Origin of the sequence: Microvirga sp. VF16, from assembly GCF_016864375.1 — a bacterium.
GTDB lineage: Bacteria > Pseudomonadota > Alphaproteobacteria > Rhizobiales > Beijerinckiaceae > Microvirga.
This window is the reverse complement of sequence record NZ_CP069354.1, coordinates 2067501-2182843: the sequence shown is the minus strand read 5'-3', so window position 1 is coordinate 2182843 and position 115343 is coordinate 2067501. Positions and strand designations below refer to the sequence as shown.

The window sequence follows — 115343 nt, the reverse complement described above, 5'->3', positions numbered from 1 at the left end:
GGCAGCTGGCGGATCTGCCGCTTTCCGGCAGGCCGGTCCGTCTCGTCGTTCGGGCACGACGCTTTCATTGCGAGGCGGTTCTGTGCCCGCGCCGCATCTTCACAGAGCGCTTCGACAATGGGGTGCTACTACCGTGGTCTCGGCGCACATCCCGGCTCGATCAGATCATCCACCATCTCGGGCTCGCTTTGGGCGGCCGGCCCGCGGCACGCTTTGCACAAAGACTGATGCTGCCGGCGAGCAACGACACGCTGCTCCGGGTGATCAGAAGGCGAGGCCGACCGCCCTTCATCCCGCCCACCGTGATCGGGATCGACGATTGGGCCTGGCGACGCAATCAGCGCTATGGAACGTTGATCTGCGATCTGGAACGGCGCCAGACCATTGCTCTGTTGCCTGACCGGGAGCCGGCAACGACGCAGGCGTGGCTTACAGCCCAGCCTCAGATCAACATTGTCGCTCGAGACCGGGGCGGCGGCTATGCTCTGGCCGCCGCCAAGGCCCTGCCAGCAGCGATGCAGGTCGCTGATCGCTGGCACCTGATGGAAAATGCGAGCCAGGCATTCATCGACGCCGTTCGCAAATCCATGCGCCAGCTCCGTGCTGTCGTTGGCGCGGCGACAATCGCCCCGGATCTGCTCACCGCTGCCGAGCGCATCCAGTATGAAGGATACCTTCGTCGCGAAGAGACCAACGCGGCTATTCTCGAACTCGCAAAGGCAGAGGTGACGATCAAGGAGATCGTTCGCCGCACCGGATATAGCCGCGGTCTGGTTCGGCGCGTTTTGCGCGGGCAGCGCTCGGATGTCTTCCGCTCCCGAGAGAGTTCGCTTGAACTGTTCCTGCCCTGGCTCGACGCGCAGTGGGCCGCCGGGCAGCGCAATGGTGCCGAACTCTGGCGTCGTCTCGGACACCAGGGGTTCCGTGGCAGTTTGAGGGTCGTCACCGAGTGGGCAACGCGCCGCCGGCGGGCTGAGACGATCGAGGACGGCATCCTGAAGCGGACGCCATCGGCGAGAACCCTCGCACGACTGATGACCATCGCCCGCGACAAGCTCTCCAGGTCCGAAACCGTGCTGGTTGCGGCGATCGAGAGCGGCGTGCCCTCGCTTGTCGAGGCGCGTGAAATCATCGCTGCCTTCCAGGGCATGATCCGCAGGAAGGCTCTGGCTGACCTTGCTCCCTGGCTGGAACGAGCCAATTCGAGCCTCGTGGCGGCGTTCGGCCGCGGCGTGAGAAAGGATCACGCCGCTGTCGCCGCGGCCATAACGTCTTCCTGGTCCAACGGCCAAACTGAGGGCCAGATCACCAAGCTCAAGCTGGTGAAGCGCCAGATGTACGGTCGCGGGAAACTCGATCTGCTCGAGGCGCGCCTCGTCGCGCCGGCATAGCGCCTCACCACCAAAATTGCGTCAGAGCCAACATTGCACGCCGAAACACAGGTGGGCGCCTCTGTGAGGCGAGAACCTGACGCCCTTCCTCGTGTCAGCGAGAGTCGCCATTCCTTTCAAGAAGCTCTTAGTCAGAGTAAACCAAGTCGATCTATAATATCCTGGACAGGCACCAGCTTGCGCCGGCAGGTACTCGCCCCGTCCATACTGACACACCCACCATAACCGCTGGCAGGCGACCTTGATCAACGGCAACGTCTAGGGGGCATGCGGCGTGAGCGCAGCGATCACTTCGTCAGCCGCCCGCCTCCCGCTCTGGTAAGCGCCGTGAGCGGTCGAGAAATCATTCCGGTGTGTCGCCTCGCCGGCAAAGAACAGTCGCTGCTCGAATGGACGGGCAAGTGCTTCCCGTGCCGCTGCACGCCCAGGAAGGGCGTAGCTGTAGGCACCCCCGACATACTCCGTCAGGCTCCAGTTCGAGATCACAAGCGGGCGTAGTCTGCTTCGGACATCGTCACCGAACAGCGCCGCGAGTTGGTCGGTCGCGTAGGCGAAGCCGGCGGCGGGTCCATTCTCCGCCAGCACTCGGGCACCTTCACCACCAAAGAAACCCTCGATCACCGGGCGACCGAACGGTCGGATGTAGTAGGTTCCGGTGTGCGGGTCGTGTGGGTTACCGAGCACATGGGTCTCGGGGTCGAAGGCACTGTCGCCCACGATCTCCAGGAACAGCTTCTCGTCATGTCCGAGCGGCAGGTTGGCGGCGGCATGGCACCAGTCGTCGAGCACTGACGGCAGCCCGATCCTGCCACCGGCGAGCACCGCGGTCGAGACCGTAACGATCGCGCTTCGCGCACGGAGGGTGCCAGCCCGTGTGACTATGCTCACGCCTGTCGCCGCAAGGTCGATCGCCTCGACCGGAGTGGCGAGACGGAGCGCGACGGTAGGCGGCAAGCTGGCCGCAATGAGCGTGCCGTATCCCACCGGCACACGCCAATTGCGCCCGGTCGAGGCCGCATCGTAGGCAAGATAGTCGGCAATCGAGAGGCGCTCGAGGACGGCGCCGCTGAGATAGCCGCTGATCGCCTGAAGATAGGGGTTCCAGGTCGCATCGGGCTCCAGGGCATCGGCGGCGCGGTCGCTGTGCCGTGCAACGGCGGCCAGACGTTCGTACCATGCCTCGTACGCTTCATCCGCCGCGTCCTGCTCGGCCTGTGGAAAACCGAGGTCGCGATATTGCTGGCCCCAGGCCGGGCTACGGCGATCGACGGCGAAGCCTGATGCTTTGGCGAGATCGACCCATGGATTGCGATCGGCCGAATGGAGCCAGCCGCAGCCGAGGTCGAGCGCCTGTCCGGCTATATTGACCGTCCAGGCGCGGCCACCGATCCGCTGCGAGGCTTCCAGCAGCAGCGTTGACAGCCCACTGGCTGCCAGCCGACGCGCCGCGCCGATCCCTGCTGCCCCGCCTCCGATGATCACGACGTCCCAGTCAGTTGCCATGCGGTCTGCCCGTGCGATGAGATTGCGTCCACTAGGCTGGTCGGGTTCGATCGTCTAGGGGCAAGTCGAGAACGGCGCTGTCGCGATCAATCCGTGCAGTCCTGCCGTCGATCCAGGCCCCACCGAGGCCCGATGGGAATGCCTCTGGTTCAGTCTTGGTGAGGCAGCGCATCGATCAGAACGGCAAAAGGTCCGCGAGGATTGGCGGCTGCCCGAATAGCACCGGTGATATCCTGGATGGAGTGGCACCCGGCGGCGAGCACTTGAACGCGCCGTTCCTCGGCGAGGACTGCATCGAGCCTGGGAGCATTGGAGTTGAACCGAACTTCCCGGCGAACAACGATCAGTCGTCTGCACGGACCTCGAAGAGAGCGGGAAACTGCCGAGGCTGGGACCGCAGGTACTGGCTCGGCGCCTTGACGCTGGCTCCGAAATGCGCCGCGGCATGCCAGGGCCAATGGGGGTCATAGATAATGGCACGAGCCAGCGCGATGAGGTCGGCATCGCCCGTGACGAGGATCGCCTCCGCCTGGACAGGGTCGGTAATCAGACCCACAGCAATAACCGGCATCGTGGTGGCGGCCTTGACCGCCCGGGCCAGCGGAACCTGATAACTCGGCCCGACCGGAATCTGCTGCGCTGGGGCAAGCCCGCCGCTCGAGACGTGAATGGCGCTGACTTGCGTGCCTCCAGCGCCTTGGCGAAGGCTACGGTTTCCTCGATCGTCCAGCCTCCCTCGGTCCAATCCGTGCCCGATACCCGCACCGTCACGGGCCGCTCGTGCGGAAACACGGCCCGGACCGCATCGAACACCTCGAGCGGAAACCGCATCCGGTTCTCAAGGGAACCGCCATATTCGTCTTCTCGCTGATTGGACAATGGAGAGAGGAACTGGTGCAGCAGATAGCCATGGGCAGCATGGATCTGAACTGCGTCGATGCCGAGCCGGGCGGCACGCCCGGCCGCCTCGGCGAAGGCATCACGCACGTGCACCAGCCCGTCATGATCCAGTGCCATCGGGGAGTTTTCACTGACATTTTGCGGGATGACCGCTGGCGCTGCGGTCTGCCAACCATTGGCGTGATCCAGCGGGATCTGCTTTCCTCCCTTCCACGGCACCCCCGTGGAGGCCTTGCGCCCGGCATGGTTCAACTGGATCGCAATCGGCATGTCGGACCAGCGGCGGATGCTGTCCAAGACGCGCTGCATGGCCGCCTCACAAGGATCGGAATAAAGGCCGACATCGGCATAAGTGATCCGCCCTTCCGGCATGACTGCCGTCGCCTCGATCGTCAGGAGCGCGGCACCTGAGAGCGCGAGTTGGCCCAAGTGGATCATGTGCCAGTCGGTCATGCATCCGTTCTCGGCCGAGTATTGGCACATGGGAGCGATCACGATGCGGTTGACGAGTTCGGCTTCGCCTACCCGGAACGGAGTGAAGAGCTTTGCACGGGTCATCATAGGCCTCTCGATGATGAGTGATGACGAAGGAGTGACAAGGGCTGATGGGTCACGAAGGATCATCCCCTCAAAAGCCTCCTCACCCGAACCGGTCTCGGCATCAGTGTAGGGCGGAAGGGCACCGTTCTTGATCCAGGTGGTGGCTCGCGCTGCTCGCAAGGTTGATACAAACGAGGGGATCACAGCTTCGTGTCTCGAGTGCGGCAGGTCCCACCACTGTGCGGACCTCCAATGCTCGGGCAGTTGGCCTGCTGCCATAATGTTAACTCGGTGAAGCTAACGCCACGGAGACAGTCTCTTCCTTACAAACCGCAAGCTTCCAGGACTCTTCCGGTTAGGGTTAGGCTGAAGTTTCTCCAGTCAGCAAGCAGAACACCCCCGTCTGGTCACACCAAGGCGAAGCACGGGTCCTGCACTTTAATCCAAATTCGGACTGCATGGATCATACACATGCCTATCGCTTGGAGGATCCAATGCAGGATCTAAGACAAAGCTCCGACGGGCGCATGATCATCTCCGGCATCCAAAAACATTTATTTGCTAAGAGGCTGACTGAAAAAGGTTGAGTGGCCTCAAGGCCCTGTGATTCCGTCGGATTTGCAAAGATTCGATGGAGGTCACGATGGTTTGGACCGAGGCCACTCGCCGACAGTATCGGCGGGATGGACTGCGCTATGCAAGCAATCTCACAGATGCCGAATGGGCGCTGGTCGAGCCGTTCATGCCCGCCGCCCGGCGGATCGGGCGTCCGCGTATGACCTGCCTGCGGGCCGTGGCCGATGCCATTCTCTATCTCGCCTCGACCGGGTGCCAATGGCGCCAGCTGCCAAAGGAGTTTCCGCCCTATTCGACCGTGCAAGGATACTTCTATGCCTGGTCACGCGACGGCACCTTTGAGCGGATCAACCATGCTCTCGTGGCCGCCTCGCGCGAGAGGGCCGGCCGCGAGGCGAGCCCCTCGGCCGGCGTGATCGACAGCCAGTCCGTGAAGACCACCGAAGCCGGCGGCCCGCGCGGCTTTGATGCCGGCAAGAAGATCAAGGGCCGCAAGCGCCACATCATCACCGACACGCAGGGCCATCTGGTCGGGTTAAGGGTTCATCCCGCCGAGATCCAGGACCGGGACGGAGCCGTAGAGGTGCTGACGTCCGTCCGCACCCTCTATCCGTGGCTGCGCCATGTCTTTGCCGATGGCGGCTACGCGGGAGACAAGTTGCGCGACGCTCTCGCCGCTCTCGGGCACTGGACGATCGAGATCATCAAACGCTCGGATGCGGTCAAAGGCTTTGCGGTCCTCAAGCGCCGCTGGGTCGTGGAGCGAACCTTCGGTTGGCTTGGACGCTGCCGCCGCCTGGCCAAGGACTTCGAAGCCTCTATTGAAAGTGCGGTGGCATGGGTCTTCATCGCCCATATCCGGATGCTGACCAGGCGGCTCGCAAGGACCTGAAAGACCACATGTCTTTTTGAGTCAGCCTCTAAGGCCCCATGTTTAGAGGCGTCAGCGTAGCAGCAGGCAAAGCAACTTCTTGCACCTTTTGACAGTACGCACCTTGAGCAGAAAGCATCAGCATGGCATGCGTACGGCACGCCCAAAGATTTCATGTGTATAATAAAATATGTAATTTAGAGTTTACGCCCAATCCACCCCCATCCCATGGGCAATTTTACGGATAATATCAAATTATAATAAATAATTTTTTCGACTTCCTATAATAAGTCCGAATATGGTAAATGTGTATATTTACTTGCCACACATCATACCGATATTGTATTTCGCGCTAAAATGTACATATGATTACATCAATTTATAACTCTTCTCAACTATCTATATTTACTAACATCCATCCAATGTTCAAGTTCCCCTTTCATTCAGTTTACTTTTGTCAGCCACTCCTCATAATTCCAACGTGAATGCAGTTCATACCGAACGGCAACCAGTGAATGAGGAAAAGTTGCATGCTTCCTAACAAATGCGGAAGGTTTATACTAATCCATGACGTTGATGGCCGCCGACATCTTGTTTCCATCGACGCTATACAATGGATTCATGACACAGATTGCTTTCAAAACGAATCTCTACTGCTAGCGGCGGAGCGGACGATTCACACTCCAATCAGACTGGAACGGCTCTGCGAGTTAGTTCTCAATACCGCATTGCCGGCTGTCGCGGACGCCACTCATCCAACTTCAGGCCCTGATAAGAACCGTCTGCCGTCTCCGACCCGTTCCGGCACAAGACATCCTCCGACAGACCCGATTCATTTCTGAAAAGCAGCAGGAGTCGATTGCAAATGGGTGGATTTCGGACGACCTGGCCTAGGTGATGGGACCTATGCGCTGAGCGCAGACCAAGATTCTTGTCTTCAAATCGGTGCTAATCCAGTCGCCAATAGCAACAAAGTTGCTCGCACTTTGCTGGCTTTTCTGCTCGGCAGCCCGTTAGCCACTTACCCGCCAAGCTTACACGCGTCAAGCCATCGGGGCGCAAAGATTTCCCAAAATTCCCGGCAAACCAAATGTCACAAGATTACATATAGACAGGCCGTGGGCAGAGCTCTTTCCTATGTGCTCTAGGCCAGTTGGAGCGGAGATTTCAAACTCTGCAAGGAGGTTTCATGAAGTAAAACTTACCGACATTGCCGCTACACGATAGCGAGCAGAAGCCGGATGAGCGCTAGTATGCGCAAAAGAGAAACGCCTTGGCTGCAACCAAGGCGCTCCCAAATTCACGCCGATCCAGCCCGCTAGCGAGGTCGGCATAGCCACCCAACAATGACCGCCGAGTGATGAGACTCTGCCCCGTGTTTACACGCGGGTCAAGCAGCTTCTCGTCTATGGCGGATAGGATCCACCATGCCTAACAGAGAAACCCAAACATCAGGGCATTCCTGCCCGCCCTTCCCTCTTGACTCCGACGCCACGCCGAAAAAACCTCTCGCGCTTTCCGAGACAAAAACTGCGGTATCATCCAGTCGCTCCTGCGACAGGAGGTTGATCAAGTTTCCACGACTTAAAGTGTGGCAAGTGCTTGCATGTAGACATTTCAACTTGCCATCCGCGTGCAATGAATTGCGCGATTGCTTTGGTGCTACATCTATATGCAAGGCGTGTTTGCTGCACCCAAGTTGCTCATCCAGCAATTACCAATCGAACTTGCTAGCAGGGGCCACCCCAAAGATCATCCATCAGCGTCACTAGATGAGCGACTCAACTACGATCTCGTATCAGACGCACCTTAATCCCTAGTCATATTGCCCGTTTGGCCGCTGCTTCTTGAGCGGCGTAGGTCGAGGTGCGCCTTGATCAGACCAAGCGGGGACCGCGCCTGCCAAACGCCATCCAGTCGGTGGCGAACGGGCCGGCGCATCTGAGGAATCAACATGAGTAATAAGACTCCCCGAGCCGCAAACGATGTGATGGCTAAACGCCCACACTCTGAAATCTGGATTCCACCTTCCGCATCGAGGGCAAGCCGCAGGCCAGCGCTCAAATCGACAGGATCAGTCAGGGGATACATCGTCAATCCAACAACAAACCGAGAAATTGTCTATGAGAGCACCTTGGAGCGCGACCTGGCTTACATACTCCTCGTCCAACCTAGCGTTGAGGATATACATGAGCAGCCAGAGGCCATGAGTTACGTCGACAGCGACGGGGCCAATCGACGGCACACTTTCGACTTCGTGGTGAAGCTCCACAACGGCACCCGCACGGCAATCGCCGTGAAGCCTGTAGCGAAAGTAGAGTCTAGCGGTATTGCGGAAACTGTAGATCGGATCCGCGACCAATGCCCGAGAGCCTTCGCTGATCGCTTCGAAGTTCGCACGGGAGATCACATTACCCGGAATCGTGCAGCGAACGCCCGCCTAATCCTGAAGTCTCGTCGCATGCGCAACGACAGCGCAATCGCGGAGGTCAGAAGGATAGCGTCCACGCTAGTTGGCTCGGTTAGAGTCTGCGACCTGCTCGCAGCGTCCCGCAATGATGGCCTCGGATTTATGGCCGTTGCCAGTCTAATTGGTGATGGCGTGCTCGAGCACGTCGGACCCGGGCGCATCTCTCACAACAGCGCCGTTCGCCTTGGCCGAAAGCTCGCCCGCACGCACTGAAGAGGAAGCCATCATGACTGCATCACAACTTCCTGAGTCTCCGAAGCCTCTCCCGATCCCCTTCACCCCTCGCTATCGTCTGGAACCCCACGCGCGGTACGTGATCGACGGTGTTCTAGAACTTGTTGCCAAATCGAGCGACGATCTAGGCCACGTCCTCCGCCGCCTCGATACCCCTGACCTTTGTGAATCATTTACGCACGAGGAGTTCGAGGAGCTGCGGCGGGATGGCCGCTTAAATATTATTAGAGAATATTATCGCGCATCTGCGGCGTCCTTTCGACTAGAAGGCCCGGAACGGCTGATTTCAGAACTCAGCCCGAAGCGCAGAGAGCGGCTCCTCGCTCGCAAGGACATGGTCGATGCCTTCCTGCGCGAGGAGGAGGCGCACAAGGTCAGCCGGTCCGACGCATCTATGAAGGTTTTCATAAAAGCATACCTCATGGAGCAAATCGCAAGGACGCTTTCAGACGGCCGGTGCGGCCAAAAAGATATTCCGATCAAGCGTCCGCCAAGCCCGACAGCGCTAAGGAAATGGCTACGTAAGTACGAGGCCTGCGGCTTTGAGGCAATGGCTCTTCGTGATGGCTACGGACGGAGCGGCAACCGCACGCCCAGACTGGATGTTGAAGAGCGCATACTCATGCGTGAGATCGCCGAGCGCTATGCCAGTCTTCTCAAGCCGACAAAGGCCTCGCTCTACCTCGATCTAGTCAGTGAAGTGAAATCGAGGAATCTCGAGCGCAGAAAGACAGGCGAGCGTCTTCTGAAGAAGCCGAGCCGCTCAGCATTCGAGCGCGTGATTGCTGGCCTTAATCCCTTCATGGTCTACGCGGGACGGGAGGGCGAGGCAGCGGCACGCAAGAAGTTCTTCATCGTCCGTGGGGGCCTCGACGTATCCCGCCCGCTCGAGCGCGTAGAGATGGACGCCTGGCGCATCTCCCTCCAGGTCATCCTTGAGGACGCGGGGGTCTGGGCCAAGCTCTCCCCAGAGGTCAAGGCGGAAGTAGAGCGTCGGCGCCTGTGGCTCTCCGTCGCCATCGATTGCTACACCCGCTGCATCTTGGCGGCCCGCATCATCGACAGCAACACGTCCACTGCTGCCGTGTCGACGATCGCGATGGCCGTGATGGACAAGGCTCGCTTCGCCAAGGCTGCCGGTTGTGTTACCCCATGGGATCAGTGCGGGTCCGGCGAGACCTACGCGACCGACAACGACAAGGCATACACCGCCTTCGAGACCCGGGCGTGCGTGACGGACATGGGCAGCGAGATGCTTTTCCCGCCGGCGGGAACCCCGCAGAACCGTGCCCGCATCGAGCGCTTCTTCCGCACAATCCACGAGCAATTGGTGGCTCTGTTCCACGGCCGCAGCTTCGAGAATGTGGTCGCGAAAGGCGATTACGACTCCGAGGCCAATGCCGTCATCGACGCGGACGAACTTGGGCGCGTGATCGTGCGCTGGATCGTCGATGTCTACCACAACACTCCCCACGAGGGCCTGGGTGGCGAGACGCCGCGCAACTGCTGGATCCGCACCACCCGCCTCCACCCAGTCCTTCCTCCGCCGGACGCAGACGTCTGCCGCCACATATTCGGCATCACGGTCGAGCGTCGCATCACTAACACGGGCGTGCGGGTGCTGGGCCTCCACTACCAATCTGAGGAACTCCAACGGCTGCGTCGGGTCGCGCAGCAAAAGCCGGTGCTCGTACGCATCGACGAGGGTGACCTCGGCCGCGTGTCAGTCCGGACCAAGAACGGTTGGCTGACGGTGGACTGCGTCCGGCCGGAGCTCGAGAGTGTCTCCCTTGAGCGTTGGATAGCGACGGAGCGGGCGCTCCGGCGGGATCACGCTAACATGGCGCGCCTCACAGAGGACGTCGTCTTTCAGGCGCTAGCGGATATCAAGGCCTTCTCCGTATCCGCCACGCAGCGCGCAGGCATCGCCTGCCCAATCATCACCTCCGCCGATGTCGACCGCCTTGACCGGAATGTGTTTCGAACGTTCGCCTTTGACCGTGGCGTGGAGAGCGGCCCGGAAGTCCTCGAATCCATCGACACCGCGATGGAGGACGACGCAGGACCGTCTTCGGTCGCCGACACCGGTATCGGCGGGACGATTAGCAGTGAAGGCAACTCTCCCGAGGATCCCGCGCCCACTGATCAGATCGGCGAAAACGACTATGGCATGGAGGACTGAGCATGGAGGGCAACGTGCCTGATAATGACGCCAACGAGGATGTCGTCAGCCGAATGCGCCGGCTCCAGTCGGAGCGGCGTGCCGGCAATGGATCGATCATGGCGGGTGTGCTGTCCGCCTACATCACTACACCACGTGACAAAATTCTTGAGGCCGAATTGGACGGTCTGATCGACAGCTTCCTACTCGCTCAGGAGGCCACTGACGCTAGCCTGTCCCGCCAAGTAGGCCGGCTGCGCGAGGGACGGGCACTTTCGGTCACAGGGCAGTCCGGAGCAGGCAAGACCCGGACGCTCGAGCGCCACTTCCTCAAGAGGGAGGAGTTCACTGGATACGGGGATCAGAATGCCAATTGCATCCTAGTTTCGGTGTCCACGCCGTCGCCGTGCACACTGCGACTGCTCGGTCAAGAAGTGCTTGCGGCGCTGGGCTACGAGACGACCCGTAAGCTTGAGGAGAACGTCGTTTGGGACATGGTGCAGCACCAGTTGGCGCTGCGTCAGGTTCGCTTCCTCCACATTGACGAGCTTCAGCATGTCCTCCAGACCCGTAATCCCATCGAAATCGGCAAGGTTCAGGACACCCTTAAGAGGCTTATGCAGAACAAGTTGTGGCCAGTATGGCTGATCCTCTCCGGTCTACCCGAGATTGGCCGATTCTTCGCGGACGATGAGCAGGTCTGGCGCCGGTCCCGCCATGTCGTATTCGAGGACCTAACCTTGGAGAAGGACGCGACGCTTATCCGCCGGTTGATTACTTCCTACGGACAGGAGAAGGCCAAGCTGGCTATAACTGATGTTGTTGGCGACCCCGTCATTGCACGCCTTCTCCATGCAGCGCTCGGACGGTTCGGCATTGTAATCGAATTCATACAGGACGCTATCCGTGAAGCGCTCATGGGTGGAGCGGACAGTCTCCAGGTCGAGCACTTCGCGGCGGTCTATTCGGCCAGAACTGGATGCCTGCCCGAGGGCAATGTGTTCACGGCCGTTGGCGATTGGGATCTCATCAAGCCTCGTGAGGGCCTCGTTCGTGACGAACTAAACAATGGTGAGGACTGCGCCCAGCCAAGTAAGCACCGTGGGGACAAACCCGGCCGCAGTTCCCATCCCCGCGACAGGAGAAACCCGTGACTCCACTGCACCCTTCAATGGTCGTCCAGCTAGGCCGCGGCGAGACACCTCAGAGCTATTGTTCGCGCACTGCCCTCCTTCTCGGACGGTCGGCTCGCAATTTCTGCCGCGACATGAGTCTTTCTTTCCAAGGCATTGTGGATGGCGACGTCCAAGCCTTGGAGGCATTGGCCCATCGCACCCGAGCCGATGCAGGTTCCTTAGCGGCCGGGGCTGTACTGAGGGTCGGGGAGCGTCGCTACTCGATCCGCAACCAAGCGCTCGTACGTGACAGTCTAAGCCGTAAGGCGCTGCGCGTTTGCCCTCATTGCCTTCTGAAGGATCTAGACGAACGGAGCGATCCCTTGGCCGTACGGCCATTCGGCCGAGCAGTATGGCTGATCGACTCAATTCGTACCTGCCCGCAGCACGACGTCGGCCTCATTGCCATTGCGGACGACGACCATCCCCAGCGCGTGCATGACTTCGCTAACCTGATTCAGCATGCCATCCCCAGGATGGCGCAATTCGCCGAGGAAGCTCCGCGGCGGAGTGCCTCAGCGTTCGAACGGCATCTCCTTGACCGGTGCGAAGGTCTCAAGATCAAGGATGCTCCCTTCCTTCAGTCGCTTCCCTTCTACGCCGCTGCGAAAAGCTGCGAGGTAATCGGTGCCATAGCAGCTCACGGCATCCGGTTCCGGTCAGAGCGGCTTACAGAAAGTGACTGGTACCACGCCGGGGCTGAAGGCTTTCGGATCGCTTCGGGTGGCGAAGTCGGAATCCGAAGCTTTCTCTCCAGCCTCCAGGAACACTTTGCATCGACCAAGGGAGACTGGGGGCCGCGAATGGTGTTCGGCCGTCTATATGAGTGGCTCGCACACGAGTCGGAGGATGACGCATACCATCCCCTTCGCAACATTATCCAACACCATGTAATCGAGACAATGCCCATTGGCCCTGGGGAGGATATTTTCGGCCAAGAGATCACTGTGCGCCGCCTTCACTCCATCCGCTCGGCATCGCTGGAGATAGGTGCGCATCCCAAGCGGCTGCGTAAGCTCCTGCACGCCGCAGGCCACGTCAAGTCTCAGTCTATGGCACTATCTGATGAGCGCGTCATGTTCGACGCCTTGGAGGCACAGGACTTTCTTGCGCGCGTGTCCGAGGCAATGAACCTCAGGAAAGCAGGCGAGTACCTCAATGCCCCACGTCCCCATGAACGGTTGCTGGCCGACGCCGGCTTCATTCAGCCATTTGTCCGCGGCGGCACTGGCCTCTTGAGGGACTTCGCCTTCGCGAAGCGTGACCTCGACGCGTTTCTTGGGCGGTTGCTGGAGAAGGCGACCGACGCGGGAATCAGCGACGGCGCGCTCGTGCCGATCCCTGTTGCGGCCAAACGCGCGTGCTGCTCCGCGATGGAGATTGTTCGTCTGATCCTTGATCGGAAGCTGGCGTGCATCCGGCGCCGAGCCGACGTTGCGGGATACCTGTCGGTGCTCGTCGACCCAGAGGAAGTGAAACCCTACGTGCAGGGGCGGGCGAACGGCAGCCTTTCGCTGCGTGAGGTCGAACAGAGACTTCGAACCAAAACGCAAGTGGTGAAAGCCCTCGTCGAACGCGGACACCTGCCATCACGGATTGAGGTCAATCCGGTGAACCGCTGTCCCAGACAGATCGTCGCTTGCGGTGATCTAGAGCATTTCATGTCGAGGTTCGTGTCCTTGCATGTTGCGGCGACTGACAGCGGGATCCACTTTCGGAAACTCAAGACAATGCTGGCATCCGCTAGAATCGATCCGGTGTTTCCGCCAGGCGAGGTACATGCCGCGTTCTATGATCGTAATGTAATCGCTGACTTAGGATTATAAGAGACCTTCCGAAGATCCAATCCCTGCAAAATGTCCGCTTTCACTGCGGCGCGAGCCCCGGCATCGCCGGGGCTTTTTTCATGTCGAGACAAAGAGCGCCTTACGGTCAAGCGCGCTGTTGCGTCGAGTGAGGCGTTCCGATGGCTTACAGCACTCGGCCGCTGAGGCATTTCTGATTCTGGAATCCTTATTTTCTGGGCATTCCAGAACATGTGCGAGGCATCCTTTGGGGGCCTCTACAGTCAGTGACCTCCGGGGCTTTTCTTTAGCCTGAACCCAGCCGAGTCCTATGAATTATGCGTCCTAGCGAATGTTACGTTACATAGGAGATCATCGGCTAGACTGTGGAATGCCGGCTAAGCTGTTCCCACCGCATACACATCAGGAAGTCGAACGCAGCGGGGAGTGTGGACGGAGCCGAAGGCCAAGGGGCCACGACATTGAACACGAAATTAGCTGTCCTTACGACTAAACCAACCCTTCTCGATTTCAGTGTAGTCGAGAAAGGGATAAAGGCACGTTCCTCGGATGAAATAAACCGAGGACCAGCATTCGTCCAGTATGTAGTAGAAACTGTCTTCCATATCCCACCGGAAGACGCAGCGCTGCACATTGTTGATGGAGGTCAGGATAGAGGTGTAGACATTGTCTACATTGATCATGAAAACCAGATGATCAATATTTGCAGCTGCAAAGCCGTAGCTCATTTCAAGAAATCTCACCGATGCTTTCCAGGCGATGAGATCGACAAGATCGTGTCGTTTGTAGACGATCTCCTATTCAGGCGGGAAGAACTGCTTGAGTCGGTCAACGGGGCTCTAGCCGCCAAAGTTCGAGAGATTTGGGAGATATTTGCAGACGATCCTTATCCTATTAAAGTCCGCCTGTTCTCCAACCAGCTACCATTAGCTGACTCAGAACGTGCAAGGCTCGTATCGAGCTTGGCTCGCCATAAAATTGAACTACTCGAGCACGGGCTATACGAGTTAGCACATGGAGCAGTACGTGCAACCCGCCCAAAATTCAGAAAGAGAATACTCCCTGTGAAAGGTGATGCCTTCTCCGTTGTAGAGGCAAACCGTAAGGGAATCGTCACCAGAGTGGCGTTGAAAGAACTTTACGATTTTGTCTGCGATGAGAACGGATCATTTGACGAGCGCTTGATCGAGCAGAATGTCCGATACTTTCTTGGACATGACAACGATGTGAACAGAGAGATCAGAGCAACATTGATTGGCGGCAATGCAAGCGACTTTTGGTTCCTAAATAACGGCTTAACTATAGTATGTGATCAGGTTATCGCGGTAGAGAATGGTTGCCATCCACTCACTCTCGTAAACCCGCAGATAGTGAACGGTGGACAAACAGCACATGTGGTCCACCATGTTGGCGCTGAAACGCTTATCGCCCTCAATGAAGGTTCCCTACCGATAAAGATCATTCAGACGAGCGATACCGATTTCATCGAGCGCGTCGCCTTAGCTAGTAATACTCAGAGTAGAATTTTTGGGCGGGACTTGCGTGCGAATGATCACATTCAAACCCGACTAGCATCATCGATAAGCGATCATGGTTACTTCTACCGCAGAAAGCGGGGCGAAAAAGGACCATTCGGACTGAAGATCATCGACGCGCTCAGGGCTGGACAGCTTATCTTGGCATTCATCTGCGCTGAGCCTACCAAAAGCAAGACCAACTCGAATGATATTTTCGGCGATCTTTACAGTCTCGCCTTTGATCCCAACGTCATCACAGCAGAGTTGGTTATAACGGCATCTAAGATCCATGAAGAAATTCAGGCTATTCGGCAGCAAGCTCTTGCATGGCAGAGTTCCATCTCCCGAAACTCATTCGCAGAAACATGGATCATCGAAGGTCATTTGCATCTGCTCTTTGTCATTGGCGAGTTGATGCGCAGAAAAGCGATCCCATACGGGTCCGTTGACGAAGCAATCAACCTGATACCGGATGCGATTGCAGTGGTGGCACAGTACGTAGCCGATCATCCGCGCGTGTCGGCGTACCGCCTTTTCAGGCTAGTATCTTCAAAGGAAGAGCTTCTTGAAATCATCGACGGATTTGGCAGACCCTCCCCTGCACAGCCTCATCAACTTAGTCTTGGGCTTTAATCAGTGTTCAGGGTGATCTCAAAAAGGCCCTTCAACCCATCGAGATCCCCGGACCAAGTCCGGGGATGATGGCGAGGGTGGCGTGAGGGATGTGATCGTGACGACGCGGGAGCGCTTCGCGCATCCCGGACAAACGCTTCTCTCAAACCCAGCCGCGAAGCCGCGCCGTGCGGCGGAGCGCACCGGCCTCACGCAGCGGCCCATCACACCCTACCTTGCCTCCCCGCCCACCATGCAACACACATGCATGATCTTGCCGGAGAATCGCGTTTCGCGGCTCCGGCGCGGCTTCAAGGGGAGCGCCGGATGAACGTGCTTGTCGTGGGGGGAACGGGTTTTCTGGGCGGCGCGGTCGCGCACGAGGCGCTGGCGCGGGGCCATCGGGTGGCGATCTTCACCCGCGGGAAGACGGCGAAGGATGCGGGGCCGGACGGGATCGAGATTCTGATCGGCGATCGGCACAGCGATCTCTCGGCGCTTGAGGGCCGCGCGTTCGACCTCGTGGTCGATACCTGCGCCTTCGCGCCCGATGCGGTGGCCTCGCTGCTCGATGCGCTCTCCCCGGCCATCGGCCGCTATGCGCTCGTGACGAGCGCCAATGTCTATGCGGATTTCAAGGTGCCGGGCGTCTCGGAGAATTCGCCCACGACCCGCGCGACGCCGGAGCAATTAGAGATGGCGCGCGCCCTGCCCCCGGAGCAGCGCTCCGCCGCCGCGTCCTACGCCACGGCCTATGGACCGCTGAAGCGCGAATGCGAGCTCGTGGCGCTGGAGCGCCTCGCTGAGCGCGCGCTCATCCTCCGCTCGGGCCTTCTCGTCGGCGCGGGCGATTACACCGACCGCCTGACTTCCTGGGTGCGCCGGGTGGACCAGGGCGGCGCGATCCCGGCGCCCGGCGATCCGCGGCGCCCTATCCAGCTCATCGATGTGCGCGACGCCGCGCGCTTCATCGTCGAGGCGGCGGAGCGGAATCTCGGCGGCCTCTTCAACCTCACGGGCCGCCCCTTCCCGTTCGCCGACTTGTTGGAGGCCATCCGCCGCGTCACTGGTTCGGATGCGCGCCTCGTGTGGCGCTCCGACGAGGCGGTGCTGGCGGCCGGCCTCGCGCCCTGGACCGAGGTTCCCCTCTGGCTGCCGCATGCGGACGAAGCCTTCCGGCATTTTTTGGAGATCGACGTCGAAAAGGCTTTTGCGCATGGCTTTCAGCCCCGCCCGCTCGACGAGACCCTTCGGCACATCCTCGCCTGGGACAGAACCCGCCGCGACACACCCCTCAAAGCCGGCATGCCACCGGAGAAAGAGGCGGCGCTGCTGGCGGCGTCCGACACGGGTCGCGCCTGAGACTCTCCTGTCATCCCCGGCACACGAAGTGTGGGAAGGGGATCCACTCGCTTGGACAGCGCTATGGATTCCCTTCCCCTCCGCTGCGCTCCGGCCGGGAATGACACTGTCATCAAACCCCTCTGCCGTCATGGCCGGGCTCGACCCGGCCATCCACGTCTTTGCAACGTTATGGTTCCAAGGCGTGGATCCCCGGGCCAAGCCCGGGGATGACGCGATGGGTGCTTAGGCAATGTTCATCTTTTGTTCTTGACAATGATCCTAACCTCGGCTATATCATTGCCTTAGATCTGCTCCTGGCGAGGGGCGCGCTCGCGAGGCGTCGCAGTGTGGGAGCAGGCACGGTCCCGTGGCTGAGGTGACGCAGCCTCATTCGACGGGAGGCCCAGGATGTGGGTTGGTGGTCGGGATCGGTCGCAGGCCGCCGTCGCGCAGACGGTCACCGCCTGCGGCGGTTGACTGAGCCGGCCTCTCCTGTCCGCCTCAAGAAGCCGTGCGCGAAGAGGCATTCCGGCTCTTCCATCTCCCATCAGACATCGAGCCGGGCTGCCCGTCGCGCCACCCTCGATCACCACTCAGGCTCGCAGCGCAAGCTGCGGGCCCGAAAGCGCTGGCTCTTTGACAGACCTGTCGTCATCCACAGCCGTCATGGCCGCCCATGTTGCGGCCACCCACGTCTTGGGAACATCGATATGGATAAACCATGGATGCTCGGGAAATCCCCGGAACAAGTCCGGGGATGACGGTGAGGGTGTTGCGAGGGATGCCGCGCTTGTAACGCGATCCTGCCCGGCGGATCACTTGGTCTCGTCCTGGATGCCGCAAACGGGGCCATGCTGGAACGCCCGTTGCGTTCGGCGCCGTTCCATTGAGGGCAATCGAACGGAGTGTGGCCCCTCCGGGATCGGGTAGCGACGTTCGCCGACTTTTCGGCATGTCCGGTGCTTGCCACGTGAGCGGACATTCGGCGTATCACAGCCAAGTGCCAGCCGCAGAAGTTCGCATTCGGCGGATCCGCCATCATGGTTGGGGCGACACACCTTGGAGGATGCGATATACTGCCGAAGTCAGCACAAGGATAAAGACACTTGCCGTCGGCCCAGGGGGCGATCAGGGAGGGTGTCGTGACGCGTTGGCAGCCAGATCCCAGTTTCTATCCTTCTCCACGCCTAGCCGAAAAAGCTCCGCCCGAAACGCTGGCCTACGTGGCCATGTTCGATCCGGACCGCGAACAACCGGACGGGATCGCGGTTGTCGACCTTGACCCGGCCTCACCTTCCTATGCCAAGATCGTCGGCTCGGTGGCCATGCCGAATACGGGCGACGAACTGCACCATTTCGGCTGGAATGCGTGCTCGTCCTGCCTGTGTCCCAACATGCCCCATCCTCACGTGGAGCGGCGCTATCTTGTCGTGCCGGGGCTGCGCTCGTCCCGGATTCATATCCTCGACACCAAGCCTGATCCGCGCAACCCCACCATCGTGAAGGTGATCGAGCCTGAGGTAATCGCCGAGCGGACCGGCTACACCCGACCACACACGGTTCATTGCGGGCCGGACGGTATTTACGTCACGGCCCTTGGCAATGCCGAGGGCAAGGCGCCCGGCGGCATCTTCGTCATGGATCACGAGAGCTTCGAGCCGCTCGGACGCTGGGAGGTGGACCGCGGATCGCAGCAGCTCGCCTATGACGGATGGTGGCATCTGGGATACGACACGCTGGTGACCAGCGAATGGGGCACGCCCGACACCTTCGAGAACGGCCTCGTGCCGGAAGTCCTGCTGGGTTCGAAATACGGCCGGCGCCTGCATTTCTGGGATCTGCTGAAACGCAAGCATTTGCAGGAGATCGACTTCGGCGAAGAGCATCAGCTCGTGTTCGAGCTCCGGCCGGCGCACGATCCGACGAAGGCACATGGGTTCGTCAACTGCGTGATCAGCCTGAAGGATCTCTCCTCCTCCATCTGGACCTGGTACCGCGAGGGCGATCACTGGGCCGTCAAGAAGATCATCACCATCCCGGCCGAACCCGCGAGCCCGGATGACCTGCCGGATATGCTGAAGGGGTTCGGCGCGGTGCCGCCGCTCGTGACCGATATCGACCTGTCCATGGATGACCGGTTCCTCTACGTGTCGTGCTGGGGTACGGGCGATCTCCAGCAATACGACGTCTCCGACCCGTTGAACCCCAAGCTCACCGGCACGGTGCGGATTGGCGGGATCGTGTCCCGTGCCTCTCATCCCAAGGCGAAGAACGGGCACCTGACGGGCGGGCCGCAGATGGTCGAGATCAGCCGTGACGGGCGGCGGGTGTATTTCACCAACTCGCTCTACGGCCCCATCGATCAGCAGTTCTACCACCGCGGCTTCGAGGGCTGGATGGTGAAGCTGAATGCGGATCCGGAGGGCGGCATCGCGTTCGACGAGGATTTCTTCATCGAATGGCCCAAGGGGCATCGGCCGCATCAGGTCCGGCTTGAGGGCGGTGACTGCTCATCCGACTCCTACTGTTATCCCTGACGGCGGTCCCTGCCGATCCGGTGAATGAGGATGAACACGCTCTCCTCCACACTCTGGCCCTGGATGGCTCTTGCGGGGCTCGGCGCGTTCCATGGCCTGAATCCCGCCATGGGCTGGCTGTTTGCCGTCGCACTCGGCCTTCATCGTCAGAGCCGGGGCCTTGTGGTTCTCGCCCTTGCACCGATTGCCCTCGGCCACGCTGTAGCGGTGGGCGCTGTTCTGCTGGCGGTGATCGTCTTCGGAACGGTCGTCGATGCGACGTTCCTCGGCCGCGGCGCCGGAATCCTCCTGATCGCCTGGGCGGCCACACATACTCTCGCCGGCCATCGCACCCCTCTCCGGATCGGGATGCAAACCGGCTTGGCCGGTCTGGCCTTATGGTCTTTCATGGTGGCCAGTGCTCACGGGGCCGGCTTCATGCTGATCCCCGCGCTCCTGTCGCTGTGCGTTTCGCCGGGCATGGGCGGCGAACTCACCGCCTCGACCTCAGTTCCGATTTCATTTGTGGCGCTCGCTGTTCACACAGGGGTGATGCTGGCGGTGATCGGAGCTGTCAGCCTGATCGTCTATGACCAAGGGCTCGCATTTCTGAGGCGGGGCTGGCTCAACATGGATATTCTCTGGAGCGTTGCCTTGGCAGGAGGCGGCATCTTTCTTTTGGCAGGGTGACGTTAAGATCCCGGCGGACCTCACTGGCGAAACGCGTTGCATGCATAGATGCGATTGGGGCCCTACGGTCAGGCGGTGAAGTTCGCATGTCATTTTGGAATGTCTGGTGATCCCCGCGTGAGCGCACATTCGGCTACTTCAAGGAAGTGCCAATTCCCAACCTCCTCAGCATTCGGTGCGCAATGCTCCGCTGTGATGTCCTATTGAACGCGGACGTAGCCCCGCAATTCGCCATACCGCCGAACCTGCTCCGCGGTCAGGATCTCCACCGTGGCAAGATGGTACCTCAGGTGGGCGGCCCGAAGTGCCGCCTGCGTCGCCCCGATGGCGGCTGTGGTGTCGGTGAGGTTCGCGGTCGTCACGGTGCGTCCGGAAGAGGATCACCTCCCGGCCCTTCGGATCCGAGCGGGTCAGGCGGGCCTCGCCGGCTTCCAGGAGGTACAGGCCGAGCGGCTGGTCCTCTCGCAGGAACAGACCCGCCCACACTGAGCGAACGTCGCGCTGCCGAGTGGCGAAGGGTATCTGGAATCCAGTCCAAAGCGGTCATGCCGGCATGTTCGCAATAGTTCCGGCAGCCGGGCGACCCTCGCGATTACGAAGGTGCGCCATCCAGGGCTTTTGCCGCTTGACCTTCCCATGATGGGAAGGATTACACCAAAATGGGAGCGATGAGGATCGTCACCGCAAGGCAGGAGGGCAGGCCATGAACATCGGACAAGCGGCTGCGGCATCGGGCGTCTCGGCCAAGATGATCCGCTACTACGAGTCCATCGGGCTGATCCCGAAGACCGTCCGGACCGAGGCCGGGTACCGGGTGTACTCGGGAAGCGACGTCGCCACCCTCGGCTTCATCCGCCGCGCCCGCGACCTCGGCTTCTCCGTCGAGCGGATCGCGGAACTCGTCGCGCTGTGGCGGGACCGGGACCGGGCGAGCACGGACGTGAAGCGGATCGCCCTCGAGCATGTCGAGTCCCTGGAGCGGAAGGCGCGCGAGTTGCAGGAGATGGCCGCGACCCTCAGTCATCTCGCCGAGCATTGCCACGGAGACGGTCGCCCTGAATGCCCGATCATCGAGGGGCTTCAGACTGGCCATGAAGCGGAATTGCTCGACATCCGCTCGACCCTGCACTTCGGGTCTGTCGGCCTCCGCTCCGCACGTCGAACGACGGCGCAGAAGATGGTGCGCAACTAGAGCATCGGATGGATACGGAAAACCGGGTCCACGTTTCGCTGACGCGGCCCTTCGGGTCCGCACGATGCGCTAGCCAGAACTTCGCGTCGCTCGGGGGCCTTTCCCGCCATACAAGCGATGGTTTCGCCTCGCGACAACTGAACGAACGCCCCAGCCTTCATGTACCATCCAGGGTGCTTCCGGAGGCGAATGAGGTGAGGACGCCATCATGATCAATCTCGGCGTTGCGGTGCCATTCCTGGGCACATTCGGAGCCGCGCCCCTGCCGGATCGCGTGGCCGCCTCTCTGCGCCTCGAGGAGCAGGAAGGGCTGCGCCTCGCCGCCAAGGTCCGCATCGTGCTTCTCGCGGTGGCCTTCGTTTGGCTCGGGCACGACCTGTTCCATGTCGGCTGGGCCGCCGTGTTCAACCTCGCGGCCGTGGGAGCCGTCCTCGCCTCCGGTTTGGCCGAGTTCGCGATCCTGAAGCGACACCGCCATCCGCGCGGCATCGCCATGGCGTTCGCCCTGCTCGACAGCGTGATCCTTGGCGTCGTCCTGGCCCTGCCCAATCCCTGGCTCGAAGGTACGATCCCGATCACCGTGACCCTCAAGGGGGGCCTGGTGCTCTGGTTCGTGTTCCTGCTGGCCCTGCGCACCTTTGCCCTCGATCCCCTCCTGCTGATGTGGTCCGGGATCTGTGCGGTGCTGGGCTGGTCCATTCCCCTCGCCGTTGCCTTCCTCGACCCCGACATCCGCATCGGCGTTCCGAGCATGTCGGGCAGCATCGTCGCGAACTCCGTCGAAGCGTTTCGAAATCTTGCCTTCGTGCATATCGGGCACTGGTACTCCGAAGCCCTCGTGCTGCTTCTGGTGGCGGCGGCGCTCACGGCGGCGGTCGAACGCTCACGCCGCCTGGCGCTCACCCGTGCCAGCGCCGAGCGTCGGCAAGCCAACCTCGCCCGCTACTTCTCGCCCCGGGTCGTGGAGCGGCTTGCCCGTTCCGACCAACCGTTCGGCGGGGACCGGCGGCAGGAGGTGGCCGTGCTCTTCGCGGACATCAAGGGCTTCACGACGCTTTCCGAGCGGCTTGCTCCCGAGGAGGTCATGCACCTCCTGCGCGGATTCCATGCCCGGATGGAGAGCATCGTCTTCGCGCACGGCGGCACCCTGGACAAGTTCATCGGCGACGCCCTTCTGGTCACCTTCGGGGTTCCCGATCCCGCTTCGGACGACGCCGTCCGGGCACTTGCCTGCGCCCGGGCCATGCTGGCCGAGGTAGAGCGGTGGAACGACGAGCGTGCGCGCAGCGGCCAGGATGTCATCGGGATCGGCATCGGCCTTCACTACGGTCCGGTCGTCATGGGCGACATCGGCTCCGAGCGCTCGATGGCGTTCACGGTCGTCGGCGACACGGTCAACACGGCCAGCCGCCTCCAGGGCATCACGCGTGAGCTGGACTGCGGAATCGTGGCCAGCGAGTCCTTCATGACAAGGGCTCGCGAGGCGGCAGGTGATCTGTCCGTCGTCGATGCCTTTCGGTCCGTCGGCCCTCGCAACCTGAGAGGCCGCAGTGCCCCCATCGACATATGGTGCGGGTAAGCGGGCACCTCAGGAAAGGCTGGCGGAATGCGTTGCAAGCGTCCGCTTCCGCTACGGTCGGCGGCGTCGGTTGTGCTCAGTCCCTACCGGGCTCCGGTGCGAGCGGCCTGGTATTCGCGCTCCTCTCCGATAGGGCGAGAAACCTCGGCTTGACCTTGCCACCGTGGGAAGGCCCAGACCGATCTAACCTTAAGCGAATCGAGATCCCGACCATGCATCTTTTCCACGTGCCCGACCTGAAGTGCGGAGGCTGCCTGGGCTTCGTGGTCCGGGCCCTGCGGGACATCGACCAAACGGTGCGCATCACGGCTGATATCCCGGCCCGCACCCTCCGTGTCATCTCGACACGCTTCGAGTCCGCCCTCCTGCGCGCCCTGCGGGAGGCGGGCTATACGGCCGAGCCGATCCTCCTGCCTCTCGGGTGAATCCGATGGGCCGAATCTTGTCGAATCCAGCCGGCCATGACACAAATCCGGTTCCGACGAACAGGAGCGCTTCCCCCTTGCGGCTGATGGGTACCATCATCGTTGCTCTGCTTGCGATCACCATGGCGATCTTCCCGATCTCCGTGCCGCAGGCGGCCGCATCGGCCGGGCATCCGCACGCCGCGACAGCCAGTGCGGGGCACACCCATGCCGCTTTCGACGAGGATCACGAGCACCCTGACGAGGCAGTGTCTCACGGCGCCGACCTGGGCGCTGTGGCCGATCACGACGAGGGCTCGCACGATTGCTCCGGCCCCGTTTGTTGCAGCATAGGAACCTGTCACGCCTTCCAGGCCAGCGTGCTTCCCGACCTCTCCACTCCTGCGATGTCCACGATCCCCGTTGCATTGCCCGGCGACGAGCAGGTCGAGGGCATCACCGCAGGCGGCCTCGACAGGCCCCCACGAACCGTCTGACCCAGGCGCGGGCGAGTGACGCCCGCACGCATCGGCATGGCTGCATTCCAAGGCCAGCCCTGCCCGACCTGAAGCTCGAGCCGGTCATCCTCCCGCCGCAGTGATTAGAACGCCAGGCCCGTGATGGGAGACGGACATATGCCGTCTCTGCCGCAATCCTGACATCGACCCTGTCGCAGAGGTCCGCCCGGAGACGGATCCCATGTTGAAGCTCATTTCATTCGCTGCGCTCGGCCTCGGCCTGGCTGGCTGCGTACCTTCCGAACACCCCTCCTATCTCGTCGCGGCGGCTGATCCTGCCATGGGCGCCCGCCCGCCGGCCTACTCCTCCATCACCGCGGGCGTGCGTGGATACGACGTCGTCGATCCCCTCGACTGGCGGGAGCTCAACCGACGCGTCGCCCCCGGGGCCGATTCCGAACGCGACGACAGCGACGATGCCGCCCGCAGGGGCCGCTGACCCATGCGCAAGGACACGAAAACAATGATCGACAACGAACATGCGGGGCCGGCGCGCAGGCTGCGGCTGCTCGGGAGCGTCGCCGCCACCCTGATGCTGGGCGGCTGCGTCTCGTTCTCGGCCGACGGCGGGCTGTCGAGCGCGCAAACGGTCGCTTACGCGGAACTGAACAAGGACGTCGTGAAGGTCGCCAGCGAGGCCGATGCGCTTGCGACGCAGCAGCAGGCCGAAGCCCTCCTCAGGCGCCCCCTGACCGCGGACAGCGCCGTCCAGATCGCCCTGCTCAAGAACCGCGGCCTGCAAGCGGCGTTCAACGACCTCGGCGTCTCCGAGGCCGAATACGTCCGCACGAGTCTCCCTCCGAGCCCGACCGTCTCCCTGTCCCGCCTCGGCGGCAGCCTGGAGCTGGAGATCGAACGCCAGATCCTGATCGGGCTGTTCGAGCTCGCCACGCTGCCGGCCCGGACGGCGGTCGCCGAGCAGCGCTTCCGCGCCGCCCAGTTCCGCACCGCCGAGGCCGTACTGCGGCTGGCCGCCGACACACGCCGGGAATACTACCGAGCCATCGCGGCCAATCAGCAGGTCGCCTTCGTGCAGCAGGCGCTCGGGACGGCGGAAACCGCTTCGGAGCTCGCCAAGCAGCTCGGGGAGAGCGGCGCCCTCAACAAACTGGAACAGGCCCGCGAGCATGCCTTCTACCAGGAACTCGGCGCGCAGCTTGCCCGTGCGCGGATTGAGCAGAAGGTCGCCCGCGAGCGCCTGATCCGCCAGCTCGGGTTGTGGGGCCGGGACATCGACTTCCGCCTGCCGAACTCACTGCCACCCCTGCCCGCCCGCATCGCCTCAGCCCAGGACATCGAGCGTCGGGCGCTCGAACGGCGTGTCGACCTCCAGGCGCTGCGCCATGACCTGAATGCCGTCGCGGGGCAATACGGTCTGACCAACGCCACCCGCTTCGTGACCGACATCGAGCTCGCCGGCCTCTCCAGCTACGAGCGCACGACGTCGGTCTTCACCGAGGGCAGCGAGACCGTGGTCGAGAGCGAAAGGATCAAGCGGCGTGGGCTGGAGGCCGAGTTCACGATCCCGATCTTCGACTTCGGCGCAGTGGGCGTCCGCAACGCGCAGGAGACCTACATGGCCGCAGCCAACCGCTTGGCGGAGCGGGCCGTCAACGTCCGCTCCGAGGCGCGCGAGGCCTACTTGCGCTACCGCGGCCACTACGACCTCGCCCGCCACTACCAGGGCCGCGTCCTGCCGTTGCAGAAGCGGATCCAGGACGAGGCAACCCTTCAATACAGCGGCATGCTCGTCGACGTGAGCCAGCTCATCATCGACGCGCGTACCCGCATCCTCAGCAACGTCGACGCCATCAACGCCCGCCGCGACTTCTGGATCGCCGCCACCGACCTCAAGGCCGCCCTCGTCGGCGGCGGTGCCGGGAACGGCGGTGAAGGGCGCGGAGTAACCGTGGCTGCCGCCGCTGGCGGCGGTGGCGGCGGGCACTGACCAGGGAGAGACTCAATGACCGACCTATCGCGCAGGAACTTCCTCGGCGCCGGAGGCTTGGCCCTTGCCGGCGCCTCCATCATCAGCGGACGCACACAGGCGGCGAGCCTGCCCGAGGCGCCGACCATGACCGAGGCCACGATGCAGCCGCCGCTCTATCCCAAGAGCGGGCCGGACTACCAACCCGTGGTCACCCTCAACGGCTGGACCCTGCCCTGGCGCCAGAACGGCGACTGGAAGGAGTTCCATCTCGTCGCCGAGCCCGTCGTGCGCGAGCTCGCGCCCGGCATGAAGGTGCATTTGTGGGGCTACAACGGCCAGTCGCCGGGCCCGACCATCGAGGCGGTGCAGGGCGACAAGGTGCGTATCTTCGTCACCAACAGGCTGCCGGAGAACACGGCAGTGCACTGGCACGGCCAGCTCCTGCCCAACGGCATGGACGGCGTCGGCGGCCTGACCCAGCCGCACATCCCGCCGGGCAAGACCTTCGTGTACGAGTTCATCTGCCAGAAGTCCGGCACCTTCATGTACCACCCGCACTCCGACGAGATGGTGCAGATGGCGATGGGCATGATGGGCTTCTTCGTCGTGCATTCGCGCGATCCGGCCGAGCGCCGCGTCGACCGCGACTTCGTGTTCCTGCTCAACGCCTTCGACATCGAGGCCGGGTCTTACGTGCCGAAGGTCAACACGATGCTCGACTTCAATCTCTGGTGCTGGAACTCGCGCGTGTTCCCCGGCATCGACCCGCTCGTGGTGCGTCAGGGCGACAAGGTGCGGATCCGGTTCGGCAACCTGACCATGACCAACCACCCGATCCACATGCACGGCTACGACTTCAAGGTCACCGGCACGGACGGCGGCTGGGTGCCGGAGGCGGCGCAGTGGCCGGAGGTCTCCGTCGACGTCGCGGTCGGTCAGATGCGTGCGTTCGAGTTCGTGGCCGATGCCCCGGGCGACTGGGCGATCCACTGCCACAAGTCGCATCACACCATGAACGCCATGGGCCACGACGTGAAGACCTATATCGGCGTCAACATGAAGAAGACCGCAGCGGCGATCAAGAAGGTCGCTCCAGGCTACATGCCGATGGGCTCGGCCGGCATGGGCGAGATGGGCTCGATGGAGATGCCTCTCCCCGACAACACGCTGCCGATGATGACGGGCTTCGCCCAGTTCGGTCCTGTCGAGATGGGCGGCATGTTCTCGGTCGTGAAGGTCCGTCCCGGCCTGGCGGCCGACGATTACAAGGATCCCGGCTGGTACAAGCATCCGGAGGGCACGGTCGCCTACGAGTGGACGGGCGCGAAGCTCGCCGAACCCGCCCGCGCGATCCCGCCCGACAGCGGCGTGAAGGCGACGGAATTCCGCGCCGTCGACCCGCGCAAGCGCCCGGTCCGCGCGGCCGGCGGCCACGACAATCACTGATTCCGACACAACCGATGCAACAGGAGCAATCGATGAAGACACGCACTTTGGCCCTCATGGGCGCCGCAGCGGCGCTGGCGCTCTCCGTCGGGCTGGCGCTTGCCGGTCCCGGCGAGCCCGGACACAGCCACAAGTCCTTCGCGGCCGGTGAGCCGGGCGACCCGACGAAGCCCGTCGCCCGCACGATCGAGGTCACCATGAAGGAGACCGACGACGCCAAGATGCTGTTCGAGCCCAACAAGGTCGAGATCAAGCGCGGCGAGCAGGTGAAGTTCGTGCTCAGGAACCATGGCCAGGTGGATCACGAGTTCATGCTCGACTCGATCGAGAACAACGCCAAGCACAAGGTCCAGATGCAGAAGAACCCGGACATGGAGCACGACGATCCGAACGGGAAGCGGCTCACCCCGAAAGACTCCAACGAGATCGTCTGGCGCTTCACCAAGGCCGGCACCTTCGAGTTCGCCTGCCTGATCCCGGGTCACTACGAGTCCGGCATGCACGGCACCGTCGTCGTCAAGTGACGGCACCAATCCCCTCGTCATCAAGATCCGAAAAGGAGTTCCCTATGAAGCGTATCGCCATCAGCCTGATCGCCGCCCTCGCTCTGTCGGGCGCTGCCCTTGCTCAGAACCTGCCAGTGGTCTCGGGCACCGTCGAGAAGGTGGACACATCCGCCAGCAAGATCACCATTGAGCACGGTGCGATCCCGAACCTCAACATGGATGCCATGACCATGGTTTTCCGGGTCCAGGACCCTGCCCTGCTCCAAGGCATGAAGGCCGGCGACAAGGTGCAATTCCAAGCCGACCGAGTGAACGGCCAGATCAGCGTCGTGAGGATCCAGAAGGGCAAATAGGAGCTGGGGCGACAGGCGACCGGTCGGGTTCCGGTCGCTTGACCTTCCTATCATGGGAAGCCTCAGGGTAGCCGCACTGCCCGTAAGCGTCAGTGGAGAACAGCCATGACCGACACCCCAGCCACCAAGGGCCACGAGAGCCATGAGCACCATCATGACCATGGCGCCCACGCGGGACATCACCATGATCCTGCGACGGATGCCGGCAAGGTGAAGGATCCGGTCTGCGGCATGATGGTGGATCCGCATGCGACCCAGCACCGGGCCCAGTACGAGGGCAAGCCGTATTACTTCTGCTCCTCCGGATGCCAGTCGAAATTCATGGCCGAGCCCGCAAAATACGTGCAGCCGGCATCCGAGAGGAAGGCGGAACCTGTCCCCGAGGGCACGATCTACACCTGCCCGATGCATCCGCAGATCCGGCAGGTGGGGCCGGGCTCCTGCCCGATCTGCGGCATGGCGCTCGAACCCGTGCTGGCAACGGCAGAGACCGGTCCGAGCCACGAGCTCGTGGATATGACGCGCCGCTTCTGGATCGGCCTCGGCCTGAGCCTGCCGGTGGTCGCGCTGGAGATGGGCGGCCACCTGACGGGCCTCGGCCACTATATCGGTCAGCAGACCTCGAACTGGATCCAGATGCTGCTCGCGACCCCGGTCGTGCTCTGGGCCGGGTGGCCGTTCTTCGTGCGCGGCTGGCAATCCCTCGTCACGCGCAACCTGAACATGTTCACACTGATTGCCATGGGCACCGGCGTGGCGTGGGTCTACAGCATGGTCGCCACGCTGGCGCCCGACATCTTCCCGGCGGCCTTCCGCGGTTATGACGGTGCCGTTGCGGTCTATTTCGAGGCGGCCTCCGTCATCACGGTGCTGGTCCTGCTGGGACAGGTGCTCGAACTGCGGGCCCGCGAGACGACGAGCGGCGCCATCCGCGCCCTGCTCGACTTGGCTCCCAAGACGGCGCGCAGGATCCTGCCTGACGGCACGGAGCAGGAGGTTCAGCTCGACACCGTGCAGGTCGGCGACCGCTTGCGTGTGCGGCCGGGCGAGAAGGTGCCGGTGGACGGCGTGGTCGTCGAGGGCCGCAGCGCTGTCGACGAGTCCATGGTCACCGGCGAGTCGATGCCGGTCACCAAGGAGGTCGGTGCCAAGGCGATCGGCGGCACCATGAACCAGTCCGGCGGTCTCGTTATCGAAGCCCAGAAGGTGGGGCGCGACACCATGCTGTCGCAGATCGTCCAGCTCGTGGCCGAGGCCCAGCGCAGCCGTGCCCCGATCCAGCGCCTGGCCGATCAGGTCTCGGGATACTTCGTGCTGGCGGTGATCGGGGTGGCGGTGCTTGCCTTCATCGCATGGGCGATCTGGGGGCCCGCGCCGCAACTCTCCTACGGCCTCGTGGCCGCCGTGGCGGTGCTGATCATCGCCTGCCCCTGCGCGCTGGGGCTGGCCACGCCGATGTCGATCATGGTGGGCGTCGGACGCGGAGCGCAGGCCGGTGTGCTGATCAAGAACGCCGAGGCGCTGGAGCACATGGAGAAGGTCGACACCCTCGTGGTCGACAAGACCGGGACCCTCACCGAGGGCAAGCCGGCCGTCACCGCCATCGTGCCCGCCCCCGGCTTCACCGAGGCCGACATCCTGCGCCTGTCCGCCAGCGTCGAGCGAGCGAGCGAGCATCCGCTCGCGGTCGCCATCGTCGCCGCGGCCGAGAAGCAGGGCGTCGCCACCGCGCCCGTCACCGACTTCGACTCGCCCACGGGCAAGGGTGCGCTCGGCACCGTCGAGGGTCTGCGCATCGCCCTTGGCAATAAGGCATTCCTGGCCGAGCACGGCATCGATGTGGCTCCCTTGGCGGAGCAGGCCGACAGGCTGCGGGAGGACGGCGCGACGGCGATCTTCGCCGGCATCGATGGGAAGGTGGCCGGCGCCATCGCCATCGCCGACCCGGTAAAGCCCTCGACTCCGGAAGCCCTCGCCGCCTTGAAGGCCGAGGGCGTGCACGTCGTAATGCTGACCGGCGACAACTGGACCACCGCGAAGGCGGTGGCCCGTCGGCTCGGGATCGACGAGGTCGAGGCCGAGGTTCTGCCCGACCAGAAAAGCGCCGTGGTCAACAAGTTCAAACGTGCGGGCCGGGTCGTCGCCATGGCCGGCGACGGGGTCAACGACGCGCCGGCGCTGGCGGCGGCGGATGTCGGCATCGCCATGGGCACCGGCACCGACGTGGCGATGGAGAGCGCGGGCGTGACCCTGCTCAAGGGTGACCTGACCGGCATCGTGCGGGCACGACGGCTGTCGCGGGCGACGATGCGCAACATCCGTCAGAACCTGTTCTTCGCCTTCATCTACAACGCGCTCGGCGTGCCGGTGGCGGCTGGCGTACTGTACCCGTTCTTCGGCATCCTGCTGTCGCCGATCATCGCGGCGGCCGCCATGGCGCTGTCCTCGGTCAGCGTGATCGGCAACGCGATCCGGCTTCGGACGGTGCGGCTCTGACGGCCAAGCCGGGCGGGCTCGATGGAGCCTTGCCCGGCCTGCTGCTGTCGGCCTGCCCCTCGATCCCGGGGCCGGATCGGCTCGGTGTCATCAGAAATCGTCGGATCCGTCCCTGCATCGATAGCCGATGAAGCATTGCGGGTTGTTGGAGCTTGGAACCCACGCAGGCTCAGGGAACTGGTCGACGGTGCATTCGGCGCCGCTCCTGACGAAACGAGCGTAGGTGGAGGGTCCAGTATCGAGGACGACCGCGCCTTCCCGCATGACAAGCTGTCGGTTGGCCGAGCATGTCCGCTGGGAGGTGGGTGGCCCGACCTGCGCGGTTGCAGGCGCCGCGACCGCGGCAAGGGTAAGGAATATCAGCACGCTCCTCATCACTGCTTCCTCCTATGCTTGAGTAGGATGGTGAACGGGCACATGTCATAAGCCACGATGCGAGAGACCGCTCTAGTCGCTCTGGCGCGCCTGGATCGCCCGTTCGACCTGCTGCTTGACCGCCTCCATGTTGAAGCTCGCGCCCCGCTGCATCGGCGGGAAATCGACGAAGGTCTGGGCCGCCTTCGCCACCTCCTGCTGCACGAAAACGAAACGCCAGAACTCCGTGACGAACCAGTTGTAATAAGCGAGCGATCCATTCTTGCCGTCAGGCATGCCCGTACGCTCGTAGGGATCGAGCCGCAGGTTGACCAGGATCGGCCAGTCGACCCTCTGGGTTGCACCCAGCCAGCCGTTCGGCTGATCGGTAAAGCGGTACTTGAAGTCGTTGATGCGCGCCGCGCTCAGGTTGGACTCGGTGAAATAGAAGATCTCGTTCCGCTTCGATGGTCCCTGGCCGGTGAGGAGTGCGGTCTGGTCGTAGCCGTCGAGATGGACCTTGTAGGTCATGTCGCCGATCTTCTTTCCAGCCTTGAATTCGTCGATGATAGTCGGATTGCCGGCTGCTGCCACGAGGGTCGGGAACCAATCGAGGCCGGATATGATGCTGTTCTCGACCTTGCCTGCCGGCACCTTGCCCGGCCAGCGGACGATGGCCGGCACGCGGAAGCCGCCTTCGAGCGCCGTCCCCTTGCCGCCGGCGAAAGGCGTCTGGCCGCCATCGGGCCATGTGAAGTTCTCGGCACCATTGTCGGTCGTGAAGACCACGATGGTGTTGTCGTCGAGACGGTTGTCGGTCAGGTATTTCATCACCGAGCCGACGACGTCGTCGAGTTGCGCCATTCCAGCCTCGTAGACGCTCCAGCCGTTCTCGGGCGTGCGCATGGCATTATACTTCTCCGAGAGATGCGTAATGACATGCATCCTGGTCGGGTTGAGCCAGGCGAAGAACGGCTTGTTTTCGCTGCGCGCCTTGTCGATGAATTGCAGCGTGGTATCGAGGATCTCGTCGTCGACGGTCTCCATCCGCTTCGGGCAGAGCTGGCCTGCATCTTCGATCCGCTGCCTGCCGATCCGGCCCCAGCGTGGCTGCTCGGTCGCGTCATCCCTGTCGGTGGCAAAGGAGTGGACCATGTTGCGGGGGCCCACGGTTGCCAGCAGGGCCTGCGGATAGGTCGGGTGGCAAGGATCCTCCATCGCATCCAGGTGATAGAGGTATCCAAAGAATTCGTCGAAGCCGTGTACGGTCGGCAGGAAGCGGTTGAGGTCGCCGAGATGGTTCTTGCCGAATTGGCCGGTGGCATAGCCCATGGACTTCAACACTGCTGCAATGGTCGGCGCCTCGTCCGGAATGCCGATCGGAGAGCCGGCCTGTCCGACGGTGGTGAGCCCGGTGCGGATCGGCAACTGACCGGTGATGAAGTTGGCGCGCCCGGCTGTGCAGCTTGCCTCGGCATAGTAATCCGTGAAGCGCATGCCCTGCGATGCCAGCCGGTCAAGATTCGGTGTGCGGCCGGACATCATGCCCTGGTTGTAGGCACCGATGTTGTTCCAGCCGATGTCATCGCCCATGATCACAACGATGTTCGGCCGTGCCGGTGCCTGCGCGGCGGCAGGCGCCAGGGCGGTGGCGGAGACGAGCGCGGTGGCGCCCAGAAGGGCTCCCTGTATCGCGCCGCGTGCGCCAGCAAGGATCTGTTTCAGTCGCGATTTCCCATTCGTGGCAGTGGTGGTGGAGTCATCCGTGGAAATTCCATGAGACATGGGGAACCTCCTCTGTCAGGTCTCCGGGGTTCCTCGCGTGACGCACCGGAAGCCGACGTGGCTTGTCGAGGTGTCGACGGGCTGAAGTGTGCGCTGCGATGCTACGATTGTGAGGCGCACCGGCCGTTAGAGCATCGGACCCAAAAGTGGACCCACTTTTGGGTCCGATGCTCAATCCCTTAAGCAGCGCATCGTTCGGTGCGGACCCGAAGGGCCGCGTCAGCGAAAACCGGGTCCACTTTTCCGCACGATGCGCTAGCCTTACGCTCATCGCTCCAGCAGTGTAGCACTTATTGTAGTCCGGATTGACTGGGGCTTTTCCCAAGAGTCGTGCGGGAAAAGCCTGAGACTTGCCGAGGGTTTTCGAAGGGCAGCGCCGCATTCCCCAAAGGCGGCTATCGGCACTGAGCCGAAGTAATGGTTTGGTCTGGTGGTCGAGCCCCGCCAGACATTCGCGACAGGCGGATGATCGCGGTGCCAGTTCACGAGTTTGACATCCCGCAATGCCGCTCTGGGCAACTGTGGTAGAATTCCGAGCATGACGACGATCCCGAACGCAGCGTCCTCGATCATCCGCCTCCTTATCGCGGTGCTGATGGCCGTTGCCGTGATCGGACCAATGCCCAGTGCGGCGGCGAAGGATTGGGCTGCCGATGGCGCTCACTACGTCCAGGGCACGTCCTCCCATGACTGCTGCGATCCGGAGCCGGCGGCGCCGGACGGGAGCTGTAACCTCGTGTGTGCCCAAGCCCGTTGCGGGTGGACGGCCGTTCCCGCCATGACGAGCTTGCCTGCCCCCCATGATCGGCAGGCGATCCGATGGGAGGTCGTGTCCGTTCCCCCCGACGATATCGCTCCCGAGACGACGACCCCTCCTCCCCGAACCTGAGACAGCCCTCCCTCATCAGGCCGATCGTCCCGACGGCGGCCATGTTTCAGAAGCTCGAGCGTTCTCGAAGGAGAACCACCATGAAGTCATCCATTCTCGCTCTCGTCCTCGCCGCCGGCCTGTCGGTTCCGGCCCTCGCCCAGCAGGCTACCCCATCCGACGCGGACCACACCGCTCACCATCCGGAGCAGGCTCAGACACAGGCCACCGTTCCGATGGTCGGTTCCCAGGTCCAGATGAGCACCATGCCCGCACCGCAGGGCGGAATGTCCGGCATGCAGGGCGGCACGATGCCGGGCAGTCAGCGCCCGGGCGGCATGATGTCGGGCATGATGATGTGTCCGATGATGCAGGCCGGCATGATGGGCCGGCAGTCCGGCTCCATGCAGATGGACAGCCCGCGCGGGGATCAGGGCGTCGCCTCGCTGGCCATGAACGCTGTCAACGAACGCATGCATCGTGAGATGGCGATGGAGTATACAGGCAACGTGGATACCGACTTCGCGAACAACATGATCGCCCATCATCAGGGCGCCATCGACATGGCCAAAATCGTTGTCGCCTTCGGCAAGGATCCGAAGATCCGCGAACTCGCCCAGAACGTCATCAGGGCGCAGGAGGACGAGATCGCCATGATGAAGTCCTGGCTCGCCACGAACGCGAAGCAGTGAGGTGCGCGTCATGTCATCAAACCTGACCATCAGCCGGCGGGCGCTCCTCGCCGGCCTTGCCGCCGCTTCCGCCCTCCCGGCCTCTGCGGTGGAAGCCCTGCCGACGATGACGGTCACCAAGGATCCGAGTTGCGGCTGCTGCGGCGCCTGGGTCGATCACGTCCGGAAGGCCGGATTTGCCGTCGAGGTCATCGAGTCCCCGGAGGTCAACCGCCTGAAGGCCCGTCTGGGTGTGCCCCAGGGCCTTGCGTCGTGCCACACCGCCAAAATCGACGGCTACGTCATCGAGGGCCATGTGCCCGCGGACGCAATCAAGCGCCTACTGGTCGAAAGGCCCCGGGCGAAGGGTCTCGCCGTTCCAGGAATGCCCGTCGGCTCGCCCGGGATGGAGGTCGAGGGCGTCGCGGACGACACCTACGAGGTCGTCCTGTTCGGGCCATCGGGCCAGGGAACGTTCGCACGGTACCAAGGGTCACGGCCACTCTGATTCCCTTGGGAACTGCTGGCGGCTCCGGTCTGACGAGGACAAGGGCCGCCAGCCTGGAGCGCCGTTGATCGGCGTCGCGGCATGATCCTGATCAGTCGTGCCCCGGGGATTTGACCTTCGGTGGCAGGGTGGCCACGACCATCGTCCCGCGCGCATCGCTCAGAAGCCTCAGGTTGCCGCCGAACCGCAGCATGCGGGTCCGCATGCCGGCGACGCCCACCCCAAGCAGGGCACCGTCCCCCGCCGCCTTCCGGACGCCGCGGGACAGCCCGCAACCATCGTCGAGAATCCTCAGTTTCAGGGTATCTGCCCCAAACCGTAGGTCGATCACAATCCTGGAAGCCGCCGCGTGCCGATAGATGTTGGTCAGCGCCTCCTGGATGACCCTGAGGAGGGAGCGTTGAAGATCGAAGGGTAGCTTGTCGACCGTATCCGGCATACGGACGGATGTCACCAGGCCCGTCCGGCGTGCAAATCCAGCCGCGAAGACCCGCACGGTCCCGGCAAGTCCGCCGTTCTCCAGACCGGGCGGGTGCAGCAGATAGGTGAAGGCGCGGAGCTCCCTGGCCGCCTCGTCCACCGAGTCCGCGATCTCATCGAGCACCTTCTGGCCTTCCCCGGGGATGATATACCGCGTCAGCCGCATGAGGTTCAGGCCGACGGCGACGAGGTGCTGGGCCGTCGAGTCATGCAGCTCCTCGGCGATCCGTTCACGCTCATCATCCTGAAGGCTCAGGAGGCGTCCGGCGAGTTCATTCAAGGCAGCCTCGGCCGCACGACGCTCCGTGACATCGGTGAAGAACACGCTGAGGCCTTCCTCCATGGGGCTGACTTGGAGATCGAGGCAGCGCCCGGGCCGCAGACCGGACATCACCTCGCGCCGGATGCGGCGCCGCCCTTCCATGCCCTCCCGAATGGTGCGGCTGCACTCGGCATCCGGATTGCACAGGTCCCACAGGCATGCGCCCAGGACCCGATCAGGATCCGGCCCCACCCAGTCCATCGCCGCCTCGTTGAGATCGGTGACCTGATACGCTTCGTTCAGCGTGAAATAACAATCGCTGACGCTGGCCAGGACAGACCTGAGCCGCGCGTCCGCGTCCTCGGCCCTGGTTGGCTTCGTGCCGCCGGGCGGGCCATTCTCCAAGGGTTTTCGCGACAGGGACACGTCATCCATGGCTCAGCTCCTCGAAGGACGACCGGATGAGGGGATTGTCTCACCGTGGCATTGGCGAAGCGCGGCAAGGCAACCCGATCGGTCCTTGAGCCTAACATAGATTAACGGGGGCAGAGTCGGATCCCTGCCTGCGGGGGTATCCGCTCACATTATGGATGGTTTTCCTTCGCGGCGTTCCTGGGGAACCAAGCCTTCGTCCCGGCGCTTGCCTGGCCCTTCTCCTTGACGGTTTTCGCACAGGGAGTGCTTGACCTTGCCATCATTGGAAGCCGCACGGTTCCTCCATCGCCACCATGAAACGGAGAAATGCGATGTGCGGATGCAGCGCTGACCAGTCCCAGGATACCCGGCTTGCCGAGCGTGATCCGGCTGCCCTGACCCTGCGGGTCGAGGACATGACCTGCGGCCACTGCGCCGGGACCGTCAAGAAGGCCATCGAGACGGGCCTGCCCGGCACGAGCGTCGAGGCGGATCCGGCCTCCAAGCTCGTCTCGGTCCGCGGCAGCACCGATCTGACGTCCATCGAGTCCCTCATAACCGAGGCAGGCTACACCCCGACCGCGGCCTGAAGGAGACTCCCATACTCGATCGCCACCGCGTTCTAATCGTCCTAGCGCATCGTGCGGGCCCGAACTGCGGCGGCGGCTGGGTCAACCACATGAAGCTCTCATGCAGACATTCCTTCAGCCAGGCGCCGTGGCTCACGGCTCACTGCCGATGCTGAAGCGGCGATACCGTATAAATCTGAGCGAGGATCTTGAGCATGAGGGTGTTGGCCGTTGGCTGGCCGTCAAGCGACACGGTCAGGCTGGTCCAGATGATCAGCGTGACATCGTTGACGGGATCGTGCCGCCCAGCTCCGTCGCGCCGTAGCCAACAGCAAACTGGCCCTGCGGCGTGCGCAGAAGAACCATGGCGCCCGGCAGGAGGAGTTCTCTGGCTGTCGTTTCCACGACGTTCTGAAGGGCGAGCGGTTCGATCGGCTTGAGGTTTGTTGCGGACGCCGCCATGCCGCCGACTGAGCACGCCGCGGCAACCACAATTGCCAGTATTCGCGATGTCATCATCTCACCCCTGTCATGTTGGCGAGTTGATCGGCTGCCCCAAGTATCGAGCCCTCTACGAATGCAGCAAACATCCAGGCGAGGCTGCAAGCTTCTCTAGCATATATTGGATAGTGGCAGGGATCAGTGTGAAGGTCCGCTCATCTGAGCAATGCAGAAGTAAGGCTGAGATTGGCCCCGTGCCATAACCCACCTTCATGACGGGGCAGCCCGGTCAAACTCTATTCGCGAAAAGTCATTCAACTGCCCCCGCCAGATGCACTGTTGCTCGGTGCGGGCGCAGTATCTGCGAGCCGCTGTTATCGAGCGGGACTGATCGAGAGACCGATGACGGCGCGTGAGTATACCTGCCGCTGGGATCCTGATTTGCTGCGATTAGGCTCGATCCGGTTGCCTACGGAACACATGCGATCAGCCGCGCAAAGGCATCGATAATTGACAGGAGGACCGGTGGCCTTTCAGCCCATGAGGCCCTGACGGGAGGACTCCGACGTGCTACGATTTTGCCCTTCCTCCTGGGCCTGCGCTGGCCTGACTCATTGGCCGCGCAGGGGAAGCCAGGGAAGAACGGGTCACCCGCTGCTTAGTTGGTCGGGAGAGCGAACATGTCAGCCGAAAATGCAATCGCAGAGCATTGGGGCAAGGGCGACGTCTACGCACTGATCCTGTCGGCGCTGGAAAAGGCGGGCAAATCTCCGGATGCTCTTACGATGGAAGACCTGGCTCCGGTCGACCATTTCCACGCGCGCGGGTTCGCGGCCACCATCGATCTGGCCGACAGCCTGCCCGTCAAGGCCAGTCACCATCTCCTTGACATCGGCTGCGGCATCGGCGGTCCGGCCCGGTACTTCGCGAGCCGCTTCGGATGCCGGGTGACCGGCATCGACATCACCCCGGCCTTCGTCGAGGCGGCCAACAAGCTCACTGCGCTGATCGGCCTTGAGGATCAGGTAACGATCATGCAGGGGGACGGTGCGGATCTGCCCTATGCGGACAGCACCTTCGACGGTGCCTACACCCAGCACGTCACCATGAATGTGGCCGACCGGCCGCGCTTCTTCGCCGAGGCCTTCCGGGTCCTGAAGTCCGGCGCCTTTTTTGCGCTGACCGAGCACGGTCTGGGACCCGTCGGCAATCCGCATTATCCCCTGCCGTGGTCGAACGACGGCAGCGGCGCCTATCTGATGGCGCCCGCGGACACGCGTAGGCTTCTCGAGGCCGCGGGCTTCACGGAGATCCGCATGGAGAACACGGGCGAGAAATACCTCGCCGCCTACAGGCGCATGATGGAGCTTGCCGCCCAGGGAGCCCTGCCCCCGCTGGGCATCCACATCCTCTTGGGCGAAAGCGCACCAGAGAAGACGCGCAACGCGGCGCGCAACATCGAGGAGGGCCGCACCCATCCTGTGCAGGTGATCTGCCGGAAACCATTGTAGGCGCAGGTCGGTCGCAGAGCGGCGGCTCGGGTGGCCTGCGTGATGATCGCGAGCCGGCAGGCAAGCGCGATCCGCGCCGTGCTCATGGTCGAGTGCCAGACGACGGCGAGCCGGCAGTGCCGAGATCCCAATACAGTCCGGCCATCATGGCGAGACCTTCGCGGGCGATCGCAACCGGCAGATGCTCGTTCGGAGCATGTTGCGAGCAGCCTGGATAGGAATGAGGCACCCAGATCGTGCGCAGGTCGAGGACCTCCGAGAAGATGTCGTTCGGCAACGATCCGCCAATATTCGGCAGGATGGCGGGCTGCTTGCCCGTCGTCTTGCTGAGCGAGGTCGCCGCCCATCTAACCCACGGATCATCCGGATCGAGACGCGTGGCGTTGAAGATTTCGTCCTCGCTCTCGGCGATCCGAACCATTGGGAACCCGTGCCGATCGAGATGACGACGCAGCGCCGGCAGGACCTCGTTTGAATCGACCCCGACGACGAAGCGCAACTGCCAGCGCGCCCATGCACATGGCGGAACCGCATTGACGGGTGTTTCAGGAACTCCGGCCTTCATGGCAAGTACATCGAATGAGCACCAGCCGAACACCTGCTCGGCTGGCGTCAATCCTGGCTCACCCCATTCAGGATCGATGGTTGGCCCATCCAAGCCTCCGTCAACCTCGCAATCGGTTAGCGCTCGGCGGACAGCCGCCGGAAGCTCCTTCGGCACCCATTCATGAATCCGGATCTGACCGGTGGGCGATGTGATGGATGCGAGGGCATGCGCAAGCTGGATCGCCGGATCTGACAGAAGCCCGCCCCAGTTGCCGGAATGGTGGCCGCCCTGGCGGGCATTGATGGTCAAATCGAAGGTGATGACACCGCGGGAGCCGAGAAAGACGGTCGGCCGGTCGGCGATGAGGCGCGGCCCATCCGATGCGATGAGAACGTCCGCCGCCAGAAGATCTCTCTGCTCCTGACACAGCTCGCGCAGACCGGGTGAACCCGCCTCCTCGCCCATCTCGATCAGGAACTTGGCATTGAAACCAAGCTTTCCACGTGTCTCCAGCACGGCGCGCAAGCCAGCGATATTGATGGCGTGCTGGCCCTTGTTGTCGACGACGCCACGTCCATACCAGCGCTCATCGCGCTCGGTCAGCGTCCAGGGAGACAGTCCTTCGCTCCAGGCTTTGTCGAGCCCCCGGATCACGTCACCATGGCCATAACCGAGAACCGTCGGAAGTGACCGATCCTCGATGCGCTCCGCGAACAGGAATGGTCCCTTTGCTCTCGGATGGTTCAATATCCTGCACGCGAAGCCGAGGCTCTCCAGGAGCGGCCACATCTCCCTCTCGATATAGGCCAGGAGAGTTCCGGCGCGGTCCGGGCTCTGGCTTTCCGTCGGCATGGCGACAAGGCGCGCGAGATCCGCCTTGAAGGTACCCGAATCAAAGTAGGTCTCGGCCCTGCTGATGGCGGCTTCGCGGGTCATAGAAGGTGTCCTCGGCATGCTGTGATTCAATCGATCGCTCGGAGAGCCCGCCAGCTTCGAAAATGAAGTCTGGCAGAGTTTCCGGCACATCATGAACTTCTGCTTTGCGCTTGCAAGCAGACTCAGGCGCAGGGTCTAACAGGTGTAAGTTCCGGAACTTCAGGGCTGCCCCAGCCGGCCCAGCCAGCTACCGGCTCGGGCAGGCAACCGAGAAAAGAGGAACGGCCTTGTCTCATCGGAACACAAGCGGCAGATAAAGCGCACCGACGGTACAGGTGACCGTGAGTACCGGTCAGCCTCTTGCACCGGCCGCAGATGCTATTGGCTGCTCATTCAACGGATTGCCCTGGCATGCTTAGCCGTGAGCATTACCTGCTGGAGGAAGCGGAGCCTTAACCGCAGATCCAGGCAGGAGGGATGATCCATGCGAGCGAAAATTCTGGCATGTGCGGCAGGAGCGGTTCTGTCGCTGGCCGCCTGCAACACGGTGACGCGCGGGGTCGAGGAGACGGTGATCATCAGCGCCAGCCCAGCCTCCGCCCGGATCCGGACGTCTCTTGGGCACGCATGTCCGCGCTCGCCTTGTCCCGTGAAGGTCAGCCGAAAGACCGAGTTCACCGCCTATGCGGAAGCCCGAGGGTACCGATCCGGGGCCCTTCTTGTGAAACCAGTGCTCACCGATCAGGCCGCTCCAGGGGTGCTGGGAAACGCGATCCTGCCCGGCGGATCACTTGGTCTCGTCCTGGATGCCGCAAACGGGGCCATGCTGGACCACAAGCCGAATCCGGCTCACATCGACCTCGTGCCGGTGGGCCGGGCCAGAATCCGCTAACCTGCCAGAGAGATAACGTCCATCAGCGGTGAAACACCCAGCCCTTGAGTTGCGGGATAGGCTCATCGGCGGCCGCGCTGTCTGGACGAGGGACATACCCACTGACAAGGGACTCCGCCTCTTCCAGGCGTGCCGCAATCAAGGGCGTCCAAAAACCGTAGGTTCCGTTGCGACGAGAAAGGGCTTTCTGCTGTGTGAGCCTAGCCGATTTGCGTCGTAGATTGGCCAGGGAATGACCGAGGAGGGCGATGATCGTCAAGGAACGGACTCCTTCATGGGAATTCTGTGATCCTTGAGCGTTTCCTTCACGCTATATGGCTATTTGCCCGGTAATTCCAAACAGTGAAGTCCGCATGTTTGTCATGCAGGCAACACATGATTGCATGGACTTCCGTGTAGTTCCTATCCCCGGCGGGTTCAGTGCGACGGGAATGGCGGGCAGAAGCACATAGGATCGAAGGGAATCACATACCCCCTTCGATCCCTTCGATTGCTTTCGACGTGCGAACGGTTACGAAGCCCTAAGAGGCGCGGGGCGCTGCCGTATAGAGATCTGCGAACCGGTCGCGCAGCACGTTCTTCTGCACCTTGCCCATCGTGTTGCGCGGCAGATCATCGACGAAGACGACCCGCTTGGGCAGCTTGAATTTCGCCAGGCGTCCGTCGAGTGCCGCCAGGACCGTCTTTTCATCGACGGCTGCCTCCTTGGAGCGGACGACGACCGCCGTCACGCCTTCGCCGAAGTCCTTGTGCGACACGCCGATCACGGCACTCTCGAACACTCCTGGAATGGCATCGATCTCGTCCTCGATCTCCTTCGGATAGACGTTGAACCCACCGGTGATCACGAGATCCTTGCCACGGCCGAGAATGTGCACGTAGCCGCGTTCGTCGATCTTGCCGAGATCGCCCGTGATGAAGAAGCCGTCGGGGCGGAACTCTGATGCGGTCTTCTCCGGCATGCGCCAGTAGCCCTTGAACACGTTTGGGCCCTTCACCTCGATCATGCCGATCTCGTTCGTCGCCAATTCCTCCCCGGTATCCGGGTTGGTGATGCGCACCGATACGCCGGGCAACGGCAGGCCGACGGCGCCGGGCACCCGGTCGCCGTCATAGGGATTGGAGGTGTTCATGTTCGTTTCGGTCATGCCGTAGCGCTCGAGGATGGCGTGGCCGGTGCGGGCGCTCCATTCGCGGTGGGTCTCGGCCAGCAGAGGCGCGGAGCCCGACACGAACAGGCGCATGCCGGAGGTCGCCTCCCTGGTGAGGCCGGGATGCTGCAGCAGGCGCACGTAGAAGGTGGGCACGCCCATCAGGGCGGTGGCTTGCGACATCAGCCCAAGGATCTCGTCCGCGTCGAACTTCGGCAGGAAGATCATGGACGCGCCGGAGAACAGGGTGACATTGCTGGCCACGAACAGCCCATGGGTGTGGTAGATCGGCAGGGCGTGGATCAGCACATCGTCCGCCGTGAAGCGCCAGACTTCCTTCAGGGTCAGCGCGTTGGAGACGAGATTGTCATGAGTCAGCATCGCCCCTTTGGAACGCCCGGTCGTGCCCGAGGTGTAGAGGATCGCCGCCAGATCATCGCCGGCCCTCTGCACCGTCTCGAACGCATCGGGAGCATCGGCTGCCGCATCCATCAGCGTGCCCTGCCCTTTGGCGTCGAGCGTTTCGACTACAGCTCCGACCTTCGCGGCGAGTTGTTCGACTCCTTCCCGCTTGCCCGGATCGCAGACGACGAGCGACGGCTCAGCATCGCCGATGAAGTATTCCAGCTCGGCCAGCGTATAGGCGGTGTTGAGAGGCAGATAGACAGCACCGGCCCGGACGGTCGCCAGATACAGGACCAGGGCGGGCACCGACTTCTCGACCTGGACGGCGACACGGTCGCCGGGCTTGACCCCGCGGGCGGCCAGCACGTTGGCCAGCCTGCCTGACTGGGCAATCAGGTCGGCATAGCTAACCGTCTCCCCGGTCGGTGTGGTGATGGCAGTCTTGGTGAGCTCGGCGATCGAGCGTTCGAGCCGGTCGAACAGGTTCGCATTCATGGCATGGGCTCCGAAGCGAGGGTCGATGATGGACCCGATCAAAATGTTTGGGAACGTTGCGGTCATGGCGTCGGCACCAGATCGCGGGAGGGCAGATCGGCCCGCAAGGCCTTGCGGACGCCAGACGACGCAGCGACCACGCCTTTCTCGGCGAAGGCCTCGTGGTTCCTCTCGATCTCGTCGAGAGCGTAGAGGTAGTTGACCATCAGGCCATGCGACTGCTTGAGTCCCTTCGGAGACACATCGCCGAGGAAGTTCAAGCGCTCGAGCCGCGCCCCGTTGCCGAGATGGAACCGGGCCACCGGATCGACGGGACGACCTTTTGGATCCCTGGCCTTCAGGAAGTAGTACGCGGCGGCCGACAGAAGCACGTCGCTGACCCTCTCCGCCTTCTCCGGATCATCGCTCCAGGCGGGCTCATCGAGGATGCCGAGGATCTCCTTCGACGCAGCATCGAGGCAGGCGGACTCCTCCGTCTTGCGCTCACGCTCCAGCCAGCGTGCGAAGCCCGGGACGGGCGAGAGCGTCACGAAGGTCTTGAGGTTCGGCAGCTCGCGCTTGAGGTTCTCCACCACCTGCTTGATCAGGAAGTTGCCGAAGGTCACACCGCCCAGGCCCTTCTGCGTGTTCGAGATCGAATAGAACACGGCGGTCGTCGCATCGGTCGCAGCAATTGGAGTGCGGCCCAGGTCGAGCAGCGGACCGATCGCACCGGGGATCTCCTTGGTCAGCGCGACCTCGACGAAGATCAGCGGCTCGTCGACGAGCTGCGGATGGAAGAAGCCGTAACAGCGCCGGTCATCCGGCTGGAGGCGGTTACGCAGGTCGTCCCAGTTCTGGATCGCATGCACCGCCTCATAGCGGATGATCTTCTCCAGGATATTGGCAGGCGTGCTCCAGTCGATCGGTCGCAGCACCAGAAACCCCCGATTGAACCAGGATGAGAAGAGATGGGTGAAGTCCGCGTCGACGCATTTCAGCTCCGGATGCTCGGGCAGGTACTCGAGCAGCTCCTCGCGCATCCGCACCAGGGCCGAGGTGCCGCCGGGAGCCAGATTCAGGCGCCGGATCAGTTCCTGCCGTCGAGGCTCCGCCGCGGCATGCAGGCCCTCGAGCGCATCCGTTCCCTCATCCTGGCGCACTGCTTCGATGGCAACCTCGATCCGGCGGCGATCAGGCCCGAAGCGATCCGCCAGCGCCTGGAGAAACGCGAGGCGATCCGCGCTCGGCGCGGCGCCGTAACTCGCCAGCAGAGTTTGCGCGAGCGCCACCCCTGAGGCCTCGCCTCTGCGCGAGAGCAGCATCTCACCCACGGCGGGGAGAGCGTCCTTGGCGACGATCTCTCGCGCCGCTTTCTGACCGAGCAGGGAACGCCCCCGCTCGGTCAGCGTGTCTATCAGGTCAATCAGGAATGCAGGCGCTGACTCCAATCCAGCCATTGATCGAGAAAGCTTCACGTTCTCCTCCTTCATCCACATCAGACGATCAGCCTTAAAGCACGACGAACAGGGCCCAGACGACGATCGGCGCGACCACTGTCACAATGGCGCCATAGGCCATGAGTTTGCGGAAGAACGCTTCTCGGTCGACGCCCTGAGCATTGGCCAGGACAAGAGCACCATTGGTCGAGAAGGGGCTCACATCAACGATAGTAGAGGCGACAGCCATGGCGGCAATGAAGCCGATCGGACTGACGCCGGTTCCCGATTGCAGGAACGGAACGGCAAGCGGGATAAGTGATCCAAGGACCGCCGTCGAGGAGGCAAAGGCGGAGACGACTGCGCCGATGAAGCACAGCAGGAGTGCAGCCAGCATCGGAGAGGCCAAGCCAGCGACGCTGTCACCGACAAAGGAGATGGTGCCCATCTTCTCGAGCACGACCACGTAGGTGCTCACGCCTGTGATCAGCATGATCTCCGGCCATGAAACCTGTCCCATGGCGCGCTTCTGCAAGTTCGGCGCGATCAGCGACAGGCCCAGACCGATGGTGATCGCCACGAAACCGATGTCGAGATTGAAGGCCAGGGTGAGCACCGCCAGCAGAATGAGGCCCCCGAGGGTGAGTACCCGATACCAGTGCGGCCCCTCGGCCGGCGTCTCACTGACATCGCCGCTCGCGAGCGGATCGTCGCGACGATCGCTGAGTCTCCTCTCTTCAGTCAGGGCTTCCGACTCGGCGTCGCCATAGACTTGGGGACCGGCCTGCGGGATCGTCACGGCAACATGCGGAACAGCCAGCGCCAGATTTCCGGCTGCGCTCGGAACCGCCGCAGGAGCCACGGACACTGGTGCCGGAGTGGCGGCCATGGCGTTCGGGCTGGCCTGCTGGCCTGCCGACACATCCGCCCTGGCCTGAAGGAGCCTGCGGCCGCCGAGAGCGAAGAAAAGCAGAACGGCAACGGCCAAGTTGACGCCGAAGCTTGCAAGGAAGGTCACGATCTCGTTGAGCGGCAGACCGGCCTTGGCCACGATCCGGTTGGTGATGCCGCCATAGATGCTGATCGGCGAGAAGCCGCCGGCCTGAGCGCCGTGGATAACCATCAGGCCCATGAGCAGCGGATTGATGCTGTACTTCAAGGCAAAGCCGAGCGCGATCGGCGCGATAATCGCAACCGCACCGGGGCTGACCGCGCCGACGGATGTCAGAACGGCCGAGATTCCGAACATGATCCATGGGATCGCGGCAATCCGACCCCGCACGGCACGAATTGCCAGCCGGACGAGCCAGTCGATGGTACCGTTGTTCTGAGCAATGGCGAAGAGAAAGGTGATCCCGACCAAGGTCAGGAACAGGCCGCCGGGGAAGCCGGCGATGATGGCGCTGGTGGTTTGGCCGGCGACCAGGGTTCCGACCAGGAAAGCGCCGACGAAGGCCAGCACCCCCATGTTGATCGGCAGGATCGTGGCAACCACGAACATCGCCACGAGAGCGTAGATTGAGATCAGCTGTGGTGACATGGCACCCGCTCCTCTGTTTCCTCCCCTGCGTCGGGCGGACGAGCAGTTTAGAGCAGCTCGCGGGGACTGCGCAGGCGGATCCCTCATTGACCTTGCATGAAAGACTGCGCGTGTTTGCATTATATGTCAATGATCTTGTATACAAGAAATCACTTGTGAGATTATACGCACCTGCTGTATGATGCCCATGAGCAGGACAAGTACTATGCGACGCGCTCAAGCCTTACGGGATGTCCTCGAGCAGGACATTGTCACGGGCAAGTTCCGCCCCGGCGACCGACTCGATGAGCAGAGCTTGGCGGCTCGGTTCGAGGTTTCACGGACCCCGATCAGAGAGGCCTTGATGCAGCTTGCCTCTACCGGCCTGGTGGAATTGCAGCCGCGCCGGGGCGCGTTCGTTGCCTCGCTCAGCTTCAAGGACGTCGTTGAGCGGTTCGAGGTGATGGCCGCCCTTGAGGGGATGTGCGGAGCGTTAGCGGCTCGCCGCATCACAGAACCCATGCAGCGGGAGCTTGAAAAGGCGCATGAGGATTGCGTCCGGGAGGCGTCGCAGGAGAACGCAGACGCCTATTACTATGCCAACGAGCGCTTCCACCACGTCATCTACGAAGCCTGCCAGAACGCGTTTCTGGCGGAGCAGGCGCAACACCTGCATGCCCGTCTTAAACCCTATCGGCGGCTTCAGCTTCGGGCCCGCAGCCGTGTCGCGAACTCACTCGCGGAACACCAAGGCATCGTTGATGCGATCCGTGCCGGGGACGGCGACCGGGCCGAGCGGCTCCTCCGGGAGCACATCCTGATCCAGGGCGAACGCCTGGCCGACTTCATTGCCAGCTTTGATCGCGCGGCCTAGTCGCCGGACGGTCCCTAGCGAGTTCCGGCAGGGTCAAGCCGCCGAGGAGTGTCGCGCACGAAACTGACGAGGACGCGAAGGATGTCTCCTGATCTGCTTTCCCGCCGCACGATTGCCTTCGTCAACATCGCACACGCGCTCGATCACTTCGTCCTCCTGATCTATCCGACGGCCGTGATTGCCATCGCGGCAGAGCGGCACCTGTCCTATGCCAGCCTCATCGGCCTCTCGACCGGCGCCTTCGTGGCCTTTGGCCTGTTCTCGCTCCCGATGGGTTGGATCGCTGATCGCATGGGACGCCGGAACCTGCTGGCGATCTTCTTCGGCGGCTGCGGGATCGCGTGCCTCGGGCTGTCGACGGCGAACGCGCCGATCATGTTCGGCATCTGGCTCTTCGTGCTCGGGGTGTTCTCTGCGATCTATCACCCGATCGGCTCTACGATGCTGGTAAGCCATACAAGTCAACTTGGACGGGATCTCGGGATCAATGGGGTATGGGGCAATCTCGGTGCGGCCTTCGCTTCAGGAATTACGGCCCTTCTGGCCGCAAGCCTCGGCTGGCGCGCTGCCTTCATTCTTCCCGGACTTGTTTGCCTTCTTGTTGGGATTGCCTTTGTCAGCCTTGTGCCCGGCGATGGGGATAGTCATGGCAACTCCGGCGGTAGCAAAGCCGTGATCCCGGTTGCACGTCCGATGACGCTTTTCCTGCTGTTTGCGACGGCGGTCGTGGCAGGCGGCATGACCTTCAATATCACAACAATCGCACTCCCTAAGATCATCGACGAGCGTGCCGGCGTCTCCCTGCCACTTGTCCTGATCGGATCCCTGGCCACACTCGTGTTCGTCTTCGGAGCGCTGACGCAACTCCTGATGGGGCGCCTCGTCGACAGATATACACTTCCGAGGATCTTCGTCGGGCTCTCTATCCTACAGCCACTTGGGCTGGGCCTCGCCGCTCTGACAACCGGGATTCCCATGCTCGGCGGTCTGGTCCTGGCCATGGCGGCGATTTACGGGCAGGTTGTCATCAACGATGCGATGGTCGCCCGTTACGTTCCGGCCCAGTACAGGGCCAGGGCGTTCAGCGTTCGCTACTTCCTTGGGTTCACGACGAGCGGCCTCGCCGTCCCGCTCATCGCGCTCCTTCACGGGATGAGCGGGTTTACCCTTGTCCTGAGTGTGGCAGCCACCTTTGGAACGGTAATCTTCCTTTGCTCTGTCGGATTCCTTCTGGCGGCGCAGCCTTCATCGAAGCCAACCAGCCTGCCAGTTGGCTGATACCGAGTGATGACCTTGGCGACTGAGATGCTGTAGGTCGCAACTCCCATCTCGGCATACTCGGCATGCGCGAGGCCTGGGCGGATAGCGCTGGCGTTGATGTAGATGGGTGTGCCCGGAAAAGCTTCCATGACCCTTCGCGTCTCTTCGCGGTTCTGGAGTGCCACAACCATCAACATATCGACGCCGGCCTTCAGATAAGCCTCGCAGCGCCGAAGCACCTCGTCGACACTTCCGCCAATGGCCACCCTGGCGTCCGTGCGGGCGATGACGACCACATCAGGATCAAGACGATCACGCTCGGCTATGGCCGCGCGGCCGCTGCGTGACAGTCGCGGTCGACGGTATGGTCTTTCACACCCCAGTCCATGTCAGTGACGAGGTGTCCGTCTACGCCGACCTGATTTCTACGGGACGCACATCCATGAAGTTCCGGGTCGAGGCCTGGCGCCGCTCCCGCGATGGCGACGAGCAGATCAAGGTGACACAGGCGGTCTTCACGTTCGTTGCCATCGACAGCGGTTCCCGTCCCCGTCCATTGCCGCCCGGGTGAGCCACATAGAGAGATTGGCTTCTGAAGGTCTGCTCGGGATCAGGCAGTGGAATTCGCCGACTTTTCGGAATGCCTGGCGCTCCCAGCGAGAGCAGACAATCGGCGCACGTCAAGGACGTGCCATTCGGAGACCTTACAGGTCCATGATTCATGTTCAATTTTGCGGAAGGCCGTTTATGGAACCAGGTTTCCAATCGAGGGAAATCATCCGCTCTTCGCCCAAGACGAAGGCTGGCCATGCACCAGCTTAAAGAAAGCTGCCCCTTCTTTCGCCAAAACCGAAGGATGACTAAAAAACATCCGCATTGCGCCGCATCGACCCGTGCGTAAAGGAGGCCGGACGATAGAGCAGCATGATTGTTGGCTGCTCGGGGTTCCGCACTGGACTGCGCCTTCGCACTCGAATTTGCAAGCTGGGTCAGTTGATGAATGATACGCTGCTTCTGCTGCTCGCCGGCTTGCTCGCGGGCAGCATGAACGCCCTGGCGGGTGGGGGCTCTTTCGTGTCCCTGCCTGCACTGATCGGCGCCGGAGTGCCTTCGGTCAGCGCCAACGCCACCAGCACGGTCGCATTGTTTCCGGGTGGCCTCGCCAGCACCTGGGTCTATCGGGACGGCCTGACAGGCGTGTGCGGCGTGCCTCTCGTGCCGGTCGCGATCGTCACGCTGGTCGGGGGACTCGTCGGAAGTCTGTTGTTGCTGTGGACGCCAGCCGCCCTGTTCGATCAGGTCCTGCCGTGGCTGCTGCTCGTCGCCACGATGATGCTGGCTTTTGGTCGGCAGATCGGGCCAGCGCTTCGCGCGCGCTTTCGGGCCGGCCTTACAACGATCCTAAGCCTGCAATTCCTGCTCGGCATCTACGGAGGCTATTTTGGCGGTGCGGTCGGGCTGATGATGATGGCGGTTTGGAGCATTCTCGATGGAGCCGAGGTCAAGGCGTTGAACGCGCCGCGCACGTTGATGGTGAGCGCCGCCAACGGCATTGCCGTCCTGGCTTTCATCATTGCTGGCGCTGTTGCGTGGACGGCCTGCCTCCTGGTGGGGCTCGGTGCTATCGCAGGCGGATGGTGTGGTGCGCATATTGGGCGGATCCTGCCTCCCACGGTTGTTCGGGCAGGAACGCTGCTGCTGGCCGCTGGCACCACGATGGCGTTCTTCATGCGGGCATATGTTTGACCCTGCTCCCTATCTTGAGAACGGGCGGCCTAAGGACCGCTCACACGGGCGGCGTCCTTTCGAATTTGTCGATCCGCGTAGATTTCCTCGATCAAACGCTTCAGCCAAGTCGTTGCCGGATCGGTCGCCATCTGCCTGTGCATGATCAAGGATATCGGCATGGACGGGAGAGCAAGTGGCGCCTTTACCAAACTCACCTCACTGTTCCCATCGAGAAGCAAGCCAATGCTGTCGGCACAATGCGTGATCAAATCCGATCCCCGCAGAACCCAAGGTATGACCAGGCAATTAGGGATCGTCGCCGCGACATGTCGTTGAAGCCCTATCTCGCGGAGTGCCATGTCCACCAAACCTTCCGATAGACCGTCGGCAGAAATCTGAAGGTGCGTGGCCTCCAGATATCTCTCAAGGGTCAAAGGTCCACGAAGAAGTTCGCTGCCGCTCCATATCGCACAGACCAAGTCGTCCCAGCCGACTTCAGACACCGTCAGATTCTGGTCGTGCCGGTCGAAATTGGGGATGATCGCACAATCCAGTTTCCTCGTGAGCACCAGCCGACCGACCTCCTCCTTCGAAGTGGGCAATATATTGAGGGTGGCATGCGGGGCCTCAGCCCGAAAGCGCTGGCTCTTTGACAGACCTGTCGTCACCCACGCCCGTCATGGCCGCCCATGTTGCGGCCATCCACGTCTTGGGAACATCAACATGGATAAAACGTGGATGCTCGGGAAATTTCCGGGGACGAGGCCCGGGAATGACGGCGAGGGATGCGGCGCTTGTTTTGCTCGCCGCAAGAGCGCCCTCACCCAACGGCACCTCCCACGCTCTCATCACCCACAGGGCATCGCGATCCTGCTGTCACGATCTGACAGCATCCCGTGCTAAGTTCGGCCCATGTCCCGCGTCGAACGTCTTTTCGATCTTTTGCAAATCCTCCGCCATCACCGCCGCCCGGTGAGCGGGGCGGTGCTGGCGCGTGAGGCGGGGATTTCGCTGCGCACGCTTTATCGGGACATCGCCTCGCTCCAGGCCCTGGGCGCGCAGATCGAGGGCGAGCCGGGGCTCGGCTATGTGCTCAAGCCCGGCTTCCTGCTCCCTCCCCTGATGTTCTCCACCCAGGAGATCGAGGCGCTGGCGCTCGGCCTGCAATGGGTCGGGCGGCGCACCGACGAGGAGATGGGACAGGCGGCCCGCAACGTCATGGCCAAAGTCGCCGCGGTCCTTCCCGCCGATCTTCGCGAGCGCATGGAGGACGATGCCATGGTCGTCGGTCACGGCTGGGATCGTCCGCAGGTGGTCGATCTCGCGCTTCTGCGGCGCGCGCTGAACGAGGGCCGAAAACTGTCCCTCACCTATACCGACGAGAAGGGTGCACGCACCGCGCGGATCGTCTGGCCCGTGTCGCTCGGCTTCTTCGAGACGACCCGCGTGCTGGTGGCCTGGTGCGAGCTGCGTGAAGGCTTCCGGCACTTCCGCGCCGACCGGATCGAGGCGGCGGAGATCCTGCCCGAGCGCCTGCCCCGGCCCCGCCGGCAGCTCATGAAGGAATGGCAGAAAACGCTACTGCCAGAATCTGACAGCACCATGCGCTATTCCGTCTCCCGTTCACACAACACCAGGGAGACACCCATGAGCACACAAACCATGAGCGCAGACCTCGTCTTCTATACCCATCCGCAATCGCGCAGCGCCATCGTGCACTGGATGCTGGAAGAGATCGGCCGTCCCTACACCCTCAAGGTGCTGGACTTCACGACCACGATGAAGGCGCCGCACTATCTCGCCATCAATCCCATGGGCAAGGTGCCGGCGATCACGCACGGCAAGACCGTCGTGACCGAGGTCGCCGCCATCTGCGCCTATCTGGCCGATGCCTTCCCCGAGGCGGGCCTTGCGCCCGAGCCCCGGCATCGCGGCGATTACTACCGCTGGCTCTTCTTCACCGCCTCCTGCCTGGAGCCCGCGGTCTCCAACCACGCCAGCGGCTGGGATCCCGCACCCGACATGGAAGGCAGCTTCGGCTACGGCTCCTATGCGCGCGTGCTGGATACCCTCTCCGCCTGGCTGAAGGACAGGACCTATGTGGCGGGCGATCACTTCACCGCCGCCGATGTCGTGCTCGCCAGCCACCTGCAATGGGGCATGATGACAGGCATGATCGAGAAGCGCGCCGCCTTCGAGATCTACAGCGAAAGACACGTCCATCGCCCCGCAGCGAAACGGGCGCACGAGCAGGCCGAGACGCTGACGGCGCAGCAGGCGTGGAAAGCGGCTTAAGACCCCCCTGAACCGCTTGGAGAAATCACCTCCGAAATGCAAAAAGCCCCGCCGGATAAGCCGGCGGGGCGGTTTAGCACATCGTGCGAAACCGGAGAATCTGGGCGGCTACGCCGCCGCGAGAATCTCGTCCGCCGGCCCGAAGAACTCGTAGTGGATGCGGTCCGACCGGACGCCTGCGAGAGCCAGACCACCCACGAAGGCGCGCAGGAAGGGGCGTGGACCGCACAGATAGTAATCGGCCTCGGTGAGCGGCGTGTTGGCCTCGAGCCATTCCACGCTGATCACTCCCGGATGGTCGAAGTCCTCTCCGGGCCGGTCCTCCGGTCGCGGCTCGACATAGAAGGTCGCAGCGTTGATGTTGGGATGGGCCTGCGCTAGGAACCGGACGCGCTCCTTCATCGCATGGGTCGCGCCGTTCAGGGTGCCGTGCACGTAATGGACCGCGACCTTGGGATGCTGGGCCGAAATCGTCTCCAGCATGCTCATCATCGGAGTCAGTCCGACGCCGCCGCTCAGGAGCACCACGGGCCGAGGCGATTCCTCGTTGAGGAAGAACTCGCCGGCGGGCGGCGCCACCTTCAGGATCTGCCCGACTTCGGCCGTATCATGCAGCCAGTTGGACGCGATGCCCTGCGGCTCGCGCTTGACCGAGATCCGGTACGTCTCGTCGCTCGGCGCGCTGGAAATGCTGTAGTTCCGCTTGAGCGGATGCCGGCCCGGGACGTCGATCCAGAACGTCAGGTATTGGCCGGGCTGGTGGCGCAGGACGGGCTTCCCGTCCTCTGGCCGCAACACGAACGAGGTGATGATCTCGCTTTCCTTCCGCTTGCTCTCGATCCGGAAATTGCGCCAGCCGTTCCAGCCGCCCGGGGCATTGGCCAGACTGGTGTAGACTGCCTTCTCGCGCCCGATCAGCACATGGGCCAGGAACCAGTAGGCCTCGCCCCAGGCGGCCAGGATCTCGTCGGTGGCGGCATCGCCGAGCACGTCCTTGATCGCCCCGAGCAGCGCATCGGCCACGTAAGGGTAGTGCTCGGGCAGGATGCTCAGCCCTACGTGCTTCTGCGCGATCCGCTCCACGGCGGGAGCCAGGGCGCCGAGATTGTCGATGTTCTGGGCATAAGCCAGGACGGCGCTCGCCAGCGCCTTGGGCTGGGATCCGGTCTCGCCGTGGTGCGACTGGTTGAAGAGATCGCGGATCGCCTCATTCTGGAACATGCGCTCGTACATGCGCTTCGTGATCGCCAGTCCGTGCTCCTGAAGCGCGGGCACGGTGGCCTTCACGAGATGGATGGTGGTATCGCTCAATTGGTTCGTCATGTTATCACCCCTGTGGCAATGTCACGGGAAGGCGGGGCGGGATAACCCGCTCCTGACCAACGCCGATGCGTACGCCTTCGAGGGACAGCGGGACACTCAGGTGATCTCCTTAGGACGCCTTGTCTGCAGCCGTGCAGCAGACCGCCGCGGAGTCCCGCCGCAACCCTGTCGGCCGCACCCTCGGCGATCGCCGGAGGCGGAAACTCAAGAGCCGGCAAGACCGCTCTTGTCATTCCCCCTGTGACCGGCAGCCCCGTTCAGAACGGATTGACGTAGTTCAGGATCGCCGTCTGCCGCAGGACGACCTTGCGGATGACGTGTGCCGCCTTGACGTGATCCGTGTAGATCGCCGCGGTGCCGGTGCTCCCGGCCGGCAGGCGTCTGGCCACCTCCGGGTCGTCGAGCCGGATGCGAGTGACGAACGGCGCCGACTGGATCTCCGACGGTGCCACGGCCAAACCGCCGACTTGCGTCTGCCCGGTCGCGATGGCCTGCAACACCGTCTCGACCCGTCCGGTGAAGACTTCGCCGGGCAAGGTCTTGAACGCGAGCTCGACTGGCTGGCCAACCTCGATGTAGCGGGCGTAGATCTGCGGGATCTCCACTCCGAAGATGGTCTCCGACGTGTCGATGAACGCCATGACGGGAGATTGCGCGGTGACGCGTGCGCCCTTGCGCAGCGCAAGATTGGTCACGTAGCCGTCGGCCGGCGCCTGCACGGTGGTCCTGTCGAGGCTCCACCTGGCCCCCTCAAGTTGAGCCCGCAGCTGCTCGACCTCGGCCTCGCGCTGCTGCACGTCGAAGGCCCGGCCCGTGTCGCGGCTCTGGAGCTCGGAGAACTGGGACAGGCGCAGCTCGGCGAACTTGAGCTGAGCCGCGATGGTCTCGACCTGCGCCTTGTAGGTGGTCGGGTCGATCCGGAACAGGATATCGCCCTCCTTCACGGGCGTGTTGGCCGCGACCGGGACGTCGACGACCTCGCCAGCCACCGAGGGGATGATCTGCACCGAGTTGCGGACGACCGCCACAGGCCCCGAGGGCGCGCCCCAGCCCATCGGAATGAAGAGCCCGATCAAGAGGACCAGCAACACGAGGACAGGCGACAGCTTCCAGAACATGTTGAACGGGATGAACCGGAGCCAGACGAACAGGGCCAGAAGAGCGATATACGAATTCAGCAGAACGACGATCATTCCGCCGTCTCCCGCCGTTTAGGCACATCGACGTAGGCCCAGATCAACACCAGCGGCCACAACACGAAGCCGCAGATCAGCGTTGCCCATCCCCCGACCGTCACCGCCTCAGGCCAGGGATGTCCGCGCTTTCTCGCGATGTGCCCCGGCATCATCCCGAGCGCCACGAAGATTGCGACGGCCGTCGCGATGAGGACGACCAGAACGATCCAGGCGAAGATGTCCAGACCCGACATTCAGTCCTCCATGTTCTCCGTATCCAGGCCGGAGCACTCGGTCCGAAACACGGATCGACCGGTCCCGCATTCGCCACGTTCCATCGCCATGGAGGCTGCGACGACGAACTGCATTCTGGTCACTCCCTTCGGAACGGGACACGGTCACAGGAAATTTAGCCGCAGTGCCGAACTTGGGTATCAGGTGAAACCCCGAGAACCGCTCTGGGAAATCCCGGCGCCCAGGAACGGAAAGAGCCGCGATGGATCAGGACCGGAGCACACCATCGCGCGGATCGACCACCGGCGAATGGGCTCACTGAGCATCATCTGATTTGGATCTCCGGAGGAGATAGGTATCCATCACCCATCCCTTTCGGGCGCGGGCCTCGGCGCGGACGCGCTCGATGTCATCCATCACGTCTCGCAGTTTGCCGGAAATAAGGATTTCATCCTCAGTGCCAAGATAGGCCCCCCAGTAGATATCGACATCCTCGGACGCGACGCCGCGGAAGGAGCAGTTGCCATCGAGCATGACGACAACGCTGTCGGCGTTGTTGGGAAAGCCCGCGGCGAGCCTGCGGCCAGTCGTGATCTGAATGGACTCACCAATCCTGTTGAGCGGGATCTTATGCTGGGCGGCAAGAGCCTGCACACTGGTGATCCCGGGGATCACTTCGTATTCCAGCTCGAAACCGCCCCTGGCCTGCACGGCTGCCAGGATGCGCAGAGTGCTGTCGTAGAGCGAGGGATCGCCCCAGACGAGGAAGCCGGCACATTCGCCCTCCCGGAGCTCCTCTCTCAGCAGGGTTCCGACCTTGTTCGCGATGGCCTCGTGCCATTGCTCGACCGTTGTCAGATAGGATTTGGAAGCATCGCCCCGGCGGGGCTGCTCGTATTCGACAACCCTGAACGTCCTATCCTTGATGAAGCGGTCGCAGATCTCCCGCCGCAGCTTGATCAGGTCCTCCTTCTCGCCACCCTTGTCGGCGACGAAGAAGACATCGACCTGGTTGAGGGCATTGATGGCCTGGATGGTGATATAGTCGGGATTGCCTGCACCGATGCCGATGACGAGGGCCTTTCGCATCCTGTGTTCCCCGGTGGTTCGTCTCGCTCCTGTGAGAATGCGAGATCCATGACTCTCGGGCATGATCGCGCCGGACCGGACCTTGCTGCCCGCCGACGCGCCTGCCGCTTCGATGTCGCTTGATGTCGGACCGATATACCGGGACGTTGCACCCGTGTCACGGTCTCCCGGACCGTAAGATCGAGAACGGAATCCGGTCGGCCTTTTGGGGCCAAGCCGGAGCTGCCCCGCAACGGTGAGCGGCGAAGCGGCTGCCTGGGAACACTTGCCGTGTGGGAATACTTGCCGTCATGGCCGGGCGTGACGCAGTTCTTCACGCTGCTTGACGCGGCCCTTTAGGCGACGGCTCGTGCCGGTGCCTGTTCGTCCCGCTTCTTGGACTGAGGCTTTTGGGCGTCGGCGATGAAAGTCGCGATGGCTTCGCGGGACATCGGCTTGGCGATGAGATAGCCTTGAGCCTGCGAGGCGCCAGCGAGGCGCAGAGCATTGAGCTGCTCTTCCGTTTCGACGCCTTCGGCCGTCGTGCTCATCTTCAGGTCTTTCGCAAGGCCAATCGTAGCCTTGATGATCGCGCGGCTGTCCGGAGAATCCAGCATGTTCCGCACGAAGGACTGATCGATCTTGATTTTGTCGAAGGGGAAGCTGCTGAGATAACTCATCGAGGCATAGCCAGTGCCGAAATCGTCGAGCGCGATCGACACGCCGAGACCTTTAAGCTTTTTCAGCGTCGCGGTGGCTTCCTCCGTGAGCTTGACGGATTCCGTGATCTCCAGAACCAGGCGCTGGGCCGGCAGGCCGGAGATCTCCAGGGCTCTCTTGACGCTGGCGAGAACATCCCGGCTCCGGAACTGCACCGGGGAGAGATTGATCGCGACCTTCAACGGCTGGGCCGAAGTCGTGGGCCAGGTCATGGCCGTCGAGCAGGCCTCCTCGAGGATCCAGTCGCCCATCGGGCCGATGAGACCCGACTCCTCGGCGGTCGGGATGAACTGCAGCGGCGAGATCATCCCCTTTGTCGGGTGCTTCCATCGCGCCAGCGCTTCGCAGCCCCACATCTGGTTCGTCGCCAGATCGAGGATCGGCTGATAGAACAGGTCGAGTTCCTTGTTTTCCAACGCGCTCTTCAGGGCTCCTTCGAGGGCGCGACGTTCCGCCCTGGCATCCTTGATGTCTGCGTCGTAGAGCCGGTAGCTGCTGCTGGAATCGGACTTTGCCGCATAGAGAGCGACATCGGCCGCTTTCATGAGTTCCGTCGAGGTCTTGCCGACGGAGGACGCGATCGCAACGCCGATGGACAGCCCGACATCGATCTCCGTGTTGCCGGCTGTGCACGGGGCCCTCATGGCGGTCTGTATGGCCATGACGAGATCTATGACCTGCTGCCGGTTTCTGATCGGCCGTTGGATGATGGCGAACTCGTCGCCGCCGATGCGGGCGATGAGGTCGGTCTTCCTGAGACGTTCGCGCAGGCGCCGCGCCACCGTTTGAACGATCTCGTCTCCCGCCCCATGACCAAAACTGTCATTGATGTCCTTGAACCGGTTGAGATCGAGAAGAAGCAAGGCGAAATCGGTGCCGGATCTTTGCGAGGCGAGGAAAGTCCGCTTCAGATCCTCGACGAATTGCAGCCTGTTGGGAAGCTTGGTCAGGACATCATGGCGCGACAGGTAGCTCTCGCTGGCCGCTCTCAGAATACCGGTTCGAACATGCCTCAAACCGAGCAGAGTGGCAGCCTCGATCCCGATATCCATCAGATAGGCGAAGAATGCGACCATGCGGCTTTCGAGGCGCCGCCCGGCCATGAGTTCCGACACCGTTCTGCTGACGGAGATGCCGGCCGGATAATGGGCGAGAGGATGAAGAGCGACTACCCGCTCCTTCCTGTCGATCCAGCTGACGTCGCGAATAAGCGTCGGGATGTTCTTTGCGATCAGCCGCTGCAGGGGGGTGTTGGGCCTCCACACGCGACGCCCGAGCGCCCTCTCCGAGTGCGGACTATGCGCCAGGATGATGCCATCGCGCCGGTAGAGCGTGATCGCCTGCGAGTGCGTTCTGAGGTGGTCCTTAAAGATTCGCTCGAAATGGCCGAGATCGACCGTAGCGACGATGACGCCGAGGAATTTTCCGTCCGTGTCTTCGATCTTCCGGGCGAGGGAGAGCACCCATTTCTCGGCTGCCCGGATCCTCATCGGCTCGCCGAGATACAAGGTGAGCGATGGCTCCGTCGCGAGAGCCCGATAGTAGGACGTGTCTTTCAGGTAGATCGGATCAGACATCGGGCGCGGTGTCGACGAACCGACGATCCGCCCCTTGGCATTAACGAGATCGATGCGGACGATCTGGGACAGCGAGTGACAGGCTCCTACCAGGATGGCCTTCGTTGCCTGGGATGCGGCGAACCCGTCGAACTCGTGCGCCTTGAGACAGGCCTGCGGAATTCGGCCGATCACATCGCGCAGAACGTTCTCGATGGATTGGAAGACGCCATCCGTCCGCTCCTGAAGAGATAGGGCGAGGTTGGCCAGATCGCCCTCGGCCCGCGCGAGATCGTCGTTGTGCCCCCGCACGAAGAGGAAGGCTGCGCCGATGATCCCGGTCGCCGCCGCCAAGATGCTGAGGGAGATGATTATATAGTCTGGCACAACGGGCTTCGATTCGTTTTACGCGACGATCTCCGCCAGAATTCCCCGGGAGTTGTCGTTATTCCGTTAATTCCAGCAGGAATGCTGTCCGCCTGAGACTAAAAGGCGATGCCCTGCCTCGAGCCGGGCCGGCTGCCCTCGTACCGCCGATCAAACGAAAAAGCCCAGGCTCCGGGGCGAACGGGCGGGATGCCTTCGCATCTCCTGCCGCGCCTGCTACGGGCCTGGGCTGATCCGGGTCCAGACGGGCGCCTGCATCGTCAGGCAGGCGCGGGAACGGACCATGCCGGAGTACATCCGTCCTGGCACGGTCTCATCGGAGCAGGCGGTGACGCCCGCCGCTCTCGAAGTCCACAACAATGTCCGCTGGGTCAGCCCGATATGGGGATTGGAATCCGATCCGCAAGGGGGGCGATAAACTCTTCTTCTTGCGACATGTCGGGTCTGGAAATCCGCCGCCTGGCCCGGTCTGCCGCCTCCTCGGCGGTTTTCTCCAGATGAACCGTCTTGTTGATCACCTGAAGATTGGGGGCGCCCCAGAAGGCGAGCAGTTCGGGCCAGGGTCGAGAGCGGTGCTCGGACCAGACGGCGAAAAGCGGAACGCGGTGGTCCACTTCGGCCGTCCTGAGTAGGCGACGACCGCTCGTTACGCATCGCCGCTGCTGGCGCAGCTTCAGGATCCTGAGATGATCGGGCGGTGCCGTCCAGAGTTGCCAGGCCACGACGCAGGCGGCATGCCATATAGCGTTCCTGTTCGGCTTGCCATCACTCCAGAGGTCGCAATGCCAGCCCAGCCGGTACACAGGCTGTCCGCAGACGCAGCAATGCCCCGGCCCGCGCGCGAAGGCAGCCTCCCGGTAAGGGGATGGCGGCATACGGAAGGACATCGGCAGGCCGGTTTCCTTGTCGGAGCCCAGACGCCACTGCCACCCGGCCGGCTGCCCGCTCCTGGCCGCCAGCGCCCGCGCGAGCCGGTCAGCCAGGAGCGGGCGATGCCGCCAGTAGGACTCCACGGCGCGGCGCTGGGTCGGTGGGATCAGCGGCTGCCGAAGCGCATGCGACAGAACGCAGGCCGGAAAGAGCACGGAGAGGCGTTTCTCGAGCCGGGCGCGTGCCTTCTGGTTCTTCTCATCTCGCCAGGTTGACATCCGGATCAGCCGTCTCGTGTGAATCGTTGTCGGGTCCCCAGGGTGTCGGGCCCAAAAGTGGATTTCACTTTTGGGTTCGATTCGTTGCTCAATCCTAAAGGCCGCGCATCGTTGTTGCGGAAAGCAGGGTCGGCTTTGCGCTTTCCTGTTCCCGCCCTAAGCTTGCAGCATACGAACCAAGATATCCGCGGGGAGAGACGCCGATGAAAGCCCTTCGATGCGACGAGCCCGGCCGGCTGAGCGTCATCCAGCGGGACGTCCCGAGCGCTGGTCCGGGCGAGGTGCTGGTGCGCATCCGGCGGGTCGGGATCTGCGGAACCGATTATCATATCTTCCACGGCAATCAGCCCTATCTCGAATATCCGCGGGTGATCGGCCACGAGCTTGCAGGCGAGATCGCCGACGCCCCCGGCGGCAGTTCGTTCAAGAACGGCGACATCGTTTGCGTCGAACCCTATCTCTTCTGCGGCACGTGCCGCGCCTGCCGGCAGGGCAAGACGAATTGCTGCCAGAACCTGCAGGTGCTGGGCGTTCACCGCGACGGCGGAGCCTGCGAGTACATCGCCGTGCCGGAGCGCAATGTCGTGCCCGCGACAGGCTTGAGCCTGGACGAGGCCGCCATGGTCGAGTTCCTGGCGATCGGCGCCCACGGCGTGCGGCGCTCAGGAGCCGGCCCGACGAGCCGTGTTGCCGTGGTGGGAGCCGGCCCGATCGGGATCGCGGCGGCGATTTTCGCGAAAGCCCGGGGCGCCGACGTTTCCGTCCTCGATATGAACGCCCGGCGGCTTGCCTTCTGCAGGGACGAAATCGGCGCCGATCATGTCTTCGAGGTGTCGTCCGATATCGATGATCGTCTCAAGGCCGCCACCGATGGCGATTTCTTCGATGTCGTCATCGATGCCACCGGAAGTCCGAAGGCGATGATGAAGGGCTTTTCCTATGTCGGCCACGGCGGCACCTACGTTCTCCTGTCGATCGTGCGCGCCGACATCACGTTCAACGACCCGGAGTTCCACAAGCGCGAAACGTCGCTGCTCGGCAGCCGCAATGCCACACGGCAGGATTTCGAGATCGTGCTCGATGCCATGCGCAGCGGCAGAGTGCCGACGGCAGCTTTGGCAAGCCACCGCGGCAACCTCGACGATGCACCGGGACTCATTCCGATGTGGTCGTCCCCCGAGGCCGGGGTCATCAAGGCCCTGGTTGAGATCTAGAGCGGTTTCCGTTAGCGCGGAAACAGATCTCTTTTGGTTTGCCGCATTTTTGACGGCGAACCGGAGCCATTTCGCCGAAAAATACTCAAGCAGTTCGCCTCCTCCATTTCCTTGACAACCCATCGCGACAGGCGGACCCTCGATCCTGCGGCAGACGATATTTCCTGACCGCTCTGTTTGCGTTCGCCACATCACCCTTTCGGGAGGTCGCGATGCAGTCATTCATGCTTCGAGCCACAACCTGCGCTTCGGCCCTTCTCCTCGTCCTCGCTCCGGCCATCGCGCAACAGCAGCACCAGCACACCATGGTCAATCCGGGTGACATCACCTGGAAGGACGGGCCTCCGTCCCTTCCCAAAGGATCGCAGATAGCGGTCATCTATGGGGATCCGGCGAAGGACGGAGTCTTCGTGATGCGGCTGAAATTCCCGGCCAACTATAAGATCCCGCCCCACACCCATTCGACCGATGAGGTGGTCACGGTCGTCAGCGGCAAGGTCAATTTCGGCATGGGCGCCACGTTCGATCCGGCGAAGACGACAGTCCTTACCGCTGGCGGCATCGTCGCCATGCCGCCGGGCACGCAGCATTTCGTGCAGAACGACCAGGAGACTGTTGTGCAGCTGAGCTCGCGCGGCCCCTGGACGATCGCTTACGTGAATCCGGCGGACGATCCGCGCAAGTCGCAATAGGCGGCGAAGCCGATCACTTGAAGATCCGGCACTTCGGCGGATCGAACTCGAAGGGGAATTTGCCCTCGGCGGCAAAGAAGTCGTCGAAGGCCTTCTTCACCCCTGGCCAGTGCGGATAATCGTCGCCGATGAGCACGCCACCCGGCCGGATCATCGGCCACCATTCGCGCAGGTCGGACGTGACGGCGTGGACATCATGGCCGCCATCGATGTGGACCACATCGGCCTGCACGTCGTGGTGCCGCAGGACGTGCGCCGCATTCACCGAGTCGAGCGGCAGGGGCAGCACGTAGTCCTGCAGCCCCTGCCCGACGATATTGGCTGCAAACGTATGATAAAGGGCGGGATAACCGTTGATGAAGTTCAGGTGCGCGAACCATTCGTCGTTGTTCCAGTGATCCCAGGCGCCGAGCCAGGTATCAACGGCGATCACGACTCCATCGTGGTTCATCTCCTTCATCTTGGAGGCCAGCGAGATGGCGGAGCCACCCTTCCAGACACCGACCTCGACCACCACCGACGGCCGCAGCGCCTCGATGGCTTCCGTCAGATAGGGATGGCTCGAACCCCAGCCCTGATGATCCTGCCGGTAGAGCCGGCCGGGATAGTTCTGGAACGGATCCTGCCCACGCCACATCCTGTTCACCAGCGCCTCGCGGACATTCGTCATCCTCGGCCTCACGCATGATCGGGCCTGAGAGCCCACATGCGTGAACAACCGGGTCCTGCCGATAAGGTTCATAGGGCTCAGAAAGGCGCTAGCTCTTAGGGCTTCTTGGCGCGTCATGGCTGATCGGTGCCCAATCCAGCAGCATGTTGCCCCTCAAACAGGCGCTCCTCGCATAGCAAGAAAGCATTTACCTCTGTGACATGCCCTTATCGCATAGGTCATATTCTCTGACCTACCTTTTGCGGCGCACAAGAATACTCATATTACTAGACGAAAGTATGAGGCCCTGCAGGGCCGGACCCAGGAAAATCCCGATGAGCACGTTGCAGATCAGCGCCCCCGTTACCGCCAACGCCCCAACCGAGGCTCAACGCCCGGGATCGGTGTTGCGTGTTCTCCGTGCCGTGGTCGAAGCCATCGCTCAGGCCAACCACCGGAGGGCCGAGCGCGAGATCGCCCGGATCGCCCATCGCTATGGCCTCAAGGTCGACCGCATCTGAGATTCAGTCCGAACCGAAACACGCATTCAGGAGACCGCCATGATCATCATCAGCGTCCTTCGTCTCGTCCGCCTCATCCTGTCCGACGCCCGTCAGATGCAGCGCGAGGCAGCACGTCGTCATCCTCACCTCGATTGGTAATCCGGAACGCCGGAAGCCGCCTTTTACGGAGACATACCCCATGTTCACGTCCATGATCCTCGCCCGCCTCGCCTCCTGGCGCCGTTACCGTCAGACCTTCCGCGAGCTCGAAGCGCTCAACGATCGGGAGCTGGCCGATCTGGGCCTCGGCCGTCGCGACATCCGCACCGTCGCCCGCCAGGCTGCCCAGTAAGCTGTCCCTCTGAACCTCGCGGGGCTCGTGCGCGGTGCCTATGCAGCCTGTGCGATGCCCTGGCACTGGAAGCCGACCGGCCGCGGCGCCCCGTCGAGGTAGTAGGACTCGATGCGCTGGATCTTGAAGCCGGCCTCATCGAGCAGCCTCTCGACCGGGCGTGTCAGGTTGCATCCCACGGCGAGCTTGCGCCAGATCGGGTTGAGACGACGCTGCCACGTCGCCACGCCGGCATCGTTCGACAGGCCGTGCTCCAGAAACAGCACGCGACCTTTCGGCTTCAGCACGCGGCGCACCTCGCGCAGAGTCTGCACCGGATCCTCCACCGAGCATAGGGTGTAGGTGATCACCGCCGTATCGATGATGCCGTCTGCCAGCGGCAGCGACTCTGCCGGCGCCTGGATGATCTCCAACGGCACGGGTGAGCGATGCCGGCGCTCACGACCGAGTTCCAGAAACTCCGCATTGGGATCGACACCGATCACGTGGGCGACGCGGGCCGGATCGTAGAGCGGCAGGTTCAACCCCGACCCGATCCCGATCTCCAGCACCACGCCGGTGGCCTGCGGAACGACCTTCTCGCGCTCGGCCGTGATGCCTTCCATCGAACATAGGCAGCTGACGAAACGCGGACCGATGTGACGCGCATAGAACCCCATGCCAAGGTCCTCCCGTTTGAAAATTGGAAGAGACACCCCCTTTCCTATCCATAACCTGCGCCAGCGCCGTGATCTGTGAGCCAGCGCACGCCCTCTCGCTGCCGTGAATCGATCAGTAAGGCGCCACATTCCTTCGACAGAAGCGCGTCGGATTATCCCTAATTTAACCAAGCAATCGTTTAATCGCGTCTCGTGAAGGTATTGCTTCACGCATGAAGGCCTTGACCTCTCCGGCGCTCCTTTCCAGCGCCACATCGGGCTTGAGGCATGTCATGCGCGGTCGAGTTGTTGCGTAGAGTTCGCCATGTTGCACAGGTCCTATCCGTCAGGCGGTCGCGCCCCCCGCAGAAAGCGGCGCAGTCTTTTTCCGACAGCGGCCCTGGTGGCGATCTCGATGAGCCCCCTCGCCTATTTCGCCGATCTCTCCCGCCCGGGCGATGCGCCGTCCACGGAACAGGTCGACAGCGTCGCCACCCCTGCGCCTGAGCGGCAGGCGGCGGTAGTCACTTATGGCGCGGCGCTGGTCGATCCCACGCCGACCATGAAGACCGAGGCTCTTCCCTTCGCACACAACGCTCCGCTCCAGGCGGCGTTCAAGTCCCCGCCCGTGCAGCAGCATGCGAGCATCGCGCCGGTTGTGCCGCCGATGCCCGAGACGCCTGTTCAGCCGGCGCCCGTTCAGGAGATAGCGGAAGCCGCTCCGTCCGTCCCTGCCGTCGTGCCCCTGCCCGTGCCACGCCCGGCCGACCTTCTGCCTCCGAAGCCTGCTGTACCGACGCAAACGGCGAATGCACCGGCGCGTATCCCGATGACACAGAGGACAACGGTTGCCGCCAGCGCACCGACCGACAACCGCTCCTTCTTCGAAAAGCTCTTCGGCATCAAGCCCGCTTCCCCACCCGATGCCGCACTCAGCTACGCGTCGCTCGGCAATGGCACCGGCAGCATCTCGCCGACATCGCGTTTCGTCCCCGCTCCCGAAACCGGGGGCGGTGGGACCGCCGTCTACGACATCTCCGCGCAGGTGGTGATCCTGCCGAACGGCGAGAGGCTGGAGGCGCATTCGGGCCTCGGCGAGATGATGGACAATCCGCGCTACGTGAACGTGCGGATGAAAGGCTCGACGCCGCCGGGTACCTACGTCCTCACCGAACGCGAAGCCCTCTTCCATGGCGTACGCGCCATCCGCCTCAATCCGGTCGGCGGCAGCGCCGCCATCTACGGCCGCGACGGAATCCTGGCCCACACCTATTTGCTCGGGCCCAGGGGAGACTCGAACGGTTGCGTGTCGTTCAAGAACTACGACCGGTTCCTTCAGGCCTTCCTGAGGGGCGAAGTGAAACGCCTCGTCGTCACGGCGGGACGCGGACAGGATCTCCTGCCGCCGATCGCCAGCAGGAGCAGGACGGTACGGCGTTCCGCGCGCGCGATCTGAGCTCGAACAGCGAACCCATCCCCACGTCATCGCCGGCCTCGTGCCGGTGATCCCGCCGCGAGGAGTGCTCCGGCGTCATCCCCGGCCGAAGCTGAGGGGAAGGGAATCCACAGCGCAGTGCGTTGGGTGATCCCCTTCCCTCGCCTGCGGCCGCCGCGGATGACACCAACCATCCTGATGGTCCGCATCTACCCCCATTGGATCGCTCTACCTCCAAAGGTTCGGTCGTCTGGCTTTGCGCACCTCCACGCCTAGTTCATGATCGGCTTCGCGAGAGGGGTACGGCATGGAAGTGGTGTCAGGGGCAAATATACATCGGCTTGTGTCGCATCATGCGCTTCGCCCCACTCTCGCAATCGCGGCCATTCTCAATGCACTCGTCATCACGACACCGTCATATGCGCAGAGCATCGGCTATCTCGTGCCCGCGCCCGCAAAGGACAATGTACAGGCCAAGCCGAAATACGAATGCGACGCGCCGGATGCGCCGGTGATCACCCTCGATACGCAGAGCAAGTACAGGCAGGACGATGCCCAGCGAGCGACCATCGACGAAGAGGCCGAGGAAACCTATTCCGAAGCCGTGGAGCCGCTGCGCGCCTATGGCAAGACTCTGGCGCGGATCGCCAACGCCTATGTGAAATCCAGTCCGAAGAACACGGCCGCGGCGGCCTGCGCCCTGACCTGGCTCGATCAGTGGGCCTCGGCGAAAGCCATGACCGATCTGCGCTCGAAGCAGGCGCATTTCAATCTGGGCCAGGCGCTCGGCGGCTTCGCGCTGGCCTATCTGCAGGTCCGCAACGCTCCCGGCCTCGCGGACGATCAGAAGAAGCGCGTCGAAACCTGGCTCAAGACCCTGGGCCGGCAGATCGTCGAGGCGAAAGAGACAGGCAAGGGCGTCTCGGGCCGGAACAACCACCGCTACTGGGCGGGGCTGAGCGCCATTGCGGCGGGCATCGCCAGCGGCGACAGGCGGCTCACCGACTGGGGCATCGACAGCGCCCGGATCGGCCTCGCACAGGTCACACCGGAGGGCACGCTTCCGCTCGAGATCAACCGCGGCAAGCGCGCCCGCGACTATCACATCTTCGCCGCCGAGCCTTTGGTCGCCGCCGCGGAGCTCGCGCGCAGCCAAGGGGTCAATCTCTATGCCGAGCACGGCGGCGCCCTGACCCGGCTGGTGAAGCGCGTGGTGGAATCCCTCGATGATCCCGCCTTCTTCGAACAGGTCACAGGCGCCAAGCAGGAACCCTATCCCGGCGACGGCACCGTGCCGCCTCATCGCATCGCCTGGCTCGAGATCTATGGGAGCCGACATCCCTCGCCGAAGGCCGAGGCCGTGCTGAGCAGCAAGCGCCCCGTCGCCTCCAGCGGCATCGGCGGCAACACGACGCTGTTGTTCCACGACGGGGATTGATCGACGCGGACCATTTCGGGCTTTGTCTGAGAACCATTTTCTTCAGCAAGCGAGGTATGGATACAGATGGCCCCAACTCGCGTGGCCATCATGGTGCAGGTGTCATCCCGGTGGCCGCAGGCCGGGAAAGGCTCCACCCATACACTCGGCGCTATGGTTCTCTTCCCCTCCGCTGACACTCCGGCCGGGAATGACGCTGGAGCCGCCCCTCCGCCGTCATCCCCGTCCCCGGACTTGATCCGGGGATCAGACCCGGGGATCCACGCCTTTGCAGCGCTGCGGTTCCGAAGACGGGATGGCCGGTACGAGGCCGGCCATGACGCGGTGAGGCGAGTGTAATGTTCTATTTTTGTTCTTGACAAGGTTCCTAGCCTTAGCTATATCATTGCCTCAGATCTGCTCCTATCGAGGGCGCGCTCGCGAGGCGTCGCAGTGTGGGAGCAGGCACGGTCCCGTGAGGCTGACTCGCAATCGGCTTCGACGGGAGGCCCAGGATGTTTGGGTTGGTGGTCGGGATCGGTCGCAGGCCGCCGTCGCGCAGACGGTCACCGCCTGCGGCGGTTGACTGAGCCGGCCTCTCCTGTCCGCCTAAAGAAGCCGTGCGCGAAGAGGCACTCCGGCTCTTCCCAAATCACCACAGACATCGAGCCGGGCTGCCTGTCGCGCCACCCTCGATCAACTCACAGGCTCGCAGCGCAAGCTGCGGGCCCCACGGTGCTGGCTCTTTGACGGATCGACTTCCTATCCGCGCTGTCTCGCCAGACGGAGCGAAAGAAATCGGGAGAATAGTCTCGCTCTCGCTGTTACGGCGACCGCAATTACCTGCAGGAGACTGAAATTTACTCCTCCGCGCTCGACAAGAACGACGACCTGATGAAGATTTGCCCTAATACGACACCGGGGAACGCGAACCGAATGCAATGGTCAGGACAAGAGGGCGGCGGTAATGCGTCGACGATGGGGCTCCCACAAGGAACCGGCTGGCGCTCTTGCGGCCGTTCCCTCATGGCCTTCGCACTCACCCTCGGCCTGACCGGATGTGCCAACTTGAAGGGCACGCTGGTTCCTGTAGCCGACACGGTCCCCGGCGCTAGCAAGGTCGACATGCTGGTTGCCACGACCCGCATGCGCGCAACGGACCCGCAGGAATTCTATTCGGGCGGCCGCGGACCGGAACTGTCCTTTGCCGAATTCACGGTCTCGATCCCGCCGGCAGCGAGCCGCAAGCCAGGCGAGGTGCAGTGGCCGCAGAACGTTCCCGGCAATCCCGCGACGGATTTCGTAACCCTCAAGGCCGATGTGATCGACCGCAAGCAGGCCGTCGCCTGGTTCAACCGCACCGTCCGGACGGTGCCCCAGCGGCGCGTGCTTGTCTTCATCCACGGCTTCAATAACCGCTTCGACGATGCGGTCTTCCGCTTCGCCCAGATCGTGCATGATGCCGGCACGCCTGTGGTGCCGGTGCTGTTCACCTGGCCCTCGCGCGGCAGCGTGCTGGCCTATGGCTACGACCGGGAGAGCAACACCTATTCCCGCAATGCCCTCGAGAGCACATTGAAGGCCCTGGCCAGTGACCCGGCGGTCGGCGAGATCTCGATCCTCGCACATTCCATGGGCAATTGGGTGACCCTGGAAGCGCTGCGCCAGATGGCGATCCGCGACGGGCGGGTCGCGCCCAAGATCCGCAACGTGCTCCTCGCCGCTCCCGACGTGGACGTCGACCTGTTCCGCGAGGCCGTTCTGGACATGGGCAAGTCCCGTCCGGGCTTCACCCTCTTCGTCTCCCAGGATGACAGAGCGCTTGCCGTCTCCCGCCGGCTATGGGGCGATGCGGTACGGCTCGGTGCGATCGATCCGGATCAGGAGCCCTATCGCAGCGAGTTGGATAAGTCCGGCATTACCGTCCTGAACCTTTCCAAGCTCAGGACCGGCGATCCCCTGAACCATTCCAAGTTCGCCGAAAGTCCGGAGGTCGTGCGCATTATCGGCCGGGAACTGGCCGAGGGGCAGACCTTGACGGATTCGCGCGTCGGCGTCGGCGACAGGATCATTCAGGTCACGGCCGGTGCCGCGGCGGCCGTCGGCACGGCGGCGGGTCTTGCCGTCTCCGCCCCGGTTGCGGTGATCGATCCGCGGACCCGCGAGAATTTCCAGGGGCATGTCGAGGGGCTCGGGCAGGCCGTGTCGGGAACGCTCACGCCTTAGCGCGTCTACACTCCTCCCGAAGAGAACCTGCGCTCGGTGTTTTCCTGAACGGACTTCAGGTGTTCTCCTAATTCCGCTTTTGCGCTGCCACCCTAAGCTCTCTCGCATGGGATCGGATTCCGCCCACGCAGGGTTCCGGGGACGTCAGCCCAAGCTGGCCAAAGGAGTGCTCCATGGATCTCCACAACAGCCACAACATTCACAAATGCGTCGCCGAAGGCATCGGCACCTTCTGGCTCACCTTTGGCGGCTGCGGCAGCGCGGTGATCGCCGCAGGCTTTCCGCAAGTCGGGATCGGATTGCTCGGCGTCTCGCTCGCCTTCGGCCTGACCGTGCTCACCATGGCCTATGCCATCGGCCACATCTCGGGCTGCCATCTCAACCCGGCGGTGACCGTCGGCCTGGCGGCGGGCGGCCGCTTCCCGAAGCAGGATATCGCGCCCTACATCGTCTCCCAGGTGATCGGCGCCATCATCGCGGCCTTCGTGCTCTACCTGGTCGCCTCCGGCGCTCCCGGATTCGATCTGTCCAAGGGCTTTGCCGCCAATGGCTACGGTGCGCATTCGCCCGGCCAGTACAGCCTGGTCTCCGGCTTCGTGGCCGAGGTTGTGCTGACCATGATGTTCCTGTTCATCATCATGGGCGCGACCCACGGCAAGGCGCCGGCGGGCTTTGCTCCCATCGCCATCGGCCTTGGGCTGACGCTGATCCACCTCGTCGGCATTCCGATCACCAACACCTCGGTGAACCCGGCCCGCAGCACCGGTCCGGCGCTGTTCGTCGGCGGCTGGGCGCTGGCGCAGCTCTGGCTGTTCTGGGTCGCACCGCTGATCGGCGGTGCGCTCGGCGGCATCCTCTACCGCTGGCTCAGCGAGGAACCCTCCGCGCAGGTGACGGGCGTCACGCCGCCGGCTCCGGCCGAGTGAGGCCAATCCGACGGGCTCCGTGGAGACAAGGAAGAGCGTGATGCTCAGAGCCACTCTTGCAACGCTCGCATCGATGGGAGCCGCCATGTCGGCCCAAGCACAAAACCTCCCCGCCGATGAACTCGCCCGCCGCGCTATCGAGCGGCGGGCCGTCGAGGCCGCTATTTGGGGCATGCCGGCGGTCAACACCGACTTGATGCGCCAGGAGATGCTGACCAAGACCGCCGGCAAGGTGAACCAGGTCATCTATTGGGGCCGCCCGCTCGATTGGCGTAACCAGACCCTTACCCCCAATCCCGACGTCATCTACTTCATGGTGTTCTTCGACACCAAGGAAGTCGGCCCCGTCGTGCTCGAGATCCCGCCGGGAGACGCCAGCGCGTCCCTCACCGGAAACATCATGACCGAGTGGCAGGTCGCGCTCGAAGATGTCGGCCTGCTTGGCATTGACAGAGGCGCGGGCGGCAAGTTCGTGATCGTGCCACCGGATTACAAGGGGACGGTCCCCACCGGCTACACGGCGCTGTCCTCCGACACCTACGGCGCCTACGCTCTGCTGCGTTCGAACATGAAGAGCCACGGCGACGCTGACGTGGCCGCATCGATTGCCTATGGCAAGCGTGTGAAGGTCTATCCCCTGTCGGCAGCGGCCAACCCACCGGAGACGATCTTCACCGACGTGAAGGATATCACCTACGACAGTACCATTCGCTACAACGCAAGCTTCTTCACCAACCTCAACCGCATCGTGCAGAACGAGCCCTGGATCGAGCGCGATCGGGCGATGATCGACCAACTGCGCACCATCGGCATCGAGAAGGGAAAGCCCTTCGAACCGAGCGAGGCGACGCAGAGGATCCTCACCGCTGCCATCGACGAGGCGAAGGCAATCCTTGAGCAACGCTACGATGCCGGCTTCCCGCCGTTCTTCGCGAACAGCCATTGGACATACCCGACTCTGCAGGAGGCCATCGAAGGGCAAGGCACGGGCTATGCGGAACACGACAAATACGCAGTCGATGCCCGGGCTCTGCTCTATACCTATGGCTACATCTCCATCAAGCGCCCAGGCACCGCACAATTCTACCTGATCTCCATCCGTGACAAAGACGGTGAGGGTTTCGACGGCGGGAAGACCTACCGCCTGCGCGTACCGACGAACGCGCCAGTGCAGCAATACTGGTCTGTGACAGCTTACGACCGGGAGACACACGCTCTCATCAAGAACATGGATCGTGCCAGCCGCGCCTCGAACGCTGCCGAGATCCAGAAGAATGCCGATGGTTCGGTCGACATCTATTTCGGCCCGAAGGCTCCGGCTGGAAAGGAAGCGAACTTGGTGCCAACCGATCCGCAACGCGGCTTCGAACTGATGTTCCGCGTCTATGGGCCGAAGAAGGAGTTCTTCGACAAGGTTTGGACACTGCCGGACGTGGAGAAGGTCGCGGTGCAGTAATCGGAGGAAGGGTGATGACCGAATTGGCCGCAAGAAAGATCGATACCGCGCACGAGAGCCATTACGTGTTCGAGCGGGGCTTTCCGACGGCAAAGACCGCGCGGCAGGCCTATGACGATACTGATCTCAATCGTGCCATCCAGGCCTATCGGTTCTTTTATCCGACCGTATCCATGGAGGCTACGTTCCAGGGCACGCGCGATGCGGGTGCTGCCGACAACAAGGGTGGCCTGATCCTGGCGGGCGGTCCCCGGCATGTCCTCTTCACCGGGAACTCGGATACGCCCTACATGGGTGGAGTGCTCAACCTGAAACAGGCCGGGCCAATGGTGATCGAGTTGCCGCCCGGCGCTTATCTCGGCATCGTCAACGATCACAATTTCGGCTGGGTGCAGGATATCGGCCTCCCCGGCCCGGATGCCGGCAAGGGCGGCAAGCATCTCATCCTGCCGCCGGACTACACAGGTGAGGTGCCCACCGGCTACATCCCGGCTCAGTCAAAGACGAACTTCGTCCTGGTTGGCGCCCGGGCACTGCCACCCAACGGCGATATGAAGGCGGGGCTCGAAGCCCAGCGCAAGATACGCGTTTATCCGCTGTCACAGGCCGCCAACCCTCCCGCCTACGAGTACGTGGACAGGACAAACGATTAGGTCGACATCACGTTGCTGCGCTGGGAGGACAACATCCAGTTCTGGGAAAGGCTGCACAAGGTCTTGCAGGAGGAGCCGGCCCTGGAAGAGTTTCGCCCGATGACCGGTATGCTCGCAATGCTCGGCATCGAGCAGGGCAAGCCGTTCGCGCCGGATGCTCGCATGAAAGGGCTTCTCGAACGGGCAGCGAGAGATGGACGTGCCCAGATGCTTGTCGCCGGCTTTGCCAGTTCGCGTCCCGACCGCTTCGTCTGGCCGGACCGCAAGTGGGAATACGCGACCCTGCGTTATGAGAACGGTGACTTCGAACTGCCGACCGGAATCGACCTGGAGGCGCGCGATCGCTGGTTCTCGCAGGCCGTCGGAATGTCCCCCAAGATGGTGCTGCGTACACCAGGTGCCGGATCGCTCTACTGGCTCGGGCTGCGCGACAAGGACGGCGCGTATCTCGACGGCGGGAAAACCTATCGCCTGAGCGTGCCACAGCCCGTGCCGCAGAAACTGTTCTGGTCGGTCACCGTGTACGACAGCGAGACGCGCTCGCAGATTCAGACCGATCAGGACAAGGCCGCACTGCGCTCGCTGGTCGAACTCAAGGATGTGCCGAAGACCGGGACCACCGATCTCTACTTCGGCCCTGCCGCACCTGCGGGCAAAGAGGGGCAGTGGATCAAGACCAAACCCGGCAAGGGCTGGTTCGTCTATTTGCGCCTGTACGGACCGGACGGACCTGCCTTCGATGGAGGCTGGAAGCCCGGCGACTTCGAGGAGGTTCGCTAACGCACTGACGAGATGGAGAACGCCATGGGCTTTCAGCTGCAGAGCAGCACCCGACATCATCGACTGGTCCACCTTCGTCGTCACCGGCTTGGTGATCGCCGGGGTCGGGCTCGCCTTCACGGGAACGATTCCGCCCGCCGGCATCTGCGCATGGAGTTCCTGCGCACCGATACCATCCTGAATTACGTGGCATGGAGAACATGAGATCATGACCATCGCCGAACTCGACACGACCATCGCTGCGCCCGTCCAACGGGATGCCCCCGATCCGAACATGGTGTGGCTTTCCGGTGGTACGTTCCGGATGGGCTCGGACACGCACTATCCCGAAGAGGCGCCGGTGCACCGCGTCACCGTCGACGGGTTCTGGATCGACCGGACGCCGGTCACCAACCGCGACTTCCGGCGCTTCGTCGAGGCGACCGGCCATGTCACGATCGCGGAGCGCAAGCCTGACCCTAAGGATTATCCCGGCGCGCTGCCGGAGATGCTGAAGGCGGGCTCCCTCGTCTTCACGCTGCCGGATTATCCGGTCGATCTGCGGGACTGGAGCCAATGGTGGGCCTTCACCTTCGGGGCGACCTGGCGCCGGCCCTATGGCCGCGGATCGTCGATCAAGGGCCTCGACGATCACCCGGTCGTGCACGTCGCCTATGCCGATGCCGAGGCCTACGCCGCCTGGGTCGGCAAGAGCCTGCCGACCGAGGCCGAATGGGAATACGCCGCCCGCGGCGGGCTCGACGGGGCGGAATTCGCCTGGGGCGACGAGTTCACGCCGGACGGCCGGCCCAGGGCCAACACCTGGCAGGGAGCGTTCCCGTTTCAGAACAAACGCGAGGACGGCTACGAGCGCACCTCGCCGGTGACCGCCTTTCCGCCGAATGCTTATGGCCTGCACGACATGATCGGCAATGTCTGGGAATGGACCTCGGACTTCTACACGCCGAAGCATCCCGCCGACGCTCCCAAGGCCTGCTGCATTCCCGAAAACCCGCGCGGCGGGCGGGAGACCGACAGCTACGATCCGTGCCAGCCGCAGATCCGCATCCCACGCAAGGTGCTGAAAGGCGGCTCGCACCTGTGCGCCCCGAACTATTGCCGCCGCTATCGGCCGGCCGCCCGTCACGCGCAACCCGTCGACACATCGACGAGCCATATCGGCTTCCGATGCGTGGTGCGACGAGGACGAGACGCATGAGTGCACAAACGGATTCAAGAAGTGCACGGATCATCGCCTGGGTCGGGATCGCCCTCGTCGCGATCCTGAGCGTGCTCGGCGCCATCTGGTACGGCTTCTCGACCGATGTGCAGCAACGCATCTGGCACGACATCGTCGAACGGCCGAGCGGCCCCATGGCGTTCCGGTTCCTGCTTCAGCCGACGATGGCTTTCATCGCCGCGCTGCATGACGGCGTCAACGATGCACGGCTCGGGCGTTCGCCCTATTTCTGGACGATCCTGATCGATCCCACGCGGCGCACCGACCGGCTGCGTGAGGGCTTCCTGTCGACCAGTCGCATCATCGTGCTCGGTCTCGGGATGGATGCGATCTACCAGTACAAGGTCCTGAACGAATTCTATCCGGGCGAGATGGTTCTTGTGGCCCTGCTGCTCGCCTTCATCCCCTATCTCCTCCTGCGCGGGCCGATCGCGCGGATCGCCCGCCGGTGGCTCGCGGGCAAATCCACCGGTCCGGTATCGTGAGGAACGCATCATGTCGGCCGCTGCGATCCCATATTCGCCCACCAGTGCAGGAGACACCGCGATGAGCCGCGGCGATGCCGAAATGCTCTTCGAGCACGCGCCGCCGCTCGGCCTTCAACGGCGACTGGGCCTTCTCGGATCGGACGATCTTGCCTTCCGCCGCCGCGCGCTGATGGTGATCCTGGCCGCCTGGATGCCTCTCCTCGTCCTTGCAGTTCTGCAAAGCGCGTGGGCTCGTGTGGATCTCATCACTCCAGTCCTTCGGGAAGTCGGGTTACACACGCGCTATCTCATTGCCGCGCCGCTGCTGGTTCTCGCCGAGGCGACCTGCGTACCGCAGCTCAATGCCATCGTCCGCCACATCAGCGATGGCGGGTTCGCCGACGAACGCGACCGCGGTCGTCTGGACGAGGCGATTGCCTCAACGCGCAGGCTGTTGCGATCCAGGGCGGCCGAAATCTGCGTGTTCGTGCTGGCGTACCTGATCGTACTGGCGACGATTCTTTCGCGTCCGCTCGATCAGTTGCCGGTTTGGGCCCAGCCCGTGGGCGGAATGCCGCGGTATTCTCTGGCCGGCTGGTGGCACATGCTGGTGAGCCTGCCGCTGCTGCTGGCGCTAATCCTCGGCTGGCTCTGGCGGCTCGCATTGTGGACACGGCTGCTGTGGCACGTCTCGCGGCTGAAGCTCCGGCTTGTCGCATCCCATCCCGACCGCCGCGCGGGCCTGAGCTTCCTCGGTCTTTCGGTCCGCGCGCTTGCGGCGGTTGGGCTGGCGCTGGCGATCATCCCCGCGGGCCGATCGGCGAATGTGGTGCTCGGCGGTAGCGTGCTGCCGACCCCTCACATCGTCTTCAATGTCGCCCTATTGCTGGCGATCGCTGCGCTGTTCATTGCGCCGCTCCTGGTCTTCACCCCGACGTTGATGCGGACCTGGCGGCAGGGCGCGTTGGCTCATGACGCACTTGCGGAACGGATTGGACATGCCTTCGAGCACCGATGGCTCGCCCGGAAGGCGGAAGAGGATGCACGCGACCCGTCCGACTTCTCCGCCGTTGCCGACCTCTATGCGGTCGTGGAGAACGTGCATGCGATCCGGCTGGTGCCTGTCGGCCTCAAGGACCTGCTCGCGCTCGCAGTCGCGCTGCTGCTGCCGTTCGTGCCGGTGCTGCTGCTGGCGGTACCGCGCGACGTGATCTGGGCCCACATCAGCAGCCTGCTGTTCTGAGGAGAGACGCAGATACGCGTGACGACGACTGGACGAGACAGGAGAGAATGTCAGCCGAGGGTATCTAAGCGCTAAAGGGAGGAACGAGATGGCGAAAAAGTCTGGCAAGCCGAATATCCTGGTCATCTGGGGTGACGACATCGGCGTTCACAACATCAGTGCCTACAATCACGGCATCATGGGCTACCGGACGCCTAACATCGATCGCCTCGCGACCGAAGGTGCTCTGTTCACCGACGCCTATGCGCAACAAAGCTGCACCGCCGGGCGAGCGTCCTTCATCCTGGGACAGCACCCGTTCCGGACCGGTCTCCTGACCATCGGCATGCCGGGCTCCGAGCACGGGATCCCCGACTGGACTCCGACCATCGCGGATCTGCTCAAAGAGCAAGGCTATGCGACCGGTCAGTTCGGCAAGAATCATCTCGGCGACCGCGACAAGCACCTGCCGACGGTGCACGGTTTCGACGAGTTCTTCGGCAACCTCTATCACCTCAATGCGGAGGAGGAGCCGGAAACCTATTACTATCCGAAGAATCCGGAGTTCAGAAAGAAATTCGGCCCGCGCGGCGTTCTGCATGCCTGGTCCGACGGCAAAGGCGGCCAGAAGATCGAGGATACCGGCCCGCTCACGACAAAGCGCATGGAAACGATCGACGACGAAATCCACGACGCTGCCACGAAGTTCATCGACCGATCGGTCAAGGACGGAAAGCCGTTTTTCGTCTGGTTCAACACGACACGCATGCACGTGTGGACTCATTTGCGCAAGGAAAGTCTCGGGCGTACTGGAATCGGAATCTATCCGGACGGGATGATGGAACTTGATGATCACGTCGGCGTGCTGCTCAAGCAGCTCGACGATCTGGGGATCGCGGACAACACCATCGTCGTCTTCTCGACCGACAACGGCGCCGAGACGTTCTCTTGGCCGGACGGTGGCTGCACACCGTTCCACGGCGAGAAGGGCACGACCTGGGAAGGCGGCTTCCGCGTGCCGCTGCTGGTGCGGTGGCCGGGCGTCATCAAGCCGGGCACGGTCTACAACGACATTATCTCGCAGGAAGATTGGATGCCGACCTTCGTCGCCGCGGCCGGTGAGCCGGATGTCGTAGAGAAGCTGAAGAAGGGGTACAAGGCCAACGGCCGCGAGTTCAAGATACACGCCGACGGCTACAACTTCCTGCCGTACTTCAAGGGCGATGCGAAGAAGGCACCTCGCGAGGAAATCTATTACTTCGCGCAGGGCGGCGAGCTCAACGCAATCCGCGTCCAGGATTGGAAGATCCACTTCGCGACTCAGGTCGGAAACATCGCAACCGGCACGCGCTCCACGCCGGGATGGCCGCTCCTCGTGAATTTAAGGGCCGACCCCTACGAAAAGGGACCGAGCGAGGCCGATCTTGGCTACCTGCGCTGGTATGGCGACAACCTATGGACCTTCGTGCCGGCGCAGGGGTTCATCAAGAAGTTCCTGTCGACGATCCCGGAATACCCGTTCCAGGAAGGCAGCAGCCTCAATGCGGCAGGCATCAACTACAACACCTTGAAAGCGGCTGGAGCGCTCAAGCGCCTCGAGCAACTGGAGACCATCGCACTGCCTGGAAGCTGAAGCCAGCGGACAGATACCAGCAAAATGATTGAACCAAATCGGGAGACCATCATGTCGAAGAAGCCGTTCAAGGGTGTCATCAAGCTCGATGTTCGCGACTCTACGCCGGACTGGGGACCTTTCACGCTGCCCAAGGCGCCTGAGGGATCGCCGAACGTCCTGATCATCCTCTACGACGACACCGGACAGGCCGCATGGTCGCCCTTCGGTGGCGCCATCAGCATGCCGACCTTGGAGAGGCTCGCCGAGCGCGGACTGACCTACTCGCAGTGGCACACCACGGCGCTCTGCTCACCCACGCGCTCGACGTTCCTGACGGGGCGCAATCACCACCTCAACGGCTGCTCCTGCATCACCGAGGGCGCGCAGGGCTTCCCGGGCTGGAGCGGTCGCCTGCCGGCCGAATGCGCGACGATCGGGCAGGTGCTCCAGGATTCCGGCTGGAGCACGTTCTGGCTCGGCAAGAACCACAACGTGCCCGAGCAGGACATCGCCGCCGGCGCGAGCCGCTCGGAGTGGCCGCTGCAAAAGGGGTTCGACCGCTTCTACGGCTTCCTCGGCGGCGAGACGAACCAGTGGTACCCGGACCTCGTCGAGGACAACCGATTCATCGACCAGCCGTACTCGCCGGAGGAGGGCTACCACCTCTCCAAGGACCTTGTCGACCAGGCCTTGCAGATGATCCGCGACCAGAAGGCCAGCAATCCGTCGAAGCCATGGTTCATGTGGCTCTGCCCCGGCGCCAACCACGCTCCACACCATGCGCCGCAGGAGTACATCGACAAGTACAGGGGGAAGTTCGACAGCGGCTACGAGGCCTATCGCGAATGGGTGCTGCCGCGGATGATCGAGAAGGGCCTTCTGCCGAAGGATACGAAGCTCACTCCGCTCAACCCGCTTCCGGGAGAGGTGGCCAACCCAGGCGATGCCGTCCGGCCGTGGGATTCGCTGAACGCGGACGAGAAGAAGCTGTTCGCGCACATGGCCGAGGTCTATGCCGGATTCTCCGAATATACCGACGTGCAGATCGGTCGCTTGATCGACTACCTTGAGCAGACCGGCCAGCTCGACAACACCATCGTCTTCTACTGCTCCGATAACGGCGCCTCCGGCGAGGGCAGCCCGAACGGCTCGGTGAACGAGAACAAGTTCTTCAACAACTATCCGGACGAATTGTCCGAGAATATGAAGTATCTGGACGTTCTCGGCGGCGTGGAGACCTACAACCACTACCCAACGGGCTGGGCGGCAGCGTTTTCCACGCCGTACCAGATGTTCAAGCGCTACTCGGAATATGCCGGCGGCACCTGCTGCCCGCTGGTCATCTCCTGGCCGAAGGGCATCAAGGCCAAGGGCGAGGTGCGCAACCAGTATCACCACTCGACCGATATCGTGCCGACCATCCTCGATGTCTGCGGCCTGGAGATGCCCAAGGTCTATCGCGGCATCGAGCAGTACCCACTGTCCGGAGTCTCCATGCGCTACTCGTTCGAGGCGAAGCCCGACGCGCCGACGCAGAAGAAACGCCAGTACTATGCGATGCTCGGCACCCGCGGCATGTGGGAGGATGGCTGGAAGGCCGCGGCCCTTCACGCCCCGCTGACTGGAAAGGGCAACTTCGACAAAGACGAGTGGGAGCTGTACCACACCGACGTCGACCGCTCGGAATCGACGGATCTGTCGAAGCAGCATCCCGACAAGCTCGAGGCGCTGATCAAGGCGTGGTTCGAGGAGGCGGAAAAGAACAACGTGCTGCCGCTCGACGACCGCAGCGCTGCCGAGCTTCTCGGCGTGGAGCGCCCGAGCGAGGAGACGCCACGGGAGCGCTACATGTACTATCCTGGCACCTCGCCGGTTCCGGAAGGTGTCGCGGTCAACGTACGCGGGCGTTCGTACAAGATCCTGGCCGACGTCGAGATCACCGACCCTGACTGCTCGGGTGTGATCTTCGCGCATGGCTCGCGGTTCGGCGGCCACAGCCTGTTCATCAAGGACAGGAAGCTCCACTACGTCTACAACTTCCTCGGCATCAAGCCGGAGCAGAAGTTTGTGTCCGAGGAGCTCACGCCGGGCAAGTATACGCTCGGCATGGAGTTCATCCGCGACAAGGCCGGGAAGTATGGCGAGTCGATCGGCAAGACCACACTCTACGTGAACGACCGGATCATGGCGCAGGGGAACATGAAGACCCAGCCCGGCAAGTTCACGCTGTCAGGCGATGGCCTGTGCATCGGCCGCGACAGCGGTGACGCGGTGAGCGAGGAGTATACGACACCCGCCGCGTTCAAGGGCGGGACGATCAAGTTCGTCGGCGTCACCGTCGAGAAGACGCGGTACCTCGATCTCGAGAAGCTGGCTGCGGCCGCCATGGCTGTTGACTGAGGAGTTCGACCAAACCGTCGGGCGGTTCCGCAGTCGGTACCGCCCGGCACCATAGGGAGATCAGATGAGATGAGTCCCATTACCGCACAGTCCGATCCCGACAGGATCTCCGTCGAGCTGTCCTCGCGCCGAACCGGCATGTCTTTCCAGCGCACGCGGATGAGCGCCGACCGGACCCTGATGTCCGTGATCCGCACGTCGCTCTCGCTGATCAGCTTCGGATTCACGATTTATCAGGTCTTCGAGAAGCTCCGTGAGGCCGGAACGATCGCGCACGCAGGGGCGTCCCGCAATTTCGGTGTTGTTCTCGTCGCGCTCGGCATCGCGATGCTCGTCATCGGCATCATCTATCATGTGCAGTTCATGATCGGCCTGCGCGAGGAGCGCAAGGCGATGAAGGCCGCCGGCCTCGTTCATGCCGAAAGCAGATTCCCACCGTCGCTCACTCTGATCACCGCCATCGTCCTTCTCGTCGTCGGCGTGGCGGCCATCGTGAGCATGCTCTTTCAGGTCGGGCCTTTCGGTTGAGGAGGGACCGCGCCCGACTGCTCGAACCCCCTCCGCTTTAGGGAGCCGATCATGGCAAGACAGCCTAAACCGCAGAACGGCAAGCCCAACATCCTCATCATCTGGGGTGACGACATCGGCTGGTTCAACATCAGCGCCTATAACCACGGCATCATGGGGTATCAGACCCCCAACATCGACCGTATCGCCAGAGAAGGCGCGATGTTCACCGACTGGTACGGCCAGCAGAGCTGCACGGCCGGCCGCGCCGCCTTCATCACCGGACAGTCGCCGATCCGCACCGGCCTCACCAAGGTGGGCCTCCCCGGCGCCGATCTCGGCCTGCGGCCGGAGGATCCGACCATCGCGGAACTCCTCAAGCCACTCGGCTACACCACTGGCCAATTCGGCAAGAACCATCTCGGCGACCGCGACGAGTTCCTGCCGACGGTGCACGGCTTCGACGAGTTCTTCGGCAACCTTTACCACCTCAATGCCGAGGAAGAGCCTGAGAACCCGGACTATCCCAAGGATCCGAAGTTCAAGGAGAGGTTCGGCCCACGCGGCGTCCTGCATTGCTGGGCCAAGCCGGACGGCACTCAGAAAATCGAGAATACCGGCCCGCTGACACGCAAGCGCATGGAAACGGTGGACGAGGAGTTCCTGGATGGAGCCCTCAAGTTCATCGATAAGGCCAACGCGGACGGTAAGCCGTTCTTTGTCTGGTGGAACTCGACCCGGATGCACGTCTTCACCCACCTGAAGAAGGAGTCGGATGGCGTGACGGGTTTGGGCCTCTATCCCGACGGCATGGTGGAGCATGACGGGCATGTGGGCCGCTTGCTCGGCAAGCTCGATGAACTCGGCATCGCCGACAACACCATCGTCATGTACTCGACCGACAACGGTGCCGAATGCCTGAGCTGGCCTGACGGTGGCTGGACACCGTTCCGCGGCGAGAAGGACACCAACTGGGAAGGCGGCTGGCGCGTGCCGTGCATGATCCGCTGGCCGGGCAAGATCAAGCCGGGAACCGTCTCCAACGAGATCGTGTCGCATACGGATATGCTGCCGACGCTGCTCGCCGTCGCGGGTGAACCCGATATCGTCGGGAAGCTCAAGAAAGGGCACAAGGCCGGCAACAAGACCTTCAAGGTCCATATCGACGGCTACAACATGCTGCCTTTCCTGAAGAAAGAGGAGAAGGAGAATCCGCGGAAGGCTTTCTTCTACTGGAGCGACGATGGGGACTTGATGGCGCTGCGCTACGAGAACTGGAAGATCCACTTCATGGAGCAGCGCGCCAAGGGCATGTCGGTCTGGCAGGAACCATTCGTTCCCTTGCGGTTCCCAAAACTCTTCAATCTTCGAAGCGACCCGTTCGAGCGGGCCGATGAAGATGCCACCATGTTTTATGCCAAATGGGCAGCCGACCGCATGTTCCTGATCGTGCCCGCACAGGTGGTCGTCGGTATGTTCCTCAAAACCTTCGAGGAATTCCCGCCACGTCAGCGGCCGTCGAGCTTCAGCATCGACGAGGCTCTCGAAAAGGCGCGAGAGAAGCAGAACGCCATGGCCGCCGCTGCCAGCGGCAGCCCCGCCAGGATCGCTGCCGAGTAGGTCAGCTGTTGTTAGCCTGTAAGACATGGAGCAATAGCAGATGTCATCAGCGAAGCATATGCGACCACGATCTTCAGTCGTCGTATGCATCCAAGCTGAGAACAGCCTCATCCAAGGTCCGGTGACACCTCATCGCCGGACCGGATGCTGCATCCGAAGAACGAAGGGTACCGCTCGAGGCACGCGTCTTCGCCCTCTGCCGATGCTCAATCGGGTTACAACGGGGAACGACGGGCTTCCCGATTGTGTCAAGCCGATTGAATCAGGAGCATCTCCAGGTGGGAGACACGCTCGGCGTCTACCATCCCGCCCAGGGGTTGAAGTTGATCACGTTCGCCAGCGAGGCGAAGGGTTTGCTGCAGGCCACGTGATAATCGCCCGTCAGCCCCTTCGTTCCGTCGAGATCGTTCTGAAACTCCACTCGTTTGATGCGATCGCTTGGCAGGATCGGCTGCTTGCAGGCTTGGCACGAAGGGCCGCTCCACCCGCCATAAGAAAACTTATCGTCGAGAAACACGCCACTCTCCAAACTTTGTTCACGCCACGCTTGTCTTGGGAACCGCTGTCGCAGACTGACACGCGAGGCCGGTTGCCAGATGCCGACAACGTTGCGTCACGCCACTTGTTCCGGTCGCCTCGCCTGCCGCGAACAAGAAAACAGCCAGGTATGTCAAAGCTTTACAAGGAGGAGCATCGCTATGGCTAAATCGCCTAAAGACCGCAAGCCGAACATTCTCGTCATCTGGGGGGATGACATCGGCATCTCAAATTTGAGTTGCTACTCGCACGGACTCATGGGCTACAAGACGCCCAATATCGACCGCCTTGCTCGCGAGGGCATGATGTTCACCGACTCCTATGGTGAGCAATCCTGCACCGCCGGGCGCTCGGCCTTCATCACCGGACAGAGCGTCTACCGTACGGGGCTATCCAAGGTGGGCATCCCCGGCGCACCCATCGGCATGAACGAGAAGATCATCACGATCGCGGCGGCCCTCAAGAACCAGGGCTATGCCACCGGCCAATTCGGCAAGAACCATCTCGGCGATCTCAATCATATGCTGCCGACCAACCACGGCTTCGACGAATTCTTCGGCAATCTCTACCACCTCAACGCCGAGGAAGAGCCGGAAATGGATGACTATCCTTCGGCGAAGGATTTCCCGGAGTTCCGCGAGAAATTCGGGCCACGCGGTGTCATCCACTCCTGGGCGACGGATAAGGACGACACCACCGAGATGCCGCGCTGGGGAAAGGTCGGCAAGCAGAAGATCGAGGACACCGGCCCGCTCAACCGGAAGCGCATGGAGACCTGCGACGACGAGTTCATTGCTGCCGCCAAGGACTTCATCAAGCGGCAGGAGGAGACCGGAAAGCCATGGTTCGTATGGCTCAACACGACGCACATGCATCTCTATACGCACACGAAGCCTGAGAGCCGTGGGCAAGCGGGGCGCTGGCAGTCAACCTATCACGACACCATGATCGACCATGACAAGAATGTCGGCGAGATGCTCGACTTCCTCGACGAACTCGGCATCGCCGACGATACCTTCGTGCAATACTCGACCGACAATGGGCCGCATCGCAACTCCTGGCCGGATGGCGGCACCACTCCATTCCGTAGCGAGAAGAACACCAACTGGGAAGGCGCTTTCCGTGTACCGCTGCTGGTGCGCTGGCCGGGCAAGATCGAGGCCGGCTCGATCAGCAACGAGATCGTGCAGCATCACGACTGGCTGCCGACTTTCCTGGCCATGGCCGGAGATCCGGATGTGGTCGACAAGCTGAAGAAAGGGCATCAGGCTATCGGGCGGACATACAAGAACCACATCGACGGCTACAACCTGCTGCCGTACCTGACCGGCGAAACCGAGAAGAGCCCGCGAAACTTCTACTTCTACTTCAGTGATGACGGCGACACACTAGCGATCCGCATGGACAACTGGAAGATCACATTCATGGAGCAGCGCACCCCCGGCCGCCTGGCCGTCTGGCGCGATCCGTTCGTGCGGCTGAGAGCTCCAGTTATCTATAATCTTCGCACCGATCCTTATGAATACGCAACCATCACTTCGAATACTTATGACGATTGGATGATGCAGCACGCCTATCTGATCTATGCAGTGCAGGCGGTTGCAGCGAAGTTCGCGGAGACGTTCCGGGAGTTCCCAGCCGTCCAGAAGCCGAACACCTTCACCATCGACGATGCCATGGCGAAGATGTCCGAAGGAGCGAGCGGCGACTGAATAAAGCCGGTCGGGCGGCAATCCCGCCGCCCGACCACGATGAGAGACGAGGTTTGAGCATGGCGGATCGACTGCTCCCATCCTGGAATGAAGGACCGGCGAGGTCCGCCATTCTCGACTTCGTGGCACGCGTGACGATGGAAGGCGGGTCGGACTATGTTCCGCCGTCTGAGCGCATCGCAACCTTTGATAATGACGGCACCCTGTGGTGCGAGCAGCCGTTTCAGACACAGATCTTCTTTCTGATCGATCGCATCCGCGAGCTTGCCGTGCACGATCCCTCGATCAAGGAACGGCAGCCATTCAAGGCTTTCATCGAGCGCGATCACACGGCCCTGCATGCACTCGGAAAACAGGGCGTCATGGAGCTCTTTGCCGCCACTCATACCGGAATGAGCGAAGACGAGTTCGATCATCTCGCACGAACTTGGTTTGCTTCCGCGAAGCACCCTCAACTCGGGTGCCTGTTCAAACAATGCATCTACCAGCCGCAAATCGAGCTGCTCCAATACCTACGCTCGAACAACTTCAAGACCTACATCGTCTCGGGCGGCGGCATCGACCTGATCAGAGCCTTTTCCGAGGAGGCTTACGGCATTCCACGCGAGCAGGTGATCGGATCGAGCGCGAAACTGCGCTTCGAAATCCAGAATGGCCGCGCCGTATTGACGAAGATCGGCGAACTCAACAGCTTCGACGACCGCGAGGTGAAACCTGCCAATATCGGCCTCCACATCGGACGACGCCCGATCCTCGCCTTCGGCAACTCCGATGGCGACTTGGCGATGCTGCGCTACACATTGGCAGGCTCCGGGCCGAGGCTCGCGCTGCTGCTGCATCACGACGATGGCGAGCGGGAATTCGCTTACGACCGGGAATTCCGCCTGAGCCCTTTGGTCGAGGCCCTCGACAAGGCAGATGAGTACGGGATCACCGTGATCGGCATGAAGGAGGCCTGGAAAGCCGTCTTCCCGAGCGCAGCTACAGAAAAGCGGCCCTCGTCATGACCCAATCGGAGGTGCCAGTGAAGGAATGGCTGATCACCAGCACGGAATATGCCATATTCCTGATCGACGCGATGGCGCTCGTTATCGTGCTCTTTGGCACGATCGAGGCCTTCGCCTCGGGCTTGCGCATGATGTTCGCCGGAACGATGACGAACGCCGCGCGGCGCGAGGTCTGGCTTCGTTATGCCCGCATTCTCGTCGCCGGGCTGACCTTTCAGCTCGGCGCGGACATCATCGAAACATCGATCACGACCGGTTGGGAATCCGTCGCCAGGCTCGGCGCCATTGCCGTGATCCGCACCTTCCTCAACTTCTTTCTGGAACGCGACCTGACCGAAATCCGGGAACTCCAGCACGAGAGAGCCGAGGAGCGGAAAAGGGAATCGAGAGGAGCCTAGGATGAACCGCCGGCAATTGCTCTCATGGATCGGAACCGGCCTTCTGGCCCTCTGGCTACCGCTGGCCCCGGTTCATGCGCAACCCGACCCTCTCCCATCCTGGAATGACGGGCCAGTCAAGCAGGCCATCGTCGACTTCGTCGGACGCGTGACCCGCGAGGGCGGACCCGATTTCGTTCCGCCGCCCGAGCGCATCGCGACCTTCGACAATGACGGCACCCTCTGGGCCGAGCAGCCGATCTATTTCCAGGTCGAGTTCGCTCTCGATGAGATCAGGCGGCTCGCCCCGCAGCGGCCTGAGTGGAAAGACAAGGAGCCGTTTCTCTCCGTGGTCGCAGGAGATCTGAAAAGTATCTTGGTCGCGGGAGAGAAAGGCCTGCTCGAGATCATGGCCGTGACCCATTCCGGCATGCCCATCGACGAGTTCACGAAGGCGGTAAGGGACTGGCTCGCCACGGCGCGTCATCCGACCAAAAACCGTCCCTACACGGACCTCGTCTATCAGCCGCAGATCGAGCTGTTGAGCTATCTGCGGGCCAACGGCTTCAAGACCTTCATCGTGTCCGGCGGAGGCGTGGAGTTCATGCGCGTCTTCGCGGAACGCATCTACGGGATCCCGCCCGAGCAGGTGATCGGCTCATCCGGCGTAACAAAGTTCGAGATCGGTGCAGACGGCAAGCCGACGATCCTGAAGGAGCCCGAGATTGAGTTCATCGACGACGGTCCAGGCAAGCCGGTCGGCATCAACCGCTTCATCGGACGCCGTCCGATCTTCGCCTTCGGCAACTCGGACGGCGACCTCCAGATGCTGCAATGGACGGCAGCGGGCAATGGCCCACGCTTCATGGGTATCGTCCATCACACCGACGCCGAGCGCGAATGGGCCTATGACCGGCAGTCACATGTCGGCAGGCTCAACAAGGCCCTGGACGAGGCGACCGCGCGCGGCTGGACGCTCGTCGACATGAAAAGAGACTGGCGTATCATCTTCCCCTAAGCGGAACGGCGCGGCCTCTAGAGCATCGGACCCAAAAGTGGACCCACTTTTGGGTCCGATGCTCCACTCTTTGAAGAGCGCATCGTGCGGAAAAGTGGACCCGGTTTTCCGCACGATGCGCTAGCCGAAGGAAAGGCCCGCCGCACGCCATCATGGGGCGTAGAGCTCCATTCCTGTGAAGGTAGACCGATGCATGGATCTTTCCGGGAAACGTCGCTCCTCCATTCTTGTCTTGCCCCCCTGCTCTGCCTCGGGCTGCTCCTGACGGGAATTGGCGAGGCGAATTCTCAGGAGCCACCTCAACGGGAACTGGTCGTTGCCACCAAGGAAGCCGCGCCCTTTTCCATGAAGGCGCCCGATGGCACCTGGAGGGGCATCAGCGTCGAACTCTGGCATCGGATCGCCGAGCAGGCGAAGCTTCGATACAGGTTCGTCGAGGAGCCCACAGTCCAGGGGCTTCTCCAAGGCACGGCAGCCGGACGCTACGATGCGTCGGTGGCCGCGCTCACCATCACGGCGGAGCGTGAACGGATGCTCGATTTCAGTCATCCGTTCTATCTCAGCGGGCTTGGGATCGCCGTTCCCTCTGCATCGCCCAGCGCCTGGACGCTGATCGTCCGCACGTTGACGTCGGTCGGCTTCGTCCAGGCGATCCTGGCTCTCATTGGCCTGACACTTGCGGTCGGACTGCTGATCTGGTTCCTCGAGCGCCGCCACAATGAGGATTTCGGCGGCGGCGCAATCAAGGGGCTCGGTACGAGCATCTGGTGGTCCGCCGAGGCCATGACTCAGGCCAGCACCGGATACCTAGCCCCAAGAACGGGCCTCGGCCGTGCCCTAGCCGTTCTGTGGATGGTCGCATCGATCGTCGCCATCGCCGTGTTCACCGCAAGCGTCACCTCGACCCTGACCGCAGGCAAGCTGCAAGGGCTGGTCACAACCGTCGGCGACCTCGCATCGGCCCGTGTCGGGGCTGTCCAGGGATCTTCGACGGAGGAATATCTCATCTCCCGCCGCATCTCCTACCAAAGGTTTCCGACACCTCACGACGGCCTGACTGCCATCCGGAACGGCACGCTGGACGCCTTCGTCTACGACAAGCCCCTGCTCGCCTGGATCGTGCGCGAGCAGTTCTCCTCGTCCGCCGCAATGCTCGATGTCACCTTCGACCAGCAGATGTACGGCATCGCCTTGCCTCTCGGCAGCGGGCTGCGCAAGCCGATTGACGTCGTGATGCTCGATACGATCCAGGGAGAGTGGTGGCGCCAGACGCTCTTCACCTATCTCGGCGAGCGGTAAGAGTCCGGCGGCCGGTTCAATATTTTGCCGTGACCGCTCGTGGAGCGGCCGGAGGGGCATGCCCGCCAAGAGGGAACCCCAACGAGAACAGGCCGATGGTACCTTGTGGCCGATTCTCGACGTCGACCTCGCGCAACACCTTGATCCGGGTCGAGACCGGTGTGCCGGCAACGGTGAAGTCGTAGCCGGCGGTGGCGCCCACCGCAGTCACCCGGCCCTTGAAGGGGCCGATCCGGTTGCCCGCGCCGCCGTCGTCGGAGACCTGGTCGTAATAGCCCGCGAGAAGTCCGACCGAGAACTCCTTGGTCAGGTGCTTGCTGATCGAGACATCGAAGTGGAAGGCATTGCCGCTTCGGTAGTCGGTCTCCGGGTTCTCGCCGTTGAACTCGAAGCCGACGGCGCCCGAGAGGTCGAGGCCGAGTTCCGGATCGAGCCAGGTGAGCGCAGCATAGACGTCACCGATCCAGCGGTTGAAGGCAAGGTTCGAGAGCTCACCCTCCTCGTAGCCGCCAGCCGGAATGTTGACGGTGGCGCCGATTGACCAGTGGAACTTGCCCGCATCCCAGCCGATGAGGCCGGCCACCAAGGGATCGCCCAGGACGAACGAGGCGTCCCGCTGGCTGAAGGCGAAGGTCCGTCCTAGCCGTGGCGCCTCGATCAAGATGCCCGCGCTGACCCGCGGCACGCCGAATGGCAGGCTGAGGCCAAAGCCGACACGCCCGCCGAGGATCTCCAGCGGCGTGATCCAGGTTGCCGTCAAGAAGTCCGCCCGAACCTCCGTCTTCACGTCCGCCAGCACCGCGCCGCCGATCTGGATCTGACGGCCGCCGGTGAGTTCGCCGGAATAGGCGAAGAAATCGTTGGCGAAATAGAAGCCGGGTGGCGGAACGATGCCTGCTCCGGGGCCATGGCCGCCCGGGATGAAGAGGCTTGCGCCCCCTTCCGTAGCTTGCGCCGATCCCCAGCCAAGCCCGCCCAGCAGCGACAGGAAACCCAGTGCCACGAAGCGGAAGGGCCGTGCGCTTCGTATGCTTCCGGCGGGTCCTGGGGCGGCTGTCGTCTGAGGCGTGGGATCAGATGGCATGAGTATTCAGGCTCCCAATCGGGATGAGGACTGCTTCCTTTGCTGATGTCGGCTCAATGCCGGTTTTCGCCCTCATCGTCGCCATCGTCGCTTATGATCTGGCTTCTGCGGGGGACGCGGGTCACCTTTGGGGGATCACTGGCCGGAAAGGTCTCCTCCAGTTCCTCGTCCAGTTCGCGTTCGAGCGCTCTGCGCTCCTCGTCATCTGACTTGATCGGTTCTTTCGGCATCGAACCTCCCCGTCGATCGCATGGCGAACAAAAGAGCTGGCGGGCTTCTGACCTTCACCCCGGCAACCCTTTTCAGGCCAGCATCTTTCGCCACGCCCAATGAAGCAATCCCCGGCGTGGTCGAATAAACCCCGAGATCGTCAAAAAAATACCCTGAGAAGGGGGGAAGAGCCTGCATCGGGCGAGTTGCATCAAGGCTCGACGAGCTTGTTGCGGATCGCGTATCGTACCAAGGTCGCTGTCGAATTGACGTTGACCTTGCGCATGGCCGACGCCCGATGGCTTTCGACGGTCTTCAAATTGAGACCGAGGATCTGGGCCACCTCCTTATTGCTATGGCCTTCTGCGATGAGTTGAACAACTCCGCGCTCACGTGCAGTCAACGCGCCATCAGCAGCATGTCCCTGAGAGAGGAAAGCGTTCAGGAGAGCTTCGGAGACGCGTCCGGTGAAGAACGGCTTGTGCTGGGATAGTGATTCAACTGCCGCGATCAGGAACTTGCGGGCGTCGGATTTCAAAAGGTAACCACGAGCTCCGGCCTCAAGCAGTTCGCGCATCAGCAGCTCGCTCTCATGCATGGTGAAGATCAGAACTTCCGTCTGCGGCCGGATGGCGCGAATTTCCCGCGTTGCATCAACGCCATTGAGGTAGGGAAGCTGGTAATCAAGAATGGCGACATCCGGTCTGGTCTCGACAACCAGTTCAACAGCCTTGCGGCCATCCTCCGCCTCGGCGACCACCTCCCATCCGGGTTGACTGCTCAGGATGGTAAGAAGTCCGGAACGGACCACGTCATGATCATCGGCAATCAGGATGCGCGTCATGGCGGATTGCACCCTCCCCGCAATGACTTCTTATAGCCTAAAAGCTCCACAGCGGAACTCAGGAAAAACCCTGAAAACCACTCGGGCAATTCCCAATCGAACAGGCTGCTTGTTTTGCCGCCCACCGATCATGCCTTCAAGGCTGCAACCACTGGAATAAATCGCGGCGCAGTCGCGCGGATGATCGTGCCACGCCGGCCACTGCGAATCTGCAGGCTTCCTCCGAACTGACTGAGGCGGATGCGCATTCCCGGGATGCCTACGCCGAGGGTCGGTTGCCGCACCGCTGGCTCACCGCGCCGGCTCCGCATGCCACGTCCATTATCCGCCACGAACAGAATGACCTGATCGGATGTCAGGCGCAGATTGAGTATGACTTCGGAGGCTCCGGCATGGCGGTGAACATTGGTCAGCCCTTCCTGGATGATGCGAAACAGGGCGCGCTGGAGATCGACCGGAAGATCATCGGCGGATTCATCGAAGCGCAGGATGGTCCGCAGGTTCGTTCGCTTCGAAAAGCCCTCCGTGAAACTTTGTACGGTGCTCACGAGGCCGTCCGTTTCCAACCTGGGAGGATGGAGCAGATAGGTGAAGATGCGCAGCTCTTTCAGCGCCTCCTCCAGCGAGCGGTCAATCTCGTCGAGAATCCGTCGCCCGGAGGGAGGCAAGCAGAAATTTTCCACCTGCATCAAGTTGAGACTGACGGCCACGAGATGCTGTGCGGTCGAGTCGTGCAGCTCCACGGCAATCCTTTCCCTCTCCTCTTCCTGAACCGTGAGCAGACGACCCGACAGCGCAGTGATCTCGGCCTTGACGGCGACAACCTCGGTGATGTCCTCGTGGGTCACGATGATACGGGACAACTCCCCTGCGATGAAGCGCGTCGCCCTCATCTGGAACCAGCGCGGCTCCCCCGGCCCGTCGCATCGATAGACATCCCGGTAGTCGTGCCGTTGCCCGGATGTGACGGCTTTGAGCCCGGTATGGATCTGCCTTGCGGCTAGATCATATTCTCCGGCCCGAGCGCAAACATCGAGATAATTCATGCCAAGGCCGTGTGATGGGCCAGGATATCCATTCTCGCGAGCAAAACGGTGCCAGGCCTCATTGACGGAAATGATGGTACCCGCATTATCGAGGACCGCCACATGGACTGAGAGAGCATCCAGAGAGGCTTGGAGAAACTCTCGCTCCTGCATGAGCGAAAGTCGGGCCCGGTACTGTTCAGTGACGTCTCTGAAGAAGACACTGACTCCCTGTCGGGTCGGCTCGACCCTGTAATCGATATGTTTCCCGGGATTGTACGTCGATGGGAACTCGCCATGGAATGGAGTTTCGCTCTCAAGGGCCTTTTTCAGGGCGGCATCGAATTGCGGATGATGCCCGACAATGTCGAAATAGGAATGCCCGATGACATCAGTTCGCGGCAGCCCAAACCAGCGTATGGCCGCAGCATTGATATCGGTAATGCGATATGTGCGATCGAGCGTGAGGTAGCAGTCGCTGACGCTCGTCAGGATTGCGGCAAGACGCTCATTCGTTTCCACAAGCTCCGCCCTGGTCGACACGGCAGATACCTTCAGAGCATCGATTGAGCCGATATTTCTCAGGATAAGCGCCGCTGATCCGATCCCTGCCAAGGCCAGGATAATCCCCGCATACCAGATCCATCGGCGAGCCAGATAGAGCGGCTCGTTGATCAGCGCGGTTGGTATTGTCGACAGGACGATATAGCCGGTGTTGTCCGATCGCTCGAAGGCCACCAGAATGGTACCGCCATCGCCATCGACTTCGAAATGTCCGTTATGTTCTCCGCTCGCCAGGGCCTTTGCCAATTGCGGATGCAGCTGCGAGGCGAGCGGGAGCTCCGCGTCGTTCCACTTCACATGTTGAAGCTTGTGATCGAGGATGAACACGGTCCAACCGACCGGGGGGGCGCTGTCCCGGACGACCTTGCCGAGATGAGCCTCGGGGACAGCCAGCGTCAGGATCCGTTCGCCTCCGAGATCGGGACTGCCGAGCCGCAGGCTCACCGCGACGATCCACTCTCCTGTCAGCGGTGCCTGGATACGCTCCGACATGACGACGCCAACTCGGCGAAGCAGCTGAAGTCGCTGCTCGCTGATCGGGAGCACATTGATGGGAGGCAGAGGCGCCCCATAGGCGAAGGCCGAATTAAGGAGCAGGCGCTCCTGGTTCCAAAGGACGAACCGGGACCCGCTCGGGCGAGGCGTTGCCCTGAGTTGCTGGTGGAAGGGCTTGAGATCCTCAGCCTTGAGAAGCGGCGATGTCGAAAGACCCTTCAGGATATTACCGAGCGCCTCGGCCTCCCGGTCGAGAATGTGGGATGCCGCCGCTGATGCCGACAAGCCCCTGTGAACGATCCCGTGGCGATCCTGGATCGCATGCCAATAGATAACGGAAGCGGCGATCAGGAACGCGAGGCTCGCGGTAACGGCGGCCGCCAGGATAATCCAGTTACGGGTTTTGGACGATGAGACCCCTAACGTAACGTGAGGTCCAGCTGCGGACGCAGCAGGCATGCCACCTCCCTCGCAGGGATGGGACGCCGGCCTCACCTATGCATCGCTCCATTCCCGGAGGCGATCCAAGGGTAAACCCTGAATGCGAAGCGCGGCCCATCACGATGTCTTGCAGCCATGCGTGTCCGGACAGGTCTAAATCCGCTTCCCGCTTGGCCCTACCGTAACGACACAATGCCATGACCGAGCCTGAAAATAAACATATGTTAGCGATGGGGAACACCTGACCGAGCTGAGAATACCCCTAAAGATGGCGGCGGGTTCCCCTCTCTCAGGCCTGAACAGGCTTTAAAACGCCCTCGCCTTGCAATTCCTGTAAGGTCTCGGCGTTCGGGCAATACTCGCCGTAATGGGTTGGCGCTCGCCCACGATCAAGATCGTGCCGACAGCGGACGGCCGCGGTGCACCCTGAACAAGTAAGGCTCATGTCCCGCATCAATGTTGCATGGATATGCCTGATCCGGTCGGCATCGAGGGAGAGCGCATTCATGAGACGCGGCAGCTCCCCGGCGGCCTCGGGGCCTCGCGCGACGAGAATGGGCAGCATTTCTGCCGGAACCCCGATGTCGCGGGCGAGCGCGTTCCTCTGATCCGGATCGAGGGAAGCGAACTCATGTGCCCGCATCCAGTTCGATTGCCATCGCTTGATCGCTGTTCCCAAACCCATGGTAGCCTCCATGTTGTCATGGCAAGCCTATAGAGACGCACGGCCCTGTCTTTGATCCATCGCAAATCGGTTGTGCTTTTGCGGAGTGGATTTGAGTGTGAACGGCGGTGACCGCTCTTACTCTGGCCAAGCCGCCAGCACCTCGACCCATTGCGGCGGGGCCGGCCATTCGGCATATCGTCTGCCCAGCATATGATCGACGAGCGGAAGGTCCGGACATGAAGCCTGGAATGAGCAGGGTAGTCTGCATCGGCGGAGCGGCCGTCGACCGCAAGTACCACGCTTTGGCGCCAATCCAGCCAGGAACTTCCAATCCCGTCGTTTCAGAACGCTCGTTCGGTGGCGTCGCCCGCAATGTGGCGGAGAACATTGCGAGGCTCGGAGTACAAGCGTCGCTGGTTTCGATTGTGGGCGACGATGACAATGGCCGCGCGCTGCTCGACGACCTAAAACACAGCGGCATCGACACCCGATGCGTGACCATTTCCGATACAGATGCGACAGCGGAATATGTGGCCGTGCTGCAGCCCGATGGCGAGCTTGCCGTCGGGCTCGCCAATATGGCGATCTTCGATCGGACCACCCCTGCCCTGTTGCGTCGGGCGGAACCCGAGCTCGGATCGGCATGGGTCTTCGCCGACTGCAACCTGCCTTCCGAGACCCTGCATGAGCTTGCCGGCCTTGCCCGGCAACAAGCCCTGATGCTCGCTGTCGACGCAGTTTCGACGCCAAAGGTGATGCGCCTGCCACAGGATCTGGGAGGCGTCGGCGTGTTCTTCCTCAACCTCGACGAGGCTCGAGCCTATCTCGACCGCCATGAGGTTTCGCCGGAAACGGCGGTAAAGGCCCTGCTCGACCGTGGCGTGGAACAGGTTGTCCTGACGCTTGGCGATCAGGGACTTGTCGCGGCGGATTCTTCCGGAATCGTGAAGATCAACGCGGTCAAGGTTGAGATCGTCGATGCAACCGGCGCAGGGGACGCCCTGATTGCAACCATTCTCGTCGCCATGCTGAAGGATGCCCCTTTGGCCAAGGCTGCCCGGCTTGGCACAATCGCAGCGGCTCTGACGGTGGAAAGCCCGACGAGCGTGAGGCCCGATCTGTCACTCGCCTTGCTGGAATCCACGTTGTCCCTTAGAGCGTCGGACCTTTGAACGGGAGTCCTTATGAATCACGACAATGCCAGCCGTTTTCTCGACATCACTCCCGAGGTACAGGCCACGCTCGCCGCAGGCGGCGCAGTCGTCGCACTTGAATCCACCATCATCACCCATGGCATGCCGCATCCGCAGAACGTCGCCACGGCCCGCGAGGTGGAGGCGGTGGTGCGTGAGAACGGTGCCGTGCCCGCTACGATCGCGATCATCGAAGGCCGCATCAAGATCGGCCTCTCAGACACGGAGCTCGACTGGCTCGGCACCGCCAAGGACGTGATGAAGCTGAGCCGCGCCGACCTGCCCTATGCAGTCACCTCCAGGCGGCACGGTGCAACGACGGTGGCCGCAACCATGATCTGTGCCCATCTGGCGGGCATCCGCGTCTTCGCCACCGGCGGCATTGGCGGCGTCCATCAGGGCGTCGAGAGCACCATGGACATCTCCGCCGATCTCGACGAGCTCGCCCGCACCCCGGTCGCGGTGATCTGCGCCGGTGCCAAGGCCATCCTCGATCTGCCGCGGACCCTTGAGTACCTCGAAACCTGCGGCGTCCCCGTGGTCGGCTACCGGACGGACCGCTTTCCGGCCTTCTGGAGCCGGACGAGTGACTTGTCCGTCCCGCTGCGCCTCGACAGTCCGGACGCGATGGCGGATCTGATCCGCACCAAGGAAGCGCTTGGGCTCGATGGCGGCGTTCTCGTTGCCAATCCCGTGCCGAGCGCCGATGAAATCCCTGCGGATGAGATGAAAACCTTCATCGATGCGGCCGTGACCGAGGCGAAGGCTCGCGGCGTCACTGGAAAGGCCGTGACGCCTTTCCTCCTGTCCTACCTGTTCGAGAAGACCGCCGGGCGAAGTCTTGCCACCAACATTGCTCTGGTGAAGAACAATGCCGCACTGGCCGCACAACTCGCCGTATCGTTGACGCGATAAGCGCCTTACCCTCTTTCGCTCCAGGCTGCCATCGCCTCGAACACGATGGCATGCCGCCGGGCCAGAGCTTCGATATCGGTGGAGTAGCCTCCACCGATGACGGCGACGAGCGGAATCTGGCGGCTGCGCGCCTGCTCGATCACATAATCGTCCCGCTGGCGCAGGCCCTCATCGGAAAGGGAAAGGCGCCCGAGCTTGTCATCCCGGTGCGGATCGACGCCCGCATTGAAGAACACGAGATCCGGCTCGACGGCCTCGAGAAGGCGCGGCAGATGGGCTCGAAGTGCCTCCAGATAGGCATTGTCCTGCATGGAGTCCGGCAGCCCGATATCGAGATCGCTCGGGATCTTGCGGACAGGGTAGTTCTTCTCCGCATGCATCGAGAAGGTGAAGAGATCCGGCTCATCGCGCAGGCAATCGGCGGTGCCGTCGCCCTGATGCACATCGAGATCGACGATAAGCGCACGTTGGAGCGCTCCTTCCACTCGAAGCGCCTTGGCCGCGATGGCGACATCGTTGAAGACGCAGAAACCTGCCCCGGTCTCCCGCTGCCCATGATGACTGCCACCGGCGGTGCTGCCTGCCAGACCATGTTGGAGCGCCAGTCTTGCCGCGAGCAATGTCCCGGCGGCGGAGGTTCGCGCGCGGCGCACCACGCTTTCGCTGACAGGGAGACCGATCCTCCGCTCGATCTCGCGGGAAGCGGAGCAGGCGAAGACCTGATCCACGTAAGTACGATCGTGGGCCAGAGCGATCAGTTCGGCGGGGGCCTCCTCCGGCTTGGCAAAACCGTTGGACGCCAGTCCCTTCTCCGCGACGACCTCTGCCAGACGCCCATATTTCCGCATGGGAAAGCGGTGGCCGTCCGGCAGCGTGGCCTCATAGGCGGGATGAGAAATGATCGGCACCTGCTTCATGTCTCACCTCTCGCGAATGACACCTCGTCTAGCGCATCGTACGGTCCCGAAGAGCCGCGTCCAACGATGCACCAGCCAAGAGATGGAGCATCGGTTTGGTCCCAAAAGTGGATTCTACTTCTTGTGTTCAGTGCTCTAATGACCGGCAGCAATCGCCTTCTCGGCCAGCCGGATAGCGGATCCCTGGGAGCGCGCCCCGCAGATGAATCCACTCGGATGGCAGAAGACACCGTCTGCGATCCCGGCGACTTGAGAAAACTCCTTCTCCTGCAATCCGCGCCAAGCCTCCGGTAGAGACAGTCTCTGGCCGAAGGAGCTGGGCTCAGGCGGAACGGTTCGACAGTACCAGGATGTGGAATCCTCATTCGGGTAGATGATGAAGAGAAGATCGCGCAATCCGCCCTCAAAGACGGCCTTTTCCCAGGGCAGCTTATGATTGAGAACGATGATCCGGGGGTCCGACGCCTTCCCGGCTGCCGCCAGTACGGACGACTGGGCCTCTGCTTCCGCATGGGCCTGCTGGCATGCCCGAACCAGGATGCCTCTGGCAAAATCGGCCGCCTCGAGGAACGCGTCGTCATAGGCCTGTTCGCTGGCCCAGGTGGGATTGAACGCCTCGATCAGAAGCGAAAGGTGGCCCTGGTTGACGGAGGCAACGCCGTTATCGGCCTGATCGATGGCAAGAATGAAACCCTGATCGATATCCTGCCAGACGGCGTCCAGCAGGTCTTCGTCAATCCCCGGAATGAGTTTGGGCAGGGCATTGCGCCCGAAATCGCGCCAAATCAGGCCAACCGAGCTATAGGGCGTGCCATCGGGCCGGCGGGGCAGATCCCGCATATGATGATCATAGCGGCCTCTCGCGACATCGTAGATGCCGCCCACATCAAAAACGAGATCGGCCGTCTCGATCAGGGCAGTCTCGCGGGTCCGCGCGAAGTCGAAAGTCCCCAAGGCCTCCCGCAAAATGGCGAAGGCGAAGACATCGTCGGCATGGAATGTGCCGCTATGGGTTACAACCTTCATTTCTTTCGTCCCGACCACGGTCGGCTACCCCTAAAAAATTTGTATCTTTATCCGCGATAACAGAGCTACTCGAAGAAGATAAGCTGCTGCAATCACATCCTTTATGCTGACAAGCATATCGCCTGAATAACCTCTCCTGCTTCCCTCGATCTTCCCATCGTAGGAAGGTCTAGAAACCTCGGGCCTTTGAGAAAAAGGATCCCGACCATTCACCATTTTCACGTTCCGGATATGCATTGCGGCGGCTGCCTGAGAGCCGTCAGCCAGGCGATTCACGAGCTCGCTCCACCAGCTCCTGGTTGAGGTCGACCTGGAAAGCCATATCGTCACGGTCGCCTCGAACCGAGGAGAAACCTTGCTACTGCAGGCGCTGGACAAGGCGGGTTGCCCGGCCCGCCTCCTCTCTCATCATGACGCTTGAGAGCGACGCCACAGTAGACATGACCATACCGCCATGGGGTTCCATTCACGCGGATTGGTCCCATCTGATTTCTTTCAAGTCACGAGCAGCAATGATGAAGATCCACTCCCTTGCCCTTACCGTCGCCTTGACCGTTTCTCCTGCCCTCGCCTTGGCGCAGACTTCCCATGGAGGCCATTCCGGCCATTCGACGCCTGCTCAAACCGCGCAGGCGCAGAAGGCCCCGTCCACGCAGGGCTACCGCCAAGCCAATGAGACGATGCATCGCAACATGGACATCCAATTCAGCGGCGACTCGGATGTGGATTTCGTTCGAAGCATGATTCCGCATCACCAGGGTGCCATCGATATGGCGAAGGTGGCGCTTCAACATGCTAAGGACGAGCAGATCCGCAAATGGGCCACCGACGTGATCCGCGAACAGGAGCGTGAGATTGCCGAGATGCAGGCTTGGTTGAAGAAGAAGGGCGTCCAGTAAGCGGGGCTTGTCTTGTCCATGATCGGTCCTGCGCTCCGTCATCTTCATGTCGCTTCATGTGCATATCCCCTGCCACGAACGTGCGGGGTCGAGCGTTAGTGGTTATCCCTTGCGGGCGAATGGAAAGGAAGAATCATGTTCACGCTTACGATCAGCGACAAGCCGGTTGCCATCACCAATGCCGATGAAGATGAAGCCCGCGAGCTCCTCATGAGCGAGGATTTCAAGGACGATCTCAAAGTGCTTGAGAGCGACGGAGCTCCCTTATGGGACGGTTTCGCCACCCTTAACGTCAGGGCCGCGACGGAAGAGGAAAAGACCGAATTCGAGAACGCGGATTTCGATGACGACGAGGATGACGATGACGGGGAAGAAGGTCCCTATATCATGTTCCTGGTCGACGTGACCGACCCTGAGGAGGTCGAGGACGAACCTTGATCTCTCCGACCTATAGGTCGGATCAGCCAGCATCTTGAAAAATGCGAGAGCGAGCCAAGGCCTCTGGGCTCGCTCTCGTATGAGGGAACCTGCCGAGATCGGGGCCGTTGGCGCCGCATGAGCTGGCTTGTTCAACCTCGCCTTGTGAACGATCCTTTCGGCGATCCGGGCCTCTATCTCGATTTTCGCTATGGCCGCCGGGCGATCCTTTTCGATCTTGGCGATGTCGGCGCCCTTTCCTCTCGCGAATTGCTACGGGTGAGCCACGTTTTCGTCTCACACACGCACGTGGACCACATGGCCGGTTTCGACCGGCTGTTTCGCCTTTGCCTTCACCGCCCCTTTCCCCTGACCCTCATCGGCCCGCCGGGCTTCGTGGCGCAGGTGGAACATAGGATCCGAAGCTTCACCTGGAATCTTCTGGACGAGAATTCGGTCGATTTCTGCCTGAGAGCGATGGACTGCGATGGCCTTCGTCTGACGAAAGCTGCTGAGTTCCATGCTCGTGAAGCCTTCACCCGACGCGAGATCGAGCCGCCCGTCTTTCCGCAAGGCGTCGCCTTGATGGAAGGTGAGTTCAGGATCGAGTGCGTCGCCCTCGACCATGGTATCCCTTCCCTCGCCTTCGCCCTACGGGAGGTGCTTCAAGTGAATGTGTGGCGAGGCATGTTGAACGAGTTGGATCTTCCGACCGGCCCCTGGCTCAACGATGCCAAGCGGGCTGTCCGCCTCGGTATGCCCGACGATCATCCCGTCGCCATTCCTGGAGGACGAAGCATCCGCCTGGGTGAGCTGAAGGGCAGCGCGTTGCACATCGCCTCCGGTCAGGCGGTCGCTTATGTCACGGACGCGGCGCCGCATCCGCAAAACCGCACGAAAATCCTGCAGCTCGCCCGCGAAGCCGACCAACTCTTCATTGAAGCCGTCTTTCTGGAGCGCGACCGCGCGCTCGCCATCGCGTCTCTTCACCTGACCGCGTGGGAAGCCGGATCCATCGCCCGCGAAGCCGGGGTCCGGTACGTCACGCCATTCCATCATTCCGCCCGCTACCTGTCGGAGCCGGATGTGCTTCGGGAGGAGGTGTTTGAGAGCTTCCGAGCAGACGAACGGAGGGCAATGCGCGCCTGAGTCCCTATTGCACTTGGAAGATGGCCTCGTGGATCTGCTGCGGATCGGGCCTGCGGTTCGAGTTGAACCGGATGACGCGATAGCCGCATGACTTCAGAACCTTGTCACGCTGAGCATCCTTTCGGGCATCGTGAGAGCGGTCGTCGAGCTCGATGATCGCAAGGACCTCCATATCCTGAATGACGACCCAATCGACGCGCGTGTTCGATACCTTCTTGAAGGCGATCCAGAAGGCACGGCTGCCTTCCTTCGCATCGGGCCGGACGAGCGCCAGGATGGGAACCTGGGGCCAGATCTGACAATCGGGACATGCTGCGAGAAGACGCTGGTAAAATTCGCGCTCGTTTTCCGTCATGATCGAGTGGCGGCGATAGCGCGGCTTGCGGGTCCAGAAGAGGACCAGAACGAACACGATGCCGAGCAGCGCAACTCCTGCCAGCCACGACCACGAGAGATTTTCAATCGCCATAATGAGCTGCCCCTGCCCTGCGCTCGCCCGAATGTGAACGGTCAGGCTTTCTCTTAACCCTGAAGCATAGCAGCTATCATGAAACCGAGACGCATGGTCCAGCGTCTTCATATTGTCGAGTTAAGTCCCTCGGGGAGAGCACAATGGACCTCAGCCGCCGAACCTTCCTGCTTGGAGCCTCAGCCGCAGCCGTAGGCGCCGGTCTGCCGATCCACCGCGGCTACGCCCAGTCGGTGCGGGAGATGTCCGCCTATCAGCGCATGTACGCCCCCATCGACGACGATCTTTTCCCGGTTCCTGGGATTGAGCTATCCAGGATCAATCCGGCCTACCTGCGTAAGGTAGTTCATTACGACACGGCCGAGCCGCCAGGCACCATCGTGATCGACCCTCGTGCGCGATACCTCTACCTCGTCATGCGCGATGGCATGGCCGTGCGGTACGGAGTTGGTGTCGGCCGTTCGGGCTTCAGCTGGTCTGGAACCGCCACCATCAAGGACAGGCAGGAATGGCCGGACTGGTATCCACCGAAGGAGATGTTCGGGCGGCAACCCGAACTCATGGAGCAGATGGGTGAACTGCCCGGCGGTGCCGGCATGCCTGGAGGTCCCGGCAATCCTCTTGGCGCCCGCGCCCTTTATCTCTGGCAGGGCAACAAGGACACCCTCTACCGCATCCACGGCACCTTCGAGCCATGGACCATCGGCACCAATGTTTCATCCGGCTGCATCCGCATGATCAATCAGGACGTCATCGACCTCTACAATCACACCCCGACGGGCACGAAGGTGGTGGTGCTTTCTGGTCGCACCAAGCGAAATCAGACCGCTGCCCGTTCCTGATTAAGCAAAAAGGTACGGTTCGCGCCTATTTTTGCCATGGTTAACGATCACACGTCGCTCAAGGGACGCGGGAACTAACGAACCATGGCGCGAATTTTCGCCCGATCCGAACGATCGGCTGGCGGACGCAGGGTAGTATCTGCGTCCAAACGCAGCTACCTGCCCGGCAGGAAGAGCGCATCTTATCTGGCATTAAGTCTCTTAAGTACGGCATCTTTTCTCCTATTGGCGACAGCGCGCGTTCAGGATGCCGCCGCTTTCGGAGAGACGCGTACCCTCTCATTCTTCCATACTCACACGCGGGAAAGCTTGACTGTAACCTTCCGGCGCAATGGGCAATACGACTCTGCCGGGCTGCAGCAGCTCAACTGGTTCCTGCGCGATTGGCGCGTGGAAAAGCCGGCCAAGATGGATCCGCGCCTGTTCGATATTCTCTGGGAAGTCTATCGGGAATCCGGCTCGTCGCAGCCCATCAACATCATCTCCGCCTATCGGTCGCCGGAAACCAACAGCGCCTTGCGTCGCCGGTCGAGCGGTGTCGCCGAGAATAGCCAGCACATGCTCGGCAAGGCCATGGATATCCGCCTACCCGATGTGGATACGGCCCGGCTGCGCGCCGTCGCCATGAAGATGCAGTATGGCGGCGTGGGCTATTATGCGTCCTCCGCCTTCGTCCATGTGGACACCGGCAATGTGCGCGCCTGGCCGCGCATGACCCAGCAGCAGCTTGTTCAGCTGTTCCCCGATGGGAAGACCCTTCACCTTCCCTCCAACGGCAAGCCGCTGGCAGGTTACGAATTGGCGAAAGCCGAGATCGTGTCTCGCAACGCCTCTCTCGCCACTCAGGCCTCGGCCGGAAGCGGGCCGTCCATCGGCAATCTGTTTGCCAATCTCTTTGGCCGCAAGAACACCGCACCCGCGCAGCAGGCGGAGAATCCGGCTCCGAGCACATCGACGATGGTTGCCTCGGCTGATCCGGAAAGCCTCAAGGAGATCGTCGCGACGGTGCCCCTTCCACCGCAGCGCCCGCGCGAGATCAAGCTCGCGGCTGCCGCCATGCCGGATGCAACGTCGGATGCACTCGCGGCGATTGTCTCGGCCCCAGCACCAAGGATCGTTCCCGAGCTTGAAGCCATTCTCGGCTATGACGAGACGGCGGCAGCGAAATCCCTCTTCGATCCGCGAACGGCGTTCCTGGATCTTGGCTTCACGTCCGAAACGAAAAGTCAGCTCAGCGCTACGCATTTCAGCGGGCCGGCCGTCAAACCACTTCCCGTCATAGGCGAAGCCCAGGCCGAACTCTGAGCGTCGTCACACTCGTCGAAGGATGTGAAGATCAGACACCCAGCATCATGACGAGACCGACCAGCAGTATCAGAATCAGCAGGCCGGATACCGCGACGACCCAATGGGTGGTCCGCCTCTCCTGCTCGGCCGATTTGGCGGTCTCGGACTGGAGCGCTTTCTGAAGAGGAGCCGTTCGCCGTTTCATCCGCGCGGTCGCGGCACGACCCGGGAAGGGAATGATTTCAGCACTTTTGACCGGCGTCGGGCTGGCCTTCGCATTCGGTGAAACGAGTCTATCGTCCAATTCGACCGGAACGCCGGTCTCTTCCAGATGGACGACGACGAGCGCGATCTCCTCCGCACTCATGGACGCGATCGGCAGATTGGCCTCGAGATCCTGGTTCGTGAGATGGCCCTGCTTGCGCCCAAGGGCTACCAAGCGGTCCAGGGTATTGCTGTCGAGCGCCGGCTGCATGAGGGCACGACCCCATTATGGCTGTTGGGCGGAGAAGCGGCCAACGCCGCCTCGAAGAACTTCGCCGAGCTAACGCGACAATAACCCCAGACGTTGCACCGGGAAAATGCCTCACGTGCAATTTTGATGACGCTTTAGCCGTAAGTCGAATGCGCAGATTTGGATGGCTAGTTCTTCGTCGCGTTGGAAGCCTCCTGCAGAGCCTCCTTCTCACGCCTGACCTGATCGGACAATTGCCCGGCAATGGCCACGAGCTTGCCGGCCGTCATATCCTTGCCGTGAAGCTCGACGTGGCCGGCCAATCCCACGGTCAAAAGAGACTCAAACACCATGTCGGCCGGAATTCCCTTCCGGATCAGATCGATGGCAACCTTCTGCCATTGATCGGATAATTGTTCTCGAAGCTCGGAAATATTGTTGCTCATTGTCCAACCATAAATGATCTGGCTCAGGATGTCCCGCCGAAGTGGTCTGATTTCGCGGCACTGTCACCAGACTTACATAGAACAGTTCTAATCCGGCTGCGTCCCCACGACACGGAGAAGCCGATATGGACGAGCACAAGGGCCGCATGCGCTCGAGCGAGCTAGAAGATTCGGGCAATGTCGGAATTAATCCGACGCAAAACCTCACCATGGGCGAGATCATCGCCACGCGCTTCAACCGGCGCGACCTCCTGCGCGGTTCGCTTGCCGTCGCCGCGATCTCAGCGACCGTGGGCACCCGCGCCCTGGCTGCTAATGAGCAGCCGGCAAAGAAGGCGAACGGCCTATCCTTCAACTTCAAGGAAATCGAGGCCGGCGTCGACCAGACCCACCATGTGGCCGAGGGCTACGATGCCCAGGTGCTGCTGCGCTGGGGCGACCCGATCTTTGCCGATGCCCCTGAGTTCGACCCGATGAATCAGACCGCCGAGAAACAGGCGCGTCAGTTCGGCTACAACACGGACTTCATCGGCTTCATCCCGCTCAACGGTTCGGCCGACCATGGCCTGCTCGTGGCCAACCACGAATACACCAACGAGGAACTGATGTTCCCGGGTGTCGGCATCCAGGACACCAAGGATGCCAACTTCTCCAAGATGACCAAGGACCTGGTCGATATCGAAGTTGCGGCCCATGGCGGTGCGGTCGTCGAGATCCGCCGCGTGAACGGCCGATGGCAGGTGGTGAAGGATTCCAAGTACAACCGTCGCATCACCGCCGCGACGCCGATGGACATCACCGGCCCCGCCGCCGGCCACGACCGCATGAAGACCTCGGCCGATGCCACCGGCCGCAAGGTGAACGGCATGATCAACAACTGCGCCGGTGGCGTGACCCCCTGGGGCACTTGGCTCAGTTGCGAAGAGAACTTCAACGGTTATTTCTGGGGTAAGCTCGGCGACGATCATGCCGAAGCCAAGAACTACAAGCGCTATGGCCTCGGCACGCCTGCCTATGCCTGGGGCAAGTATTACGACCGCTTTGATCTCACCAAGGAACCGAATGAGGCGAACCGCTTCGGGTGGGTGGTCGAGATCGATCCCTTCGATCCGAACTTCGTGCCGAAGAAGCGCACGGCGCTGGGCCGCACCAAACACGAAGGCGCCGCCGGCATCACCAACAGCGATGGCCGCTATGTGATCTATCTCGGCGACGACGAGCGCTTCGACTATGTCTACAAGTTCGTCACTGCCGGCAAGGTTGACACGCAGAACCGGGCGGCCAATCTCGGCCTGCTCGATGAAGGCACACTCTATGTCGCCAAGTACAACCCGGACGGCAAGGGCACCTGGCTGCCGCTGATCCACGGCCAGGGGCCGCTGACCGAGGCCAACGGCTTCAAGAGCCAGGCCGACGTGCTGATCGAGACCCGCCGCGCGTCGGACCTTCTCGGCGCCACCAAGATGGATCGCCCCGAGGATATCGAGGCCAATCCTCAGACCAACCGCGTCTACGTCATGCTGACGAACAACACGCGCCGCAAGGACGATCAGGTGGACGCGGCCAACCCGCGCGCCAACAACGCCTTCGGCCATATCGTCGAGATGATGCCGGAAGGCGGCAATCACGCTGCAACCGCCTTCACCTGGGAGGTTCTGGTGAAGTGCGGCGACCCGTCGGTCGCTTCGGTCGGCGCGACCTTCTCGTCGGAAACGACGAAGAACGGCTGGTTCGGCATGCCAGACAACTGCGCCATCGACAGCCAGGGCCGCCTGTGGATCTCCACCGACGGCAACAACGCCAAGGCGACCGGCCGTGCGGACGGCTTGTGGGCACTGGAAACCGAGGGCGAGATGCGCGGCACGTCCAAGCACTTCTTCCGCGTGCCGGTCGGCGGCGAGCTATGCGGTCCCTTCTTCACCCCGGACGACGAATCGCTCTTCCTTGCCGTCCAGCATCCCGGCGAGGCGGAGGAAGGTGCGACATCGACCTTCGAAAATCCGATCACCCGCTGGCCGGATTTCAAGGACAACCTGCCGACCCGTCCTTCCGTGCTCGTCATCACCAAGCAGGGCGGCGGCAAGATCGCCTGACACCCTGCTCAGATCCTGAATGATCGGCAAAGGAGCCCTCGCGGCTCCTTTGTTCGTTCAGGAATGCGAATGGAGAGCCTGTCGCCTCGACAGGAGAAATCTCGACGGACGAAGACAGTATCACTGCTACAGCATTTAGGGAGAGTGGCGCGGGCGACGGGGCTCGAACCCGCGACCTCCGGCGTGACAGGCCGGCACTCTAACCGACTGAGCTACGCCCGCGCATTGTCTCGCATCGCCCGCTCCAAGTGAGCGTTTCTTGCGATGGAGGCGCGCAAGTACCGGTGAATGCGCACGCTGTCAAATGGAGTTTGGCTTATCCCCAGCTGGCCCGTGTCAGAGGCAGGAACCTAATCCCTGGTACTGATCGAAAAGACCTCATGGCCGGCTCCGTTCAGAACACGAACCGCCTCGATCTCAGGATCGCGGGATTGCGGGCGCCGCGCGAGGGAGAACACCTTGAGCGCCCTCTCCTTCGCCTTCTCGATGGAATCGGTGCGGACCATGATCCGGCGGATGATTTCCCCACCAGCCTCTTCAGAAGCCACGGTCTCGATGCGGTAAACTTCAATCACGTTTCTCAAACTCCACCATCAGAGCAACTCCACCATCAATCCCTAATGCGCTGGAGCTTTTCGAACCGCTTGATCAGGCGGTCCCGCTTCAATTTCGACAGACGGTCGATCCAGAAGATGCCGTCGAGCTGATCGATCTCATGCTGGAGACAGACGGCCATCAGGCCTTCCGCCTCCTCCTCGTGCTCCGCCCCATCGAGGTCCCGATAGCGCACCCGAACCCGGGCATGACGTTCCAACTCGTCGGTCACGCCCGGCATGGAGATGCTCCCCTCCACATGCCGGATTATATCGGAAGATGACCAGACGACGTCCGGATTGAAATAGATGTGCGGCTCGCGGTCGGATTCCAACTGGATCACCACAAGCCGCCTGAGGATCCCGATATGCGGCGCCGTGATGCCAATCCCGGGCGCGGCATGCATCGTCTCCGTCAGATCCCGGGCAAGCGCCCGCGCATCCTCGTCGATATCGTCAACCGGCTCCGCCTTCTGGCGCAGACGAGGATCGGGAAAGCGAACAATCGGTCGGATGGCCACAGGATCTCTCTAGGACAAAAAACTGACGGGTGATCTGCGGCTCAGGCTACTTGTAGCGACCGCCGCGCTGGAGCATCTCGATCTTGTACCCATCCGGATCCTGAACGAAGAAGAACCGAGCACGAGGCTTGCCCTCAAGCTTGAGCTCCTTGAGCGGCGTCGGATTGAGACCGAGGGATTCGAACCGGGCGTGCTCCGCTTCCAGATCGTCGACCGAGAATGCCAGATGCCCGTATCCATCGCCGAGTGAATAAGGCTCCGTCCGGCCATGATTGATCGTCAATTCCAGCTCAAACTCACTGTTTCCGTTGCTGAGATAGACGAGCGTGAAGCCTTCGAATGCCAGACGCTCCGCCACTTTGAGACCGAAAGCCTTGTCGTAGAAGGCGAGGGAGCGCTGCTCGTCGAGCACCCGGATCATGGAGTGAATGGCCTTGGCCATCAGAAGCACCTCTTCATCTCGGTCGTATCAATCAACGATCTGGGAGATAACAGGGCGCGGCACCGAACGGAAGGACTTCGAAGCTTGGCACCATGAGCGGCCATTCAAGGCCCCAACAAAATGCCTTCCTCAGCGCGAGCCAAGGAAGGCAAGTTCGGGAGGAAAAACTCGGACTGACAACTCCGACACTCTTGAAACGGGATTGTTGCGTCGGGGCGGCGTGTCCTTCGCGCTGCCCGTCACGGCAACAAAGGATTAGTGAGAGCCCGGATCATGGCGCAATCAAGGAAAATTGATGCCTGCCAAGGTTCAAGAATGGCATTTCCCAAGGAACCTTGAACAAGCTGAACACTTGGTTTGGTACGGAGGCACCATTCCCCGCAACCCCTTGTCGCCTCCGCACACTCTGCAGCCCCGTTCGGCCTAATTGGAACGGGGCTTTTTCGTGGGGTCAGCACCCAACAGATCACTGTTCGAACTGCCCGGCAATGGCGCGGATACGATTGCGGACATAATCGGGAAGCCCGGCGCTGATGGAGCTTCCGGAGTTGAACGAGCTCTTCCCCATGAGAACCTGAGCCGGGATGAGGTTACGCAGCACGGGAACGCTCTCGAACTCCTTCTTGCGCTCCAGAACATCGGTCTCGACCGCAAGCGCCATGAAGACGGTGGCGACCGACTTGCCGGGATCTGAAGGATGCGGCTGCAGGATCGCCAGCAATTTTCCGAACTGCATGACCTGATTGACATAGAAGATCGTCTGTTCGAGCACCCCGGCAACGGGAGCATCGAGGCCGGTCAGCCTGGCGAAATTGCTGCGCCCGATTTCCTCCAGCGGCAGCACACGGATCTCTGTCTGAAAATCCATGGATTCCGAGATCTTCTTACCGCCTTCCTCCAATTTGTTGGCAAGCCTGATGCCGACCGGAAGCTTACCCTCCAACGGATAGCGGGATTCGATACAGAGGCTTCCTTCCGCCTCGCACCAGCGGCGGTTCGGATGGCGGTTATGGACGCTGTGAGGATCCGCCTGCGGTGCAGCCTGCTCGGCATCGATGCGGCGATGCTTGATGGAAGGGTCGATCTTTTCGAGCACCTCAAGCTGCGTATAGCGCCCAAGATCGATGGCACCCGGTGCCTTGCCGATCAGGAAACGGGCCTCCACCACATATATGTGGAGTTTCTCGGTATAGGATCTCGGGATGCCATGAACCGAGACCTTGATGGTCGGTTCGACATAATCCGGAAAAAGACTCAGAAGCTGCTTCTGCAAAGGCCTCTCTCGCGCCCAATCTTCGAAGCGGATCAGGCCCGTTCCGGCATCGGCCAGCTTGTCGTCTCGGTGGTCGCTGAAGAGGATGGTCTTCGGCTTCAACTTTGACGGCGCCACGGACGTCACGGACGGCACCTCGTCGATCTTGAACTCCTGAGCTTCGAGCGCTCCAGCGGACACAAAAAGAGCAGCAAGGACGGTTACCATCCGTCCGAAAGGCGTTTTCGATATCATCAATAAACCTGTCCGTTGCGCCAGAAGTAATCGGGGTCGATCCGCCGGGGTCGCCGGGGAGCATCGTCCTCCCACCACCAGCGGAAGCCGCGCTCGGGCTCGGCCTGACGGCGTGACGGGAGAGCGTTCTGGCGCAGGCTATCGAGCCAGCCCGGTCCCTGTGCATAGGGCCCATCCTCGTAGTAGTCGGGCCCACCCCTCTCCTCGCCATCGCTCCACGGATCGGGATTGCGGAATGCATACACGTCCGATTGCGGCACGAGGCGGAACTGCGTCTCGTTCAACCGGCCGAACCAGCTCAGGCGGAAATATTCCGTAAAGCCCTTCCCATTGCCTTCCGTCAGCCGATCCCCGGTGTTGAGATCGATCGGCAAAGCGATGAGCTGCTTGGCTGCCTGGGGCGATGGCGGGCTGAGGGGCGACTTCGGCGCATGGTGTTCCCATGCAGCCTGGAGGATCGATTGGAAGATGGGAGCTGCCACCTTGCCGCCGGTCTGCCCGCGCCCGAGCGTCCGGCGCTTGCCGTCGGCATTGTCATGCCCCACCCAGACAGCAATGGTGACGTCATTGGTGAAGCCCACGAACCACGCGTCGTTCTCGTTGTCCGAGGTTCCGGTCTTGCCCGCAGCATAGGGCGCAAGCGCCTTCAGGGAACGAGCCGTCCCGCGCTCCAGCACACCCTGCAGCATGGACTTCAGCTGATAGAACGCGGCCGCATCGGCCGAACCGAGCCTCGCCAGCGACCTGGACTTCCGGCTGTAGATGATGCGCCCGTTCTCTTCCACGCTCTCGATGGCATGAGGCACCGGCATGGCACCCTCATTGGCAACGGCCGCATAGAAAGCGGCGAGATCGAGAATCCGCACCGGCTGCGCACCGAGAACGAACGGATAATGCGGCGTGCATTCCAGATAGAGCTGCGCCTCGAGCGCGAGCTCGCACACCCGTTTCAGGCTCTGCTCCGGAGAGGATTCGATGCCGCCGTCGAGCAGACGCGCGGTCACCAGATTCTTCGAATTTTCGAGTGCCCGGCGCAGGGTCATGATGCCGGAGCGCCCACCGTCGAAATTCTTCGGGCTCCAATAGTCGCCGGCTCTCGCATTGTCCTCGCCGCCCACCGGCGGCAGTGTCACCGGCGCATCCCAGATCAACGTATTGGGCTGCAAACCCTTCGACAGAGCCGCGAGATAGGTCAGCGGCTTGAAGGCGGAGCCCGGCTGCCGGTGAGCCTGCGTCGCCCGGTTGAGCTGGCTCAACGGATAGGAGAACCCGCCCGTCATGGCGAGGATGCGGCCGGTCTTGTTCTCCAGAACGACTGCCCCGCCCTGCACGGAAGGCGGCGTCCTCAAATCGGCGCGAACCGGCCCCTTGCCCTTCTGCTCGATCACCTGGACGCGTACCACGTCATGGAGCTTGAGATCGCGTCGCGCCGCCTCCCAGGCATTCAGCGGCAGAATACGCCCATCTGCGAGGCCGACCCGTAGAACATTGGCTCCGGTCTTTCTGTCCCTCCCCTTTTCGATCACGACGGCCGCCGGCCAATGTACGTCATAGAGAGGCAGCCGCACTGCTTCCAACGCCCGCTTCCAGGCCGGCGCAGCATCCTTCGTGCCTTCGAGAGCTTTGATGGCCTCCGCAAGGTTCGCCTCGGCGCCCTGGTAGCGCTGACGCCCGATGCTCAGCTCGTAGCGGGCAAGCCCCTCCTGCAGGGCAGCCTCCGCCGCCTGCTGCAGAGCGGGGTTGATGGTAGATCGCACCGTGTAGCCGCCCGCCGTCAGGTTCTCAATGTCGGCAAGCGTGCGGGCGTCGCGGCTGACATGATCGACAAAGTGAAAGCCCGTCGTGCGCCTGATGCGCTCGAACGGCACCCTCGACGGCAGAGAGGCGACTGCCTGCTGCACCTGATCGGGCTTCAGGAACCCGTCATCCTGCATGCGGCTCAGCACATAGGCCATGCGCTCCTGGGCTCGGTCGGGCTTCGTGTCGGGATTGTAGTAATTCGGCCCCTTCGTCAGCCCAGCGAGCAGCGCTCCTTCGGATACGGACAGTTCCTTGGCGCCCTTCGCGAAATAGCTCTGCGCCGCCATCTCGATGCCCCAGGAGGAGCGACCGAGATAGATCGAGTTGAGATAGATCTCGAGGATTTCCGCCTTGCTGAGCACGCGCTCGATGCGCGAGGCGACGATCATCTCCCGCATCTTGCGGTCGTACGTGACGTCGTCGCCGACGAGCAGGTTCTTCGCCACCTGCTGCGTGATCGTAGAGCCCCCCGCAGGCCGCCCGGGGTTGGCGAGATTGCCCACGAAGGCGCGGATCACACCGCGCTCGTCAACGCCTTTGTGCTGATAGAAGCGCTTGTCCTCCGCCGAGACAAAGGCCTGTTGCACGCTTTTCGGGATGTCCGACAAGGGAACCCAGATGCGCCGGTGATCGGGCTCATACACCTCGGCGAAGCGCCTGCCATTTCCGTCCAGAATGACGCTGACGCCCGGCAGCTTGAGACCTTTCAGTTTTCCGGCATCGGGAAGCCCGGCGACGGCCGCATTGTAGTAGGAGATCACCTCGCTGAGATCGACGGGCAAAGGATCCACCTTCTCGTCTTTGCAGAACTGACGATAGCTCGCATGCAGATCGTTGAAGCTCAGCCCCTGCAGCACCTTCAGATCGCCCGTGATGGCCTGCGGGTCGTCCATGGCTGTGGCGATGAGATCGTCGAGATTGATGTCCTCGATATCGAAGGCGCGCCGCATATGGGCGCAGCCATTCTTCAGGATCTGCGACACCTGTTCCTGATCCCGCGCGGGATCGAAACTCGTCCTGACCGAGTCCGGATCGACCAGGACTTGGCTCAGGGTCAGGGCTGTTGCGAAGATCTTGACGAGGATCGCGCTCATTCCGTCGCCGTCATCGGACAATTACACTCCACGGGAAGGTGCTCGGCACGAACGTCCAGGGCGTGCCGGTGCCGCTGCTTCGAATCCTGCTTGGGACAAGCTGAATGGAAGCCGACCATCGCGGCTGATTTAGGACCGGCCATTCCAGTGAGATGGAGCAGTCCAGCTTACTTCCCAGGTGGAAATACCCCTTTCACGGCAATGTGTCTCATCCCCGCCCGACGAACGGCATCTTCGTGGCCATGACGGTCATCGTGAGCACATTCGCATCGAGCGGTAAACCGGCCATGTAGACCACCGCATCCGCCACGTGCTTGGGATCAATCCGCGGCTCAGGAGCCAGCGTCCCGTTGGGCTGCAGCACACCGTCGGTCATCCTGGCGGTCATGTCCGTGGCGGCATTGCCGATATCGATTTGCCCGCAGGCGATGTCGTAGGCGCGACCGTCAAGAGATGTAGACTTCGTCAGCCCCAGAACAGCGTGCTTCGTCGCCGTATAGGGAGCCGACAGCGGACGCGGAGCATAGGCCGAAACCGAACCGTTATTGATGATCCGCCCACCTCGCGGGTTCTGGTCCTTCATGATCCGGAAAGCCTCCTGCGTACACAGGAATGTCCCGGTCAGATTCGTCGCGACCACCTTTTGCCACTGGTCGAGCGGGATTTCCTCGAAAGGAACGGCCGGAGAGCCCATCCCTGCATTGTTGACGAGAAGATCGAGCCTTCCGAAAGCCTGCTTCGTGGCGGCGAACAGGGCGGCGACGGAGGCCGGATCCGTCACGTCGGTCGGCACGAGGAGGATCGAAGCGCTCTCTTCCCCAATCTCTCTCGCAGCTGCTTCCAGAGCATCCTTCCGCCGCCCGGCCATGACGACGCTGTAGCCGGCCTTCAGGAGACCGGCGCTGATCGCCTTGCCGACCCCGGTTCCAGCCCCGGTTACGATCGCAACCTTGGAACGTTCAGCCACTCTATCCTCCCAACCCATGTTCCTATCCGCCACGAGAGATGCATTTGAGGACGGAAACGGCAAGGACAAAGGCCTCGCCTGCTCACACTTTTCAGGTCCGAGATCGTCCCATTGGGAAAAGAGGGAACCGGCCAAGCTTTCCGGCGTTCGCATGGTGCTAATCGGAAAGGAATCCGTCATGCGCAATCATGTCTTAAACTCGGCTGCCCTCCTGACCCTTCTGGCTCTACCCCTTGCCGCCTGCCAGAGCAGCACCGAAACGGGCGCAGCGACGGGCGCCGCGGGCGGTGCCGTGACAGGGGCTGTCATTGGTGGCCCGGTCGGTGCCGTTGTCGGCGGTGTTGCCGGTGCCGCTGTCGGCGGCGTTCTCTCAGCCGAAGAATCGACCCGGGTCCGCACCTATGTCGTCGCCCAGCGCCGTCCCACGATGCGCGTCACTGAAGAAATCGTCGTCGGCCAGCCAGTCCCGTCACGGGTGAGGCTCTACGACGTTCCCCCCAGTGTCGGTCTTCGGGACAATTACAGCTACACGATCGTGAATGACCGGACCGTCCTGGTCGATCCGGATACCCGAACCGTCGTGCAGGTCATCCAGTAAAGCTCACGGCATAACAAAAGGCGGCTCGTGAGAGCCGCCTTTTGTCCGTCTCATCGGGCCAAGCGATCAATCGTCCAGATCGAGATGATTGATCAGAATCTCGCGTTTACCGGCGTGGTTGGCGGGGCCGACGATGCCCTCGTTCTCCATCCGCTCCATCAGCGAGGCGGCGCGGTTGTAGCCGATCTGCAGCCGGCGCTGGATGTAGCTCGTCGACGCCTTCTTGTCGCGCAGCACCACCGCCACCGCCTGATCGTACAGATCGCCGCCCGGCGCTCCGAACTCGCCCTGGTCGAAGACGGCTGTGTCGGCGGCACCACCGCCCTCGTCCTCCTCGGCCGTGACGGCCTCGAGGTACTGCGGCCGGCCCTGGCGCTTCAGATGCGCCACCACCTTCTCGACCTCCTCGTCGGAGCAGAACGGCCCGTGCACGCGCGTGATCCGCCCGCCGCCGGCCATGTACAGCATGTCGCCCTGGCCCAACAGCTGCTCGGCGCCCATCTCGCCCAGAATGGTGCGGCTGTCGATCTTCGACGTGACCTGGAACGAGATCCGGGTCGGGAAGTTCGCCTTGATCGTGCCGGTGATCACGTCCACGGAAGGCCGCTGCGTCGCCAGGATCACGTGGATGCCGGCGGCTCTGGCCATCTGGGCCAGGCGCTGGATCGCGCCCTCGATCTCCTTGCCGGCCACCATCATCAGGTCGGCCATCTCGTCGACGATCACCACGATGTAGGGCAGCGGATCGAGATCCATCACCTCGTCCTCGTACACCGCCTCGCCGGTCTCGCGGTCAAACCCGGTCTGCACCGTGCGGGTGATGGTCTCGCCGCGCGCCTTGGCCTCGACCACGCGGGCGTTGAAGCCGTCGATGTTGCGCACGCCCAGCTTCGACATCTTGCGGTAGCGGTCCTCCATCTCGCGCACCGCCCATTTCAGCGCCACCACCGCCTTCTTCGGGTCGGTCACCACCGGGGTCAGCAGGTGCGGGATGCCGTCATAGACCGAGAGCTCGAGCATCTTCGGATCGACCATGATCAGGCGGCACTCGGCCGGCGAGAGCCGGTAGACCAGCGACAGGATCATGGTGTTGATCGCCACCGACTTGCCCGAGCCGGTGGTGCCGGCGACGAGCAGGTGCGGCATGCGGGCGAGATCGGCGATCACCGGCTCGCCGCCGATGGTCTTGCCGAGGCAGAGCGCCAGCTTCTGCTTCGAGGTCTCGAAGTCCTGGCTGGCCAAAAGCTCGCGCAGGTACACGGTCTCGCGCTTGTGGTTGGGCAATTCGATGCCAATCGCGTTGCGGCCCTGCACCACCGCCACACGGGCCGAGACCGCGCTCATCGAGCGGGCGATGTCGTCCGCCAAGGAGATCACCCGCGACGACTTCGTCCCCGGCGCAGGCTCCAACTCATACAGCGTCACAACAGGGCCGGGGCGAACGTTGATGATCTCGCCCTTGACATTGAAGTCCCACAGCACGTTCTCGAGAGTCGCAGCATTCTCCTGCAGCACCTCGACCGGCACTTCCGCGCTATCCCAGATCTTCGGCTCGGCCAGAAGTTCCAGGGCAGGCAGTTCGAATGCGAACGAGGCTCCGACAGGTCCGGAGATGCCGACCGACACCGACGCGTAGTTCTCGCGGCTGTCACGGCGGAAGCTGTCATTCGCAGGGACCGGAACTGTCGGAGCGTTGTTGACGCGTGGCGGCGCTATGACGGCAGCACGCCGCGACGGGACCTCGATGACATCCTCCTCATCATCCATGATGTGGTCGACGTGATCTATATGTTCGTCAACATCGTCCGCGTCATCGTCCCAAGGCAACGCTTCGGGCTCGACAGGAGGTGGCGGGGGAGACGGAACGCGCGGAGAAGGCGCGACTGGCGGCGCTACTTTCTTTGCAACCGCGGCATTCTCCTCTCGCTTGGCTTGAGCAGGCGCAGCGGCAGGAGCTGGCTTCGCAGGAGCTGGCTTCGACGGAGTCGGCAGCGTCGGATCCAGCAGATAAGTCCCCGGCTGCCACATGAAGCTGTAGGATTGCTGAACCGCAGGGAGCTCGTAGGGAGCAGGAGTGCTCTTCGCAGGAGCAGCTGCCGGCTCGACGGCCTTCGGCGCGGCCGCAGGTTCGACAGCAACCGGAGTGGCCGGCACATTCCTTTGAGGGGCTTCCCTTTGAGGGACTTCGCCTCGCGGTCTTGCGGGTGCAATCCGCTTGGCCTGCTCGGGAACAGGAGACGGCGTCCGCGTGAAAGCGCGCGCCGCGCCGCTGCCTGTCTCCTGCGACGCCGCCTTGTTCTGAAGCGCGAGCAGCCTCTCCTGAACCGCAGGAGCGGGATCGGTGGCTCGGGCTGACGCGATTTCTTTCGCCTGCCGCTCCACATTATCCGATGTCGCCTGAGGCGTGGTCTGCATCCTGCGCTCTTTCAGGACGCGCTCGGGCGTGCGCGTGAAGCGCACTTCGGGCGACATGGAGAAAGACTGTTCCCACACCTCACCACGGGGCGCGCCGTTCGGCCCCCTGCCCTGCGCGCTCCGCGACGCTTGGCCGGTTGGATGATACTCATCGGCAGCCCTGGTTCGGACAATGCCCTGTCTCGCCTGCGGATCGGCGGCGGAAGAACTCGGAGCGGGAGACGCGTTCGTCTGCACTCGGCGTTGTTCAGCATCGAGCGGACCGTTCTTCATGCTGTCCAGTTCTGAACTATTGTCATCCTCCGGCCTGAGAGAGCCATAACCATGGGCGGCGGAAGATGGAGACCGTCGTTTGAAATGCATTG

At 62.3% G+C, this 115343-nt stretch carries 101 protein-coding genes, 1 tRNA gene, 3 pseudogenes and 1 riboswitch (1 of these 106 only partly in view); of the genes and pseudogenes, 65 read left to right on the top strand and 40 right to left on the bottom strand.

Going from position 1 to position 115343, the window contains the following annotated elements; genetic code table 11:
- A protein-coding gene (locus tag JO965_RS10375; RefSeq protein ID WP_203443549.1) for an ISL3 family transposase crosses the window boundary here: on the top strand, positions 1-1391 show its 3' portion. It extends 166 nt beyond the left edge of the window; only the last 1391 of its 1557 coding nucleotides appear in the window; its start codon lies beyond the left edge, outside the window; it ends in the stop codon at positions 1389-1391.
- Positions 1392-1649: 258 nt separating this feature from the next.
- Here the strand turns inward: JO965_RS10375 and JO965_RS10370 are convergent, their stop codons facing one another.
- Both JO965_RS10370 and JO965_RS10365 read right to left on the bottom strand, forming a co-directional pair.
- Positions 1650-2894, bottom strand: coding sequence for an NAD(P)/FAD-dependent oxidoreductase (locus JO965_RS10370; protein ID WP_203443548.1), 1245 nt, complete (start codon positions 2892-2894; stop codon positions 1650-1652).
- Between the two features lie 343 nt (positions 2895-3237).
- Positions 3238-4352 (bottom strand): annotated as a pseudogene (locus JO965_RS10365) (NADH:flavin oxidoreductase/NADH oxidase).
- 625 nt (positions 4353-4977) lie between these two features.
- On the opposite strand from JO965_RS10365, the gene JO965_RS10360 reads away from it, so the two are divergent.
- From JO965_RS10360 to JO965_RS10265, 21 genes and pseudogenes are all read left to right on the top strand, one after another.
- A complete protein-coding gene (locus JO965_RS10360) occupies positions 4978-5802 on the top strand; it encodes an IS5 family transposase (RefSeq protein WP_203443547.1) in 825 nt (274 codons plus the stop codon).
- A gap of 2185 nt (positions 5803-7987) precedes the next feature.
- Complete coding sequence (locus tag JO965_RS10355; RefSeq protein ID WP_203443546.1) at positions 7988-8464, top strand: hypothetical protein; 477 nt, start codon at positions 7988-7990, stop codon at positions 8462-8464.
- A gap of 13 nt (positions 8465-8477) precedes the next feature.
- On the top strand, positions 8478-10667 hold the full coding sequence (locus tag JO965_RS10350) for a Mu transposase C-terminal domain-containing protein (RefSeq protein WP_203443545.1): 2190 nt from the start codon (positions 8478-8480) through the stop codon (positions 10665-10667).
- Between the two features lie 14 nt (positions 10668-10681).
- On the top strand, positions 10682-11800 hold the full coding sequence (locus tag JO965_RS10345; protein WP_246776801.1) for an ATP-binding protein: 1119 nt from the start codon (positions 10682-10684) through the stop codon (positions 11798-11800).
- A 17-nt stretch (positions 11801-11817) separates the two neighbouring features.
- Positions 11818-12162: pseudogene (locus JO965_RS49310) on the top strand (TniQ family protein); the annotation flags it as partial.
- A gap of 462 nt (positions 12163-12624) precedes the next feature.
- A complete protein-coding gene (locus tag JO965_RS47795; RefSeq protein ID WP_246776800.1) occupies positions 12625-13647 on the top strand; it encodes a hypothetical protein in 1023 nt (340 codons plus the stop codon).
- Between the two features lie 440 nt (positions 13648-14087).
- Positions 14088-15776, top strand: a complete 1689-nt coding sequence (locus JO965_RS10335) for an AIPR family protein (RefSeq protein ID WP_203443542.1) — start codon at positions 14088-14090, stop codon at positions 15774-15776.
- 306 nt (positions 15777-16082) lie between these two features.
- Entirely contained in the window at positions 16083-17117 is a 1035-nt protein-coding gene (locus tag JO965_RS10330) for an NAD-dependent epimerase/dehydratase family protein (RefSeq protein WP_203443541.1), read from the top strand.
- 1124 nt (positions 17118-18241) lie between these two features.
- The gene (locus JO965_RS10325; protein WP_203443540.1) at positions 18242-19636 is read left to right on the top strand and encodes a selenium-binding family protein; all 1395 of its coding nucleotides are present in this window, start codon (positions 18242-18244) and stop codon (positions 19634-19636) included.
- Positions 19637-19666: 30 nt separating this feature from the next.
- Positions 19667-20305 (top strand): hypothetical protein, encoded by a 639-nt coding sequence (locus JO965_RS10320; RefSeq protein WP_203443539.1) that lies wholly within the window; start codon positions 19667-19669, stop codon positions 20303-20305.
- 270 nt (positions 20306-20575) lie between these two features.
- Positions 20576-20794 (top strand): hypothetical protein, encoded by a 219-nt coding sequence (locus tag JO965_RS10315; protein ID WP_203443538.1) that lies wholly within the window; start codon positions 20576-20578, stop codon positions 20792-20794.
- 214 nt (positions 20795-21008) lie between these two features.
- On the top strand, positions 21009-21497 hold the full coding sequence (gene cueR, locus JO965_RS10310) for a Cu(I)-responsive transcriptional regulator (RefSeq protein WP_203443537.1): 489 nt from the start codon (positions 21009-21011) through the stop codon (positions 21495-21497).
- A gap of 208 nt (positions 21498-21705) precedes the next feature.
- Entirely contained in the window at positions 21706-23076 is a 1371-nt protein-coding gene (locus JO965_RS10305) for an adenylate/guanylate cyclase domain-containing protein (RefSeq protein WP_203443536.1), read from the top strand.
- A gap of 212 nt (positions 23077-23288) precedes the next feature.
- Positions 23289-23501 carry a heavy-metal-associated domain-containing protein gene (locus JO965_RS10300; protein WP_203443535.1) on the top strand — a complete coding sequence of 71 codons (213 nt, stop codon included), beginning with the start codon at positions 23289-23291 and terminating at the stop codon, positions 23499-23501.
- Between the two features lie 77 nt (positions 23502-23578).
- Positions 23579-23977, top strand: a complete 399-nt coding sequence (locus JO965_RS10295) for a hypothetical protein (RefSeq protein WP_203443534.1) — start codon at positions 23579-23581, stop codon at positions 23975-23977.
- Between the two features lie 202 nt (positions 23978-24179).
- A complete protein-coding gene (locus JO965_RS10290) occupies positions 24180-24437 on the top strand; it encodes a hypothetical protein (RefSeq protein WP_203443533.1) in 258 nt (85 codons plus the stop codon).
- 24 nt (positions 24438-24461) lie between these two features.
- Entirely contained in the window at positions 24462-25946 is a 1485-nt protein-coding gene (locus JO965_RS10285; protein ID WP_246776799.1) for a TolC family protein, read from the top strand.
- Positions 25947-25961: 15 nt separating this feature from the next.
- Positions 25962-27374: a multicopper oxidase family protein gene (locus JO965_RS10280; protein ID WP_203443531.1), complete on the top strand. Its 1413-nt coding sequence runs from the start codon at positions 25962-25964 to the stop codon at positions 27372-27374.
- Between the two features lie 32 nt (positions 27375-27406).
- Positions 27407-27898, top strand: coding sequence for a plastocyanin/azurin family copper-binding protein (locus JO965_RS10275; protein ID WP_203443530.1), 492 nt, complete (start codon positions 27407-27409; stop codon positions 27896-27898).
- 44 nt (positions 27899-27942) lie between these two features.
- Positions 27943-28233 carry a copper-binding protein gene (locus JO965_RS10270; protein ID WP_203443529.1) on the top strand — a complete coding sequence of 97 codons (291 nt, stop codon included), beginning with the start codon at positions 27943-27945 and terminating at the stop codon, positions 28231-28233.
- Between the two features lie 105 nt (positions 28234-28338).
- Positions 28339-30729 carry a heavy metal translocating P-type ATPase gene (locus tag JO965_RS10265; RefSeq protein ID WP_203443528.1) on the top strand — a complete coding sequence of 797 codons (2391 nt, stop codon included), beginning with the start codon at positions 28339-28341 and terminating at the stop codon, positions 30727-30729.
- Between the two features lie 90 nt (positions 30730-30819).
- On the opposite strand, the gene JO965_RS10260 is transcribed toward JO965_RS10265, so the two are convergent.
- Together JO965_RS10260 and JO965_RS10255 are read right to left on the bottom strand one after the other, a co-directional pair.
- Positions 30820-31104, bottom strand: a complete 285-nt coding sequence (locus tag JO965_RS10260) for a hypothetical protein (protein WP_203443527.1) — start codon at positions 31102-31104, stop codon at positions 30820-30822.
- A gap of 72 nt (positions 31105-31176) precedes the next feature.
- Positions 31177-32868, bottom strand: coding sequence for an arylsulfatase (locus JO965_RS10255; protein ID WP_203443526.1), 1692 nt, complete (start codon positions 32866-32868; stop codon positions 31177-31179).
- Between the two features lie 538 nt (positions 32869-33406).
- Between JO965_RS10255 and JO965_RS10250 the strand changes: the two genes are divergently transcribed.
- From JO965_RS10250 to JO965_RS10240, 3 genes are all read left to right on the top strand, one after another.
- On the top strand, positions 33407-33757 hold the full coding sequence (locus tag JO965_RS10250; RefSeq protein ID WP_203443525.1) for a hypothetical protein: 351 nt from the start codon (positions 33407-33409) through the stop codon (positions 33755-33757).
- Between the two features lie 80 nt (positions 33758-33837).
- The gene (locus JO965_RS47790; RefSeq protein WP_246776798.1) at positions 33838-34428 is read left to right on the top strand and encodes a DUF305 domain-containing protein; all 591 of its coding nucleotides are present in this window, start codon (positions 33838-33840) and stop codon (positions 34426-34428) included.
- A gap of 10 nt (positions 34429-34438) precedes the next feature.
- On the top strand, positions 34439-34915 hold the full coding sequence (locus JO965_RS10240; protein WP_203443524.1) for a DUF411 domain-containing protein: 477 nt from the start codon (positions 34439-34441) through the stop codon (positions 34913-34915).
- A gap of 91 nt (positions 34916-35006) precedes the next feature.
- On the opposite strand, the gene JO965_RS10235 is transcribed toward JO965_RS10240, so the two are convergent.
- The gene (locus JO965_RS10235) at positions 35007-36092 is read right to left on the bottom strand and encodes a histidine kinase (RefSeq protein WP_203443523.1); all 1086 of its coding nucleotides are present in this window, start codon (positions 36090-36092) and stop codon (positions 35007-35009) included.
- A gap of 311 nt (positions 36093-36403) precedes the next feature.
- Here JO965_RS10235 and JO965_RS10230 point away from each other — a divergent pair, with 311 nt between their 5' ends.
- Positions 36404-36661, top strand: a complete 258-nt coding sequence (locus JO965_RS10230; protein ID WP_203443522.1) for a heavy-metal-associated domain-containing protein — start codon at positions 36404-36406, stop codon at positions 36659-36661.
- A 252-nt stretch (positions 36662-36913) separates the two neighbouring features.
- Here JO965_RS10230 and JO965_RS10225 read toward each other — a convergent pair whose 3' ends face one another.
- Positions 36914-37159 carry a hypothetical protein gene (locus tag JO965_RS10225; RefSeq protein WP_203443521.1) on the bottom strand — a complete coding sequence of 82 codons (246 nt, stop codon included), beginning with the start codon at positions 37157-37159 and terminating at the stop codon, positions 36914-36916.
- A gap of 602 nt (positions 37160-37761) precedes the next feature.
- Here JO965_RS10225 and JO965_RS10220 point away from each other — a divergent pair.
- Complete coding sequence (locus JO965_RS10220) at positions 37762-38592, top strand: class I SAM-dependent methyltransferase (protein ID WP_203443520.1); 831 nt, start codon at positions 37762-37764, stop codon at positions 38590-38592.
- An 82-nt stretch (positions 38593-38674) separates the two neighbouring features.
- Here the strand turns inward: JO965_RS10220 and JO965_RS10215 are convergent, their stop codons facing one another.
- On the bottom strand, positions 38675-40075 hold the full coding sequence (locus JO965_RS10215; protein ID WP_203443519.1) for a M20 family metallopeptidase: 1401 nt from the start codon (positions 40073-40075) through the stop codon (positions 38675-38677).
- 424 nt (positions 40076-40499) lie between these two features.
- Here JO965_RS10215 and JO965_RS10210 point away from each other — a divergent pair, with 424 nt between their 5' ends.
- Positions 40500-40907 carry a translation initiation factor 2 gene (locus JO965_RS10210; RefSeq protein ID WP_203443518.1) on the top strand — a complete coding sequence of 136 codons (408 nt, stop codon included), beginning with the start codon at positions 40500-40502 and terminating at the stop codon, positions 40905-40907.
- A 22-nt stretch (positions 40908-40929) separates the two neighbouring features.
- Here JO965_RS10210 and JO965_RS10205 read toward each other — a convergent pair whose 3' ends face one another.
- The 4 genes from JO965_RS10205 to JO965_RS10190 form a co-directional block, all read right to left on the bottom strand.
- Entirely contained in the window at positions 40930-41166 is a 237-nt protein-coding gene (locus JO965_RS10205; protein ID WP_203443517.1) for a hypothetical protein, read from the bottom strand.
- Between the two features lie 262 nt (positions 41167-41428).
- Positions 41429-42958: a malonyl-CoA synthase gene (locus JO965_RS10200; protein ID WP_203444131.1), complete on the bottom strand. Its 1530-nt coding sequence runs from the start codon at positions 42956-42958 to the stop codon at positions 41429-41431.
- Positions 42959-43020: 62 nt separating this feature from the next.
- A complete protein-coding gene (locus JO965_RS10195; RefSeq protein ID WP_203444130.1) occupies positions 43021-44397 on the bottom strand; it encodes a malonyl-CoA decarboxylase in 1377 nt (458 codons plus the stop codon).
- A 52-nt stretch (positions 44398-44449) separates the two neighbouring features.
- On the bottom strand, positions 44450-45916 hold the full coding sequence (locus JO965_RS10190; protein ID WP_203443516.1) for an SLC13 family permease: 1467 nt from the start codon (positions 45914-45916) through the stop codon (positions 44450-44452).
- A 205-nt stretch (positions 45917-46121) separates the two neighbouring features.
- Between JO965_RS10190 and JO965_RS10185 the strand changes: the two genes are divergently transcribed.
- Together JO965_RS10185 and JO965_RS10180 are read left to right on the top strand one after the other, a co-directional pair.
- Complete coding sequence (locus tag JO965_RS10185; RefSeq protein WP_203443515.1) at positions 46122-46769, top strand: GntR family transcriptional regulator; 648 nt, start codon at positions 46122-46124, stop codon at positions 46767-46769.
- A gap of 81 nt (positions 46770-46850) precedes the next feature.
- Positions 46851-48047, top strand: coding sequence for an MFS transporter (locus JO965_RS10180; RefSeq protein ID WP_203443514.1), 1197 nt, complete (start codon positions 46851-46853; stop codon positions 48045-48047).
- 74 nt (positions 48048-48121) lie between these two features.
- Here JO965_RS10180 and JO965_RS49305 read toward each other — a convergent pair.
- Positions 48122-48325 (bottom strand): annotated as a pseudogene (locus JO965_RS49305) (isocitrate lyase/phosphoenolpyruvate mutase family protein); the annotation flags it as partial.
- Between the two features lie 47 nt (positions 48326-48372).
- Here JO965_RS49305 and JO965_RS10170 point away from each other — a divergent pair.
- Together JO965_RS10170 and JO965_RS10165 are read left to right on the top strand one after the other, a co-directional pair.
- Entirely contained in the window at positions 48373-48600 is a 228-nt protein-coding gene (locus JO965_RS10170; RefSeq protein ID WP_246776797.1) for an acyl-CoA thioesterase, read from the top strand.
- Positions 48601-49025: 425 nt separating this feature from the next.
- A complete protein-coding gene (locus JO965_RS10165; protein WP_203443513.1) occupies positions 49026-49775 on the top strand; it encodes a sulfite exporter TauE/SafE family protein in 750 nt (249 codons plus the stop codon).
- A 29-nt stretch (positions 49776-49804) separates the two neighbouring features.
- Here the strand turns inward: JO965_RS10165 and JO965_RS10160 are convergent, their stop codons facing one another.
- Positions 49805-50425, bottom strand: a complete 621-nt coding sequence (locus tag JO965_RS10160) for a LysR substrate-binding domain-containing protein (RefSeq protein ID WP_203443512.1) — start codon at positions 50423-50425, stop codon at positions 49805-49807.
- A 244-nt stretch (positions 50426-50669) separates the two neighbouring features.
- Here JO965_RS10160 and JO965_RS10155 point away from each other — a divergent pair, with 244 nt between their 5' ends.
- Positions 50670-52052: an HTH domain-containing protein gene (locus tag JO965_RS10155; RefSeq protein WP_203443511.1), complete on the top strand. Its 1383-nt coding sequence runs from the start codon at positions 50670-50672 to the stop codon at positions 52050-52052.
- A 108-nt stretch (positions 52053-52160) separates the two neighbouring features.
- On the opposite strand, the gene hmpA is transcribed toward JO965_RS10155, so the two are convergent.
- The 6 genes from hmpA to JO965_RS10125 all read right to left on the bottom strand — a co-directional run bounded on the left by hmpA (position 52161) and on the right by JO965_RS10125 (position 59663).
- Complete coding sequence (gene hmpA / locus JO965_RS10150; protein WP_203443510.1) at positions 52161-53375, bottom strand: NO-inducible flavohemoprotein; 1215 nt, start codon at positions 53373-53375, stop codon at positions 52161-52163.
- 257 nt (positions 53376-53632) lie between these two features.
- A complete protein-coding gene (locus tag JO965_RS10145) occupies positions 53633-54568 on the bottom strand; it encodes an HlyD family secretion protein (protein ID WP_203443509.1) in 936 nt (311 codons plus the stop codon).
- Positions 54565-54804, bottom strand: a complete 240-nt coding sequence (locus tag JO965_RS10140; RefSeq protein WP_203443508.1) for a DUF3302 domain-containing protein — start codon at positions 54802-54804, stop codon at positions 54565-54567. The genes JO965_RS10145 and JO965_RS10140 overlap by 4 nt, the downstream gene beginning before the upstream one ends.
- A gap of 295 nt (positions 54805-55099) precedes the next feature.
- Entirely contained in the window at positions 55100-55873 is a 774-nt protein-coding gene (gene cobF, locus JO965_RS10135; RefSeq protein WP_203443507.1) for a precorrin-6A synthase (deacetylating), read from the bottom strand.
- A gap of 143 nt (positions 55874-56016) precedes the next feature.
- A riboswitch (cobalamin riboswitch) is annotated at positions 56017-56161 on the top strand.
- 47 nt (positions 56162-56208) lie between these two features.
- On the bottom strand, positions 56209-58515 hold the full coding sequence (locus tag JO965_RS10130; protein ID WP_203443506.1) for an EAL domain-containing protein: 2307 nt from the start codon (positions 58513-58515) through the stop codon (positions 56209-56211).
- Between the two features lie 371 nt (positions 58516-58886).
- The gene (locus tag JO965_RS10125; RefSeq protein ID WP_203443505.1) at positions 58887-59663 is read right to left on the bottom strand and encodes a hypothetical protein; all 777 of its coding nucleotides are present in this window, start codon (positions 59661-59663) and stop codon (positions 58887-58889) included.
- Positions 59664-59866: 203 nt separating this feature from the next.
- Between JO965_RS10125 and JO965_RS10120 the strand changes: the two genes are divergently transcribed.
- Both JO965_RS10120 and JO965_RS10115 read left to right on the top strand, forming a co-directional pair.
- A complete protein-coding gene (locus JO965_RS10120) occupies positions 59867-60877 on the top strand; it encodes a zinc-binding alcohol dehydrogenase family protein (protein ID WP_203443504.1) in 1011 nt (336 codons plus the stop codon).
- A gap of 212 nt (positions 60878-61089) precedes the next feature.
- Positions 61090-61569, top strand: coding sequence for a cupin domain-containing protein (locus JO965_RS10115; protein ID WP_203443503.1), 480 nt, complete (start codon positions 61090-61092; stop codon positions 61567-61569).
- A gap of 13 nt (positions 61570-61582) precedes the next feature.
- On the opposite strand, the gene JO965_RS10110 is transcribed toward JO965_RS10115, so the two are convergent.
- The gene (locus JO965_RS10110) at positions 61583-62239 is read right to left on the bottom strand and encodes a class I SAM-dependent methyltransferase (RefSeq protein WP_203443502.1); all 657 of its coding nucleotides are present in this window, start codon (positions 62237-62239) and stop codon (positions 61583-61585) included.
- Positions 62240-62553: 314 nt separating this feature from the next.
- Here JO965_RS10110 and JO965_RS10105 point away from each other — a divergent pair, with 314 nt between their 5' ends.
- Together JO965_RS10105 and JO965_RS10100 are read left to right on the top strand one after the other, a co-directional pair.
- Entirely contained in the window at positions 62554-62739 is a 186-nt protein-coding gene (locus JO965_RS10105; protein ID WP_203443501.1) for a hypothetical protein, read from the top strand.
- 181 nt (positions 62740-62920) lie between these two features.
- Positions 62921-63073 (top strand): DUF1127 domain-containing protein, encoded by a 153-nt coding sequence (locus tag JO965_RS10100; RefSeq protein ID WP_246776796.1) that lies wholly within the window; start codon positions 62921-62923, stop codon positions 63071-63073.
- Between the two features lie 38 nt (positions 63074-63111).
- On the opposite strand, the gene JO965_RS10095 is transcribed toward JO965_RS10100, so the two are convergent.
- A complete protein-coding gene (locus JO965_RS10095; RefSeq protein WP_246776795.1) occupies positions 63112-63768 on the bottom strand; it encodes a class I SAM-dependent methyltransferase in 657 nt (218 codons plus the stop codon).
- Between the two features lie 268 nt (positions 63769-64036).
- On the opposite strand from JO965_RS10095, the gene JO965_RS10090 reads away from it, so the two are divergent.
- The 14 genes from JO965_RS10090 to JO965_RS10025 all read left to right on the top strand — a co-directional run bounded on the left by JO965_RS10090 (position 64037) and on the right by JO965_RS10025 (position 81654).
- Positions 64037-65167, top strand: coding sequence for a DUF2778 domain-containing protein (locus JO965_RS10090; protein ID WP_203443500.1), 1131 nt, complete (start codon positions 64037-64039; stop codon positions 65165-65167).
- A gap of 286 nt (positions 65168-65453) precedes the next feature.
- A complete protein-coding gene (locus tag JO965_RS10085) occupies positions 65454-66584 on the top strand; it encodes an alginate lyase family protein (protein ID WP_203443499.1) in 1131 nt (376 codons plus the stop codon).
- Between the two features lie 957 nt (positions 66585-67541).
- A complete protein-coding gene (locus tag JO965_RS10080; protein WP_203443498.1) occupies positions 67542-68789 on the top strand; it encodes an alpha/beta hydrolase in 1248 nt (415 codons plus the stop codon).
- Positions 68790-68962: 173 nt separating this feature from the next.
- Positions 68963-69715: an aquaporin Z gene (aqpZ, locus tag JO965_RS10075; protein WP_203443497.1), complete on the top strand. Its 753-nt coding sequence runs from the start codon at positions 68963-68965 to the stop codon at positions 69713-69715.
- 40 nt (positions 69716-69755) lie between these two features.
- Entirely contained in the window at positions 69756-71171 is a 1416-nt protein-coding gene (locus JO965_RS10070) for a DUF1254 domain-containing protein (protein WP_203443496.1), read from the top strand.
- A 14-nt stretch (positions 71172-71185) separates the two neighbouring features.
- Positions 71186-71824 carry a DUF1254 domain-containing protein gene (locus JO965_RS10065; protein ID WP_203443495.1) on the top strand — a complete coding sequence of 213 codons (639 nt, stop codon included), beginning with the start codon at positions 71186-71188 and terminating at the stop codon, positions 71822-71824.
- 12 nt (positions 71825-71836) lie between these two features.
- The gene (locus tag JO965_RS10060) at positions 71837-72604 is read left to right on the top strand and encodes a DUF1214 domain-containing protein (protein ID WP_203443494.1); all 768 of its coding nucleotides are present in this window, start codon (positions 71837-71839) and stop codon (positions 72602-72604) included.
- 208 nt (positions 72605-72812) lie between these two features.
- Positions 72813-73802: a formylglycine-generating enzyme family protein gene (locus JO965_RS10055; protein WP_203443493.1), complete on the top strand. Its 990-nt coding sequence runs from the start codon at positions 72813-72815 to the stop codon at positions 73800-73802.
- Positions 73799-74308: a hypothetical protein gene (locus JO965_RS47785; RefSeq protein WP_246776793.1), complete on the top strand. Its 510-nt coding sequence runs from the start codon at positions 73799-73801 to the stop codon at positions 74306-74308. The genes JO965_RS10055 and JO965_RS47785 overlap by 4 nt, the downstream gene beginning before the upstream one ends.
- A 61-nt stretch (positions 74309-74369) precedes the next feature.
- Positions 74370-75533 (top strand): hypothetical protein, encoded by a 1164-nt coding sequence (locus JO965_RS10045; RefSeq protein WP_203443492.1) that lies wholly within the window; start codon positions 74370-74372, stop codon positions 75531-75533.
- 88 nt (positions 75534-75621) lie between these two features.
- Complete coding sequence (locus tag JO965_RS10040; RefSeq protein ID WP_203443491.1) at positions 75622-77145, top strand: arylsulfatase; 1524 nt, start codon at positions 75622-75624, stop codon at positions 77143-77145.
- Between the two features lie 51 nt (positions 77146-77196).
- A complete protein-coding gene (locus JO965_RS10035; protein ID WP_203443490.1) occupies positions 77197-79527 on the top strand; it encodes an arylsulfatase in 2331 nt (776 codons plus the stop codon).
- Positions 79528-79596: 69 nt separating this feature from the next.
- The gene (locus JO965_RS10030; RefSeq protein ID WP_246776792.1) at positions 79597-80055 is read left to right on the top strand and encodes a YidH family protein; all 459 of its coding nucleotides are present in this window, start codon (positions 79597-79599) and stop codon (positions 80053-80055) included.
- Positions 80056-80106: 51 nt separating this feature from the next.
- Positions 80107-81654 carry an arylsulfatase gene (locus JO965_RS10025; RefSeq protein WP_203443489.1) on the top strand — a complete coding sequence of 516 codons (1548 nt, stop codon included), beginning with the start codon at positions 80107-80109 and terminating at the stop codon, positions 81652-81654.
- 298 nt (positions 81655-81952) lie between these two features.
- On the opposite strand, the gene JO965_RS10020 is transcribed toward JO965_RS10025, so the two are convergent.
- Positions 81953-82171: a hypothetical protein gene (locus JO965_RS10020; protein ID WP_203443488.1), complete on the bottom strand. Its 219-nt coding sequence runs from the start codon at positions 82169-82171 to the stop codon at positions 81953-81955.
- 181 nt (positions 82172-82352) lie between these two features.
- Here JO965_RS10020 and JO965_RS10015 point away from each other — a divergent pair, with 181 nt between their 5' ends.
- The 5 genes from JO965_RS10015 to JO965_RS09995 all read left to right on the top strand — a co-directional run bounded on the left by JO965_RS10015 (position 82353) and on the right by JO965_RS09995 (position 87604).
- Positions 82353-83903 carry an arylsulfatase gene (locus JO965_RS10015; protein ID WP_203443487.1) on the top strand — a complete coding sequence of 517 codons (1551 nt, stop codon included), beginning with the start codon at positions 82353-82355 and terminating at the stop codon, positions 83901-83903.
- 59 nt (positions 83904-83962) lie between these two features.
- The gene (locus JO965_RS10010) at positions 83963-84910 is read left to right on the top strand and encodes an HAD family phosphatase (protein ID WP_203443486.1); all 948 of its coding nucleotides are present in this window, start codon (positions 83963-83965) and stop codon (positions 84908-84910) included.
- Positions 84907-85308, top strand: a complete 402-nt coding sequence (locus JO965_RS10005; RefSeq protein ID WP_203443485.1) for a DUF1622 domain-containing protein — start codon at positions 84907-84909, stop codon at positions 85306-85308. The genes JO965_RS10010 and JO965_RS10005 overlap by 4 nt, the downstream gene beginning before the upstream one ends.
- Position 85309: 1 nt before the next feature.
- Positions 85310-86305 (top strand): HAD family phosphatase, encoded by a 996-nt coding sequence (locus JO965_RS10000; RefSeq protein WP_203443484.1) that lies wholly within the window; start codon positions 85310-85312, stop codon positions 86303-86305.
- Between the two features lie 189 nt (positions 86306-86494).
- A complete protein-coding gene (locus tag JO965_RS09995; RefSeq protein ID WP_203443483.1) occupies positions 86495-87604 on the top strand; it encodes a transporter substrate-binding domain-containing protein in 1110 nt (369 codons plus the stop codon).
- 16 nt (positions 87605-87620) lie between these two features.
- Here the strand turns inward: JO965_RS09995 and JO965_RS09990 are convergent, their stop codons facing one another.
- The 5 genes from JO965_RS09990 to JO965_RS09970 all read right to left on the bottom strand — a co-directional run bounded on the left by JO965_RS09990 (position 87621) and on the right by JO965_RS09970 (position 92952).
- The gene (locus tag JO965_RS09990; RefSeq protein WP_203443482.1) at positions 87621-88688 is read right to left on the bottom strand and encodes a transporter; all 1068 of its coding nucleotides are present in this window, start codon (positions 88686-88688) and stop codon (positions 87621-87623) included.
- Between the two features lie 53 nt (positions 88689-88741).
- The gene (locus JO965_RS09985; protein ID WP_203443481.1) at positions 88742-88918 is read right to left on the bottom strand and encodes a hypothetical protein; all 177 of its coding nucleotides are present in this window, start codon (positions 88916-88918) and stop codon (positions 88742-88744) included.
- A 191-nt stretch (positions 88919-89109) separates the two neighbouring features.
- A complete protein-coding gene (locus tag JO965_RS09980) occupies positions 89110-89742 on the bottom strand; it encodes a response regulator transcription factor (RefSeq protein WP_203443480.1) in 633 nt (210 codons plus the stop codon).
- A gap of 128 nt (positions 89743-89870) precedes the next feature.
- Positions 89871-92285, bottom strand: coding sequence for a PAS domain-containing protein (locus JO965_RS09975; RefSeq protein ID WP_203443479.1), 2415 nt, complete (start codon positions 92283-92285; stop codon positions 89871-89873).
- A gap of 271 nt (positions 92286-92556) precedes the next feature.
- The gene (locus tag JO965_RS09970; protein ID WP_203443478.1) at positions 92557-92952 is read right to left on the bottom strand and encodes a DUF6455 family protein; all 396 of its coding nucleotides are present in this window, start codon (positions 92950-92952) and stop codon (positions 92557-92559) included.
- 230 nt (positions 92953-93182) lie between these two features.
- Here JO965_RS09970 and JO965_RS09965 point away from each other — a divergent pair, with 230 nt between their 5' ends.
- Together JO965_RS09965 and JO965_RS09960 are read left to right on the top strand one after the other, a co-directional pair.
- Positions 93183-94106 (top strand): carbohydrate kinase family protein, encoded by a 924-nt coding sequence (locus JO965_RS09965; RefSeq protein WP_203443477.1) that lies wholly within the window; start codon positions 93183-93185, stop codon positions 94104-94106.
- 12 nt (positions 94107-94118) lie between these two features.
- Positions 94119-95042 carry a pseudouridine-5'-phosphate glycosidase gene (locus tag JO965_RS09960; protein WP_203443476.1) on the top strand — a complete coding sequence of 308 codons (924 nt, stop codon included), beginning with the start codon at positions 94119-94121 and terminating at the stop codon, positions 95040-95042.
- 5 nt (positions 95043-95047) lie between these two features.
- Here JO965_RS09960 and JO965_RS09955 read toward each other — a convergent pair whose 3' ends face one another.
- Both JO965_RS09955 and JO965_RS09950 read right to left on the bottom strand, forming a co-directional pair.
- Complete coding sequence (locus JO965_RS09955; RefSeq protein WP_203443475.1) at positions 95048-95959, bottom strand: histone deacetylase; 912 nt, start codon at positions 95957-95959, stop codon at positions 95048-95050.
- 135 nt (positions 95960-96094) lie between these two features.
- On the bottom strand, positions 96095-96985 hold the full coding sequence (locus tag JO965_RS09950; RefSeq protein ID WP_203443474.1) for an MYG1 family protein: 891 nt from the start codon (positions 96983-96985) through the stop codon (positions 96095-96097).
- A 515-nt stretch (positions 96986-97500) separates the two neighbouring features.
- On the opposite strand from JO965_RS09950, the gene JO965_RS09945 reads away from it, so the two are divergent.
- From JO965_RS09945 to JO965_RS09935, 3 genes are all read left to right on the top strand, one after another.
- Positions 97501-97884, top strand: a complete 384-nt coding sequence (locus tag JO965_RS09945; protein ID WP_371826871.1) for a DUF305 domain-containing protein — start codon at positions 97501-97503, stop codon at positions 97882-97884.
- Positions 97885-98019: 135 nt separating this feature from the next.
- Positions 98020-98322: a hypothetical protein gene (locus JO965_RS09940; RefSeq protein ID WP_203443472.1), complete on the top strand. Its 303-nt coding sequence runs from the start codon at positions 98020-98022 to the stop codon at positions 98320-98322.
- Between the two features lie 117 nt (positions 98323-98439).
- Positions 98440-99450: a ribonuclease Z gene (locus JO965_RS09935; protein WP_203443471.1), complete on the top strand. Its 1011-nt coding sequence runs from the start codon at positions 98440-98442 to the stop codon at positions 99448-99450.
- 4 nt (positions 99451-99454) lie between these two features.
- On the opposite strand, the gene JO965_RS09930 is transcribed toward JO965_RS09935, so the two are convergent.
- On the bottom strand, positions 99455-99919 hold the full coding sequence (locus tag JO965_RS09930) for a DUF2726 domain-containing protein (protein ID WP_203443470.1): 465 nt from the start codon (positions 99917-99919) through the stop codon (positions 99455-99457).
- Positions 99920-100062: 143 nt separating this feature from the next.
- On the opposite strand from JO965_RS09930, the gene JO965_RS09925 reads away from it, so the two are divergent.
- The gene (locus JO965_RS09925) at positions 100063-100761 is read left to right on the top strand and encodes a L,D-transpeptidase (protein WP_203443469.1); all 699 of its coding nucleotides are present in this window, start codon (positions 100063-100065) and stop codon (positions 100759-100761) included.
- Between the two features lie 309 nt (positions 100762-101070).
- Positions 101071-102066, top strand: a complete 996-nt coding sequence (locus JO965_RS49300) for a YcbK family protein (protein ID WP_371826851.1) — start codon at positions 101071-101073, stop codon at positions 102064-102066.
- A gap of 31 nt (positions 102067-102097) precedes the next feature.
- Here the strand turns inward: JO965_RS49300 and JO965_RS09915 are convergent, their stop codons facing one another.
- The gene (locus JO965_RS09915; RefSeq protein ID WP_203443467.1) at positions 102098-102523 is read right to left on the bottom strand and encodes an RNA polymerase sigma factor region1.1 domain-containing protein; all 426 of its coding nucleotides are present in this window, start codon (positions 102521-102523) and stop codon (positions 102098-102100) included.
- A gap of 167 nt (positions 102524-102690) precedes the next feature.
- Positions 102691-102948 (bottom strand): hypothetical protein, encoded by a 258-nt coding sequence (locus JO965_RS09910; RefSeq protein ID WP_203443466.1) that lies wholly within the window; start codon positions 102946-102948, stop codon positions 102691-102693.
- A gap of 125 nt (positions 102949-103073) precedes the next feature.
- On the opposite strand from JO965_RS09910, the gene JO965_RS09905 reads away from it, so the two are divergent.
- Positions 103074-105041, top strand: coding sequence for a PhoX family phosphatase (locus JO965_RS09905; RefSeq protein WP_203443465.1), 1968 nt, complete (start codon positions 103074-103076; stop codon positions 105039-105041).
- A 145-nt stretch (positions 105042-105186) separates the two neighbouring features.
- Here JO965_RS09905 and JO965_RS09900 read toward each other — a convergent pair.
- The 7 genes from JO965_RS09900 to JO965_RS09870 form a co-directional block, all read right to left on the bottom strand.
- Positions 105187-105263: transfer RNA gene (locus JO965_RS09900), tRNA-Asp, on the bottom strand.
- A gap of 128 nt (positions 105264-105391) precedes the next feature.
- Complete coding sequence (locus tag JO965_RS09895) at positions 105392-105616, bottom strand: hypothetical protein (protein ID WP_203443464.1); 225 nt, start codon at positions 105614-105616, stop codon at positions 105392-105394.
- A gap of 35 nt (positions 105617-105651) precedes the next feature.
- Complete coding sequence (locus tag JO965_RS09890) at positions 105652-106155, bottom strand: peptide deformylase (RefSeq protein WP_203443463.1); 504 nt, start codon at positions 106153-106155, stop codon at positions 105652-105654.
- 46 nt (positions 106156-106201) lie between these two features.
- Positions 106202-106597: a VOC family protein gene (locus tag JO965_RS09885; protein WP_203443462.1), complete on the bottom strand. Its 396-nt coding sequence runs from the start codon at positions 106595-106597 to the stop codon at positions 106202-106204.
- Between the two features lie 466 nt (positions 106598-107063).
- Complete coding sequence (locus JO965_RS09880; RefSeq protein WP_203443461.1) at positions 107064-108104, bottom strand: hypothetical protein; 1041 nt, start codon at positions 108102-108104, stop codon at positions 107064-107066.
- Positions 108104-110998: a penicillin-binding protein 1A gene (locus JO965_RS09875; protein ID WP_203444124.1), complete on the bottom strand. Its 2895-nt coding sequence runs from the start codon at positions 110996-110998 to the stop codon at positions 108104-108106. Before JO965_RS09875 ends, JO965_RS09880 begins: the two co-directional genes overlap by 1 nt.
- A gap of 208 nt (positions 110999-111206) precedes the next feature.
- The gene (locus JO965_RS09870) at positions 111207-111965 is read right to left on the bottom strand and encodes an SDR family oxidoreductase (protein WP_246776791.1); all 759 of its coding nucleotides are present in this window, start codon (positions 111963-111965) and stop codon (positions 111207-111209) included.
- A gap of 178 nt (positions 111966-112143) precedes the next feature.
- Here JO965_RS09870 and JO965_RS09865 point away from each other — a divergent pair, with 178 nt between their 5' ends.
- Positions 112144-112563, top strand: coding sequence for a DUF1236 domain-containing protein (locus tag JO965_RS09865; protein ID WP_203443459.1), 420 nt, complete (start codon positions 112144-112146; stop codon positions 112561-112563).
- A 66-nt stretch (positions 112564-112629) separates the two neighbouring features.
- Here JO965_RS09865 and JO965_RS47775 read toward each other — a convergent pair whose 3' ends face one another.
- Positions 112630-115251, bottom strand: a complete 2622-nt coding sequence (locus tag JO965_RS47775; RefSeq protein ID WP_246776790.1) for a DNA translocase FtsK — start codon at positions 115249-115251, stop codon at positions 112630-112632.
- Between the last annotated feature and the right edge of the window lie 92 nt (positions 115252-115343).

Bases quoted from the DNA above. Each gene is read 5' to 3' on its own strand.
- JO965_RS09885 (WP_203443462.1), bottom strand. From the start codon at position 106,597: ATGGCCAAGGCCATTCACTCCATGATCCGGGTGCTCGACGAGCAGCGC.
- JO965_RS10120 (WP_203443504.1), top strand. From the start codon at position 59,867: ATGAAAGCCCTTCGATGCGACGAGCCCGGCCGGCTGAGCGTCATCCAG.
- JO965_RS10320 (WP_203443539.1), top strand. From the start codon at position 19,667: ATGAACACGCTCTCCTCCACACTCTGGCCCTGGATGGCTCTTGCGGGG.
- JO965_RS10010 (WP_203443486.1), top strand. From the start codon at position 83,963: ATGGCGGATCGACTGCTCCCATCCTGGAATGAAGGACCGGCGAGGTCC.
- JO965_RS10370 (WP_203443548.1), bottom strand. From the start codon at position 2,894: ATGGCAACTGACTGGGACGTCGTGATCATCGGAGGCGGGGCAGCAGGG.
- JO965_RS10225 (WP_203443521.1), bottom strand. From the start codon at position 37,159: ATGATGACATCGCGAATACTGGCAATTGTGGTTGCCGCGGCGTGCTCA.
- JO965_RS10065 (WP_203443495.1), top strand. From the start codon at position 71,186: ATGACCGAATTGGCCGCAAGAAAGATCGATACCGCGCACGAGAGCCAT.
- JO965_RS10250 (WP_203443525.1), top strand. From the start codon at position 33,407: ATGACGACGATCCCGAACGCAGCGTCCTCGATCATCCGCCTCCTTATC.
- JO965_RS10190 (WP_203443516.1), bottom strand. From the start codon at position 45,916: ATGTCACCACAGCTGATCTCAATCTACGCTCTCGTGGCGATGTTCGTG.
- JO965_RS10210 (WP_203443518.1), top strand. From the start codon at position 40,500: ATGCGAGCGAAAATTCTGGCATGTGCGGCAGGAGCGGTTCTGTCGCTG.
- JO965_RS47775 (WP_246776790.1), bottom strand. From the start codon at position 115,251: ATGAAGAACGGTCCGCTCGATGCTGAACAACGCCGAGTGCAGACGAAC.
- JO965_RS10220 (WP_203443520.1), top strand. From the start codon at position 37,762: ATGTCAGCCGAAAATGCAATCGCAGAGCATTGGGGCAAGGGCGACGTC.
- JO965_RS09935 (WP_203443471.1), top strand. From the start codon at position 98,440: ATGAGCTGGCTTGTTCAACCTCGCCTTGTGAACGATCCTTTCGGCGAT.
- JO965_RS10045 (WP_203443492.1), top strand. From the start codon at position 74,370: ATGAGCCGCGGCGATGCCGAAATGCTCTTCGAGCACGCGCCGCCGCTC.
- JO965_RS10080 (WP_203443498.1), top strand. From the start codon at position 67,542: ATGGGGCTCCCACAAGGAACCGGCTGGCGCTCTTGCGGCCGTTCCCTC.
- JO965_RS10110 (WP_203443502.1), bottom strand. From the start codon at position 62,239: ATGACGAATGTCCGCGAGGCGCTGGTGAACAGGATGTGGCGTGGGCAG.
- JO965_RS10255 (WP_203443526.1), bottom strand. From the start codon at position 32,868: ATGTCTCATGGAATTTCCACGGATGACTCCACCACCACTGCCACGAAT.
- JO965_RS09975 (WP_203443479.1), bottom strand. From the start codon at position 92,285: ATGCCTGCTGCGTCCGCAGCTGGACCTCACGTTACGTTAGGGGTCTCA.
- JO965_RS09880 (WP_203443461.1), bottom strand. From the start codon at position 108,104: ATGATATCGAAAACGCCTTTCGGACGGATGGTAACCGTCCTTGCTGCT.
- JO965_RS10165 (WP_203443513.1), top strand. From the start codon at position 49,026: ATGAATGATACGCTGCTTCTGCTGCTCGCCGGCTTGCTCGCGGGCAGC.
- JO965_RS10145 (WP_203443509.1), bottom strand. From the start codon at position 54,568: ATGATCGTCGTTCTGCTGAATTCGTATATCGCTCTTCTGGCCCTGTTC.
- JO965_RS09915 (WP_203443467.1), bottom strand. From the start codon at position 102,523: ATGCAGCCGGCGCTCGACAGCAATACCCTGGACCGCTTGGTAGCCCTT.
- JO965_RS09865 (WP_203443459.1), top strand. From the start codon at position 112,144: ATGCGCAATCATGTCTTAAACTCGGCTGCCCTCCTGACCCTTCTGGCT.
- JO965_RS09985 (WP_203443481.1), bottom strand. From the start codon at position 88,918: ATGCCGAAAGAACCGATCAAGTCAGATGACGAGGAGCGCAGAGCGCTC.
- JO965_RS09910 (WP_203443466.1), bottom strand. From the start codon at position 102,948: ATGAGCAACAATATTTCCGAGCTTCGAGAACAATTATCCGATCAATGG.
- JO965_RS10195 (WP_203444130.1), bottom strand. From the start codon at position 44,397: ATGGCTGGATTGGAGTCAGCGCCTGCATTCCTGATTGACCTGATAGAC.
- JO965_RS10035 (WP_203443490.1), top strand. From the start codon at position 77,197: ATGTCGAAGAAGCCGTTCAAGGGTGTCATCAAGCTCGATGTTCGCGAC.
- JO965_RS10270 (WP_203443529.1), top strand. From the start codon at position 27,943: ATGAAGCGTATCGCCATCAGCCTGATCGCCGCCCTCGCTCTGTCGGGC.
- JO965_RS09925 (WP_203443469.1), top strand. From the start codon at position 100,063: ATGGACCTCAGCCGCCGAACCTTCCTGCTTGGAGCCTCAGCCGCAGCC.
- JO965_RS10185 (WP_203443515.1), top strand. From the start codon at position 46,122: ATGCGACGCGCTCAAGCCTTACGGGATGTCCTCGAGCAGGACATTGTC.
- JO965_RS10275 (WP_203443530.1), top strand. From the start codon at position 27,407: ATGAAGACACGCACTTTGGCCCTCATGGGCGCCGCAGCGGCGCTGGCG.
- JO965_RS10040 (WP_203443491.1), top strand. From the start codon at position 75,622: ATGGCGAAAAAGTCTGGCAAGCCGAATATCCTGGTCATCTGGGGTGAC.
- JO965_RS10285 (WP_246776799.1), top strand. From the start codon at position 24,462: ATGATCGACAACGAACATGCGGGGCCGGCGCGCAGGCTGCGGCTGCTC.
- JO965_RS09875 (WP_203444124.1), bottom strand. From the start codon at position 110,998: ATGAGCGCGATCCTCGTCAAGATCTTCGCAACAGCCCTGACCCTGAGC.
- cueR (WP_203443537.1), top strand. From the start codon at position 21,009: ATGAACATCGGACAAGCGGCTGCGGCATCGGGCGTCTCGGCCAAGATG.
- JO965_RS10055 (WP_203443493.1), top strand. From the start codon at position 72,813: ATGACCATCGCCGAACTCGACACGACCATCGCTGCGCCCGTCCAACGG.
- aqpZ (WP_203443497.1), top strand. From the start codon at position 68,963: ATGGATCTCCACAACAGCCACAACATTCACAAATGCGTCGCCGAAGGC.
- JO965_RS09990 (WP_203443482.1), bottom strand. From the start codon at position 88,688: ATGCCATCTGATCCCACGCCTCAGACGACAGCCGCCCCAGGACCCGCC.
- JO965_RS10305 (WP_203443536.1), top strand. From the start codon at position 21,706: ATGATCAATCTCGGCGTTGCGGTGCCATTCCTGGGCACATTCGGAGCC.
- JO965_RS10215 (WP_203443519.1), bottom strand. From the start codon at position 40,075: ATGACCCGCGAAGCCGCCATCAGCAGGGCCGAGACCTACTTTGATTCG.
- JO965_RS09960 (WP_203443476.1), top strand. From the start codon at position 94,119: ATGAATCACGACAATGCCAGCCGTTTTCTCGACATCACTCCCGAGGTA.
- JO965_RS10240 (WP_203443524.1), top strand. From the start codon at position 34,439: ATGTCATCAAACCTGACCATCAGCCGGCGGGCGCTCCTCGCCGGCCTT.
- JO965_RS10090 (WP_203443500.1), top strand. From the start codon at position 64,037: ATGTTGCACAGGTCCTATCCGTCAGGCGGTCGCGCCCCCCGCAGAAAG.
- JO965_RS10125 (WP_203443505.1), bottom strand. From the start codon at position 59,663: ATGTCAACCTGGCGAGATGAGAAGAACCAGAAGGCACGCGCCCGGCTC.
- JO965_RS10025 (WP_203443489.1), top strand. From the start codon at position 80,107: ATGGCAAGACAGCCTAAACCGCAGAACGGCAAGCCCAACATCCTCATC.
- JO965_RS10100 (WP_246776796.1), top strand. From the start codon at position 62,921: ATGTTCACGTCCATGATCCTCGCCCGCCTCGCCTCCTGGCGCCGTTAC.
- JO965_RS10260 (WP_203443527.1), bottom strand. From the start codon at position 31,104: ATGAGGAGCGTGCTGATATTCCTTACCCTTGCCGCGGTCGCGGCGCCT.
- JO965_RS09940 (WP_203443472.1), top strand. From the start codon at position 98,020: ATGTTCACGCTTACGATCAGCGACAAGCCGGTTGCCATCACCAATGCC.
- JO965_RS10355 (WP_203443546.1), top strand. From the start codon at position 7,988: ATGAGTTACGTCGACAGCGACGGGGCCAATCGACGGCACACTTTCGAC.
- JO965_RS09905 (WP_203443465.1), top strand. From the start codon at position 103,074: ATGGACGAGCACAAGGGCCGCATGCGCTCGAGCGAGCTAGAAGATTCG.
- JO965_RS10005 (WP_203443485.1), top strand. From the start codon at position 84,907: ATGACCCAATCGGAGGTGCCAGTGAAGGAATGGCTGATCACCAGCACG.
- JO965_RS10200 (WP_203444131.1), bottom strand. From the start codon at position 42,958: ATGAATGCGAACCTGTTCGACCGGCTCGAACGCTCGATCGCCGAGCTC.
- JO965_RS10300 (WP_203443535.1), top strand. From the start codon at position 23,289: ATGCATCTTTTCCACGTGCCCGACCTGAAGTGCGGAGGCTGCCTGGGC.
- JO965_RS10115 (WP_203443503.1), top strand. From the start codon at position 61,090: ATGCAGTCATTCATGCTTCGAGCCACAACCTGCGCTTCGGCCCTTCTC.
- JO965_RS10015 (WP_203443487.1), top strand. From the start codon at position 82,353: ATGGCTAAATCGCCTAAAGACCGCAAGCCGAACATTCTCGTCATCTGG.
- JO965_RS10350 (WP_203443545.1), top strand. From the start codon at position 8,478: ATGACTGCATCACAACTTCCTGAGTCTCCGAAGCCTCTCCCGATCCCC.
- JO965_RS10070 (WP_203443496.1), top strand. From the start codon at position 69,756: ATGCTCAGAGCCACTCTTGCAACGCTCGCATCGATGGGAGCCGCCATG.
- JO965_RS10155 (WP_203443511.1), top strand. From the start codon at position 50,670: ATGTCCCGCGTCGAACGTCTTTTCGATCTTTTGCAAATCCTCCGCCAT.
- JO965_RS47790 (WP_246776798.1), top strand. From the start codon at position 33,838: ATGAAGTCATCCATTCTCGCTCTCGTCCTCGCCGCCGGCCTGTCGGTT.
- JO965_RS10000 (WP_203443484.1), top strand. From the start codon at position 85,310: ATGAACCGCCGGCAATTGCTCTCATGGATCGGAACCGGCCTTCTGGCC.
- JO965_RS10280 (WP_203443531.1), top strand. From the start codon at position 25,962: ATGACCGACCTATCGCGCAGGAACTTCCTCGGCGCCGGAGGCTTGGCC.
- JO965_RS09945 (WP_371826871.1), top strand. From the start codon at position 97,501: ATGAAGATCCACTCCCTTGCCCTTACCGTCGCCTTGACCGTTTCTCCT.
- JO965_RS09970 (WP_203443478.1), bottom strand. From the start codon at position 92,952: ATGGGTTTGGGAACAGCGATCAAGCGATGGCAATCGAACTGGATGCGG.
- JO965_RS09995 (WP_203443483.1), top strand. From the start codon at position 86,495: ATGCATGGATCTTTCCGGGAAACGTCGCTCCTCCATTCTTGTCTTGCC.
- JO965_RS10085 (WP_203443499.1), top strand. From the start codon at position 65,454: ATGGAAGTGGTGTCAGGGGCAAATATACATCGGCTTGTGTCGCATCAT.
- JO965_RS47785 (WP_246776793.1), top strand. From the start codon at position 73,799: ATGAGTGCACAAACGGATTCAAGAAGTGCACGGATCATCGCCTGGGTC.
- JO965_RS47795 (WP_246776800.1), top strand. From the start codon at position 12,625: ATGGTGTTCGGCCGTCTATATGAGTGGCTCGCACACGAGTCGGAGGAT.
- JO965_RS10360 (WP_203443547.1), top strand. From the start codon at position 4,978: ATGGTTTGGACCGAGGCCACTCGCCGACAGTATCGGCGGGATGGACTG.
- JO965_RS10030 (WP_246776792.1), top strand. From the start codon at position 79,597: ATGAGTCCCATTACCGCACAGTCCGATCCCGACAGGATCTCCGTCGAG.
- JO965_RS10290 (WP_203443533.1), top strand. From the start codon at position 24,180: ATGTTGAAGCTCATTTCATTCGCTGCGCTCGGCCTCGGCCTGGCTGGC.
- JO965_RS10140 (WP_203443508.1), bottom strand. From the start codon at position 54,804: ATGTCGGGTCTGGACATCTTCGCCTGGATCGTTCTGGTCGTCCTCATC.
- JO965_RS10265 (WP_203443528.1), top strand. From the start codon at position 28,339: ATGACCGACACCCCAGCCACCAAGGGCCACGAGAGCCATGAGCACCAT.
- JO965_RS10235 (WP_203443523.1), bottom strand. From the start codon at position 36,092: ATGGATGACGTGTCCCTGTCGCGAAAACCCTTGGAGAATGGCCCGCCC.
- JO965_RS09930 (WP_203443470.1), bottom strand. From the start codon at position 99,919: ATGGCGATTGAAAATCTCTCGTGGTCGTGGCTGGCAGGAGTTGCGCTG.
- JO965_RS10105 (WP_203443501.1), top strand. From the start codon at position 62,554: ATGAGCACGTTGCAGATCAGCGCCCCCGTTACCGCCAACGCCCCAACC.
- JO965_RS09980 (WP_203443480.1), bottom strand. From the start codon at position 89,742: ATGACGCGCATCCTGATTGCCGATGATCATGACGTGGTCCGTTCCGGA.
- JO965_RS10330 (WP_203443541.1), top strand. From the start codon at position 16,083: ATGAACGTGCTTGTCGTGGGGGGAACGGGTTTTCTGGGCGGCGCGGTC.
- cobF (WP_203443507.1), bottom strand. From the start codon at position 55,873: ATGCGAAAGGCCCTCGTCATCGGCATCGGTGCAGGCAATCCCGACTAT.
- JO965_RS09950 (WP_203443474.1), bottom strand. From the start codon at position 96,985: ATGAAGGTTGTAACCCATAGCGGCACATTCCATGCCGACGATGTCTTC.
- JO965_RS09965 (WP_203443477.1), top strand. From the start codon at position 93,183: ATGAGCAGGGTAGTCTGCATCGGCGGAGCGGCCGTCGACCGCAAGTAC.
- hmpA (WP_203443510.1), bottom strand. From the start codon at position 53,375: ATGACGAACCAATTGAGCGATACCACCATCCATCTCGTGAAGGCCACC.
- JO965_RS10230 (WP_203443522.1), top strand. From the start codon at position 36,404: ATGTGCGGATGCAGCGCTGACCAGTCCCAGGATACCCGGCTTGCCGAG.
- JO965_RS10180 (WP_203443514.1), top strand. From the start codon at position 46,851: ATGTCTCCTGATCTGCTTTCCCGCCGCACGATTGCCTTCGTCAACATC.
- JO965_RS09955 (WP_203443475.1), bottom strand. From the start codon at position 95,959: ATGAAGCAGGTGCCGATCATTTCTCATCCCGCCTATGAGGCCACGCTG.